The sequence below is a fragment of the Mucilaginibacter phenanthrenivorans genome (assembly GCF_024721155.1).
Lineage (GTDB): Bacteria > Bacteroidota > Bacteroidia > Sphingobacteriales > Sphingobacteriaceae > Mucilaginibacter > Mucilaginibacter phenanthrenivorans.
This window is the reverse complement of sequence record NZ_JAHVAP010000002.1, coordinates 230,687-346,029: the sequence shown is the minus strand read 5'-3', so window position 1 is coordinate 346,029 and position 115,343 is coordinate 230,687. Positions and strand designations below refer to the sequence as shown.

The 115,343-nt window shown below is 41.5% G+C and carries 86 protein-coding genes, 1 tRNA gene and 1 pseudogene (2 of these 88 running past the window's edge); 28 read left to right on the top strand and 60 right to left on the bottom strand.

Annotation, left to right across the window (positions count from 1 at the left end; translation table 11 throughout):
• Together KXD93_RS06140 and KXD93_RS06135 are read right to left on the bottom strand one after the other, a co-directional pair.
• On the bottom strand, positions 1-575 hold the 5' portion of the coding sequence (locus tag KXD93_RS06140; protein ID WP_258136043.1) for a glycoside hydrolase family 31 protein. 1,759 nt of this gene lie to the left of the window's left edge; 575 of the gene's 2,334 nt are visible here — the first part of the coding sequence; its start codon is at positions 573-575; its stop codon lies off the left edge, out of view.
• A 503-nt stretch (positions 576-1,078) separates the two neighbouring features.
• Entirely contained in the window at positions 1,079-2,773 is a 1,695-nt protein-coding gene (locus KXD93_RS06135) for a cellulase family glycosylhydrolase (protein ID WP_258136042.1), read from the bottom strand.
• 947 nt (positions 2,774-3,720) lie between these two features.
• On the opposite strand from KXD93_RS06135, the gene KXD93_RS06130 reads away from it, so the two are divergent.
• Positions 3,721-6,006 (top strand): GH92 family glycosyl hydrolase, encoded by a 2,286-nt coding sequence (locus KXD93_RS06130; protein WP_258136041.1) that lies wholly within the window; start codon positions 3,721-3,723, stop codon positions 6,004-6,006.
• 76 nt (positions 6,007-6,082) lie between these two features.
• Here the strand turns inward: KXD93_RS06130 and KXD93_RS06125 are convergent, their stop codons facing one another.
• The gene (locus KXD93_RS06125) at positions 6,083-7,465 is read right to left on the bottom strand and encodes an alpha-L-fucosidase (RefSeq protein WP_258136040.1); all 1,383 of its coding nucleotides are present in this window, start codon (positions 7,463-7,465) and stop codon (positions 6,083-6,085) included.
• A gap of 328 nt (positions 7,466-7,793) precedes the next feature.
• Between KXD93_RS06125 and KXD93_RS06120 the strand changes: the two genes are divergently transcribed.
• The 4 genes from KXD93_RS06120 (at position 7,794) to KXD93_RS06105 (ending at position 14,204) form a co-directional block, all read left to right on the top strand.
• Positions 7,794-9,926, top strand: coding sequence for an alpha-N-acetylglucosaminidase (locus KXD93_RS06120; protein WP_258136039.1), 2,133 nt, complete (start codon positions 7,794-7,796; stop codon positions 9,924-9,926).
• A 49-nt stretch (positions 9,927-9,975) separates the two neighbouring features.
• Positions 9,976-11,346 carry an alpha-L-fucosidase gene (locus KXD93_RS06115; RefSeq protein ID WP_258136038.1) on the top strand — a complete coding sequence of 457 codons (1,371 nt, stop codon included), beginning with the start codon at positions 9,976-9,978 and terminating at the stop codon, positions 11,344-11,346.
• Between the two features lie 54 nt (positions 11,347-11,400).
• Positions 11,401-12,825 (top strand): alpha-L-fucosidase, encoded by a 1,425-nt coding sequence (locus KXD93_RS06110; protein ID WP_258136037.1) that lies wholly within the window; start codon positions 11,401-11,403, stop codon positions 12,823-12,825.
• Positions 12,826-12,938: 113 nt separating this feature from the next.
• On the top strand, positions 12,939-14,204 hold the full coding sequence (locus KXD93_RS06105) for a TlpA disulfide reductase family protein (protein ID WP_258136036.1): 1,266 nt from the start codon (positions 12,939-12,941) through the stop codon (positions 14,202-14,204).
• A gap of 71 nt (positions 14,205-14,275) precedes the next feature.
• Here KXD93_RS06105 and KXD93_RS06100 read toward each other — a convergent pair whose 3' ends face one another.
• The 15 genes from KXD93_RS06100 to KXD93_RS06030 all read right to left on the bottom strand — a co-directional run bounded on the left by KXD93_RS06100 (position 14,276) and on the right by KXD93_RS06030 (position 39,526).
• Positions 14,276-15,490, bottom strand: a complete 1,215-nt coding sequence (locus KXD93_RS06100) for a glycoside hydrolase family 27 protein (protein WP_258136035.1) — start codon at positions 15,488-15,490, stop codon at positions 14,276-14,278.
• Between the two features lie 120 nt (positions 15,491-15,610).
• Complete coding sequence (locus KXD93_RS06095; protein WP_258136034.1) at positions 15,611-16,645, bottom strand: LacI family DNA-binding transcriptional regulator; 1,035 nt, start codon at positions 16,643-16,645, stop codon at positions 15,611-15,613.
• Between the two features lie 147 nt (positions 16,646-16,792).
• Complete coding sequence (locus tag KXD93_RS06090) at positions 16,793-18,286, bottom strand: right-handed parallel beta-helix repeat-containing protein (RefSeq protein WP_258136033.1); 1,494 nt, start codon at positions 18,284-18,286, stop codon at positions 16,793-16,795.
• 56 nt (positions 18,287-18,342) lie between these two features.
• Positions 18,343-19,896, bottom strand: coding sequence for a right-handed parallel beta-helix repeat-containing protein (locus KXD93_RS06085; protein WP_258136032.1), 1,554 nt, complete (start codon positions 19,894-19,896; stop codon positions 18,343-18,345).
• A 238-nt stretch (positions 19,897-20,134) separates the two neighbouring features.
• Positions 20,135-21,442 carry an IPT/TIG domain-containing protein gene (locus KXD93_RS06080; protein ID WP_258136030.1) on the bottom strand — a complete coding sequence of 436 codons (1,308 nt, stop codon included), beginning with the start codon at positions 21,440-21,442 and terminating at the stop codon, positions 20,135-20,137.
• Between the two features lie 96 nt (positions 21,443-21,538).
• A complete protein-coding gene (locus KXD93_RS06075; RefSeq protein WP_258136029.1) occupies positions 21,539-23,377 on the bottom strand; it encodes a RagB/SusD family nutrient uptake outer membrane protein in 1,839 nt (612 codons plus the stop codon).
• 42 nt (positions 23,378-23,419) lie between these two features.
• Positions 23,420-26,779: a TonB-dependent receptor gene (locus tag KXD93_RS06070; RefSeq protein ID WP_258136028.1), complete on the bottom strand. Its 3,360-nt coding sequence runs from the start codon at positions 26,777-26,779 to the stop codon at positions 23,420-23,422.
• Between the two features lie 197 nt (positions 26,780-26,976).
• Positions 26,977-28,158 (bottom strand): FecR family protein, encoded by a 1,182-nt coding sequence (locus KXD93_RS06065; protein ID WP_258136027.1) that lies wholly within the window; start codon positions 28,156-28,158, stop codon positions 26,977-26,979.
• Between the two features lie 161 nt (positions 28,159-28,319).
• Positions 28,320-28,907, bottom strand: coding sequence for an RNA polymerase sigma-70 factor (locus tag KXD93_RS06060; RefSeq protein WP_258136026.1), 588 nt, complete (start codon positions 28,905-28,907; stop codon positions 28,320-28,322).
• A gap of 391 nt (positions 28,908-29,298) precedes the next feature.
• On the bottom strand, positions 29,299-31,047 hold the full coding sequence (locus tag KXD93_RS06055; protein ID WP_258136024.1) for a DUF4091 domain-containing protein: 1,749 nt from the start codon (positions 31,045-31,047) through the stop codon (positions 29,299-29,301).
• 59 nt (positions 31,048-31,106) lie between these two features.
• On the bottom strand, positions 31,107-32,396 hold the full coding sequence (locus tag KXD93_RS06050; RefSeq protein ID WP_258136022.1) for a sugar MFS transporter: 1,290 nt from the start codon (positions 32,394-32,396) through the stop codon (positions 31,107-31,109).
• A 213-nt stretch (positions 32,397-32,609) separates the two neighbouring features.
• Positions 32,610-33,734, bottom strand: a complete 1,125-nt coding sequence (locus KXD93_RS06045) for a phosphotransferase enzyme family protein (RefSeq protein ID WP_258136021.1) — start codon at positions 33,732-33,734, stop codon at positions 32,610-32,612.
• Between the two features lie 628 nt (positions 33,735-34,362).
• On the bottom strand, positions 34,363-35,448 hold the full coding sequence (locus KXD93_RS06040; RefSeq protein WP_258136020.1) for a substrate-binding domain-containing protein: 1,086 nt from the start codon (positions 35,446-35,448) through the stop codon (positions 34,363-34,365).
• A gap of 200 nt (positions 35,449-35,648) precedes the next feature.
• A complete protein-coding gene (locus KXD93_RS06035; RefSeq protein ID WP_258136019.1) occupies positions 35,649-37,418 on the bottom strand; it encodes an SGNH/GDSL hydrolase family protein in 1,770 nt (589 codons plus the stop codon).
• A gap of 95 nt (positions 37,419-37,513) precedes the next feature.
• Positions 37,514-39,526 (bottom strand): alpha-amylase family protein, encoded by a 2,013-nt coding sequence (locus KXD93_RS06030; protein WP_258136018.1) that lies wholly within the window; start codon positions 39,524-39,526, stop codon positions 37,514-37,516.
• 289 nt (positions 39,527-39,815) lie between these two features.
• Between KXD93_RS06030 and KXD93_RS06025 the strand changes: the two are divergent.
• The 3 genes and pseudogenes from KXD93_RS06025 to glmM form a co-directional block, all read left to right on the top strand.
• Positions 39,816-39,963, top strand: a pseudogene (locus tag KXD93_RS06025) (NAD-dependent epimerase/dehydratase family protein); the annotation flags it as partial.
• 98 nt (positions 39,964-40,061) lie between these two features.
• The gene (gene nagB / locus KXD93_RS06020; RefSeq protein ID WP_258136017.1) at positions 40,062-41,981 is read left to right on the top strand and encodes a glucosamine-6-phosphate deaminase; all 1,920 of its coding nucleotides are present in this window, start codon (positions 40,062-40,064) and stop codon (positions 41,979-41,981) included.
• 23 nt (positions 41,982-42,004) lie between these two features.
• On the top strand, positions 42,005-43,384 hold the full coding sequence (gene glmM / locus KXD93_RS06015; protein WP_258136015.1) for a phosphoglucosamine mutase: 1,380 nt from the start codon (positions 42,005-42,007) through the stop codon (positions 43,382-43,384).
• A gap of 486 nt (positions 43,385-43,870) precedes the next feature.
• Here the strand turns inward: glmM and KXD93_RS06010 are convergent.
• A tRNA-His gene (locus tag KXD93_RS06010) sits at positions 43,871-43,944 on the bottom strand.
• Positions 43,945-44,151: 207 nt separating this feature from the next.
• Between KXD93_RS06010 and KXD93_RS06005 the strand changes: the two genes are divergently transcribed.
• Both KXD93_RS06005 and rnhA read left to right on the top strand, forming a co-directional pair.
• Positions 44,152-46,245 (top strand): heavy metal translocating P-type ATPase, encoded by a 2,094-nt coding sequence (locus KXD93_RS06005; RefSeq protein WP_258136014.1) that lies wholly within the window; start codon positions 44,152-44,154, stop codon positions 46,243-46,245.
• A gap of 115 nt (positions 46,246-46,360) precedes the next feature.
• Positions 46,361-46,831 carry a ribonuclease HI gene (gene rnhA / locus KXD93_RS06000; protein WP_258136013.1) on the top strand — a complete coding sequence of 157 codons (471 nt, stop codon included), beginning with the start codon at positions 46,361-46,363 and terminating at the stop codon, positions 46,829-46,831.
• Between the two features lie 70 nt (positions 46,832-46,901).
• On the opposite strand, the gene KXD93_RS05995 is transcribed toward rnhA, so the two are convergent.
• The 7 genes from KXD93_RS05995 to KXD93_RS05965 all read right to left on the bottom strand — a co-directional run bounded on the left by KXD93_RS05995 (position 46,902) and on the right by KXD93_RS05965 (position 53,038).
• Complete coding sequence (locus KXD93_RS05995; protein WP_258136011.1) at positions 46,902-47,396, bottom strand: metallophosphoesterase family protein; 495 nt, start codon at positions 47,394-47,396, stop codon at positions 46,902-46,904.
• A 4-nt stretch (positions 47,397-47,400) separates the two neighbouring features.
• Entirely contained in the window at positions 47,401-48,060 is a 660-nt protein-coding gene (locus KXD93_RS05990; RefSeq protein WP_258136010.1) for a tRNA1(Val) (adenine(37)-N6)-methyltransferase, read from the bottom strand.
• Positions 48,061-48,116: 56 nt separating this feature from the next.
• Positions 48,117-48,506, bottom strand: a complete 390-nt coding sequence (gene gloA2, locus KXD93_RS05985; RefSeq protein ID WP_258136009.1) for an SMU1112c/YaeR family gloxylase I-like metalloprotein — start codon at positions 48,504-48,506, stop codon at positions 48,117-48,119.
• Complete coding sequence (gene purL, locus KXD93_RS05980) at positions 48,506-50,728, bottom strand: phosphoribosylformylglycinamidine synthase subunit PurL (protein WP_258136008.1); 2,223 nt, start codon at positions 50,726-50,728, stop codon at positions 48,506-48,508. Before purL ends, gloA2 begins: the two co-directional genes overlap by 1 nt.
• A 120-nt stretch (positions 50,729-50,848) precedes the next feature.
• Complete coding sequence (locus KXD93_RS05975; protein WP_258136006.1) at positions 50,849-51,232, bottom strand: hypothetical protein; 384 nt, start codon at positions 51,230-51,232, stop codon at positions 50,849-50,851.
• 84 nt (positions 51,233-51,316) lie between these two features.
• A complete protein-coding gene (locus tag KXD93_RS05970) occupies positions 51,317-52,141 on the bottom strand; it encodes an energy transducer TonB (protein ID WP_258136005.1) in 825 nt (274 codons plus the stop codon).
• A 72-nt stretch (positions 52,142-52,213) separates the two neighbouring features.
• Positions 52,214-53,038 (bottom strand): energy transducer TonB, encoded by an 825-nt coding sequence (locus KXD93_RS05965; RefSeq protein ID WP_258136004.1) that lies wholly within the window; start codon positions 53,036-53,038, stop codon positions 52,214-52,216.
• Positions 53,039-53,427: 389 nt separating this feature from the next.
• Here KXD93_RS05965 and KXD93_RS05960 point away from each other — a divergent pair, with 389 nt between their 5' ends.
• A complete protein-coding gene (locus KXD93_RS05960; RefSeq protein ID WP_258136003.1) occupies positions 53,428-53,793 on the top strand; it encodes a hypothetical protein in 366 nt (121 codons plus the stop codon).
• Positions 53,794-53,948: 155 nt separating this feature from the next.
• A complete protein-coding gene (locus KXD93_RS05955) occupies positions 53,949-55,256 on the top strand; it encodes an ammonium transporter (RefSeq protein ID WP_258136002.1) in 1,308 nt (435 codons plus the stop codon).
• 69 nt (positions 55,257-55,325) lie between these two features.
• On the opposite strand, the gene KXD93_RS05950 is transcribed toward KXD93_RS05955, so the two are convergent.
• The 3 genes from KXD93_RS05950 to KXD93_RS05940 all read right to left on the bottom strand — a co-directional run bounded on the left by KXD93_RS05950 (position 55,326) and on the right by KXD93_RS05940 (position 58,888).
• The gene (locus KXD93_RS05950) at positions 55,326-55,907 is read right to left on the bottom strand and encodes a DUF4468 domain-containing protein (protein ID WP_258136001.1); all 582 of its coding nucleotides are present in this window, start codon (positions 55,905-55,907) and stop codon (positions 55,326-55,328) included.
• Positions 55,908-55,973: 66 nt separating this feature from the next.
• On the bottom strand, positions 55,974-57,053 hold the full coding sequence (locus tag KXD93_RS05945; protein WP_258136000.1) for an outer membrane beta-barrel protein: 1,080 nt from the start codon (positions 57,051-57,053) through the stop codon (positions 55,974-55,976).
• Between the two features lie 218 nt (positions 57,054-57,271).
• Complete coding sequence (locus KXD93_RS05940) at positions 57,272-58,888, bottom strand: ammonium transporter (protein WP_258135999.1); 1,617 nt, start codon at positions 58,886-58,888, stop codon at positions 57,272-57,274.
• A gap of 545 nt (positions 58,889-59,433) precedes the next feature.
• Here KXD93_RS05940 and KXD93_RS05935 point away from each other — a divergent pair.
• On the top strand, positions 59,434-61,608 hold the full coding sequence (locus tag KXD93_RS05935) for a glutamine synthetase III family protein (RefSeq protein ID WP_258135997.1): 2,175 nt from the start codon (positions 59,434-59,436) through the stop codon (positions 61,606-61,608).
• 84 nt (positions 61,609-61,692) lie between these two features.
• Here the strand turns inward: KXD93_RS05935 and KXD93_RS05930 are convergent, their stop codons facing one another.
• On the bottom strand, positions 61,693-63,477 hold the full coding sequence (locus KXD93_RS05930; RefSeq protein ID WP_258135995.1) for a chloride channel protein: 1,785 nt from the start codon (positions 63,475-63,477) through the stop codon (positions 61,693-61,695).
• A gap of 178 nt (positions 63,478-63,655) precedes the next feature.
• On the opposite strand from KXD93_RS05930, the gene KXD93_RS05925 reads away from it, so the two are divergent.
• A complete protein-coding gene (locus KXD93_RS05925; protein WP_258135993.1) occupies positions 63,656-64,837 on the top strand; it encodes an AIR synthase related protein in 1,182 nt (393 codons plus the stop codon).
• Positions 64,838-64,913: 76 nt separating this feature from the next.
• On the opposite strand, the gene KXD93_RS05920 is transcribed toward KXD93_RS05925, so the two are convergent.
• From KXD93_RS05920 to KXD93_RS05900, 5 genes are all read right to left on the bottom strand, one after another.
• Positions 64,914-66,119 carry a hypothetical protein gene (locus tag KXD93_RS05920; RefSeq protein WP_258135992.1) on the bottom strand — a complete coding sequence of 402 codons (1,206 nt, stop codon included), beginning with the start codon at positions 66,117-66,119 and terminating at the stop codon, positions 64,914-64,916.
• A 21-nt stretch (positions 66,120-66,140) separates the two neighbouring features.
• The gene (locus KXD93_RS05915) at positions 66,141-69,185 is read right to left on the bottom strand and encodes a TonB-dependent receptor domain-containing protein (protein WP_258135990.1); all 3,045 of its coding nucleotides are present in this window, start codon (positions 69,183-69,185) and stop codon (positions 66,141-66,143) included.
• A gap of 148 nt (positions 69,186-69,333) precedes the next feature.
• The gene (locus KXD93_RS05910; protein ID WP_258135988.1) at positions 69,334-70,542 is read right to left on the bottom strand and encodes a FecR family protein; all 1,209 of its coding nucleotides are present in this window, start codon (positions 70,540-70,542) and stop codon (positions 69,334-69,336) included.
• A 98-nt stretch (positions 70,543-70,640) separates the two neighbouring features.
• Positions 70,641-71,231, bottom strand: a complete 591-nt coding sequence (locus KXD93_RS05905) for an RNA polymerase sigma-70 factor (protein ID WP_258135987.1) — start codon at positions 71,229-71,231, stop codon at positions 70,641-70,643.
• Between the two features lie 687 nt (positions 71,232-71,918).
• Positions 71,919-75,224 carry a TonB-dependent receptor gene (locus KXD93_RS05900; protein WP_258135986.1) on the bottom strand — a complete coding sequence of 1,102 codons (3,306 nt, stop codon included), beginning with the start codon at positions 75,222-75,224 and terminating at the stop codon, positions 71,919-71,921.
• A 435-nt stretch (positions 75,225-75,659) separates the two neighbouring features.
• On the opposite strand from KXD93_RS05900, the gene lpdA reads away from it, so the two are divergent.
• On the top strand, positions 75,660-77,048 hold the full coding sequence (lpdA, locus tag KXD93_RS05895; protein WP_258135985.1) for a dihydrolipoyl dehydrogenase: 1,389 nt from the start codon (positions 75,660-75,662) through the stop codon (positions 77,046-77,048).
• A gap of 108 nt (positions 77,049-77,156) precedes the next feature.
• Here the strand turns inward: lpdA and KXD93_RS05890 are convergent, their stop codons facing one another.
• Together KXD93_RS05890 and KXD93_RS05885 are read right to left on the bottom strand one after the other, a co-directional pair.
• Entirely contained in the window at positions 77,157-77,687 is a 531-nt protein-coding gene (locus KXD93_RS05890; protein WP_258135984.1) for an RNA methyltransferase, read from the bottom strand.
• An 89-nt stretch (positions 77,688-77,776) separates the two neighbouring features.
• Positions 77,777-78,955 carry a galactokinase gene (locus KXD93_RS05885; protein ID WP_258135983.1) on the bottom strand — a complete coding sequence of 393 codons (1,179 nt, stop codon included), beginning with the start codon at positions 78,953-78,955 and terminating at the stop codon, positions 77,777-77,779.
• A 141-nt stretch (positions 78,956-79,096) separates the two neighbouring features.
• Between KXD93_RS05885 and KXD93_RS05880 the strand changes: the two genes are divergently transcribed.
• Positions 79,097-79,390 (top strand): YciI family protein, encoded by a 294-nt coding sequence (locus tag KXD93_RS05880; protein WP_258135982.1) that lies wholly within the window; start codon positions 79,097-79,099, stop codon positions 79,388-79,390.
• A 68-nt stretch (positions 79,391-79,458) separates the two neighbouring features.
• On the opposite strand, the gene KXD93_RS05875 is transcribed toward KXD93_RS05880, so the two are convergent.
• Entirely contained in the window at positions 79,459-80,202 is a 744-nt protein-coding gene (locus tag KXD93_RS05875; protein ID WP_258135981.1) for a hypothetical protein, read from the bottom strand.
• Positions 80,203-80,363: 161 nt separating this feature from the next.
• Positions 80,364-81,227, bottom strand: a complete 864-nt coding sequence (locus KXD93_RS05870) for an aldo/keto reductase (RefSeq protein WP_258135979.1) — start codon at positions 81,225-81,227, stop codon at positions 80,364-80,366.
• 134 nt (positions 81,228-81,361) lie between these two features.
• Between KXD93_RS05870 and KXD93_RS05865 the strand changes: the two genes are divergently transcribed.
• Positions 81,362-81,796 (top strand): DUF6526 family protein, encoded by a 435-nt coding sequence (locus KXD93_RS05865; RefSeq protein ID WP_258135978.1) that lies wholly within the window; start codon positions 81,362-81,364, stop codon positions 81,794-81,796.
• 112 nt (positions 81,797-81,908) lie between these two features.
• Here KXD93_RS05865 and KXD93_RS05860 read toward each other — a convergent pair whose 3' ends face one another.
• Positions 81,909-83,822, bottom strand: a complete 1,914-nt coding sequence (locus KXD93_RS05860) for a DUF6600 domain-containing protein (RefSeq protein WP_258135977.1) — start codon at positions 83,820-83,822, stop codon at positions 81,909-81,911.
• Between the two features lie 215 nt (positions 83,823-84,037).
• A complete protein-coding gene (locus KXD93_RS05855; protein ID WP_258135976.1) occupies positions 84,038-84,442 on the bottom strand; it encodes a DUF1761 domain-containing protein in 405 nt (134 codons plus the stop codon).
• A 136-nt stretch (positions 84,443-84,578) separates the two neighbouring features.
• Here KXD93_RS05855 and KXD93_RS05850 point away from each other — a divergent pair, with 136 nt between their 5' ends.
• A complete protein-coding gene (locus KXD93_RS05850; protein WP_258135974.1) occupies positions 84,579-85,052 on the top strand; it encodes a CYTH domain-containing protein in 474 nt (157 codons plus the stop codon).
• A 7-nt stretch (positions 85,053-85,059) separates the two neighbouring features.
• Here KXD93_RS05850 and KXD93_RS05845 read toward each other — a convergent pair whose 3' ends face one another.
• Complete coding sequence (locus tag KXD93_RS05845; protein WP_258135973.1) at positions 85,060-85,353, bottom strand: DUF3892 domain-containing protein; 294 nt, start codon at positions 85,351-85,353, stop codon at positions 85,060-85,062.
• Positions 85,354-85,573: 220 nt separating this feature from the next.
• Between KXD93_RS05845 and KXD93_RS05840 the strand changes: the two genes are divergently transcribed.
• The gene (locus KXD93_RS05840; protein ID WP_258135972.1) at positions 85,574-85,933 is read left to right on the top strand and encodes a plastocyanin/azurin family copper-binding protein; all 360 of its coding nucleotides are present in this window, start codon (positions 85,574-85,576) and stop codon (positions 85,931-85,933) included.
• A 244-nt stretch (positions 85,934-86,177) separates the two neighbouring features.
• Here the strand turns inward: KXD93_RS05840 and KXD93_RS05835 are convergent, their stop codons facing one another.
• Together KXD93_RS05835 and KXD93_RS05830 are read right to left on the bottom strand one after the other, a co-directional pair.
• Positions 86,178-86,531, bottom strand: coding sequence for a nuclear transport factor 2 family protein (locus KXD93_RS05835; RefSeq protein ID WP_258135970.1), 354 nt, complete (start codon positions 86,529-86,531; stop codon positions 86,178-86,180).
• Between the two features lie 148 nt (positions 86,532-86,679).
• Positions 86,680-88,206: a tetratricopeptide repeat protein gene (locus KXD93_RS05830; protein ID WP_258135969.1), complete on the bottom strand. Its 1,527-nt coding sequence runs from the start codon at positions 88,204-88,206 to the stop codon at positions 86,680-86,682.
• Between the two features lie 339 nt (positions 88,207-88,545).
• On the opposite strand from KXD93_RS05830, the gene gltB reads away from it, so the two are divergent.
• The 3 genes from gltB (at position 88,546) to KXD93_RS05815 (ending at position 95,914) form a co-directional block, all read left to right on the top strand.
• Positions 88,546-93,066 (top strand): glutamate synthase large subunit, encoded by a 4,521-nt coding sequence (gltB, locus tag KXD93_RS05825; RefSeq protein ID WP_258135968.1) that lies wholly within the window; start codon positions 88,546-88,548, stop codon positions 93,064-93,066.
• Positions 93,066-94,544 carry a glutamate synthase subunit beta gene (locus tag KXD93_RS05820; protein ID WP_258135967.1) on the top strand — a complete coding sequence of 493 codons (1,479 nt, stop codon included), beginning with the start codon at positions 93,066-93,068 and terminating at the stop codon, positions 94,542-94,544. The genes gltB and KXD93_RS05820 overlap by 1 nt, the downstream gene beginning before the upstream one ends.
• A 239-nt stretch (positions 94,545-94,783) precedes the next feature.
• Entirely contained in the window at positions 94,784-95,914 is a 1,131-nt protein-coding gene (locus tag KXD93_RS05815) for a glycosyltransferase family 61 protein (RefSeq protein ID WP_258135966.1), read from the top strand.
• Between the two features lie 20 nt (positions 95,915-95,934).
• Here KXD93_RS05815 and KXD93_RS05810 read toward each other — a convergent pair whose 3' ends face one another.
• Both KXD93_RS05810 and KXD93_RS05805 read right to left on the bottom strand, forming a co-directional pair.
• The gene (locus KXD93_RS05810; RefSeq protein ID WP_258135965.1) at positions 95,935-96,198 is read right to left on the bottom strand and encodes a Txe/YoeB family addiction module toxin; all 264 of its coding nucleotides are present in this window, start codon (positions 96,196-96,198) and stop codon (positions 95,935-95,937) included.
• Positions 96,191-96,406: a hypothetical protein gene (locus KXD93_RS05805; protein WP_258135964.1), complete on the bottom strand. Its 216-nt coding sequence runs from the start codon at positions 96,404-96,406 to the stop codon at positions 96,191-96,193. Before KXD93_RS05805 ends, KXD93_RS05810 begins: the two co-directional genes overlap by 8 nt.
• Positions 96,407-96,621: 215 nt before the next feature.
• Between KXD93_RS05805 and KXD93_RS05800 the strand changes: the two genes are divergently transcribed.
• The 3 genes from KXD93_RS05800 to KXD93_RS05790 all read left to right on the top strand — a co-directional run bounded on the left by KXD93_RS05800 (position 96,622) and on the right by KXD93_RS05790 (position 99,049).
• Positions 96,622-96,828: a DUF433 domain-containing protein gene (locus KXD93_RS05800; RefSeq protein WP_258135963.1), complete on the top strand. Its 207-nt coding sequence runs from the start codon at positions 96,622-96,624 to the stop codon at positions 96,826-96,828.
• A gap of 9 nt (positions 96,829-96,837) precedes the next feature.
• Positions 96,838-97,647, top strand: a complete 810-nt coding sequence (locus KXD93_RS05795) for a tRNA pseudouridine synthase A (RefSeq protein WP_258135962.1) — start codon at positions 96,838-96,840, stop codon at positions 97,645-97,647.
• A gap of 91 nt (positions 97,648-97,738) precedes the next feature.
• A complete protein-coding gene (locus tag KXD93_RS05790) occupies positions 97,739-99,049 on the top strand; it encodes a DEAD/DEAH box helicase (RefSeq protein ID WP_258135961.1) in 1,311 nt (436 codons plus the stop codon).
• A gap of 167 nt (positions 99,050-99,216) precedes the next feature.
• Here KXD93_RS05790 and KXD93_RS05785 read toward each other — a convergent pair whose 3' ends face one another.
• The 5 genes from KXD93_RS05785 to KXD93_RS05765 form a co-directional block, all read right to left on the bottom strand.
• A complete protein-coding gene (locus KXD93_RS05785; RefSeq protein ID WP_373417347.1) occupies positions 99,217-99,435 on the bottom strand; it encodes a VF530 family protein in 219 nt (72 codons plus the stop codon).
• Positions 99,436-99,504: 69 nt separating this feature from the next.
• Positions 99,505-99,930, bottom strand: a complete 426-nt coding sequence (locus KXD93_RS05780; protein WP_258135959.1) for an SRPBCC family protein — start codon at positions 99,928-99,930, stop codon at positions 99,505-99,507.
• Between the two features lie 19 nt (positions 99,931-99,949).
• On the bottom strand, positions 99,950-100,393 hold the full coding sequence (locus tag KXD93_RS05775) for an SRPBCC family protein (RefSeq protein ID WP_258135958.1): 444 nt from the start codon (positions 100,391-100,393) through the stop codon (positions 99,950-99,952).
• A gap of 4 nt (positions 100,394-100,397) precedes the next feature.
• Positions 100,398-100,730 (bottom strand): ArsR/SmtB family transcription factor, encoded by a 333-nt coding sequence (locus KXD93_RS05770; RefSeq protein ID WP_258135957.1) that lies wholly within the window; start codon positions 100,728-100,730, stop codon positions 100,398-100,400.
• 136 nt (positions 100,731-100,866) lie between these two features.
• Positions 100,867-101,529, bottom strand: a complete 663-nt coding sequence (locus KXD93_RS05765; RefSeq protein WP_258135956.1) for a YdeI/OmpD-associated family protein — start codon at positions 101,527-101,529, stop codon at positions 100,867-100,869.
• A gap of 94 nt (positions 101,530-101,623) precedes the next feature.
• On the opposite strand from KXD93_RS05765, the gene KXD93_RS05760 reads away from it, so the two are divergent.
• Entirely contained in the window at positions 101,624-102,235 is a 612-nt protein-coding gene (locus KXD93_RS05760) for an HAD family hydrolase (RefSeq protein ID WP_258135954.1), read from the top strand.
• A gap of 80 nt (positions 102,236-102,315) precedes the next feature.
• Positions 102,316-103,893 carry a S41 family peptidase gene (locus KXD93_RS05755; RefSeq protein ID WP_258135953.1) on the top strand — a complete coding sequence of 526 codons (1,578 nt, stop codon included), beginning with the start codon at positions 102,316-102,318 and terminating at the stop codon, positions 103,891-103,893.
• A 113-nt stretch (positions 103,894-104,006) separates the two neighbouring features.
• Here the strand turns inward: KXD93_RS05755 and smc are convergent, their stop codons facing one another.
• Entirely contained in the window at positions 104,007-107,549 is a 3,543-nt protein-coding gene (smc, locus tag KXD93_RS05750; protein ID WP_258135951.1) for a chromosome segregation protein SMC, read from the bottom strand.
• Positions 107,550-107,796: 247 nt separating this feature from the next.
• Here smc and KXD93_RS05745 point away from each other — a divergent pair, with 247 nt between their 5' ends.
• Positions 107,797-108,435 (top strand): NAD(P)-dependent oxidoreductase, encoded by a 639-nt coding sequence (locus tag KXD93_RS05745; protein WP_258135950.1) that lies wholly within the window; start codon positions 107,797-107,799, stop codon positions 108,433-108,435.
• Positions 108,436-108,510: 75 nt separating this feature from the next.
• Here KXD93_RS05745 and KXD93_RS05740 read toward each other — a convergent pair whose 3' ends face one another.
• The 8 genes from KXD93_RS05740 to KXD93_RS05705 all read right to left on the bottom strand — a co-directional run.
• Positions 108,511-109,299: a PhzF family phenazine biosynthesis protein gene (locus tag KXD93_RS05740; RefSeq protein ID WP_258135949.1), complete on the bottom strand. Its 789-nt coding sequence runs from the start codon at positions 109,297-109,299 to the stop codon at positions 108,511-108,513.
• A 137-nt stretch (positions 109,300-109,436) separates the two neighbouring features.
• Positions 109,437-110,813, bottom strand: coding sequence for an early set domain-containing protein (locus tag KXD93_RS05735; RefSeq protein WP_258135948.1), 1,377 nt, complete (start codon positions 110,811-110,813; stop codon positions 109,437-109,439).
• A 52-nt stretch (positions 110,814-110,865) separates the two neighbouring features.
• On the bottom strand, positions 110,866-111,849 hold the full coding sequence (locus KXD93_RS05730) for an aspartyl protease family protein (protein WP_258135947.1): 984 nt from the start codon (positions 111,847-111,849) through the stop codon (positions 110,866-110,868).
• Positions 111,850-111,960: 111 nt separating this feature from the next.
• Entirely contained in the window at positions 111,961-112,821 is an 861-nt protein-coding gene (locus KXD93_RS05725) for a sigma-70 family RNA polymerase sigma factor (protein ID WP_073404581.1), read from the bottom strand.
• 155 nt (positions 112,822-112,976) lie between these two features.
• Positions 112,977-113,816, bottom strand: a complete 840-nt coding sequence (locus tag KXD93_RS05720) for an MBL fold metallo-hydrolase (RefSeq protein WP_258135946.1) — start codon at positions 113,814-113,816, stop codon at positions 112,977-112,979.
• Between the two features lie 221 nt (positions 113,817-114,037).
• Positions 114,038-114,340, bottom strand: coding sequence for a hypothetical protein (locus tag KXD93_RS05715; protein ID WP_258135945.1), 303 nt, complete (start codon positions 114,338-114,340; stop codon positions 114,038-114,040).
• 5 nt (positions 114,341-114,345) lie between these two features.
• Positions 114,346-114,996, bottom strand: coding sequence for an ABC transporter ATP-binding protein (locus tag KXD93_RS05710; protein ID WP_258135944.1), 651 nt, complete (start codon positions 114,994-114,996; stop codon positions 114,346-114,348).
• Between the two features lie 37 nt (positions 114,997-115,033).
• On the bottom strand, positions 115,034-115,343 hold the 3' portion of the coding sequence (locus tag KXD93_RS05705; protein ID WP_258135943.1) for a hypothetical protein. 62 nt of this gene lie beyond the right edge of the window; 310 of the gene's 372 nt are visible here — the last part of the coding sequence; its start codon lies off the right edge, out of view — the gene reads right to left on this strand; the stop codon is at positions 115,034-115,036.

Here is a 115,343-nt window from a genome sequence, read left to right as displayed (position 1 = left end):
TAGTTATCCCACATCAGGCCATAGCCCCGGGTGGATAATAGTACGGGCACGGCCCCCGTCATATATTTTATAGCCAGATCCTGGTTTCTGCCTTTATAGTTGATGGAGCCCGTGTCTGTCGGGTGGCTACCCAGGCCAAAAAGCGCTTCGTCCTTGGGTGAATTGAATTGGGAGCTGATATTATAAGTGTTTATCCCTGCTATGGTAGCCGGCGTGATGCTTTTATTATCTTCGGAAGCGATTTCTTTCCCGTAAAGATCTTCGTAGCTAACATTGTTAGTGGCTTTGTTTATTATTACCTTCAACTTTGCTGTTATCACAGTAACCTGTTTTTTGTCTTCAGAAATCCTAAAAGGCTGAAAACTCCATTTTGCATTTACGATAAGTGAGGGCTTGCTGATAAAGTCGTTGAAAACTGTATATTTTACTTCAATAATATCATCCCTGCAAATGTTAACCTTCATCAGGCCTTTATCTAATGTAAACAAAAGCCCGTTAGCCTCTTTTTTATAAGATATAACAGAGGCATTAGCGGCAGGTATTGTTATAATTAAGAGCAATAGAACGATTGTCATTATTTTGAACAATGCAGAATTTGACATAACTTTTGTGTTTATCATGAATAGAAGGTTATACCCGGTTTATTTATTTTTATTGGCTATAGCTCATTTTTCGCAAAACGAAATGATAAATAATAAAAACAAGCGCCGTTTAAAAAGCAAGCATCCCGAACCGTCCCGGTACCGGTAAATTTGAGCTGCCAATATTTTTAATACCGTCTTAGGTTTATTGATTCGGCGATAAAAGTATAGAGCGGAAAAATGAAAGAAGGGGTACAAAAGTCATAAAATAGAGTACGAAATGTTCAATTTTCCTAAATTATCTTCAGATTGATTTTTATATGTACCGTTACAGCCGGTGTTTTAAGGCACTACAGCAAATCCCTTTACTTTGTTCAACTGGTTTAAATCATCAACATATAAAATAAAAAAATCCCTAACACCTTATTTTTAATTAAGGCATTAGAGATTTTGGGGGAATTATAAAATAGCTTAAAATTAATCTATTTCTGTTTGTGCTATATTTTCACAAATGCCCATTGCTGGTTTTTGCCGCCGCTGTAATCATATTGATCAACCGAAGTACCATTTCTGAGTGGAGTTGCCGCATTACTCCCTAATGAAACTTCAAGAGCCTTTCCGCTGTTTGCGTTGAGGATCTTATAGTACCCGTTATCTGTTGCCTGAATTGACCAGTTTTGATTATTACCGCCTGAACCTGAGTAAGACCATATATCCACGGTAGCTCCGTTAGAGCCAGACCAGCCATATACTTCCAAACACGTACCCTGGGCATGCATAGGTATTAACAGGTGGTGACCATTACTACCACTCACAACTTTAAATTGCTGGTTTTGTCCAACCATATAATCCCATTGGTCAGCCAGCGATCCGTTGGCAGTTCCCCAACCGGAGATCTCTAAAGGTTTAAAGCTGTATCTGTTAAGAATCTGGTAAACACCGCCAACCTGAAATGTTTGGGACGATCCAGTTTGTGTTCCCTGTACCATGGCGGCCAACTGTTGCTGATCTTGTACTGAGTAGTTCGACCTGCTGATAATCGAACCGGTATCCCAAAGAAATGGAAGCATCCCGTTCGCCAATGCAGTGTGTATAACATAATTATGCCAATATGCCCTCGAAGCAACATTGAAAGTTAACGAATCGCCCGAAACACTGCGGCGCCCTGCCGCAAATTCGCCCATTACTACAGGGATGCCGTTATTAACAAACTTCGTCTTCATCGACTGGAAATAGCTGTTCACGTCCGACTCTTCACCATAAGTGGCATTACGCGCAGGATCGAAGGTGGTATGATATCCCGAGCCCCAATAGTAAAACATTTTGCCCCATGAAGCGTCCCCGTCCATCAAACAAAAGTTGTAAGGGGTATAGTAATGAACCTCCACCATTAAACGGTTGGATGCCGCGTCCGTAGGCATAGTGTTCATCAGACTGTTTGTTTTTGTAATATCGGTGCTGGGGCCCTGAACAACCAGGGTCCTGTAACTGTTGTGCCCACCGGTTGACCTCACCGCGTTGATAAAAGTTTGATGATAAGAAAGCAGAACGCTCATTCCGGTGGCATCACTTACATCAGGTTCGTTTGTGCTGGCAAAAAGCAAATGTTCATCAAAACCACGCAGTTGTGTTGCAATTTGTTCCCAAAGTGCCTTTTGTTTGGCGTTTACTGCAACCTGTGCGGCTGTCGTGCAATTCTGCTGCAACCATCCTCCGTCCCAATGTATGTTTAATATCACATACAAACCATCATTAACACAGTATTGCACAACCGCCTGTACGCGACTGAGCCAGGCCGGGTCTATTTGCTCAGTTGTCGTATTTATTATATGTGAATAATCCCATTCACAAGGGATCCGTATGGCGTTAAAACCTCTTTGTTTATAGCTATCAATGAGTGCCTGGGTAATATTGGGGGCTCCCCACCCGTTTTCGTTACCGGGGGCTTCCATTGTGTTGCCAATATTAATTCCCAAGTTTATCCTTGAAGCTATCTGGACCGCCGTACTGGTTACCCCTGTTTGATCGGGCGCAATCGGGTTAGTGTTCCAACTGGGGTACGATGCCAATGAACTACTGATCTTTTTTGATATAATCGGCTTAGCATGCTGATTAACAACTACTTGTTTTGTACAACTGATCAGCGCCAGGATTGCAAGAATGCACAAAAGATAATTTAAAGTATTCTTCATAAAAAATGTTTAAAATGCGGCATATAATTTACCGCTATTAATAATTGGTTAATTGCAAGTAAGGGTATCAGACAATCAGGCTCATTAAGAATGAATAGCTCGTTATCATTTATTTTATAAATCGGCTAAATTTCATTTTGTGCAAGGCGAAAGAACAATTAATAAAAACAAAGGCACTTAAACACAGCCATTGGAACAACAGCAAGTTTTAGCGGCAATATTTTTTACGCGGTAACAGGTTTATTAATCTGATGGTAAAATTATAGAGGTGAAAATTGAATGGACGGGTACAAAAGTCAAAAAATAGAGTGCGAGATGTTCAAATTGAAAAATCATCACCTTGCTTTCATATAGGTTCTGGGGCAGCGTAAGTATTTTCCGCAAAACCATCCGGCTAAATCTCGAACCGGTTTATAGTTGATTTGCAGAAAACAGCCCGGTTTTGAAGACGTTTTATGGTACGGATTACGAACCGATCAAAATTTTTGATTGAAAATAAGCTAGACGAATCTTTCTATATTAAAAAAGCATATCAATAACAAAATTTTCCGAAGCTCTATTAATTCCAAACTCAGCATTTAGAAAAAACCTGAAAGTTGTTTCTGATTTTATTTGAATTAATTTTAACCCTTCAGGACTGAATTTAGATCTAATTGAATGTGTTCCTGCTTGAAATAGATCAATCAAATGAACGTCAATTACCTGGGGGTGATCCGGCTTAACAATCAGTTTATCGATATGCTGAAATCAAGGAAAGAAAGTGCAATTATCAACTTATTGGAAGGAAAACGCAATCTTCACTTATATCCCCAAAAAAAACCTTTTTAATATTAAATTACACAAACGGTTGATTAAACAGGAGAGGGCGCTAAAGTAACCTTATCCCGCCTTTTTGACAAAACCGAATAACATTTGTCACCCGGATTTTATACATTGCAGTATAACTTATGAGACACATAAAATACAAGCAGATTACCTATTTATTTATCTTGTTATGTCATTTAGGCATCACTGGTTACGGTCAAACAAAATCACCTAAACAGCCGGAAGAAAATATCGATTTTGTAAACTCCCTTATCGGAACCGCTACAACAGGCTTTGGTAAAGGGCTTGACGGAGGGGGTACCATGCCTTGCGTAAACGTTCCTTTTGCCATGACCAATTTTGTTGCGCAAACCGACGAGAACAAAATGGGCCGCATGAACTACGAGTACGAAGATAAAACAGTTATCGGATTTTTGGCTTCGCACCAGCCTACCGTTTGGATGGGCGATTATGGTTATGTTTCGGTTATGCCCCAGATTGGCGAACTGAAAGTTTTGCCAGAAGAAAGGGCTCTTGCCTATGAGCACACAGACGAAATTGCTAAGCCCTATTATTATTCGGTAAAATTAAAAACCGCAGGTGGCGGAAAAATTAAAGCCGAAATAGCCGGGGCCAATACTTGTGGTATGTTCAGGTTCACCTTCCCGGCGGCAGAACAGGCACAATTAATTATACAAGGCATAAACTTACCCCCCGGACTTACCGACTGGGCTAACGATTATACCGCACGGATTAAAAATTTAAAAGGCTACGTTAATATTGACACTGTAAATAACGAAATAACGGGTTATAACCCCGACAGGCAATCAGCCCAGCTTGGCCCTTCTCTTAAAAACTTCAGAGGATATTTTATAATCAGGTTTAATAAACCAATTAAAAATTATGGAACCTGGGATAACCATGTCATCAATAAGGGCAACAAAAGTCAGTATGGCACACGTATGGGTGCTTACATTTCATTTAAAACAACCGCGAACGATGAGGTTAAAGTAATGGTAGCTACCTCCTTCATCAGCCTTGAACAAGCCAGGGCCAATTTGAAGAAGGAGATTAGCAATTGGGATTTTGAAAAACTGGTAAAAAGCACACGCGACGAATGGCAAAACCAATTAAAAGTAATTAAGCTTAACGGGGTAAGCGCTGATAACAAAACAATATTCTATACTGCATTATACCATACCCTTTTATTTCCAAGACAATTTTCGGAAAATGGAAGATATTATAGCGCTTTTGACGACAATATACATAAGGGTATCTCTTACAATGATTATTCACTTTGGGATACCTTTAGGGCTTTGCACCCTTTGCTCCTGCTTACCCAGCCAAAAAGAGCAGGCGACATGATTCAATCGTTGCTGCAAATGTATAAGGAAGGGGGTTGGATGCCCATGTGGCCTAATCCAACTTATACCAATATCATGATTGGCACCCATGCTGATGCCGTTATAGCTGATGCTTATGTAAAAGGGTATCGCGGATTTGATGTTAAACTGGCATACCAGGCTATACATAAGGATGCATTTACGCCTCCGGACGGCGATACCCTAAAACAATGGGGAGATCGTGATATATGGACAAGTTTTGAAGGCCGGGGCGGGCTTACCTATTACCATAATTTAGGGTACGTACCTGCCGATAAAACTAAGGAATCCGTATCACGTACTATTGAATATTCGATAGACGATTATTGTGTGGCGCAAGTGGCTAAGGGCATAGGTAAAACTGATGATTACAAAAAAATCATGTCATGGAGTAAGAACTACAAAAATGTGTATAACCAATCAACCGGTTTTATGGCTCCCCGACGCTATGATGGCGCATGGTCATCAGACCCTGAAGCTGGATTTACTGAAGGCACCAAATGGACCTACACCTTTGGCGCCATGCACGATGTAAAAGGCATGATTGAATTAATGGGAGGCCAAAAGCAGTTTGCGGAAAAGTTGAGCCTCAATTTTGACGGCGGGCATTATCGGGCTGATAATGAGCCCGGTCATCATTATTTATACCTTTTTAACTATTGCGGCATGCCCGGAAAAACGCAAGAACTGGTAAGGGAACATACTTCATCAGAGAACTTCAGGAATTTACCTGTAGGAATTAACGGGAATGATGACTGCGGCCAAACATCGGCGTGGTATATATTTAACACGATGGGCTTTTATCCCTTATCACCTGCAACAGGCATTTACAGTATCGGCGCCCCGCAGTTTCCGACGATGACACTAGATTTAGGCTATGGTAAAAATCTGACTATTAAAGCAGTACATTTATCGACAAAAAATAAATATGTAAAAAAGGTGGTCTTTAACGGCAAAATCATTAAAGACCACCAGCTAATACACAAAGAGCTGATAAAGGGTGGAGCATTAACTTTTTACATGACCGATGTTCCTACAAACCTTTAAAAGGATCATTAGTCAAATAAACTTTAAAATTCTTAATTCTCCCGGTTTCCATATCCTGCCTCGGCAACAATTCAGGTCAATCCTTTTTTAACTGCAATGTTATAACAAACGGCTGGGTAAATTTTGCATCTCCTAAATGCAGGTAATATTCGTTTCCATATGTTTTCTCAATACGGAACATTTGACGACTATCAGTTAAAAGAGAATTATCTGCAATTGTCGTTTTTTCGGGAAGTTTTAATTTTAATGCTTTGGAAATTGGAATATTAAAAACGATCATATAAAGCTTGTTATCACCCGGCTTTTGTGTAAAATAACCCCAGTCCTGTTTTTCCAGGCCGGCATTATCGCATCCATATATTGCACTTCCATTAGTCCGCATCCATGCACCAACGTCTTTTGCCAGATCCTGCTCATATGCCCGTATAGTTCCATCAGGCTGAGGGCCGAAATTAAGTACAAAATTACCACCCATTGAAGTACAGGTTGCAAGCATCTCTTGTATTTCAAAAGGAGTTTTTACATGGCCCTCCCATATCTTATGGTACCCCCATTGGTTTTCCGGAACGGTCATACAAGCTTCCCAATCAAAATTCAAGGTTTTTACGTTGGATGGCAAACGGCGCTCAAAGCTGCCATCAAAATCGCCAAAATGCCGCCCGTTATAGTCATGGTCCACATGGCCCAAGGCATCTGTACGAATACGATTGTTAAGGATAATGCCCGGTTTTAATGTCCTGCAATACTGCTCCAGTTCATAACCTAATTTATAATTCCTTTTGTAGGATGCTTCCCATTGACCGTCAAACCAAAAACCTTTGATATTTGGATAGGTGGTTATCAATTCCTTCAGTTGGTTTTTAACGTATACAAAATACCGTTCAAAAGCTTCCTGATCGTCTTTAGATTGTATAACAGAGCGATAGTCGGGATTATGCCAGTCAAGAATAGAATAATAGAAATAAACATCAATACCTTCTTTTTGATAAGCCTTTACAAAAGGCATAAGCAGGTCCTTTTTATAAGGCGTTGATGCGATAGAAAAATCTGTAAATTTACTTGGCCACAAACAAAATCCTTCGTGATGTTTGGTTGTAACGATTACATATTTTACGCCCATATTTTTCGCCATATGTGCCCATTCGACTGGGTTATACTTTTGAGGGTTAAACTGATGAATGATTTCCGCATATTCAGCAGATGAAATGCCGGCATCTACTTTTAACCATTCAGCAGACGTAGGATAGTTTTTACCTTTCCATTGCCCACCGGTAACAGCATACAGGCCCCAATGGATAAATTGACCAAACCTATTTTCACGCCATTTTTGCATTGCTGAATCGGGGCGCTTGCTCAATACGGTAGCCCCCATCAATGAATCGGGAACGGAGATTGTTTGTGCAAATGAAATCGCATTTACAAACAGGCAAACAAGAAGTGTAATAACGTTTTTTTTCATTTTTAAAAATGCCTGAATAGCGGATTGAGATTTTCATTATTTATGAAACTACCTGGTTTTATTCCCATGGTTTATTCATTTTGTTGATTTTTTGTGGTGCTCACAAAACATAAAACCTGTAACCCATTTGATAAATTATATGCTTTGAATTACAATGGTAACAAAATAATAACCTGAAAAAATAGTGAAAAATAACGCAATCGGTTGCGTAATCTATTACAAACGTTTGCGTAAGTTTCATAACGCCAGGGCATGGGTCTGCTCATTATTTTTCTATTAAATTTTAGTTAGTTTCGAGCATGTTATCCCAAAAAATCAATAATTTCACATGCGAAAACTAACTTACCTGCTTCTTTTATTATTACCATTACAGCTTTTTGCCCAACAATTTGATCCTGTAAAAGCATTGGTTAAAAGACGCGCTCCCTGGTTAAGCAACCATGTTATTTTCAAATCTTTAAAAAACGCAAGCCCTGAAATAGTTGAACTGAAAACCATAAAAAACAAACTTGTTATCAGTGCTTCCGGCGCTAATGCGGCGGCGGTTGGCGTAAGCTGGTATCTGAAATATTATTGTCATCGCTCTATGTCGCACATGGGTGATAACCTGTCCCCCGTTTTTCCGATCCCGGTTGTTAGCAAGAAGGCAAGCGTACAAGCTGAGGCTAAGTATCGGTATGCGTTAAATTACTGTACTTATAATTATACCATGAGCTTTTATAGTTGGCCTGATTGGGAACGCGAGCTTGACTGGATGGCATTGAACGGCGTTAACACAATGCTTACTGTTGAAGGTATGGAAGCGGTGTGGCAAAACACACTGAGAAGGACAGGATACACTGAAAATGAAATTAACAATTTCATAGTGGGTCCTGCTTATACCGCATGGTGGCTGATGGGCAATATTGAGGGTTGGGGAGGCCCTATGCCTCAAAGCCAGGTAGACAACCGAAAGCTGATTCAGCAAAAAATGATAAAGCGAATGAGGGAGTTAGGTATAGAGCCCGTGTTGCAGGGTTTTTATGGAATGGTTCCAAGTTCATTAAAAAATAAGAGCAAAGCACATATCATTGATCAGGGTAACTGGGGCGCTTTTAAAAGGCCCGACATACTTGACCCTACTGATCCTGAATTTAGCCGTATCGCGGGTATCTATTACAGTGAAATGCAGAAATTATATGGTAAAGATATTCACTTTTTTGCAGGCGACCCTTTTCATGAAGGCGGCAAAACCGATGGTGTAGACCTTAATAAGGCCGGCGCTGCCATACAGGCATCAATGCAAAATTACTACCCGGGTTCAATATGGGTATTGCAAGGCTGGCAGGACAACCCCAAACAAGCCATGCTTGATGGCCTTGATAAATCAAAAGTATTGGTGCAGGAGCTTTTTGGTGAATTTACAAATAACTGGGAAAAACGTAAAGCTTATGACAACACCCCGTTTATATGGTGCAGTGTCAACAATTTTGGCGAACGCCCGGGTGTATACGGGAAATTACAACGCTTTGCCGATGAAATATATAGGGCCAGGAAGAGCCCCTACAGTAATTATCTTAAAGGTGTAGGGATAATGCCCGAGGGCATTAATAATAATCCTCCTGATTATGATTTGATGCTTGAACTGGGTTGGCGCAAGGAGCAGGTAGATACTAAAAACTGGATCAATGACTACGCCAAATATCGTTATGGTAAAAGTAATGAGCATGCCAGCAAGGCCTGGCAGGGTTTCCTACAAACCATTTATCAAAGCCTTCCCGGTTACCAGGAGGGCGCAGGTGAGTCGATTTTCTGTGCAAGGCCGGCGCTCAAAGTTAAATCAATCTCCAGCTGGGGTACACTTGTGCGTAATTATGATACGGTGAAGTTTAGAAATGCCGTGAAGGAATTCGCTAAAGCTACACCAGCTTTTATAAATTCAGCTACTTATAAAATAGACCTGATCAACATGGTTAGGCAGGTGCTGGCCAATAAAGGAACCATTGTTTTTAATGAGCTGACAACGGCATACAACAATAAGGATCTTCAAGCTTTTAACAAGGCAAGCGAAAAGTTTTTGCACATGATAAAGCTTACGGATGATCTTTTGAACACCGATCAATACTTCAGACTCAATACCTATCTCAAACAATCTATAGCTAACGGCAATACCGCTGAAGAGAAAACAAATAATTTAAAAAATATTTTAATGCAGATCACCTATTGGGGAGAAAGTGTGCGTACGGAAGATAACCTGCATGAGTATGCCTATAAAGAATGGGCCGGCCTGATGGATAATTATTACCTGCCCCGCTGGGAAATTTATTTTGATTACCTGCGGGGCAACCTGCAGGGCAAAAACAGTCCCGAACCTGATTACTTTACCTGGGAGCGTAATTGGGTGGAACAAAACCAAAAGTTAATTCCCGAACAATCATCCAGGCCTCTGCATGAAGTGGTTGATGAAATATTATCGATGTAAAACATCATTTTTCTTAAAACACCCATTTAATTCAAACTAGCGGTTCCCGATGCGTCAAATCAAAAAAACAGTATTAAGTACTTTATTAATTTTCCTGGCATTTTCTCCCATATACGCTCAAAAAAAAATAGGAACAGAAACACCTGAACAAAAAGCGAAACGTATGGCATGGTGGACCAATGACCGTTTTGGCATGTTCATCCATTGGGGGCTTTATTCGCAAGCTGCAAGGCATGAATGGGTAAAAAGATGGGAACGTATGACGGATGCGCAATACCAGCCTTATTTTGATGAGTTTAACCCCGATTTGTTTAACCCTAAGGAATGGGCAAAAAAGGCTAAGGCAGCCGGAATGAAATATGCCGTGCTTACTACCAAGCATCACGAAGGGTTTTGCTTATTTGATTCAAAATACACCGACTATAAGGCCACTAATACCGCTGCCAAACGGGACCTTGTAAGAGAATTTGTAGACGCTTTTAGGGCCGAAGGCATAAAAATAGGTTTCTATTATTCATTGCTGGATTGGCACCATCCAGATTTTACGGTTGACGTTCTACATCCCTTGCAGCCGGCAAGTGAGAAGGATGACGATTATGACAAGTTAAATAAAGGACGGGATATGGCCAGGTACCGTACCTACATGGAAAACCAGGTTAAAGAACTGCTTACCAATTATGGCAAGATTGATATCCTTTGGCTGGATTTTTCGTACCCCGATAATGGGAAACACGGAAAAGGCAGCAAAGATTGGGGATCTGTTGAATTAGTTAAAGAAATAAGAAAACTGCAGCCGAATATTATAATTGATAACCGCCTTGATTTAAATGATTACCAGGACGGGTGGGATTACCTGACGCCCGAGCAGGTAAACTTATCAGAGTGGACAAAAAAAAACGATTACAAAACTTACTGGGAAACCTGCCAAACATTTTCTGGCTCCTGGGGATATTTTCGTGATGAAAACAGTTGGAAAAGCACTCACCAGCTAATTACAATGCTTATAGAGGCTGTAAGCAAACGCGGTAACCTGTTGCTGAATGTGGGCCCAACTGCTCGTGGTTTATTTGATAAACGCGCCAACGACAGACTTGACGGAATAGCAAACTGGATGAAATACAACAGCCGTTCTATTTACGGATGCACCGAAGCCCCGGAAACATTTAAAGCTACCGAGCATACCATGCTTACCTATAACGCGAATACCAAACGGCTATATGTGCATCTGTTGGAGTATCCGGGTAAAACAATCACGTTAGCAGGCTACAAGGATAAAGTAAAATACGCCCAGTTTTTGCATGACGCATCAGAGATCCAAACGGACAACAAATCAAAAGATTCCGGAAACGACCTGGTATTAAGTCTTCCGGAAACCAAACCTGATACCGAGATCCCGGTAATTGAGCTGATCTTAAAATAATTTAACCAAATCAACCGCTACGACAAAATTCATTCGACTCCAAATAACATTGTTATGATTAGGAAATTCATACTTGGTCTTTGTTTTCTGGCCTGCAATCAAGTGACATTCGCGCAAAAGGAACAGGTAGCGCCAGACACATACCAGGTTCCTAAAGATTCCCTGGTACGACAAAAACTTGCACAATGGCAAGGCCAGAAGTTTGGTTTGTTTATGCACTGGGGAACATATAGTCAATGGGGTGTGACTGAAAGCTGGACTATTTGCCCCGATGACTGGGTTACACGTACAGGCCCATATAGCGATGATTATTTTACTTATAAAAAAGCATACGAAAATCTGCAAACTACCTTCAATCCGGTTAACTTCAACCCTGAGAAATGGGCCAGGGCGGCCAAAGCTGCGGGCATGAACTATATGGTATTTACTACCAAACACCATGATGGCTTTAGTATGTTTGACACCAAACAAACGGATTATAAAATTACAGATCCTAAAACACCGTTCTCTAAAAACCCGCGAAGCAACATCACCAAAGAAATATTTAATGCCTTTCGGAAGGACAATTTCATGATCGGGGCATATTTCTCCAAACCAGACTGGCACAACCAAAACTATTGGTGGCCCTACCTCCCTCCTAAAGACCACAATGTTAATTATGATCCGCAGCGCTACCCGGAACGCTGGCAAAAGTTTAAAGATTTTACGTATAAGCAGGTTGAAGAATTGATGACAGGTTATGGCAAAATAGATATTTTATGGCTCGATGGTGGCTGGGTAAGGCCGTCGAATACAAAGGAGAATGATCCGCAACATTACAACCAGGACCTTGATATGGCCAAAATAGCAAATATGAGCCGCAGCCATCAACCGGGCCTGATTATGGTAGATCGTACAGTTACCGGCGAATTTGAAAACTATACCACGCCGGAACAGGAAGTACCGGGTAAGCCACTGCCCTACCCATGGGAAACCTGTATGACCATTGGAAAGTACTGGAGCTATCATCCTGACGACGAATTTAAACCCAGCCTGCAACTGGTGCAAACACTTATAAAAATAGTTTCACGGGGAGGTAACCTCCTGCTTAATATCCCTCCGGGGCCAGATGGCGACTGGAACCCTGTTGCCTATCAAAGATTACAGGATATTGCTGATTGGATAAAGATTAACGGCAAAGGCATCTACGGTTCAGAACCCGTTGCACCTTACTCTGCCGGAAATATCTATTTCACCAAGTCAAAAACTAAAAAAAAGTTATATGCTTTTTGGTTATCTGAAAAAGACAATGTAAGCCTTCCTGCCATGGTAAGCTTCCCGGTTAATAACATTACACAACTTAAAAAAGTGAGTTTGCTGGGCAGTACTCAAAAATTAAAATGGGCCTATCAAAACGGGCTGCTGAACATTCAAATACCTGGTGCACTGCAAAAAAGCACCACACTAAAATATAGCGACACTTTTGTACTTGAATATTAAGGATAAGTTGATTTTGATTAACATACTTAACCACCTGTTTCCGGTAAAACATAAAACTATATTTCGACCAAAGTAATAGTGAAATTAAAGACTAAGCGGGTCAACTTATAATTATGGCGAATTATATAACTAAATCCTTTATTGTTCTGTTCTGCATGGTTTATATTTCAGCATTCGGGCAGGTTAAAAAACGCGAGTTTTTAATTAGCGGAAGCATAGAATGTGCAGGCGATATAACGCTGTACATATCTCAATTTGATGCCAGCTTTAATCCAACACATAGGGATTCCATTCAAACAAAAAATGGAAAGTTTACCTATCAGGTAAAGGCTGATCATCCAGCACTCATGTATATATATTCCCCAAAAATAGTATTTCAGGAAAAAATAATTTTTCTTGTCAGCCAAAGGGAAACAAAGATTCATATTAATACAAATGACTGGGATGCGTTTTTTGTTAGCGGCAGCGCACAAACAAACGCATACTTTAATTTTGTAAAACAATATGAACATGCATTATTTCTTTTTAACGTAAATTCAAGAACTATACGTCTTCCAAAATTTAAACGGGATACGGTAGATGGAAAGGCAAAACTGAGGGTTATACCAACTTATAATTGTTACCTGCTAAAAACAGATACATTTAAGGTATCTGATACAACAAAACACCAGCTTTCCGGTAAAATGATGGATTATGGTAGAATAGCATGCGAACTCGAAGAAGAAATCTCACCGGGATATTATGTGATTAAACGATATGGAGATTCTGCTGAAACATATTGGAATAAGATAATATACAGGCATTTAGCGTTAAATAAGAACAGCGAAGCAGGTGCAATAATAGCGTATGAGCATTTTGCTGACCGAAAACCATATAAGGAAGCTATGGCGGCCTATCAAATGCTATCAGCTTATTCACAAAATACTTTATACGGAAAAAGCCTAAAGCGATACATTGACCTTAATACAATTAAAAAGAAGATTGACTTTGTATTTCCAGATCAAACGGGTAAGCTAATTAGTTTATCTTCTTTAAGCAGTAGATATATTTTAGTCCATTTTTGGGCATCGTGGTGCGGCCCCTGCCGTCCTGCAAATAAGCAACTGGTTACGCTATATCAAAAGTATAACCGGGATCAATTGGAATATGTTAATATATCGTTTGACCAAAATAAGGCGGACTGGCAAAAAGCCATCAAAACAGACAGTTTACCCGGCTATCACACTTCACAATTAAAAGGTTTTGATAATGATAACGGACGGCTGTTTAATGTCAGGTCACTTCCTTCCAGTTTTTTATTAGATAGTGACAGAAATATTATATTAATTAATCCCTATGACGTTTCTTACATTGAAGACAAATTACAATACAAGAAATAGGCTGCTTAAAAAAACCACATTTTGGAACTATGGTTTAGCATTTAATCTTTCGGCTGATAATGCATAACTCCTTATAGCTTAGTTAATTTAATCATCATTACATCATGTACTCCCAAATCTGATTTTAATGCACGATTAGTATTACCTAAGGTTTTCTTCAGCCATAAATCATATATCTTATAAGCCGATGTATTAAAATCAATAATGATGCTTGATAAACCATCTTTTATCGGGTGATCCTTCCAGTTAAAAGTAATGGTTTTCTGCTTTGCAGATCTGTTTAAAAAACAAACGGCCAGTTCATTATTGGCTAATGGCTTTATCCAGATTTCCAATCCATCAAGTGCAGCATATTTAAACCCGGCAACCCCTAAAACATCCTGGTCTATAGCAATCGCATCCCCATTTGTCAAAATGGATTTAGTTTGGTCTGACATTTTACGAAGATCATTACCAGCCATTAACGGTGCAGCCAACATACACCATAGCGAAAAATGAGCCTTATCTTCATTATAGGTCATACCGTTCCCCACTTCCAGCATATCCGGATCATTCCAATGGCCCGGCCCGGAATATTGCCTCATTTCAGCTTGCTTATCAGCTATGCCCATAACACTCATTGCTTTCCATGTCCCTTTATCCACAACTCCGTCAAAGCCGGCGGCGATGTCGCCTGTGGTACGCCATAAATGCCCTATGTTAGTTGCCCATTCCCAGGGCTTATGGTTACCCCATTCGCATAAACTGAACACCATTGGCCTTCCGGCTACTTTAATAGCTTTACTCATAGTTGTATATGCTTCTTTAGCATCTAAACCGACTGTATTACACCAGTCGTATTTTAAGTAATCTACTCCCAGTGCTGCATAAAAACGGGCATCCTGGTACTCATATCCGCGCGTACCGGGATAACCTCCGCAGGTTAAGGTGCCCGCACAATTATAAATACCAAATTTTAAGCCTTTAGCGTGTACATAGTCCACAAATTTTTTCATTCCGCCTGGAAATTTTTGAGGATCGGGCACCAGGTTACCACTGCTATCCCTTTGCATAGCCATCCATCCGTCATCCAATATAAAATATCGGTAGCCGGCATCCTTCATACCCGAGGAGATAAAGGTGTCAACCATATTTTTAAGCATTTGCTCATTAATATTGGTTTGAAACGTATTCCAGGTATTGAAGCCCATAGGCGGCGTTTGTGCCAGTGCTTCAAATTTCTGAGCAAATAGGTTATTAAAGTTTAATAAAAATATAATCGCAGTGTATAAAAATGCTCGAATCATGAGGTATAGTTTAATAAGGATAATGTGCTGCCATTTTAAATTGACAAAGCACATTTTTAGTGATTTATTTGGGCAGATGTGTAAATAAAACCGTTTTGAACAATCGTATTTACATGTTCCTTATGCCATGGCCTTAACTGCGTGAGATACCATACTGGAATCAAATACAGCATGGTGAAAAACAGGAGTTAATGGTTTTTCTTTAATATGGTCATCAAATAGCCCGAAAAGTATTTCTGCTGCTTTTATGCCCTGTTTTTGGGGGAACTGTTCAATGGATGCAAGCGGTGAGTTATCCATAAAGCTCCAGATTGGTGAATTTGCAAAACTGATAAAGCTTATATCGCGATTAACAACCAGGTTGTGTGTTTTCACCAGTGCCATTGCATCACGTGCCACATAATCATTAAAAGTAATGATAGCCGTAGGCCTTTCTGCTAAAGATAATAGCTGCTGCGTGGCCTGGTGATTTTGCTCTGATGACAGATCCGAAGAAACGATCAGTTCCGTATTTATAGCTATCTGGTGATCATTAAGCCCCTTTTTAAAGGCATCCAGGCGCTCTTTACTTGCAACCAGCTGCGATGGGCCATTAATCAGCCCGATACTGCGGTGCCCTTTTTCTATTAAACAATCAATGGCCTGTAACATCCCTGATTGAAGATTACAAGCCGAATAATGTATATCCTCCATGCCGGGGATACGATCAAAAAACACGATGGGGATATTATATTTTTTCAGTTGTTTAAACACTTCAAAATCCGTAGTGTTTTTGCTTATGGATATGATAATACCATCTAACCGATGGTTTTTCATCGTTTCCAGGATCCGTTTTTCCTTTTCAGGATTTTCAAATGACTGCCCGATAAAAACATTATAATTCTTTTTGCTGGCATAATCTTCTATCCCGCTGAGAGCCGAGGAAAAAAATGCCTCAGAAAAATCAGGAAGAATGACGCCGATGGTAAATGTTTTTCGCTGCTTAAAAAATATGGCGGTTTCATTCCGTTCATAATTTAATTCGTTTGCCACCTTATTAACCCGCATTGTTGTTACGAGGCCGATGCTGGGGTGACCGTGAAGAGCCCGGGATACTGTTGAAGTACTTACTTTTAAGCGTTTAGCTATCTCTTTAATTGTGGGGATCTTTTCCATTTTGTAATCAAGATTAAAACAATGAGCATTTATCTATTTAGTCCAAAACATATAAACATTAAACGGTAAAGGATTATCATCACCACTACTGGATTTCAAGACTTAAATCCAAAGCGGGACGAATACATTTTATTTGCCACACATTGATCATTGATAAGCGCCTTTACTTATTTTATTATTTACAACACGTACATTCCCATCAAAATCAGTATTGCCGTTGACGGTATCAGATATTACCAACCCGCTATTTTTTGCCGGAGATGACAATTGCAAATGAAAATCAGGGGTAGGTGTGTTTATAAATAAAGGGTCTGTGCTATTTGTTGAATTAGTATCTCCGATGCAGGCCGCCTTCCATAAATTATAATCGGTATATAAAACGCCGTTCCAGGTCCACTGCGCACCGCCGGTTGTATAGTAAAGGTTATAGTCGATAATATTGCCAGATCCCGTAGCAGTGTATTTATGAATAAACATATCTGATGTACCTCCATAAATAACATTATTCTTTATAACATTATTTGTGCAGTCTTCCCTTATGCTTATCTCTCCTTCTATTTCACCAAAGGCACCTAAGGCCTGGTTGTTGTTGTACAAGGTATTATTCACTATGGCAGAATTACTTGTACCGCCACTTGTGTAGTTTAAATACCCACCCATGTAGATGCCTGCACACCAACAGTTATACACAAGATTGTTTCTTATGGTAACATGATCTGTAGGGAATCCATTTGTTTCGCTTACCGCACCAATACCCCGGTCAGTAATAGATACCCTGTTTTTTTCAACTACAACATTTCTGCCGCCATCCACATAAATACCTATGGCACCATGCCCCCCAAGCGGCCCCCTTTTACTTTCAATATTATAACAGGTATTGCCGCTGATAACACCATTTCGTGCATAATTAAGTGTGGGATCCGGATTGGCCGAATAGCCCCCCGCTGCATCAATACCAATGTTTTGAGCATTATAAATTGTATTGTTAGTAATGGTAAATCCATCAACATAGCCGTTAACGGTTAAGTTTTCGCCGTAGCCGGTTTTACAATCGTGTATAATATTCCCGGTAACCGTAATATTAGTTACGGGATCGGAAGTATCTCCAATAATTAAAATGGCATTCCCTCCTCCATTAAGCGGAAGCTGCGTATAATCAATACCATATATGGTGTTGTTTTTTATGGTAATATAATCAGAACCACCCTCAACCATAATGGCTTTGGGCTCACCGGTAGCAGTTTTAAGATTGCGTATTTCAAACCCATCCACTACTATAAACTTAGCCTTATCAACGGTTACCAGCGCCTCCCTGCCATTAACGCTAAAAGTACTGCCGTCAATGATAGGTTTTTCACCATGATAGGCTTTTAATGTAATATACTTATCCATCACCCCCGACCTGGGAAACACCACCTTTTCGCTGTATATGCCGCCTCTTACCATTACCGTATCACCGGGTATTGTATGGCTTAACGCGGTATTAATGGTTTGGAATGGCGCATCAATTGTCCCCTTATTTGATTCTAAACCATTGTTAGATACATAATAAACATGAACATTGCCGGAAGATACCGGCGTTACTGTATCATTTGGGCCTTTTTTGCTGCATCCAAATGCCAGTACTGCAAAACCAATCATTAAAAAAATAATAATATTACATTTCATTACCGTTCGCATTAAAATCAAAAAACACCTTACTGTTGTGCACCCTTACTTATTTTACTGTTCACAATACGCGTATTCCCATCAATATCTGTTACGCCATTTATAGCAGTTGAAATTACCAGCCCGGTATTTGTCGCAGGCGATGATGATTGTATGTGAAGATCAGGAAGCGATGTATTCACCAAAAGAGGGTCTGCGCCGTTTGATGAATTAGCATCATTACCACTGGCGGCCTTCCAGGCAATTAAATCAGTATACGGAGTGCCATTGGTACCGTTCCAGATCCACTGCGGTGTACCTGTGGTATAATATAAATTGTTATCAATAACATTATTGCTTCCCGTTGAGGTGTATTTGTGAATAAACAAATCAACCGGTCGTGCATATATAATATTGTTCTTTATCACATTACTGTCGCAATGTTCCGTAAGCCTGATCTCCCCTTCTATCTCGCCAAATGCCCCTGCAACACGGTCATTCTGGAACAACGTATTATTCACCACATAGCAGCTTTTAGTTCCGCCGGATGTATAATTTAAATAATCGCCCATGTATATGCCTGTACGATAGCAGTTATATATAAAGTTGTTTCGTACGATAGTGGTTTTGGTTGCATAAACGTTGCTTTCGCTCACCAACCCGATACCCCGGTCACTGTTATATACTTTGTTTCTTTCTATAATAGTGTTAGCGCCGCCACAAACGTAAATGGAGATAGCTCCATACCTGTCCGGTCCCCAAATTTCGGGAGTTCTGGTCATGGTGTTATCGTGAAACTCATTATCGCTTATCACACCATTACGGGCATAATTGGTAGCAACAACTCCCTTCGGATTAAGATTGTCGCCACCTGCAACAATAATCCCGATATTTTCCGTATCGTACACTTTATTATGGCTGAAGGTGAAGCCATCTATATTTCCAGCCAGCGTTACATTTTCGCTTGTACCTGTTTGTGTATCGTGTATATTACAACCTGTAATAGTCAAATTGCTTATAGGCCCTATGCCATTACCAATTACCAGGATGGCATGCCCGCTCCTCCAATTGTCCAGGGACGCGTTGCTTTTTATATTATAGATATTACAGTTCTTAATAGTTATATCGTGCGAGTCGCCGTTAATGGCAATGCCTTCGGGATCAGCATTAAAAGCCGACGTTGTAAGATTACATATGTCAAAACCTTCAAGCGAGATGTACTTTACATTACTTAGCGTAACCAATGGCAGCCAACCCGATACCGTTATTTTGCTTCCATCTATTAAAGGCTTTTCTCCGGGATATGCTTTTATCGTGATATTCTTATTCAGTAATCCCGACTTTGGAAATATCACTTGTTCATAATAAGTACCGCCCCTGACCATTACTGTGTCTCCGGCTGCCACATGACTTAAAGCGGTATTGATACTTTGGAAAGGGGCATTAATTGAACCTGTATTGGTTTCTGACCCATTAACAGATACGTAATAAATATGGGTCTTGGGTGTTGAAGGCGCCACGTCAGTATTGACAGCTTTTTTGCTGCAAGCCATAGCTTGTATTGTCAAGACCGTTATTGAGAAAATATTAAGATAAAATTTCATTGAAGTTGTTTTAAAATTAAAAAGCACTTGTTAGCTTTTATTCATTTAAGGTTGTTAACAGCTGAAAGATAGACGCTAAGTATAGAACCGCAGCAGAAAAACTCCTGCTACGATTACTATACACTCAAATCAAACTAACTATCTTTCGCATTGCTCCCGGGGCAGTGAAAAGGCCCTTGCCGGGAGGAGGTCATTAACAATGCTATTCGCGAAGCGGTAATTCTACAATTACCGGTTGCTATTCAGAGACGATTTTTCTTATCCTGTTATTAATTTTATCCAATACATACACAGTTCCGTTTTTGTCAACAGCAACGCCGGTTGGTGCAGAAAAAAGCGCAGATCCTCCTATTCCATCCGCGTAACCACCCGTACCGCTTCCCGCAAACGTGCTGACAGCAAAAGCGCCGGCCTGCACAAAGCGGATACTTTCGTCGGGATTGTCGCTATACCCTGTTCCGTTGCCAGCTACATAAATATTGTTGTTATTATCGACCGCAATGCCAAATGGATTTGAAAACTGTGCCACAGTAGCAGCCCCATTCAGGTAACCTGCAACGCCCAACTTCCCGGCAATAACACTGCCCTGCCACGTACCGGCTGTAAATTTTTCGATAACCTGGTCTCCACTAATTGATGCATATAGGTTGCCTGTTTTATCAAATGCGATACCTGCGGGACTATTAAGAGCCGACACAACTTGATTAGTTGTCCATTGAGCCGTTACCTGGTAAATATTCCCTGGATTATGAAGTCCGCAATAATAAATATAGCCGGTAGTTTTGTCAACAGCTACGCTCCATGGCTCCTGATTTGCCCATGCCCAGGTAGTAGCAGTACCATCAGGGCTTATTTTGCGAATATCATAATTCCCCGGATCGACAGAATATACATTACCCTGGGCATCAACGGCTACGTCATAAGGTATAGAAAACCGTGCTGCTGCACCCTTCCCATCAGCATATCCTTCACCAGCCTGCGGATTACCGGCAAGGGTAGTTACATTACCTGCCGTATCTATTTTACGGATACAATGATTACCCACATCGGCTACATAAATATTTAAATTGTCATCAACAGCTATACCCTTGGTCCTGTACCAGCTTTGGCTGCTAAAATCAAACATGGCATCTGTTCCCTGGCCATTGGCAAAGCCGGCCGTACCCGATCCTGCCAGTGTACTAACCGTGCGTGTATATTGATAATTAAAAACACCTGCCGATGTCGTGTTCCCGGTTCCTATAGTCACCGTAATTGGCCCGGTACCAACCTTTTTGGGTACTACTACCATCATTTGATTAGTGTTGGATGCGATAATTTTAAGTTTTTTACCATTTATGGTAACCGATAATTGTGAGGTATCGCTTGTGAAGTTACTTCCGCTGATCAGCACTTCTGTGCCACCGGATCCTATTTGCGGTTCAAATGAACTGATCACGATAGGTGACAATGCGTTATGCCCAGCCGCTTTTTCCTTTTTACAGCTTGCAAAAGCCAGCAGGATGAAGCCAGTAACCGCAATTATATGTTGATATGTATGTTTCATATTATTTATAATATCTATTAGTTAACAACTATACTTTTATATATTAACAAACTGTGAGTCAGATATTTCCTACTAACAACCCAGACAAGGCCTGTATTACCAACCAGGATTTTGCACTAATGATCTATCCCTGTCAATTTCATATTGGGAAATAGGGAAAAGATACATTTTGTCCTTCCAAACTCTACTTTGGTAAAGTGTCCTGGTATAAAAACCTGTAAACCCAAATCCCTGTCCCAAATCATCAGCACCGGTATTCATTGAATATATTGCCTGGTTTACCGGAAGCCCCAATAATTTTCTCCGCACGAGGGTAAAATATCTATCTCCTTCAAAACAAAGTTCTACCTGGCGCTCGTGTAAAATATGAATCCTCATTTCACTTTGATTGCCAACAGCTTCAGGATAGACAGTTTCTATTCCAGGCAGCCCTGCCCTTGTTCTAACCTGGTCAAGGTATCTGACAATATCTGCGTTTGAGGGATCATATTCGTTCAGGGCTTCCACATAATCAAGCAATATTTGTGAATAACGCAAGATTATATAGGGCCTGTAAACATTTATTTGATCTAATCTTATATTATCATTCGGGCTTATGTTTTTAAGTATTCCATAACCTGTTGTAAGACCTGTACCGGCAGCTTTCTGACCGGATTTGCCACTGTAGTAATACTCCGACCTGCCGGTTCCATCCACATTACCGGCTGAAGAAAAGTAATTTTTATCATCAACTGTAGGCGCATCCAAAACAGGGCGGGCGTTATAATTAATATAGGCATAGAACCGCGGCTCGCGATTGGCATACATGTTATACTGGCCCTTACTTTGCTCCCATGAATTTGCCCCGTCAGCTTGAGCAAATCCTGTTTCCTTGTATCCCGATTTAGGATCGGTGATGGTTCTGCCATTGTTCATGTTAAATCCATCAACAATATTTTGGGTAGCGTCATACAGATCATAACCACCGGGAGCCGGCGATGCGCATTTTGTTATTCCATAAATATACCATGCATTTCTTGTAAATATGATCTCGTTATTCCAGTTAGTAAGGAATACATCACGTACAGATAAATATGGATTAAATGTTGTTCCGCCTTCGTCAAGGTTTGTAAATAATTTATAAGAACCCAAATCAATTACCGCCTTAGCAGCTGTTGCTGCCGTTTTCCATTTATTAACATCATATTGTGCAGCATTTGTTAAGAGTGTTCCGTCCTGGTTTTTAAAGTTTGCGAAGGCACTGTTGCCATTCCATAACGGGCTTGCCGCCAATAAAGCTAATTCTGCTTTAACTGCCAGGCATGAGCCTTTTGTTGGGCGGCCATCATTACTATTAGATGCCCATGTAGCCGGTAAATTAACAGCGGCTTCATCCATCATCTGGTTCACATAATCTACACATGTTTCAAAGGAGGACCGGGGATATTTGTTAAAATCATCATTTAAACTTAATGCACCTGTTAATTTTACAACGGGGCCATACTGTTTCAGTAACTGCCAGTAAAAGTATCCGCGTAAAAACTTAGACTCAGAAATATATTGATTTTTCAGAGCGTCGCTTAATACATTAGAAGGCGCCCTGCCAATATTTCCTTCAAAAATAAATGATGCCCTGATACCCTTATAAAGGGTGCCCCAATAATCAAAATAACCGTTTACCGGGCTCCAGTTACCGCTGGTCATTTGAAATATAGGGTAACTGTGATTTGATGTAGTGCTTTCATCAGATCCGCCAACGCTGGTATAATCTACACCATCAGTTTCGGGGATATAGCTGTATATATTATACAGGTACGATTCGAGATTTGCCCTGTTGTTCCAGATCAACTGGTCTGTAATTAAATTATCCGGTTTTTTGTTCAGATAATTACAGGAAGATAAACAGGAGGTTAGAATGAATATTCCAACAACCATAAGTAATACATATTTTTTCATATGAAATATTTTTATTGTATTTATTATCGACTAATAGTTGTTTTAAAACGCGGCTTTTAACCCCAAAGCAAATATCCTTACCGGTGGATAACCTGCGCCATCGGACCCTAATTCAGGATCCCATAATTTAAATTTGGAAAAGGTTAGGATGTTTTGACCTGATACATATAAGTAAATAGAACCTAGCCCCATTTTCTTTTTCAGAGACTCTGATGTATACTTATAGCCCAGGGACGCCTGTTTCAACCTTACATAGCTGCCATCTTTTTGCCACCATGTACTTGGCTGGTAATTATTACTGTTTTGGTTAGAAATACCTAAACGCGGATAAGCAACATTCTGGCTCGGATTATCAGGTGTCCACCTGTTTGCAATAATTGCAAGCGCACCCGAGGAATAGGAACCGCTGCCGGTAAAGGGAACTATACCGACACCACTGGATGTACCACTGGGGCCTGTTATTGCAGCGCCATTTGCCATAATCATAACATTAGCCGTACCCTGGAAGAACATTGAGAAATCAAAATCATGATACCCAACTGTAAAACCGGAACCGTATAAAATGGTAGGAATATCAGATTTACCCGTGTAAACCCTATCATAGCTATCTATAACACCATCACCATTTACATCCTTATATTTAATATCACCCGGCCTTAAAAAACTACCAAACTGACTTGGGCTTTTATCAATATCAGCCTGATCCCTAAATAGTCCTTCGGAAACATACACCAGGTTGTCGCCGAATTTATGACCGGTTGACTGTTGATAGGCATACAGTTGTTTAGGCTCGTCCTGTTGTATAATTTTGTTATTATTGTACGTAAAGTTACCATAGAGACGAACGGATACCTTTCCAAAATTTTGGTTATATTCAATATTTGCATCTATACCATGATTGCTCATTTCTCCTAAGTTGGAGAAGATAGTACCGCTTACGCCCAGGATACTTGACAACGAACTGCGTGCCACCAAAATATCCTTTCTTCTTTCTCTAAAGGCATCAATGGTTATACTTATTTTGTTAAACAAACCTAACTCGAGGCCAATATCATCCTTTGTTGATTTTTCCCATGTAAGATTTTGTACACCGATTATATTTTCTTTTATGCTTGAAAAGCTAGTGCCGTTATAACCCAACTGGATATTACTGCCACCGCCATACTGGGTAATGTAAGGAAACCTGGATAAGCCATAACGTGAGCCAATCTGATCGTTACCAACAACGCCGTGCGATCCCCTGATTTTAAACAGGTTAACCGACTTTGCCAAATCCTTGAAGAAACTCTCCCTGGATATTACCCAAGCTGCAGAAACTGAAGGGAAGAACCCAAACCTTTTACCGGGCTGGAAATTTTCTGAACCGGTATAACCCGCGTTAATCTCTGCCAGGTATCTATCATCATAACCGTAGGTAATTCTTCCTGCCATGCCCTGGTTATTATAAGGAATAGAGTTGATAACATCACCTGCAGTACTTAATATCCTCGAACGCATGTTATAAAGAAACAATCCCCCGAAGCGACTCTTACCAAAAGCACAGTCGTAGGTAACATTGGTTTCCAGGTACATTGTTTTTTCGGCCGATGTTGAAGTGCCAAAACCTAAAAATTGTTGCCCGATCCTGGAGCGTCCATATATCAAATTGCCCTGGGCGTCTCTTCCGGTAGCTAAGTAAAGATCGTCGGCCCCTGTCCTGTTGTTATCACTCTCGCTATACGAGTCGAACGAAAACCTTGCTAAAGCACTTAAGCCTTTGGTAAAGGAGTCGAGATTTTGGGTAAGTGAAAAAACAGATTGTATTGCCGGATGGAACTCTGTAGTATAGCCGGAATTCTGAACATCATTAGCCGGATTTGAACCGCCATTATTGTAAGGACCGGCCCATTTACCATCGGGATATTTAATAGGATAAGCATTAGGCGGTGTTGAGTACGCCTCATACCATACGCTTGACGCTGAAAGGCCGGGGTAACGGCTTGAAACCAGCATCGCATCCAGGTTCATACTAAGCAAAGTAGTTTTGCTTACATCAATATCTACGTTAGTCCTGAAATCATACCGTTTAAAATTAAGGTTAGGATTATAACCATTTTGACTGGTTACCTTATAACTGCCGTCCTGGTCATAAAACGAAGATGAAACGTAGTATCTAACCGATTTAGCCCCGCCGGTAACATTCAGGTTTGCATTATAACCAGGCGCCCATTTTTTATAAACAGAATTTATCCAGTCAACATTAGGATACAAATACGGATCAAGACCGCTCTTGGTTTTATCTATAGTTTCCTGCGAATAAACTACCGGGCCGCCGCCATTTGTACTTGCCTCGTTATATAGCTGCATCCATGATACTGCATCGAGCATTTTAGGAGTCTTGGTTAAGCCAGACATGGAAGACTCTATTTTAAGCGAGATCTTAGGATCGCCGGCTACGCCTTTTTTGGTGGTAATAATTAAAACGCCATTTGCCCCCTTAGCACCATATAATGCCGTAGACGAAGCATCCTTAAGAATGGAGATACTTTGTATATCCTCCGGGTCAATATTGTTGTAAGCGCCCCCATAGGTACTGTTTACGTCATCACGCTGTACACCATCTATTATAATAAGGGGAGTTGAATTACCTGTAAAGGTACCTATGCCCCTTATGGTAAATGATGCATTATCATAACCCGGCTCGCCGCTTCGTTGTACAGATATAACACCTGCAACCTTACCTGCCAATGCATTTGACAGTGAACGCTCAGAAGTTGTAACGTCGGCTACATTTACGGTAGTAACAGCCCCGGTTATTGTTAATTTCTTCTGTTTACCATAAGCTACTACTACTACTTCGTTAAGTGCCGTATTATCTTCCTTTAATTGAATAGTTAATGGAGATATTCCTGCGGTAACGGCAATTTCCCTGGTGATGAAACCGGCAAATGAAACAACAAGGACGCTATTAGGATCAGCCTCGATGGTAAATTTACCGTCAATATTAGTTATTGTACCTTTACTTGTGCCTTTAATACGCACACTTGCACCAGGTAATGGACCTTTTGAATCAGTAACAGTACCTGAAATTTTTATTGCAGCTATTGGCTGGGTTATTAGGTTGATAGGTTTAGGTTTAATAATAATTGTGTTGTCGTTTATGCTATAGATAAACGGCTGACCTGTAAATGCCAGTTTTAATACTTCGTCTAATTCGGTATTCTGAACACTAATACTTACCGGGTTAGCCTGCTTAATTAACTTTGAATTATAGAAGAAATCATATCCGCTTTGTTCCCTAATTTCTTTCAGGACCTTTTCTAAGGGAGCATTTTTTTCTGATAATGTAATTTTTTGTGCATAACCTGTAGAAGCACTAGCCTGAAGTATGGTTGCTATCAACAAAATGATGGATAGTTTCATAATCAACAAAGCTTTATTTTTTATACAGCAGACTCTGTATAAACTTATTTCATAACATTTCATACATTTGAACTTGTTTGGGTTTAAGGTGTAATTGGACTACGAATTTAGTTTCATGGTAAGCCCTAACTCTTTAGTCGGGAGTGTTCCAGCACTTCCGGCTTATTTTTTAGGTTACCTTAATGGGAGGGTAATTTTCACTGCATAATGGTAACTCTCCTTCCTTCAATTTTAATTTTAACATTTCCTGTTTGTTCTATTATTTTCAATGCCTGGCTTAAGCCTTTTGAGCGCGACACTATACCTCCAAATCTTAAATTATCAACGTTGCCCTGGTATTCCACGTCAACATTATACCAACGGGCAAACTTGCTCATAATGCTTTTCAAGTCTTCGTCAACAAAAAGGAAATAGCCATTTTTCCAGGCAACCACCTCTTCTGTATTAACTTGTTGTACAGAAAATGAATTATTGGAGTAATTAATATTGGATTGCTCTCCCGGTTTTAACAATTTCGATTGATTAGTTTTGGTAGACAATACCTTAACGGAGCCCTCTAATAAAGTAGTTTTAACCGAAGTTTCATCCGTGTAAGAACTGATGTTAAAGTGTGTACCTAAAACCTCAATCACCTGGCTGCTGCTTACAACCCTGAATGGTTTTTTAGGATTTTTAACCACTTCAAAATAAGCCTCTCCGGTTAATTCAACGCTGCGCACATCACCAGTAAAATTTGTAGGGTACCGAAGCGAGGAACTTGCATTTAACCAAACTTTTGAACCATCAGGCAAATCAACCTGGTACTGGCCGCCTTTTGGGGTTTCAACCGTATTGTATGCTAGTTGAGCTGAAGTTTTTGAATCAGATGATGAATTTTCAACGGTGTAAATCAATTGACCATGGGCGGTTTTGGCGATCTTTACACCTGTTTGTTTAGCTAATACGCTGTCGGCGGCATCATCTAAGGCAATTTTTGAACCGTTGGCTAACGTTAATAAAGCTTTGTTTCCCCCGGGGGCAATGTCATTCTTAATTAAAGACCTGGCTTTATCTTTAGTTAACAGATACGAATTGTCATGCTTTAGGTAAAAAAACAACGAAGATGAGGCGATCAACAAAAAAATCACAGATGCTGCTACAAACCATCCCCTTAAAAAAATAATCTTTTTAGGTACGGATTCACGCGCTTTTATCTCCAATAATACCTTGCTATAAAGCTCAGCCTTAACACTATCTTTATCGCCCATCAAATGCTCATCCCATTTCAATTCGTTTTTTTGAAGCGTATTGTAATAGTCTAGCAAAAGCTTTTCTTCTTCTGCAGTAGCCTGGTTTAAAAGGTATTTGTTTATTAAGTCTAGTAGTATTTCTTTTTCCATTGGGTGGTTATTATATGTAAGTACCCAAACATGGGGTGCACCCCCAAAGGAATTTGAAATATTTCTATAACGTTAACAAATCATGATCTTTTTGGGAGATAAACAAGGAATTGTATTAAAAAAGAAGAGGATAAATGTAAGTCAGCGCAGGAAGAAAAACATCAGAACCATCGCCCGCATAAAATAATTGCAGCCAGGCAAACAAAGTCACCCAGTGTCTTGCGTAAGCGGTTCAAAGCTACAGTTAATTGATTTTCAACTGTTTTTGGCGCAATCCCCAGCCGTTCAGCAATTTCTTTGGTCGATAAATGTTCCTTACGACTCATAACAAATATTTGACGGCATTTCTCAGGCAATTCAGCAATCCCCTGTTCCAGCAAGCGGTTAATGTCTTTTTCAGATAAAATATCTTCGCCGCCGTTATTACTAAAAAGTGCTTCCAGTCTATTAAAAAGATCAGCTTTTACTTTACCTGAGCGAATAATATTAAACACCTGGTAACGAACTGAAGTATGTAAATAAGCATTTAAAGAAGTGAGCTGCAGATTCGCACGTTTCATCCATAGGCTTACCAATACTTCCTGGGTAATATCTTCAGATGCCTGGCGGTCTCTTAAAATGTTGTATGCTGAAAGATAAAGTTTTGACCAATATTTATTATAGATACGTTCAAACGCCCCAAGATCATTCTCTTGAATCAATGCTATCAGTTGCTCGTCTGACAATAACTGAACTTCCAGGCTATTCATTCCGCACTATAAAATTTATCAAAGAATATATTTTTCTTTATTTTTAAATATTAAGACCCTTACTATTAAGGATTCTATTTAAAGTCAGCACGAAAACATCATTTGCCTTAAAAAACCGGCCTTTTAATCCTTACATCCTTTATCCATGTGGATTTATCCCGTATTTTGGATAGTACTTTAAGTTGTCACTTTGAGTAATAAATCAATAATTTACCTCCTTGTATTCGCCTGCTTATGCCACTGGAAGTATGCAGCCAAAACGGGCTATAAAATGCCTGAAATTTTCAACTTCTTTAACCCATTTTAGTATACCTTTCAGACGATAGTAAATAAAGTCAAAAAAAAACTAAAAAAGAAGGGAATAAGAAATAAATGAACATTTTTAAACTATCTATAACTTGTTTAACTTATCCTGGGAAGTATGAAGAATTTCAGCTGCATTTTTATTCTTTAGTTCCCGAATATCAAAACCACTCAGTATATTTTCAAGAAGGCGCAATTTATCCTGTCGATTGTTTTTTATAAAATCCTCCCTCAGCACGCTGATTTTTTCAAAATCCTGAACACCTTCAATTAACCGCTCAAAGCGAATAGAAGACCGCAGAGCCGGATATACCAAATAAGCATCTCCGGATGACCAGGATCCAAACCGCGTATCATGTAAGGAATCTTTTGTCCAGCAATTGTAAGCCCACCTCAGGTACCCGTCGTATCCTTTATATGCGGCATACCATGCCAGCCAAACAGATTCTGCGGGTTCAGAAAAGGTGAATGTATTGGGATGCCCTTCTGTGCAGCAAGTATAATAAGTGGTATTAAATCCTGCTTTTTTGCGCGAAAGCATGGTTGCGCTATCTATTACCTGGTTTGAGGCCACGCTGTAATCCACCAGATCACGTTCAATTTCCGGATGATAGTTCCCTGCCAATGAAATCTTAAAATCCTTATCGGCGCTTTTTATTAAGGCTATAGCTTTTTGCATATCTGCCATAGCCCTTTCGTCCATTGCAATAGTGGTTTTATTAAACCATCCTTTTTCTTTAAGGTGGGCGGCAAAATTAGCCAGCATGGGACGCCAATGCGCATCATATTCCGGCGTACCAGGCTTAGCCATGATTACTGTATCTTTCCCCAGGGCTTCGTCATAATAGTGGAATTTCAAATTCCAGGGGATCATACTGTAGCAGTTGATAAACTTATTAATCCCCAGTGACATCATAAAAGACACCCATTTATCAAAAACCGTATAATCATAAGTCCATGAACCATTCTTACTTTTAGTCCATTTTACCATTGAGCCATAAACGTCATACGTTTGGCTGTTCCAGGGGTCATGGATAAGTGTGGTAGTAATTGCCTTCTGACCGGCATTTGCCAGCATTTTCATGTAAGGGCGCATAATGTCGAAGTGTTGCTTCGACCAGGCTTTTACACCATACACCCGGGCAACCGAATAGGGGTTTTGCCACAGATCCAAATGAAATTTCCAGTGTTCCGGTGCAGGCAGGGTATGATTGAGTACTTCTATGGTATAATGCAAAATGGCAGGATACTTATTTGTCCCTTCCCTAACTTTTACATAGCCGTTATAAGTACCTTCAACCGCGTTAGCAGGCACCTTAATGCTTAACCAAACAGGCCGGGTAGTATTTTTAGCTACGGGAAGTGATTTTACCGGGTCAATAACATCAGCTACCAGGGAGGAATCATGCCCAGGCTGGATTCCGCACCCTCCGCCTTCATTGTTCAGTCCATCAGCCATCACATAGCGTACAAAATTTGCACTGATGTTTTTTTCAGGGATTTTATGCCCTTTGCTGTCTTCAAGTTTACTCCATTCAAAACTTAATTGCTCCAGGTCACGCGTAGTCCATACAAGGAATTGCGTATGAACCATCTCGCCCTTCCATGCCCTGGTTTGCCATTGGGTTTGCAAGGGAAGTATAGAAGGAGCATTGCGTTTATCATAACGAATATCGGTTGAACCAAAACTTACATAAACACCGGGTTTTAATGCGCTCCATGTTTCTTGCTGAACAGGCTTTGGGTCAGGAAGCTCCTCGTAAGATCCGACAATTTTAGACTGCGCCGAAACAACAGCACTAAATAACAACAGTATTATTGTAAATTTCATCATCATATTTCATTTTTTCGGATCAACGGTATCATTAAAAAATAGCCTCCGGCACCCCATCGAACTCAACTCCTTATTTTATGCCCCAGGGTTGCATAGTATCCAATAAACACATAACAGGGCACTAGTATCCAATACGCTTGCTGTGCATTTACGACATCAACCAAACGGCCGTATAGCAAGGGTATTAACGCACCTCCGGCTATAGCCATAATCATGAATGACGAGCCCATTTTAGTAAAACGACCCAGATCTGCAATAGCCAGCGGCCATATTGCAGGCCACATCAGTGAGTTTGCAAGGCCCAGCAATGCAATAAACATTACTGAAATATAACCGTGCGTAAATATCGCTGCAATAGAAAACACTACACCCAAAACAGCCGAAACCCTTAAAGCCTTATCCTGGGTAAAATATTTAGGGATACAAATAATCCCTATGATATAACCAACAATCATGGATACCAAAGTACAGGCAGTAAAGAATTTAGCAGTTGATAAAGCTATTCCCTGCGATGCCCCGTAACTAATAATTGAATCACCGGCCAGTACCTCTACTCCAACATACAGGAACAAGGTCAGTACCCCTAACAATAAATGCGGAAATTGAAAAACACTGGTTTTGTGCGTATTGGCGGCTGCAACAGTCTCGTCTTCATGATCGGTATCTATTTCGGGCAAACCAGAAAAGAAGATTAAAATACCCAATACCACCAAAACAATAATTATCAATATATATGGAAGTATTACCCGGTGGGCCAGGACATTTAACTCCATGGCTTTTTGGGCAGCGCCCATATTTACCAGGCGTTTTATTAATTCATCAGCACCTTTTAAGGTAATAGTACCTAAAGCAACGGGAGCTATTGCGCCTGCTATTTTATTACAGATGCCCATAATGCTTATCCGCTTAGCAGCACTCTCACGTGGGCCAACAATAACTATATAAGGGTTTGAGGCGGTTTGTAAAACAGCAAGGCCAGTACCCTGAACAAACAATCCAAGCAAAAACAAGCTATATATACGCGTAATAGCTGCAGGTATAAAAATCAAAGCCCCCACTGCCATAATAAACAATCCAACCGACATTCCCTTTTTTAAACCCGTTAGTTTTAGCACCCAGGCGGAGGGGATTGCCATTACCAGGTAGGCTATGTAAAAAGCAAATGCCACTAAATAAGCTTCAAAATTATTTAGCTCACAAGCGATCCTCAGATACGGGATGAGAACAGAGTTTAGCCAGGTAACAAAACCGAAAATAAAGAACAGGGCACCGATGATCACAATAGGATTTAGACCTTTTTTTTGAGAAGGGAGAGGCTCAACTAAAGTTTTTGAAAGTGTAATTTTTGTCATTAGTACTGGTTAATGTGTCTGTTTAATTTTATTGTGCCAACCTGATAGTCTAAACGGTTAAACATTTATGCCCATAACGGAGCCATGGCGCCATTCCGATAGGATTCTTTTTCTGACTATCTAACAAAAAAGACAGATGCGCTGTAGGGCTAACTTTACTTACATCTCCTAAAAATGACACCATGAGTTCCTTCATTTAATTTCGGATGTTAATTACTGGGGTACACTTACTATATTTTGAATTATTTGATCTAAAACATCATATTCTTCCTCAAGCTTTTTAAGTAATTGCAACTGGGCCCTGGTCCGTTGTAAATTATGTTCAGGAAAATGGATCTTGTAATAAACATCGCCCTCTATATAATCCGTAAGGAAACGGATAACCTGGATATAGGGTATTAACAAAACCCCCATTAAAAGCGACTTAACCTCTACGTCTGATAAAAAGCTACAAGCACCTTTAAGATATCCCTCCGTATAAGCCTTAAACAGCGGGAAGCTGAGCTTTATTTTTTGAAGATCCTCCTCGTCTTCGGCCGCTGTATTAATAATAGTGCGGATAGCATCCCCAAAATCATACGCTATATAGCCGGGCATAACGGTATCGAGGTCAATTACACACTGTTCACGATCATTAATATCAAGTAATATGTTATTGAATTTAGTATCGTTATGGATAATACGCAGTGGCAGTTTACCTTCTTTTCCTAAATTTATGATAGTGGCCATCGAACCAGCTCTTTCGATTACAAACTCTAATTCAGACAAAACATCCTTAACTCTGTTTTTCGGATCGGCCAGTACTGCTCTGTTTAAACGGTCCAGCCGCGTAGTTACGTTATGAAAACCGGGTATGGTTTCATGAAGTAAACTGGCATCAAGATCTGATAACAATAGCTGAAACTTCCCAAATGCCTTGCCTCCTTCATAAGCCTGTTGTTCAGTTAAAACCATGTCGTAACTTTTGGTATCCTTCAAAAAACAATACATTCTCCAGTAATGGCCGTCTTTATCACAAAAAAAACTTTGCTCATCCCTTGTCGAAACTATTGTGAGTACTTCCCTTGCAGGATTTGAACCCGGTATTTGCGCCAGTTTTCCTTTAAGGTGATTGGTTACCAGTTGTACATTCCCCATCAGGGCCGGAACATTTTTAAATACATAATGATTGATACGTTGAAGCAGGTAACCAGGTAGTGCAGGGTCGCTATTTTTAACGTGAAATGTATCATTAATGTGGCCTGAACCATACGGAACAATAGCGGCGATATTTCCTTCAATGCAAAAATTGGATACTATCTCAGAAATATTATATGACATTTTTTCTTTTTTGTTCATTTTAGATTAATTCTCAAAGCATACATCGCTTAAACACTTAAATAGCTTAATATTCGGCAGGTTTCCTTTTTCATATTACCCGGCTAATATTTCATTTCAGACTGTCGAACATTGCCGGAATTCACCACCATCATTATCCAGGTGTATGTGATAAAATTTCGAACAATAACCGTCGACAACAATTGCTCCATATGTAACATAGTGTCCTAGAACAATTAAATGTATTCGCACACATTTACATATTATAAACACTTGATTACAAATATAAAAATATTTATGTGCCCGCACACATTTTAAGGAATTTTATTAAAAAAATAATTTCCCAATCCAAATACACATTAATTTATCTTATATCAGGCTATTTTTCCAGACGGAGCTAAACATCATATTCAGAAGTAAACATTTGAGAAAGATCAGAACATCGGAGAAGTCTATCAAAACTTCTCTATTTAAAGCCTTAGATACTACATTGGATTAATCATAAAATCTGGTTAGACAGATCACCACTTTCTGTTACAAACACCAATTGACTTGGTTTAAAATACAAATCCATAATGAATTACCTTGGCAAAAGCAATTCATTATGGATTAAAAATGTGCGTAAGCGCTACAGGAATATTAGCGAAAATCAAATATCTAAATAAACAGTATCCTCATCATCTTTATAATAATTCACATTTTCTTTGGTAACTATATCAAGTGGAAGATATTTGATAATAGGAACTTCCTTTTTAAATACAAGGTGGTCTGTTAACTGATAAATACCCCAGTAGCCCTGCCCCTTAGGGTTTTGGTTAATCAGGAAACTAATTGCCCCTTTATTCAGAAAATACAAATTTTGAGGCAGTAAATCATATCCTATTATTTTGATATGCTTTATATGCCGCTGCTCCAGGTGCCTGGCAATTTCATATGCTTTTGATGTTGTTACAAAAATACTGGCCATATCTGGTGTGCTATCAATAACAGCATCAAGCTGTGTTATAAACAAAGCCGCATTTGCCCTGTTTAATTCAATTCTTAAAATTTTGTATTGGTGTTCCAGGTTATTTTGAGAAAAATAATTGCGAAATCCCTGCTCTTTTTTTAAAAGGTGGGCGGCATTACTTATTTCTTCATCAATATGTGCAATTAACACCGAACAAGGCTCCGGCTGACCATAATGAATAAGTTTTCCGGCCAAAAAACCACTCTGATAAGAATCCTGACCAATATAACTTAGGGGCTCGTATTCGGTAATTTGGGTATTAAACAACACAAATGGAATTTCGGCTACCTTCCATTTTTCGAAAAATGGCAGTGTTTCCCTGTAGAATATAGGGGATAAAATTATGCCATCCGGATTATCCTTTGTTAATTGACTGGCATTTTTTATAAATGATTCCACATCGTAGGGATCAAATACATATTGCTGAACAACAATGCCGTATTGTTTCAGATCCTTCTCCGCCTTTTCAATGCCTGCTTTAGGGGCGTACCAATAGGAGTCGCTTTTATGATCTGGAATTAATGCAGCAATTTGATATATTTTATTGGAACCCAGTGCTCTTGCCATAAGATTTGGCTCATAATCCATCTCTTCAATGATCTTAAGGATCTTCTCCTCTACCTTCTTTGACACGCGTCCCCGCTTATGCAATACCCTGTCAACTGTACCTGTTGAAACCTTCGCTTTTTCGGCAATATCTTTAATGCGTACAATTTTATTCTTCATATTGAGCTTTGATGTAAAAAAGATAGCAAATGTAATTTAATATAGTTTCATCACATTATGCAGCTAAAATTTAGTGGAATTTAGCGCTTTATCAAAAACTTAATTAAAAGCAGAATACCAATGGTGATGCGGGGCCGTGTGTACCCAATCATTTCGAAAAACAACCAGGAGTCCGTTCTATTTAAAACAGGGTGGTGTTATTATTTTTTGAGATATGGAACCAAAGCAATTGCTAACTTTTGATAACCTACCTCATTAGGATGCAGCCCATCGCCAAAAAAGGATTCGTCAATATTCCCGGCGCGATTAAGCAGTAATTTCCCCGGATTAATAAAACGAACCCGGGATTGAGATGCCAGCTTTGCAATGGCTTTATTAAGTACATCTATTCGTTTTTCCATTGCCCTCCTCGGCAGCAAGCCTGATAAAAGAATTTCGGTTTCGGGTTGGCGTACCTTTACTGCCTGTACCAGCAATTTTAGCCCTTCTACTATTTCCTGGTCATTGCTAACAGACAAATTGTTGGTACCTATCATAATCATAACCTTATCGGCCTTAAAACCATCCAGTTCTTCATGGTATACACGCCACAATACATTCTCTACCCGGTCCCAGCCAAAACCAAAATTTTTTACGCCTAAGGGCTTTAAGTATTTATTCCACGAGTCAGCACCTCTTGCTAAGGGAGCTTTTGGTACGCCGCCCCAATAATTCAGAATAGAATTACCAAGGAACACAATTTTAGGCGAATCAGTTTTAATGAGCGTTAGTATTTCATTATGCCTGCTTCGCCAGTCATAATAGCCATCCCGGCTTTGTACCACCGGCACAGTGGTTGAATACTTACCGGCTGGTTCATTAATAATTTCGCGTGTGGCCTTCTCATAAGCGATGGCGTATTTTTCCATCCCAGCATCATTAGGATGAATACCATCAACCGTTGAGTTAATATCGAAACCAATTTCCTTGTTGGTTAATAAATAAACGTTTTTAGTCCCTCCGGCAATTAGGCTTGAATAAACCCGGCCAAGCACCTTGTTTACACGACTATAATCAGCATTCCTGCCTGTATCTAACAGCCCGTCTACATTAGCATCACTATGTTCTACAAGCAGTATTGGCACCAGCGGATGCTTTCCGTTCAAACTTTGTACAGAACTTAATAACCGTTTTTCAATTTCTTGGTCAGAAAAACTTACCAAATTGGGCATGCAATCGAGTACGTATATTTTTGCGTCAATCTCTGCCATCAGGTCAACAACCGACTTTTCAAGCAGTCCCGAACCTGTAAAACCAAGGTTCACCAGAGGGCGGTCCAGGCTGCGTTGTAAAATTGCGGTCCATGCCAAACCGGGCCTCGATGCACAACCACCCTGGGCAATGGATGTTCCATACACAAGCACAGGTTTTTCTTTAGACAGCGGCATGAAATTAAATGCATCAGTAGCAGGAACACCGATTTCAAGCCAGGATACTGAATTGTACAATGGCAGAAAAAGCCTGTATTCATAGCTTCGGCCGGGGAAATCGACACTCACTTTAATATTTGAATAGGTATAGGTAATTGTATCTTTAAATGAAAAGCTGCCCGGCGCCATACACCACTTCCCATTGGGGTCAAGCGCATACAGATCCAGTCCGCTTACTCCTGTAGCCGGCATGTGCGACATGGCAAAATCACCCTTAACTTTATAGCGTATGATGATTTTTTGAGCATTCGTTTTAAACTTTACATATAGCCCGGCACTGCTGTGCGATATATTCCAAACATTCGGATTGAGATTCTTTTCGGCACGGGCAGGAAAACGGTCATAAGCACTTTTAACCTCGTTTGGCCAGGCCTGCCCTTCAATAACCGAAAAACCAGCCTTAGCCGGGTTTAGCCATTTAAAAGCTGTTGGAACCTGGGAAAAGCATACCGTACTAAATAAACAGGAGATTAATAAAATCGCTATAGATATCTTTCTCATTTGCAATTGATAAGAATTTTAAAGTATAAAAACACAAGCAAACCGATTAATTACTTGCTGTAAAAAAACCATTGGTTAACTAAAAGTTGTCCCGACTAATTAACTGGCGATGCATTTAATACCATAACCTCAAAAGGCTGCAGGGTAACTGTATAAGACGTTCCTTTAAATAAAGGGGACTTATTGGCCTCCTCCCTGGCGTTATAGAAAGTGTAATTATCTTTGCTGTTTACCGGCAGTTCAAATACCTTGCCCACATTAATCTGGAAGGCTTTCTCTTTATTGGAAGGATTCCTTAAAGTAAGAACAGCCTTTTTGGGTGACCACGCTGCAAAACCATAAATGTCGCCTGTAGCAGGATCGCCGCCTACCCAATGAACATCGGCCATGATATCGGCGTTAGATCGCGACCATTTTATTGCGGCCGCCAGGCAATTCCAATTGTTTGTATTTAACTTATGCGGATTAATATATAATTCCTGGAGGCTTGTCCCTGATCCAAAAAACGACCAGATCTCATCAGCAATATCCTCATCCTTCATATCAAATTTAGCAGGCGGACCATTATCGGCTATGCAAACACCATGGTACATCAATGAGCTTAAAGGATAAAGCGGGCCGCGCCGTACAATGTTTTTGTAGACTTGCCCGTCGCGATAATTAAGCCATTGTTGTCGTGTATCGCCTTGTCCTTCGGTGTTGGTGTCCCACCCGTTTCTCCAAATGGCGTCACCATATTTAAGCCAGAAGGGCGACGGCCACGTACCTATAGTGAGGCTAAAATAAAGATCTGGCTTAACCGTGCGCAGGTTTGATACCAGATTTAACAAGGATTCCATATCCGTTTGATATTCAGGAGTAGCACCTGTCGACTGATCACCTGCCCCTACCCCATCAAATTTAAACATGGACAGGCCGTAATTGGTAACAAAACTGGTAGCTACCTCTTTAAATCGTTTTGAATATATTGGGCCCGAAAGCGAAAAGCCATGCGAATTAGTTTCAAACGGTGGATTTTGTTTTCGGCCATATTCCAGCCTTTGTTCCTTTGCCTGCTCGTAACCGCCCCATGGTGACATCCACAACCCTATTGACGCATTGTATTTACTGGCCAATGCTTTGATATTATCGAAACCCACGGGGAAATTCTTTTTACTGATCTGCCATAAGGTTTGGTTATCATCCCATCCATCATCAAATAAAAATGCATTCAGGTTGATACCGCGTTTTACACTTAGACTATCCCCAAACACCTTAATGCGGTCAAGGCAAGCCGAGTCTGTCAGTTTACGATCCGCCCATGATATATCATACCACGAATTATAGTGAAGCATTTGCCTGTAGGGCACCGCTCTTTCACGTTCCAGGTAATAAGTAAACCCGCGACGCAACTGCTCCCCGGGGGCCACGCCCCATACTGTAGATACTGTGAGGTCGGTTATTGGTTCCTTACATTCCATATAACTATTGATCCAGCCGCCTTTATTCTCATACTTGCTTGCCGGGCTTTCACATGCAAAAAATAAATCCCTTGAGACCAATGGCGATCCGTCAACAGTTCCTAAAGGTTTTACCCCTGTTACCGAAGGCAATTTAATAAGTTCTAATTTCTGTATCAATAAAGGATATTTGAGGGCGTGAAAAGTAAATACCTGCCTTATATAGTTTGAATTATTTTTTAAAATAGCTTCCCATTTAACGCGGATTCCATACTTTTCACTCAACAATTCCACTATAATTTCTTTGCCATCCTCTTTGTCGGCAAGTTTAACCGCCTGCTTATTGCCTTCTATCTTTAAAATTTCAGGGACACTACCTAATTTAAAATCTGCAGAACTAATAACTGTACCATCTTTAAGCTCCAATTGGAATAAATGCCCCCCCTTTAAGGAGAGAGGCCCACGATTCTGCGTTGAAAAATTACCGATGCTAATGGTGCTCTTATCGGAAACCCATTTGACCGATAAACATTTATTTTTTAGAATAAACGATCCGTTATCCGAAGAAGCTGTCGCTTTACCGGGCTTTGCGCCTGAAAGGAAAATACTTTGTGCCTGTGAACCAATAGACAGTCCGGCGAAAAATAGAAACAATAGTTTTTTTAACATGTTTATAAATTAAACGGCGTGGGTTAATGTGTGCGCACACAAATATATCAACAAATCAATTTAAACCAAAGGAAAAAACACATTTTAATCGACTGTTTATATAAAGAATAAAAAATACGCGTCATTATTATACCATATAGCAACATATAATCAATATTGCCCATCACGTATTAATAAGCCCTTTACAAGCCTTAGACATCTGGAATTACTAAAATACCGATTGCATAGTCGATTCATTTTTATGCTATTTGATAAATTTTGATATTTTTGCGTTACCGAACACGCAAATATGAAAAAACAACCAAAAAAAATTTTAGTTACCGGAGGAACCGGCTATATTGGTTCACATACCGTTGTAGAACTTCAAGTCAGCGGCTATGAAGTTATTATTAATCGATAACCTCTCCAATTCAAGGCCTTTTATTGTAAATCAAATTGCTTAAATAACCGGCATTATACCATCTTAATGCAATCGGCGTGGGCGTGAGAACAATATATTAATACACATCAAATATTAACATCTAATTAAGCACGTATGGCCAGATTAAATTTACTGGAAGAAACCAGGTATGAAAAGCTGCATGTAACAGTGTACCGAGATCAGCAGGCAGCCTCCATAACGGTCGCGCAGCGGATTGCAGCGCTAATTCGCACTAAACAACAAAACAATGAAAAGGCAGTTTTAGGCCTTGCAACAGGCGTAACCCCCATTGCTGTATATAAGGAATTGGTGAGGCATCACCGCGAAGAGGGATTGAGCTTTAAAAACGTAATCACATTTAACCTGAACGAATACTATCCGATGCACCCAACGGCGGTACAAAGTTATGTGGCGTTTATGAATGAAAACTTGTTCAGCCACATTGATATTGATAAACGAAATATTCATATTCCTGATGGCACATTAGATAAAGAGGGAGCGGCCGATTTTTGTTTGAATTATGAACGCGAGATTGAGGCTGTTGGGGGACTTGACCTTCAAATACTAGGCATTGGCCGTACAGGCCATATTGGCTTTAATGAGCCGGGGTCGGCGCGTAATTCAGGAACAAGGCTGGTAACATTGGATGACCTTACTCGTAGCGACGCCGCCCGAGACTTTGGAGGCAAACAAAATGTACCGACTAAAGCAATTACCATGGGAATTGGTACCATTTTCAAAGCACGCCAAATTATATTGATGGCTTGGAGCCGTAAAAAGGCGCCAATTATAAAAAAAGCAGTTGAAGGTGAAATATCAGAAGAAGTACCGGCAACTTTTTTGCAACTGTCAGATCATGTTGAATTTGTGCTTGATGAGGCTGCTGCTTCAGAACTAACCCGCTTTGATACACCATGGCTGGTTAAAGATTGCGTATGGGAAAATACATTAAAAAAGAAAGCGATAATATGGCTGGCTACTACTTTGAGTAAGCCAATACTGAAGTTAACCGAAGATGATTATAACAATCATGGCATGGCTCAACTGGCTGTAGAACAAGGCCCGGTGTACAATATAAATATCGATATTTTCAACCAGGTGCAGCATACCATAACTGGCTGGCCAGGCGGCAAACCTAATGCCGATGACTCCCAGAGACCAGAGCGGGCCCAGCCTGCCAAAAAACGATCGATTATCTTTTCGCCGCATCCCGACGATGATGTAATATCAATGGGAGGCACTTTTATACGCTTGGTTGATCAGGGACATGATGTTCATGTAGCTTATCAAACCTCCGGCAATACAGCTGTTTGGGATGACGATGTGCTGCGCTATGTGGAATTTGCAATTGATTTTAACAAAAGCATCGGCGAAGACAACCATCACATAAAAAGCATTTATAATGAAATGCGCCGGTTTATTGGCCAAAAACAACCTAACCAAATCGACACCTCTGAAATAAGAGCGGTTAAAGGTTTTATCAGGAAGACCGAAGCCATATCAGGCGCAAGGTACGCCGGCTTAAACGATGACCATATCCATTTCATGGCATTACCCTTTTACGAAACCGGTAAAACCCAAAAAAATGCTGTAGGTGCAGAAGACATAAGGTTAACAATGGAACTATTGCAGCAAATAAAACCTCAACAGATATTCGCCGCCGGCGACTTTGCCGATCCGCACGGTACTCACCTGGTTTGCTTTAATATCATTATCGCGGCACTGCAAGAACTGCAAAAAACGGAAGAGTGGGTGAAAGATTGCTGGCTATGGATGTATAGGGGAGCCTGGCATGAGTTTGAAATATTTGAAATTGAAATGGCAATACCATTGTCTCCGTACGAAGTTTTAAGAAAGCGCAATGCTATATTCAAGCACCAGTCACAAAAAGACATCCCCGTTTTTCCGGGCGATGATGTAAGGGAGTTTTGGGTTAGGGCCGAAGACAGAAACAGTGAAACAGCAAGGCGCTATGATGAACTTGGCCTGGCGGAATACGAAGCTATGGAGGCTTTTGTAAGATATAAATTTTAAGCTATTAAACTAATTGTATAATAATGACTTTAATTAAATCAATTTCAGGAATAAGGGGAACCATTGGTGGTAAGGTGGGCGAGAATTTAACGCCATTAGACATTGTTAAATTCACTTCGGCATTTGGATGCTGGGCCGTGAGACAGTCAGGTATAAGAAAAATTGTAGTTGGCCGGGATGCCCGGATATCAGGTTCAATGGTCAACAATTTGGTTGTTGGCACCCTACAGGGTTTGGGTATTGATGTAATTGACTTAGGCTTGTCAACCACCCCGACAGTTGAGATTGCAGTACCTGCTGAAAATGCTGCCGGCGGAATAATATTAACGGCCAGTCACAATCCTAAACAATGGAATGCTTTAAAGCTTTTAAATCATCGCGGCGAATTTATTAATCACGACGACGGAAAAATGGTACTTGATATAGCTGAAAACTGTGATTTTGATTACGCTAACGTAGATAAACTGGGCAATGTAATTTATGACGGAACATATATGCGGAAACATATTGACCGAATATTGGCACTACCGCTTGTTGATGCTGCTGCCATAGGCAATGCAAATTTAAAAATAGTGGTTGATGCGGTTAACTCAACGGGAGGGTTTTTTGTACCAGCTTTGTTAAAAGCATTGGGCGTAAAAACAATCTATCAGTTATATTGCGAACCAGACGGAAATTTTGCTCATGATCCCGAACCATTGCCAGAAAATCTATCTGAACTTTCAAAAGAGGTATTAAGACATCAGGCTGATTTAGGTATCGCAGTCGATCCCGATGTTGACCGTTTATGCTTTGTATCTGAAGATGGAAGTAAATTTGGCGAAGAATACACATTGGTAGCAGTTGCTGATTATGTTTTAAAATATAATAAAGGAAACACAGTTTCCAACTTGTCATCAACCCGTGCGCTAAAGGATATTACCGAAAGAACAGGAGCCAAATATTATGCAGCGGCAGTTGGTGAAGTAAATGTGGTAAATAAAATGAAAGAAGTTGATGCATTGATAGGCGGCGAAGGCAATGGTGGAATAATCTATCCTGAATTACATTACGGAAGAGATGCCTTAGTTGGCATCGCTTTATTTCTAACCCACCTAGTTCGGTTTGGCAAGCCAGTTTCTGCCTTACGTAGTACTTATCCCGATTATTTTATGTCTAAAAATAAATTGGAGCTTGATGAATCTGTAGATATTGAATTGATAATCGAAAGAGTTAAAACCAATTTTTCACATATTCCCCAAAACATGATAGATGGTTTAAAAATAGATTTTGACCACGGATGGGTACATCTAAGACGGTCAAATACGGAGCCGGTTATAAGAATATATGCCGAGGCAAAAGATAAAAATACGGCCGATGGCATAATAAAAGATGTTATGAAAATCATGCGCACTGTAGTTTAATAGCACATGCTGCCAATTTTAATCCATAGTTATTGGGTTCTCTTTTTACATTGCAGCAGCATCTTAATTAAAAGACTTTAGTGGTGCAATTATTAAATAAACTTGAACATCATGAAAAAAAAAATTTTACTACCGGCAGGATGGATTGCATAGAAAAGGACGGCCCATGGGGTTTTCGGCAAGCGATACTGCTGTTGAGCAGGTTTTGATTATGTAAAACATCCTCTCATTGTGATAATATATCACCCAAAACCCATTAAGGACATGGCGCAGGACGAAGCGATCCAGGAAGCTGACACGCTACTCCTGACCATACCCAATACAACTGGGTGTTGACTACAATATTCATCTGCTGTCGGCAATATTGGAACATACCGCCCGCGGGTTGGGCTGCGATAGCAAGACAATTAAAATAAAAACCAACCTGAAAAATTACAAGGCAAAAAAATGGGGCAAAATCCATTTTTAAGACTTTGCCCCGTGAAGGGTAAATGATGGGGCTCGAACCCACGACCCTCGGTACCACAAACCGATGCTCTAACCAACTGAGCTACATCTACCGTTTTTAGAGATGCAAAAATAGGAATCTCCCGCTGATTTGCAAAGTCTTTTTTTATTTAGATTTTACCGACTGTAACTCATTTAAAATCAGCTATGCAAAAGCCAATCCAATACAACGATTGTGATCTTCGTCATAAATCAATTAAAATTACAATGTAGTTACCCATTTATTCAGAACGATTTTAATTAATAGGTAGCTTTGTATCATGACGGAGCAATTGGTTGAATTAAACGTGACTGGGATGCATTGTAATAATTGCGCCTTGTCTATCCATAAACTTTTGGAGAAGAAGGGATTGCAAAATATCCTGGTAGATTTTGCCGGCGAAGAGGTGAAATTTTCAAATAACGGAGCCTCTACCCTGCCCGATATTATTAAGGATATAGAAGGGCTTGGCTTTAAGGTTGTGGATGATCCATCAACCCACGTTACACCATTCTATGACAAAGTTGAAAATAAATTTCTCTTCTGCGCCATCCTCACTGCGCCGCTATTACTGCATATGCTGTTACCATGGCATTTCCTGCACAATCCCATAGTTCAATTAATATTATGCCTCCCCGTTTTTTTGGTGGGATGTTTTCATTTTGGCAAAAGCGCCATCAACTCCATCAGGGGCGGCGTACCCAATATGGACGTGCTGATCTTCGTTGGCTCTTCGGCTGCATTTATTTACAGCCTGGTTGGCACGATCCAAAATCTTGGCGAACAGTACCAGTTTTACGAAACCTGCGCCACCATTATCACACTGGTTTTGCTGGGTAATGTGTTCGAAAAACGCTCGGTTACGCAAACCACATCAGCGGTTAAGGACCTTGTAAAGATCCAGCAGGTAAGCGCTAACCGGATGGTAAATGGACAAGTGGAAGTCATCAGCGCCAGGGAAGTAAAGGCTGGCGATACACTTTTAGTAAATACCGGTGATAAGGTGCCGGTTGATGGCGAGGTACTTTCAGGAAACGCGTCAATTGATGAATCCATGCTTACCGGTGAAGGTATCCCGGTAGAAAAGGGAAAATACGACACCGTTATAGGCGGTACCATTGTACAGCATGGCAATATCACCATGCTTGCCACCAAGGTGGGTTCAAACACCGTATTGTCGCAGATCATCGAGCTGATGAAAAAAGCGCAGGCCGCAAAGCCACCCGTTCAGAAACTAGGCGACAAGGTTGCTGCCATATTTGTTCCGGCTGTAATATTGATCTCGCTGATCACTTTTGCGCTTACTTACCTTGTGGGCCATGCTACAGTGCAAACTTCGCTTATGCATGCCATAGCCGTGCTGGTGATCTCGTGTCCCTGCGCCATGGGGCTGGCCACGCCTACCGCAGTAATGGTCGGCCTCGGCCGTGCTGCTAAGAACGGGATCCTGATAAAAGGCGGCGATACCATTGAAGCAGTTGCAAACACAAAATATGTTGTCTTTGATAAAACAGGCACACTAACTACCGGGAAGTTCCGCATTAATGAAATAAAAATTGACGGGAATGCCAGCGTCGAGCTGGTGAGGGGCATAGTTATGGCGATTGAGGAACGGTCGAACCACCCGATTGCAAAGTCACTGGTAAATGAGTTGAAAACGCTTCCGCAAACCAAGGTGATCCTGAAAACAGTGAAGGAAGAAAAGGGATTGGGGATGCGTGCCGAGGATGTGGAAGGGAGCCATTACTTTTTAGGATCAGGTAAGGCGGCTGACAACAGCGGGTTTAATATCTCGCTTTACAAAAATCAAAAATTACTGGCCCAAATAGCTATAGACGACGAAATAAAGCCTGATGCAGCAAACCTTATCGTGCAGCTTAAAAAAATGAATATCATTCCTGTTTTATTAAGCGGCGACAAAAAGGAAAGGTGTTTAAAGGTTGCAACGCAAATTGGAATCACCGAAGTACACTCAGAGAAACTCCCTGACGAAAAGCTTACGGTTATTGATATCTACAAGCAAAAGGGCAAAACCATAATGATCGGCGATGGCATTAACGATGCCCCTGCCCTTTCAAAGGCTGATGTAGGCGTATCCATGAACGACGCCAGCCAGGTGGCTATACAATCGGCAAGGGTTATTCTGCTAAACACCGACCTTCATTCAGTAGTTAAGTTCCTGCAGATCAGCAAACATACACTGATCACCATTAAACAAAACCTCTTCTGGGCATTCGCCTATAATATAATAGCCATTCCCGTTGCAGCCCTGGGCTTTTTAAATCCTATGGTTGGCGCATTCACCATGGCTTTCAGCGATGTGGTGGTAATTGGAAACTCGTTGAGGCTGAAATCTAAAAAAGTTGATAGTTAATGGTTCATAGTTCATAGCCCGACTTGATTTATTTTATATTTTTGGCGATACGTAAATAGTTGTTGAAAATGCCAATCCGGCCATGAACCATCAACTATGAACCATGAACTAATACATGATCGAAATATTCACAGACGGCGCATCAAGCGGCAACCCGGGACCGGGCGGCTACGGAGTAATACTGCGTTCGGGCAAACATTATAAGGAACTTTCAGAGGGCTTCCGCAAAACTACCAATAACCGCATGGAGCTGCTGGCCGTGATCAAGGGCCTAGAAGCTTTGAAAACCCCAAACCAGGATGTTACCATATTTTCTGATTCCAAATACGTCATCGATTCTATTGAAAAACGCTGGCTGAACGGCTGGGTGGCGAAAGGCTTTGCAGGTAAAAAAAACAAGGACCTTTGGCTGCGTTACCTGGAAGTAAGCAAGCTACATAAGATCAAATTTGTATGGGTACGTGGCCACAACGGCCACCCTGAAAATGAGCGTTGCGATGTGCTGGCTGTAATGGCTGGTAAGCAAAAGGGCCTATTAATAGATTCCGTTTTTGAAGTAGAGAACGCAAAGGCTGGGTTGCTCTAGTTGATTAGGTTAGATTGGGTTTATTAAGTTGAATTAGTTAACCACTCACCTAATCGACCTAATCAACCGCTCACTTTGCCCCTAATTCAATAATCTGCAGGTCTTTAATTTTATCATCATCAATACTGAACCTCATTAATGTCCTTACCTTCTGCCAGCCTTGCTTACCGGCAGCGCCCGGGTTTAAATGCAGACAGCTGATCTTTTTATCATAAATTACCTTCAGGATATGCGAATGACCGCAGATAAATAGCTGCGGGGGATTGTTATAGATCTCCGGTTTTACCAGGGCACTGTATCTGTCAGGATATCCCCCAATGTGCGTCATCCAGACATCTACATTTTCACATTTAAATCGCAAGTTTTCGGGGTAAGTTATTCTTATATCCGCACCGTCAATATTACCGTAAACACCTTTGAAAGGCTTAAAGGCGGCGAGTTTATCTGCCACTTCAATGTTTCCAAAATCACCGGCGTGCCAAATCTCGTCGCAGTTTTCGAAGTGTTTAAAAACTGCATCGTCAAGGTAGCTGTGGGTGTCGGATATGAGGCCTATTTTGGTCATCTGTCTAAAAGTTTAAAAAGAACGGCTGCAACAGCGCTTTATATTGAGTTGAGTAAACGCCGATAGCTTCATAGATGGTAAAATTAGCCGTTTCAATTAAAACATCATTAAAACCAAAACAAACGATTTCTCTATGCGGCTCCGAGTATTCAAAAGAACGCACCGTTATTATCTTATGCTGATAAAGCCCACTTTCTGTTGCCAACTCTTTTATTAGCTCTGCAGTTTGAACAGGCAATATCAACCAGCATAAACCTTTCGGTGATAAATGTTGCGCAATACCTTTGATTAATTCTCCAAAAAAGTCCGCATCCGTGTGTTTCGCCAGCGTTTTCTTTTCCTTTGGTGATTCAAGCGAGTTTATATAAAAAGGTGGATTGGAGATGATGAGATCATATTTATTACCGGGATGCTCATTAAAGAAAGTCTCAACGCTTTCAGGGAAGATGTTCAGGCGGTCATTAAACGCGGAATTCTTAAAATTCCCTCCTGCGGTTTTAGCCGCTGATGTGTCTATTTCAACTGCATCAATTTGCGCATCGATAAATCTTTGGGCAAGCATTAAGGCAATAACGCCGGTTCCGGTGCCAATGTCGAGGATCTTTTCGGCTTGATTATTGGAAGCCATCGCCCCTAACAAAACACCATCAGTATTGATCTTCATAGCGCAACCGGACTGGTCAACGCTGAATTGTTTAAATTGAAAGATACCGGCCATACCTATTTCTCATACAACTCAATAGGTAGTCCATCCGGATCGGCAAAGAAGGTAAAACGCTTGCCGGTAAATTCATCAACCCTTATGGGTTCAATCAAAATATTAAAGCCTTTGATCATATTAACAGCCTTATCAATATCGTCCACCTCAAAAGCCAAATGACGCAGGCCGACAGCTTCGGGCCGGGATGGCCTTGCGGGAGGGTCAGGAAACGAAAAAAGCTCGATCTGGTAAAGGTCGCCCACTTCCAGATCAAGCTTGTATGATTTTCTTTCTTCGCGATAAACTTCGCGAACTATCTTTAAGCCAAGTACCTCGCTATAAAAATGTTTCGACTTTTCGTAGTCCGAACATATAATGGCGATATGGTGTACCCGGTTTAGTTTAAGCATTATGCTCCCAATATTTCGTGCAGTACGTTATTGTAAACCATTTTTATATCAGTGATATGGCCAAACAACTCTTCGTCTACATTTAAAAATCCATTGGTAACTGTTCCAAGCAAGCTGAATTCAACCTCGCTGGTAGCCATTAGCTCGATAAAGCGTTCCTGGTCGGCTGGGGCGATACTTACCACTACCCTGCCCTGTGCTTCACCGAAAAGGAATGCATCCTTACGGATCGAGCTATCACTCTCAATGGCAAAGCCCAAACCATTTGGCATGGATGATTCTACCAATGTTACATATAAACCACCGTCAGCCACATCATGCGCCGACTGAATCACCTTGTTCTGGATCAGTTGTTTGATCACCTGGTGCATATCGTATTCCTTATCCAAGTCAAAATAAGGAGCAGGTGCCGCAGTTATTTTATGGTACGATGCCAGGTATTGTGATGAAGCAATGTCGTTAACCGATTCGCCAATCAAATAGATCAGGTCGTCAGGTTGTTTAAAGTCTGATGTCATCAGGTTTGACAAATCATCCATTACACCCAGCATCCCGATGGTTGGCGTCGGGAATACCGGCCCATCATCTGTCGACTGGTTATAAAAGCTCACGTTACCACCAGTAACCGGGGTTTCAAACTTACGGCAGGCTTCACCCATTCCTTTTATGGCGCCTACAAACTGCCAGTAAACTTCCGGCTTGTAAGGGTTTCCAAAGTTAAGACAGTTGGTTATGGCAACCGGCTCTCCACCTGCACAGGTAATGTTACGTGCTGCTTCGGCAACTGCAATGGCCGTACCTTTTTGCGGATCAGCGTATACATAGCGCGACTGGCAATCAACAGTAATAACAATTGCTTTGTCAGTATCCTTAACAGCAACCACTGCCGCATCGCTAGGTCGGTTGGTGGTCATGGTGGATGTACCGATCATTGAATCGTACTGGTCGGTTACCCAACGTTTCGATGCGATGTTGGGGTGACCGATCAAATGCTCAGCTACTGCGATCAGGTCGGCAGGCTCTTCAACATCTTCAATCTTAAATTTCTGGTTTTCGGCAAAATAAGCAGGCTCGCGGTATTCGCGTTCATAAACCGGTGCACCGCCGCCTAGTACAAGGTCGTCAGCAGGTACATCGGCAACCATTTCGCCATTCATATAATAAACAAGGCGTTGAGTATCGGTTACTTCACCAATAATAGCACAGTTCAGATCCCATTTGTCAAATACAGCCTCCACGTCTTTCTCGCGACCTTTTTCCACCACGATCAGCATCCGCTCCTGTGATTCAGACAGCAGTATCTCGTATGGCTTCATGTTTTCCTGGCGCATCGGTACTTTATCTAACCAGATAACCATACCATGTTCGCCCTTGGCCGACATTTCGGAGTTGGAGCAGATAATACCTGCCGCTCCCATATCCTGCATGCCGATAACGGCGCCTGTTTTAATTACCTCAAGCGTTGCTTCTAGTAATAGCTTCTCCTGGAATGGATCGCCCACCTGTACCGCCGGAAGATCGTTAACAGAATCTTCGGTAATATCCTTTGATGCGAAGGCCGCACCGTGGATCCCGTCCTTACCGGTTGCGGAACCTACTATATAAACCGGGTTGCCAACACCATAAGATGTTGCCGAAACGGTTTCGCCTTCCCTGACAATACCTGCAGAAAATGCATTTACTAAGGGATTAACGTTATAGCAATCGTCAAAAAACAACTCGCCGCCAACGGTAGGTATGCCAAAGGCGTTACCATAATGGCTAATGCCTTTAACCACACCTTTAACTAACCATTTGGTACGATCTAGCGAAAGGTCGCCAAAACGTAGTGAGTTAAGCTGTGCAATCGGGCGTGCGCCCATGGTGAAAATATCGCGGTTAATACCGCCTACGCCGGTTGCCGCACCCTGGTAAGGCTCAAGTGCTGATGGGTGATTATGTGATTCTATCTTGAACGCGCAGCCTACGCCACCGCCCAAATCCACAAGACCTGCATTTTCTTCCCCCGCCTTGGCCAGCATCCGCGGACCATCTTTTGGTAAGGTTTTCAGCCATGTGATGGAGTTTTTGTATGAGCAGTGCTCGCTCCACATTACCGAGAAAATAGACAATTCGGTAAAGTTGGGCACGCGCCCTAATATCTCTTTTATACGTTCAAATTCTTCGGGTAGTAAGCCTAAATCTTTGGCGGTTTCAACGGTGGTTAATTCCTGGTGCTCCAATGTAATATCGTTTTTTTGAAAGGAAGCACAAAATTAGTAAAAAAGGTGAAAGGATAAAGGTAAAAGGCGAAAGGTTTTTATGGATGCCTGAAGATATATTTTTGAATATCAGGATACGGATTACTTTTTAGATTGATGATCTCTTTGCGCCCGCCATTCTTTTAAGGACATGGTTTTATCATTTATTACATCATAATAACTGATCAAATGTTTTCGGATATCAACTTTGTACCAATCGTAGGTAAATAATCTTCCCTCCTTTTCCTCGCTTATAGTAACATAATAATGCCTATCCGTTTTGGTTGGCGTGTTCTGAATATAAGCCCTTAAAAATATTGGGGAATGCGCTCTTTTGCGATACTTATTCTCCTTTACCACCTCGGGCAGCGAGTTCACCAGTTTGAGCACTTCCCTCTCCTGGTTGTTTGTTCCCACGCAACCCTGCGCGTTAATTTTGAAGCAAATTAATATTAGTAACCCGATTATAGTGCCGTTTTTTTTCATGATCAATAAATACTAAATATACAAAAAAGACTCGCAACATTTAAATATGTCGCGAGTCTCTGTTCAGTCAAAAATGTATTGCGGCTATTCTTCGGTCAACTGAAAATTAATCGGGATAGAATATTTCACCCGCACAGGCTGCCCGTTTTGAATTCCGGGTTTCCAGGCTTTAGCTAATTTTAACACGCGCAGTGCTTCTTCATCAAATCCGTGGCCTGCCACCCTGATCACCGTTATATTTGACAGGTGCCCGTCCTTTTCAATAATAAAACTTAGGAAAACCTTTCCGCTTATATGGTCTTCTTGCGCTTCAATAGGAAACTTTAAATTCCTGCTAAGAAACTTATTCCAGGTATCAAAGCCACCGGTTGGTTCGGGCATTACATCAACGGTACCCGGTGTATACACTTTTGTGTCTATTATTGGTTCCGGGGGACCAGGAGTCCCGGAACCAATGCCCTGCGGACCAGGTTCTACAGGCTTTCCCTGCGTTGTTGTAGTACTAATATTGGCTGTTAGCTCGGAATTTACTACTGGTTTTGCTGCTTCTATATCCGGCTTTACAACAGGGGGCACAAACGCAGTTGTTTTTACTGGTTCGATTGGCTTTGCTGGGCGTTGTGGTTCTTCCATTTTCGGTGGGTGAGGCACATCCGGCGGCTTAACGTAATGCTGAAGGTTTACCACAGTTGTGTCACTGGCTGGGTGCTCAGTCACAACCGCGTTAGTCCGAAACAAAAGGGTTCCGCCAAAAATTAGAGCGATGCTAAAAAATGCAATCCCCATAGCCATTACCATAGTCCCGGCGTATTCGCGACGGAGACTGTACGCGCCATACTCCTTGTTGCGATCGTCAAATACGACGTCAAGCCACTCGGTTTTATATAAATTGAATCTTGAGATAAACATTGGATTTTAGGTTAAGTGTTCAGTTTTAGTTTGTTAATTGTCGCAATCAGGAAGTGTGGTGGACTCCCCGGACTAATCGTTATTAGTCAACTGAAAATTGATAGGAATAGAGTATTTTACCCTCACCGGCTGACCGTTCTGCATCCCTGGTTTCCATGCCTTAGCCAATTTTAATACACGAAGGGCTTCCTCATCAAATCCGTGACCGGCTGGCCTGTCCACAGTTATATTCGACAGGTGACCATCCTTTTCAATAATAAAGCTCAGGAAAACACGCCCACTAATGCCATCCTGCTGTGCATCAGGAGGAAACCTTAAATTATGACTTAAAAATTTCGCCCAGCCGGCCATGCCGCCCGCAGGTTCGGGCATTACGTCAAGACCAAAGTCAGCATGAACAGAGTTGTCAACCGCGGCAGTTCCGCCGCCGCCTGCAGGTTTGTCATCAGGAATATCCACGTTGGCGCCGGCCTCACCTTTTAATGTTTGCTGGCCGATAGCCCCCGTAATTTTATCGTTTTCGACAGGCTTTTCGGCTTTAGGATCAATAACTACCACCGGCGGAACAAATTTCGTAGTGGCAATCGTTTTTAAAGGTTGCGGTTTAAGATGCTCGGGAGCTTTGGGCGGATCAACCTTTTTTACAGGGGGTATAACAGGCGGAGTGACCGCTGGCTGCAAATTAACCGTTGTGATGTGAACGATTGGTTTTGCCGAATTGATAATGACACTGGCTCCGCAAAGTAAACCGATTCCTAAAAAAGCTGCCCCCATTGCCCTTGCCATTGTTCGGGAATTATGTTGCCTTAATTCATAGGCACCGTAAGCTTTGTTACGGTCATCGAATACAAGATCGAGCCACTCGGTCTTGTACAAATTAAATTTTGAGATAAGCATAGTGATTGAAATTAAATTTTATATAATAACGTTTTACACGCATACCGTATTGCAACATTGTTACTTTTAGGATTTTTGCAATATTCAAATGCAACATTGTGTATTTTTATAACTAAAGTTATAGTTATTTGAAAATTCGTTAATAAAATGCAACAATGTGGATTTTAAAAACACACTTATTTCACCCTGATTTTGAAGATTTCTGCGTGATGGCGTCGTTTTATCGCGACAGCAAAATATTTTTAAATATCACCAACTTACTTTATGAGAAAATGATATTAAATAGAATTTAAGGCCAAATCACTATCAATATATCCATTATTAAGAGTAAAAATTAAAAATATCACATCAAATATGTGTTTTAATTAAAATTTTATTACTTTTATTACATGCAAAACAGGCTTTTAAAGTTTACAGCCTTACTTTTATTTATTTTTTGCGGATATTTTGCATCCGCAAAAAATATTTTGCATAATAGTGAACCAGGAAATGCTAAAAAACTATCATTCTTTAACGAATCACTTCAGAAGAACCCGGATTGGCCCTGCAATTATGAGTGTATAATTAACAGCGTTCCTGTACAGATAGTAAATGTACAGCAATTACGCAGCGCACATTTTTCGCAACTCATAAACACCAGCCAAAATACTTCCACAATAGCCGTAAGGCACCTTAATTTTATTTGCGGGCGGGGCAGCAGCGAACTCTCGCGTTTCCGCAAACTCATCCTCTTTCCCTTTCACGCTTTTTGGTAGGCTTTAAAAGATGAATAACCAATATTACCGCTTGCGCTGATTACGCAAACGGAATTCTATTGTTTTTAATTTAGTTTTAATACTGCCCGGGGTTTTGATTGGGCTCCGGGTGGTATTAAGTTCATCCTTGACTTTCCTTTTCCCAAAATTTAAACATGAAAAAAATCATACCATTTGGCGTGCTTATAATTGTAGTTATACTTGCCCTTATCTTCCCGTCTGTTGACACTGTGACCATAAAAGACAGCCAGATAAATTCCGGCGATACAGCCTGGCTGCTGGTTAGTACCGCCCTTGTATTGATAATGACACCGGGCCTTGCGTTCTTCTATGGCGGCATGGTAAGTAAAAAGAATGTATTATCAACCATGATGCAAAGTTTTGTATGCATGGGTGTTATTACCATTATCTGGGTAATATTTGGCTTCAGCCTTGCCTTTGGCGACGACATCAATGGCTTCATCGGCAACCCCAAAACCTTTTTTATGATGAAGGGCATGCTTGGCAACGCCACCTGGAAACTGGCACCAACCATCCCGCTTGTTTTGTTTGCCATGTTTCAATTAAAGTTTGCGGTAATAACACCGGCTTTAATAACCGGCGCATTTGCAGAGCGCATCCGCTTTAACTCGTACATTATATTCCTGTGCCTGTTCATGATATTTATTTATGCACCGCTTGCCCACTCAACCTGGCACCCCGATGGTTTTTTATTTAAGCTGGGCGTACTTGACTTTGCCGGAGGTACTGTGGTACATATGTCGGCAGGATGGGCAGCTCTTGCATCGGCTCTATATTTAAAGCAACGCAATCAGCAGGCACACGCGCCGGCACGCATCAGCTATGTATTGTTAGGTACCGGGTTGCTTTGGTTTGGCTGGTTCGGCTTTAATGCAGGTTCAGCCTTGGGCTCAAACGCTTTGGCGGCAACGGCTTTGGGTACCACCACCACAGCGTCAGCCGCGGCGGCAATAGCCTGGATCTTCTTCGATATGCTTCGCGGCAAAAAGCCATCGGTAATGGGTGCATGTATCGGTGCGGTTGTGGGCCTGGTTGCTATAACTCCGGCTGCTGGCTTTGTAACCATTCCGCATTCCTTAATTGTGGGGATTATTGCTGCAGTAGTAAGTAACCTGGTAGTGATCTGGAGATCATCAACCAGCATAGACGATACGCTGGACGTATTTCCCTGCCATGGTGTAGGCGGTATGGTAGGTATGCTGATGACCGGTATTTTCGCACATGTCAATGTAAACGCAGGCAACACAACCGGCAATGGCTTATACTACGGCGAAACACATTTGTTTTTCATACACATTCTTGCTTTAGTTGGCGTGTCGGCTTTTGCCTTTTTCGGGTCATTATTATTATTAAAAGTAACTGACCTGATCAGCAAACTTCGTGTTTCACCGGAAGAAGAACTTATCGGCCTCGACTTAACCCAGCACGACGAAGAACTTTAATTCCTCATCTTGTACAAACAAAAAAAGCTACTTAACGTAGCTTTTTTTGTTTTACCGAAGTACTTCCCTCTACCAGTTTTTGGTCGAGATCACCTTAGTTTTAGTTTCCTTAACCGGGGTCACAGACAATCTAACCATATATTGCTTCAGCCGGTCGCCAAACTGCTTGCTGTACGTGCCTGCCTGGTCAAGGTAGTTATCTACTTGCTTTTTGGTCAGCTTCGTCGTCCCTTTCTCAAGCGGGATCTCAATTCCGTCTGCGGGCACTGATTTTCCATAGCGGTCTGTTTTATAGGGCGTAAAAGTAAAATCCGTTAGCCAAAACCTATATTTATGTTCCTTGCTTTCTATTGTATAAGTAAAGCTTATTTCACCATCCTCATGTTTTAACAACATGGTACTGGTAACTACAAATTTCCCTGCGCCCGAAATGCTTTCATTTGTCTTATCCGTTTTAACCTTAAGCTTGGGATAAGCCGTTTTTAAAAAATACAGCGCCCTGTTGTACATAGTATCAGCTGTTAAGGTGGGCTGATCAACAACCTGGTAATAGATATATTTATTATGCTCATCAAACGGCAAAAGCTCCTTTTGTGCGGATGCCGCCCTGGCTGTTATCAAAAGAACTATGGCTATTAATACTTTTTTCATGCTATAAATATAAGAAAGCCGCACCGGTTTTATCGGTGCGGCTTTTAAAACAAATTTTAATATTGCTTAGAATCCATAAACAGCAGCTAACACAAATTGTGAAGCTGTTTTTGTTGGAGAAAAGCTGCTATCTGTAAATGGCATATCCTTGTTATGATCAAACCTAATTTCAGGAATGAAAGTTAAAGGACCAGATTTAATGTTAGCAGTTAAAGTAAACGCACTATAGGTTGTGCTGGCAGCTGTAGGAGTCGATTTTAATTTGAATGATTCACCTCTAATACCTAAGGTAACAACTTTAGACACCGCTAATTGAGGATATAAAGCAGCACCTACATAATCTGCTGCGCCTGCACCTGTTTTATTAGCAGCGTTCAAGCCTAATTTAAAGGCATCGGTAATTTGGTAAGTTGTGGTTAAATCTTCAATTGTACCGGAGTATTTACCTGACATAAAGTTAATGTAAGCAGTCCAGCCTTTTACCGGAGCAACCATTAACTGGGCACCAAAGGTAGACACTTCGCCATTTTGGTGAACTGTACCACCAGCATCAGTGTATGATTGAGTAACCGCTGCATAGCTGTTCCACTGATCGTTGAAGATACCAGCCATTAAGCTTACCTTATCGCTAAATGCGTAAGTAGCTTTAAAGCCTGCATTCTGGAACGGACCGGCGCCAAATAAATATGATGTTGAATAGTTGAAGTTACCTGTCGGAGAAATCACCTCGTATCCAACAAAAGTTGCCATGTAACCCGCTGTTAAATTGAATTTATCAGTTACATCAAATGACACATAAAGATTTTGGATGTTAAATGTATTATTAGCATTTAACGCATTACCATCGCCATTAGGAGTTGATTGATATTGTCCTCTTGGACCAAAAGCTAACTCACCAACGAAAGAGGCTTTACCAACCTTCTTTTTTAAGCCCAGGTCGATCATCCCCAGGGAAACCGAGTTGTTATCAGAAGCAAAATAAGTTCCGATGTTGGCGTGCTTTGAGAAATCGTATTTCCAATAAGTATCAACAGAGCCGTAAACTACCAGAGGGGCATCGCCTGTGGTTTTAATGGTATCCTGCGCCTTCGACGCAAAACTAAAGGCGGATACGGCAAGTACTAAGAGTAAAAGTTTTTTTTTCATGACAATTTTTGTGATTGATTGATAAGTTGAAATTAGTTTGATTGATTTGATTGTGAATAAATAAGAGTATAAAAATCCCGTCCGGGTTACTGTCGGTGTTAGCCCGGTATTAGTTTCAGTAAAATTGTGTTATTTTATAAGAACCTTATGCGGCCGGTTGTAACAGGATGGTAATTGTTGAATAACCAACCGGCCGCATAAGGTGTATGTTAAATATATTAAGCTGTTACCTTACCTGGCTCAAATAAGCCGCTTAAGCTAACATCTTCGTCTTGTGGTGGATATACTTCAATACCATGATCGAATACGTCCAGACCGCCAACACCTGTTTCGCCGTGTTCTTCAACACGCAATCTCCATGGGTGTGGTAATTTATTGATAATGAACATCATTACAAAAGACACTGCAAAAACTGCAAGAGCTATGGAGAATGTTCCGATTGCCTGTGCTGTAAGCACTGAAGTACCACCACCGTAGAACAAACCTTTTACCGGTGCAGAATTATCAGCGCCTGTAGGGCCTGTTGCGCCATATTGGCCACAAGCAAATAAGCCTAATGAAAGGGTTCCCCAGATACCGTTCAAGCCATGTACTGAAACTGCACCAACCGGATCGTCAATACGGAACCATTCGAAGATGTAAACGCCTGCAAATACTATAAAGCCTGCAACACCGCCTAACATAATTGCGCCAAAAGGACTAACCCAGTAACAAGGACAGGTAATAGCAACCAAACCTGCAAGGAAACCGTTTACGGTAAATGCCAAATCGAATTTTCCTTTAGTTGGGCCCCACCACAAAGCAGCAAGCATAGCTGTAAAACCAGCGGCACAAGCTGCAAGTGTTGTGTTAGCAGCGATACGACCAATACCCTGACCGTCCATAGCTGAAAGTGTACTTCCTGGGTTAAAGCCGTACCAGCCAAACCAAAGTATGAAACCACCTACAGCAGCTACTAATAAATTGTGTCCCGGTGGCAATCCACCTTTAGCTTTGTCGTCACGGGCGAAGATCCTGCCGATACGCGGACCTAGTACGATAGCGCCTGCAAGAGATGCCATACCACCGATAGCGTGTACTACAGTTGAGCCTGCGAAATCGCGGAAGCCGTTACCTAGGGTTGGGAGTACACCACCAGCAGCACCCATTGTTACTAACCAGCCATCCGGACCCCATGCCCAGTGACCGATTATTGGATAGATGAAGCCTGTGATACCAATTGAATAAAGAATATCGCCACGGAAGCTGGTACGACCAATCATTGCACCAGAAACGATAGTTGAACAAGTATCAGCAAAAGCGTACTGGAAAATCCAGTGAGCCAATACAGGGATACCTGTTGCTTCGTAAGTTAAAGGGGTATTTTGCAGGAAGAACCAGTTAGTGATGGTTTTGCCATCAGAGCCTAGTCCGCCCCAGCCAATAAAGCCGTTACCATGACCAAACATAAACGCGTAACCAATAGCATAAAATAAAATTCCGCAAAGGCATGTGTCAAAAACGCACTCCATTAAAACGTTAACCGTTTCTCTTTTGCGGGCAAAACCAGCCTCAAGCATTACGAAACCAGCCTGCATACCAAATACCAAAAAGGCAGCTACCAGTGTCCATATTGTATTAACTGTATTAATCATTGTTGTTTCGTGCGCGGTGTACACTTCGGCAGCAGCGTGTGCCTTAGTTGGTAACAGTCCCGGCAGTGTAAACATTGCTAGTATGATAAGGCCAAGGCCTATCATTTTGCCTGCAAAAATGGTTGCACCAAGTTGCCACTTTTCCTTTGTCAGTTGTCGGACCGATGTGAGGAAGTCGACTTTCGTAAGTTTTACTTTCATTGTTTGATTAGTTTAATTTAGTTTGATTGATATATAATTAAGATGAATAAGCGATTTATTGGTTTACCTTTTAAATAAGGCTGATTTCTTTCGATTTTTTCATTAAATTTAAAGAAAACATATGTTTTTTTTAAATATTTCATGAAAATATTGATGAATTTTAACAAAACCAAATTTTTGGCAAAAAAATTATCGACAAAATCTATATTTTTATCAATATAATAAATTTAACCCTAAAATACCCCCATTTTTTAAACATTTGATAAATAATTTCTAAAGGTTAAAATAAATACACCAGAAAAATTGCGAATACTTCAAAAAATCGACAAAAAAGCAAACAATATGGTTATTTCGCTTGCATTTTTATGAAAATTCGATGAAAAAATGATTATACAGCCCAAAAACACCTATAAAAATCATTTTACAGGCATTTTAAAGCAAAAAATTTAAGAATTAATACCACTTGAGATATTTATTTTAAAAACTATACATATAATAAAGTATAATTTTAATTTTGGGCTAAACCATTATTTAAAATCAATTTCATGGGTAATATTCGTTTCCAGGCGTTGCAGGCTGTGCTCACAAGAGGGGTTCCCGAGGTTAAATTCCCGGCTCAAAAAATTTCAGACTTCTTTGGCGCAAATGTTTTCGATAAAAAGAAGATGAAAGAGTATCTTTCTTCAGAAGCATACCAGGGTATTATTAACTCGATTGATAAAGGTGAACCTATCCCCCGCGATATGGCGGAACAGGTAGCCTCAGCCATGAAGTCATGGGCAATGGGTAAGGGTGCAACACATTACACACACTGGTTTCAGCCTTTAACAGGTTCGACAGCTGAAAAACACGATGCCTTTTTTGAGCCAACCGAAGATGGTGGCGCTATTGAACGATTTTCGGGCGATGCACTGGCGCAACAGGAGCCCGATGCTTCCAGCTTTCCAAGCGGCGGCATCCGTAATACCTTTGAGGCCCGCGGCTACACTGCATGGGATCCATCCTCCCCTGCCTTTATTATAGCGCGTACACTTTGTATCCCAACGGTGTTTGTGTCATACACAGGTGAGGCCCTTGATTATAAAGTGCCTTTATTAAAGGCATTAAATGTACTTGATAAGGCCGCAGTTGATGTGTGCCATTACTTTGATAAGAGTATTGAAAAGGTGAATGCTTCCTTAGGTATTGAGCAGGAGTACTTTTTGGTGGACATTGCCTTATTTAATGCACGCCCTGATCTTTACCTTACCGGCCGCACGCTTTTCGGCCACATGTCAGCAAAAAACCAGCAACTGGAGGACCATTATTTTGGATCGATCCCCGAGCGGGTTTACGCATTTATGCAGGACATGGAAACCGAGTGCCTGTTATTAGGCATCCCTTTAAAAACACGTCACAATGAAGTTGCGCCGTCACAATTTGAGTGTGCACCTATATACGAGGAAATAAACCTTGCCATTGACCACAATCAGCTTTTAATGGATCTGATGGACCGTGTTGCGAAACGGCATAACTTTAAAGTGCTGCTACACGAGAAGCCTTATGCGGGCATAAATGGCTCCGGAAAGCACAATAACTGGTCGATGATCACCAACACTGGCAGAAACCTGTTATCGCCGGGAAAAACACCAAAAAACAACCTGATGTTCCTTACATTTTTTGTAAATACCATCAGGGCGGTATACGAACACGCCGATCTTTTAAGGGCTTCGATAGCCTCGGTTAACAACGATCACCGCCTGGGCGCAAATGAGGCGCCACCGGCCATTATATCAATTTTTTTAGGCACCCAGCTAAGCGATGTGCTGGACGAGATAGAAACATCACGCATCAGCAAAAAAATAAAGGAAGATGCTCTATTATGGCAGGGAATTCCAAAAATTCCGCAAATATTAAAGGACAATACCGACCGTAACCGCACCTCGCCATTTGCCTTTACCGGAAATAAGTTTGAGTTACGTGCCGTTGGCTCATCTGCAAATTCGGCCAGCCCAATGACCATATTGAACCTGATAGTTGCCGATCAGCTAAAAAAATTCAAGTATGATGTTGACAAGCTGATCAAAAAAGGTGAGAAGAAGGACGTTGCGCTGCTGATGATCATTAAAAGGTATATCAAGGAGTCGAAAAATATTCGTTTTGAAGGCAATGGTTATAGCGCGGAATGGGAAAAGGAAGCTGCACAACGTGGTTTAGCCAATATCAAAACTACTCCAAAAGCGCTTGATGCCATGTTGTCGGACAAAACCGACTTTCTATTTGCCGATACCGGCGTGTTTACCAAGCGTGAGGCACATGCCCGCCATGAAATTTTGCTGGAAAGCTTTTTTAAGAAATTACAGATAGAAGCCAGGGTTATTGGCGAGCTGGGTATCAATGTGATCATTCCATCGGCGCTGGCTTATCAAAGTAATTTGATTGAGAATGTTAAAGGCTTAAAGGATATCGGCCTGAGCAAGGAAACTTATGAGGCCCAGCTGGATATTATTACCCAGATAGCAACACATGTAAATGCTATCAAGACAAACATAGGTGAAATGGTTAATGCCCGTAAAAAGGCCAATTTAATTGACGACATCCGCGACAGAGCCATTGAATATGATGAAAAAGTAAAGCCATTCTTTCAGCCTATTCGTTATCATGTTGACAAGTTGGAGCAGTTGGTCGATGATTCGATATGGCCGCTGCCTAAGTTTAGGGAGTTGTTGTTTATTAAGTAAACAAACCCTAATACTCAAGAACAAAGACGAATTCCACGAAGCTGATTTTAGAAAATTCTAGTCAGTTCGTGGAATTCGTATTTATTAGTGCTTAATGAATAAGTCGGCTTCCTTATTCTGCCGGATAAATTCCTCGCGGTACCGGGCAAGCAGGGTCGATTTGGAGATAAAGCCCATAAATAAATCATCCCTTGTAACTGGCAATAGCCAAACATCCAAGGTATCGAACAGATCCATTACGCTGCTTACAGATTGTTCATATTCGATGATACCCGGCGGAATAGTCATAATATCAGCTACCGTCTCTTCATCGGGAATGTTGGCATCAAATAAGTTTTTGCGGATCTGGTCGAGCAATATGATCCCCTCAAGTCTTCCCGCCTCATCTATAACAGCGAAAATATTGACGGTGGTTCCTGCAAGTAATTTATAAAAATCCTTTACCGTTGTACTTTTACTTATCCCAACAAATTGCTTATTTATAAGGCTCGATATCCCAATAGCATTCAGCATATCATAATCCTGGTCGGGATGAATATTTTTCTCATGTATCAGGTCATGCCAGTACATATTATGCGGATTAAAAAGCCTTGCTATGATATAGGATATAGAAGACACGATCATGAGCGGGATAAACAGTACGTACCCGCCTGTAATCTCAGCGATCAGGAATATGGCTGTCAATGGTGCGTGCAACACGCCGCTAAGTGCGCCAGCCATACCCACGGCAACAAAGTTACTGGTGTTTAAATGCACAAGACCGGTTTGGTTAACGCTAAAGGCCACAAACAAACCCAAAAATGCGCCGGTGAACATAGTTGGTGCGAAAGTACCACCGTTGCCCCCGGCTCCTATAGTTATCCCGGCGGTAATAATCTTCATAAAAACCATGCAAGCTATAAAGCCTGCCATCACAATAGGATGTGCCAGCCATGCGCTAAAAAATGATTCTTCTTTTAAGGCATTAATATTTCCGTTCAATATTGCCTGGAGGTAATGATAACCTTCACCAAATAAAGCCGGAAACACCATTATAATAAGTCCTAGAAACAAGCCGCCCGCAAGAGCACGGACATACCGGTTTTGCTTTTTCAGGATTCCTCTTTCAAGGAAGCCGCCAACCTTGGAGATATAAACAGAGATCCATCCGCTGAACAGCCCAAGGACTATATAAAAAGGCAGTGCGCTCATCGCCCATCCCTCCGTAGCCAAATGAAACAACTGATCTGAATACAACAGCTTTGATACAACCACACCCGTAGCAGAAGCAATAAGTAACGGTATAAACGTAGGGATGGAGATTTCGCCCAGCAGAATCTCAAGTGAAAATAATACCCCAGCTATAGGGCTGTTAAAAACAGCGGCAATGCCCGCAGAAGCGCCCGCCGCAATTAAAATTGTTTTTTCATACGGGCTCAGGTTGAAAAATTTGCCGGTGTTTGAGCCTATGGCTGCGCCGGTGCTAACAATCGGCGCTTCTAACCCTGATGACCCGCCGAAGCCAACCGTTAGTGAACTGGTGACCAAATGCGAATAGATGTTATTATACCTGATGTTTGAATGGTTGCGCTTGATATTCGCCAGGATATTGCCGATGCCTTTTTGGATCTTATCCTTATTAATAAGGTGCTGGTATGAAACCGTTAGAAAGATCCCGAGCGCAGGAAGGAACACGTAGATAATGTGGTACGGAAGGTGAGCAGAGATATTTCTGCTGATCTCCTCCATGGCGTGTACAAGGAATTTTAAAGCAATTGCAGCCAGTCCGCCAAAAAAGCCCACAAAAACACTGCAATAGATCAGGAAGTTGCGCTGGCTGTTTTGACGCAGGCGCCACTTCTTAATTTTATAAGGAACACTGTTTAACATGAATTATAGTAGGATGTATGCAAATTAACGGTTTTAAAGATTGAATTGACACTAATTCGCTTGAATTTTTGTGGCCTGGCGCCAATTCAGATTGGAGCTGAGGCTACAACAAAATGATTTGCACGTTAAAACCATGAACCATCAACTATGAACCATCAACTATTTTTATATTTGCCGCATGAATTCTTCGCAACGGTATGATCAAAGAGGTGTATCCGCTTCTAAAGACGACGTCCACAATGCTATTAAAAATATCGACAAGGGAATTTTCCCTAAGGCCTTTTGTAAAATAGTACCTGATATTTTAACCAACGACCCACTTTATTGCAACATTATGCATGCAGATGGTGCTGGAACCAAATCATCATTGGCTTATACCTACTGGAAGGAGACCGGCGACATTTCTGTTTGGCGCGGCATCGCACAAGATGCAATTATCATGAACCTGGATGACCTCCTTTGCGTAGGCGCTACCGATAATATCCTGCTTTCATCCACCATCGGCAGGAATAAAAACCTGATTCCGGGCGAGGTTATTGCAGCCATCATAAACGGAACTGAAGAAATCCTTGCTGAATTAAGACAGGCTGGTATAGGCATCTATTCAACCGGTGGTGAAACTGCCGACGTTGGTGACCTGGTGCGCACCATCATTGTTGATTCAACCGTTACCTGCCGAATGAAACAAGCCGATGTGATCTCCAATCACCGCATCCAACCCGGCGATGTAATTGTTGGCCTTGCCTCCTATGGTCAGGCTACTTATGAAAAGGAATATAACGGCGGCATGGGCTCTAACGGGCTTACATCCGCCCGTCATGATGTGTTTAATAAAACTATTGCCGATAAGTACCCGGAAAGCTATGATGCAGCCATTCCCCATGAATTAATCTTCTCTGGCAGTAAAAACCTTACAGATGCCATTGAGATCGGCAACGGGCAAACAGTTACCGCCGGTAAATTAGTATTGTCCGCAACGCGCACCTACGCCCCTATCATTAAAAAAATATTGGATTGCCACCGCGATAGCGTACACGGAATGGTGCATTGCAGCGGCGGCGCACAAACCAAGGTGCTGCACTTTATCGATAACCTGCATATTATAAAAGACAACCTGTTCCCGGTTCCTCCCCTGTTTAATCTGATCCAGCAGGAATCAAAAACCAGCTGGCAGGAAATGTACAAGGTATTTAATATGGGGCATCGTATGGAGCTGTATGTTCCGGAAGCAATTGCGGCTGAGCTAATCGCCATTTCCAAAAGCTTCGGTGTTGATGCGCAGATCATCGGTCGTGTTGAGGCGGCTGAGCAAAAACAGGTGACAATCCGGTCGGAATTTGGAGAGTTTGTATACAACTAATCTTTAAAAAATCCTTATTAAAAATAAAGACCCGGTCCAATTGGACTGGGTCTTTATTTTTAATGACTAAATATATTTATTGTTTAGCCCAGTTAGTACCATCAAATTTGAATGTAAGTGTGGTGCTTGTTGTTGCACCCGTATAAATCAAGTATGTGATTTTATATGGGATTCCAACGGTTGCATTCGGAAAATCCGTTTTCAACATCAGCACTAAAGCACTTTCTATATCCGCTTCAGTCCAGAAATACTGACTACCCTGCTGGATGTTAAAGTCGCCATATTGTGCGTAGTTGGAACGTCCATCTGCAGTACCTATGGTTGAATTACCTATAAGTGTATAATCACTTGCTTTAGTAGTATAGTAAACGGTCGGATCAGGAATCCAGGTACCTTTGCTTTTAACAAAAGTAAGCGTAGTAGCGGCAGACGCGCGGGTCCAGTTGGTACCATCAAAAGTTAATTGTATAACCCTTTGCGATGTTACTTTGGTGCTGCTATAGTAATTAAAGCTTACATATTGAACACTCCCTGCTTTTGCATTACCAGCAACATACGGATCGGTTTTTAGCAGGTTATTTAAGTAAGATAACAACGAAGCATCATCAGCTGCCGTAAACTGGTTATACTGCCCGCGTCCCACCGCTGCATATTGGGCAGGCGTAATTTGATAAGCCTGCACCCATGCGCCGTTTAAATATAGAAACGAACCCGTTGCCGTAGTTACACCTGCTGTGGTAGATACATAGATGCCAGGGTAAACAGTTGGTGTTGTATTAATAGTCGGATAAAAAGTCCATGACAATACTGCCAGTTGGTTAGCTGCCGGTGCGGTGTACTTATAAGGTAACCAGCTTAACACCTGGGCAATGCTAAAATCTGCATATTTATTGCCTGGTAATAACAAGTAATCATCATGTGTAAGCGTGTACGATACATCTTTAAAAACGCTGTCGGCCAGTACTACTGAGCCAGTTAATGGGGTAAAAGTAATATTAGCGTTAGAGCCATCCGGATAATCGAAAAACTTAAAGTTAAGGAGCGCCGGAACATTCGCGTTCGCATCTGCAGTAGAAACAAAACCCTTCGCTTTATAAACGGCAGAGCTAGAAGGATATACGTTAGTATTTGTATAATCAGCAGCTTGTATCGTATAAGCAAGGGTTTTTGCCGTGCCAGGCAATCCATCAAGCGCTTTATAGGTTTTATCCATAGGCCTGCACGAGCTTATCGCTGTGGCTATAGCTGCAAGGCCGAGTAAATTGAATAATATTTTTTTCATAATATCTTTTTTAAAAGATGATTAAAAGTTAATTTTTAAAGTTGTCATGTATGTTCTTGGAGAACCATACCAAACGCCCATATTACTTATACGGGTAGGGAAACTGTAAGCAGCAGCATTTGCCGGGATACCGGTTTCAAAAGCATCAGCAACATAAGCGGTGTTTAACACGTTGTAAACGTTGGCTATAAATGAAGCATCAAGCCCGGCAAATTTGAAGCGGTAAACAACGTTCAGATCCAATGTAGAAAAGTTTGGAAGCTGGTAATTTGTGAACGCCTGTCCGGCGGCTGTTTGTTGCGTTGTAGTAAGCTTCGACGGATCAAATGAGGCATAGTAACGGCCATAATAGTTATAGTTTGCTCCAACCTTAACTTTTGGAAGCACTTGCACATCAAGCCCCAAAGCAGCAGTTGTTTGCGCGCTGGTGTTTGAGGTGCCAAACTCACCTACCTTTAAGCCTTTCAGCAATAAAGCATCCTGGTTTAATGTCTTACCCTGGTCGCTGGTTATTTGTGTTGGGCCAGTGTTACTTGTGTAATGAAAATCGCCTATCGACAGGCTACCGCTTAGGGTAACGGCGTTAATAGGACGGAATTTTGCATCAACTTCCACACCCTGATGAATTTCGTTGATACCCGAAATATTTACGGTATAAAGTGAGTTATCAGTTTGGTCGGTCAAAACGGTTGTTTTTGCCCTGTCTTTATATGTTGAACGGTATAAGTTTACGTTGGCGCTAAACATAGAGCTTACAAAGCCATAACCCAACTCGTAGCTCATCAGTTTCTCTGGTTTTGCATTCGGGTTAAGGTCGTTATCCTTGTCAAGAAAAATATTGGCAACAAGTGGTGCCCGTTGAATGTAGCCTATGTTAGCAAATATATTATTGTGTGCGTCAATATTATAGTTGGCACCACCCTTGGCCTGGTAACCTAAAAAATTAACCCATTTGCTGGTTGCATCAGGGCTGCCGGTTGTGTAGTTAAAATAATCGATCCTGCGGTTACCGGTATTACTTGCCGCAACGGTAACAAATGCCGACAGGTCGTTTTTATTATATTCCGCCTGTACATAGGCGCCTTCCGAAGCAACCTGGTATGTATAGTCATTATTAAATTTATCACCAACACCAATATGTGCGTTAGGATCATTGATATTACCTGAAGGACTGGTAACGCTGTTGTTGCGGATATCTGCAATGTAGCTTCCTCCTAACAGATCATCCATCTGGTAAAAATGCTCGCCCCGGTAGTATCTTCCATCAATACCGGCCAAAAGGTCAATATCACCTAATTTCTTTTTATACGTACTCAGGATGCCATATTGCTGATGATTGTTGACTGTATTTTGGAAATACCTGCTTGAAGAACCATCTGCATTAGCAACGTTTGATTTAACAATGGCGTTAAAATCAATAGGGGAATATATGTCACCTGTTCTAGGCACGTTGGCGGTACCATTTCCGGGAGTTAAAGTGGTATTTGTACCAGCAAGGTAACGGGCCGCTCCTGTACCCCATGAACCGTACACTACAGTTGCCAAAGACGATGTTTCATCTATTTTCCAGCTGTGGTTTAACGAGGCTAAAGGTTTATTATAGTAGTTCTGCTCTGCGCTTAAAAGCTGACCATTCAGGTAACCATAATCAGAGTTATACCTGATACCCAGCGGGCTGTTCCTGTAAGTACCGATTGTGTTGAAGGTATAACGCTGGCCATGGTTTTGCGTAGCACCCATAAAGTTGAACGATAAGGTTTGTGTTGGGCTTAATACCTTTGATAGGTTAGCAAAATAACTATATCCTGTATAATATAAACCCGGGGCATAACCGTCACCCTGGCTCCTTGAAAGCAGGAATGAAGTTGACCATCCTTTATCAGTCAAACCAGTTGAATACGACAGTACTGTTTTATAGCTATTGAACGTACCTATTGATTGGGATATTGTTCCACCTTCCTGTAGTTCAGTGCTTTTTGTAGTGATATTTATAGTACCGCCTAATGATGGTACAGCCACCTTTGAAGCGCCTAAACCGCGTTGCACTTGCATTGATGTAGTAACATCAGCCAGGCCCGCCCAATCGTTCCAGTAGATCTTTCCGGCTTCCACGTCGTTAACGGGGATGCCGTTTATTAAAAGCGCAACGTTGTTGCTGCTAAAACCGCGGATATTCACGCGCGAATCACCGTAGCCGCCGCCGCCTTTTGAGGTCATAACACCTGGCGCCGCTTTTAACAATTCAGGAAACTCCGCTCCTGCGCCCTTTTCTTCAATGTAAACTTTACCTACCGAAGAAGCTGCAATAGGCGTATGCCGGTCAATTGCTAAAGATGGGTTAGCTGTAACGGTAACTTCTTTTACAGAAGCTGAAACCGGATCCATTGTAATAGTTCCCAGATCAGCACCGGTAATAGTTAGCTCTTTGGTTATATAACCAATGTACGTAAATACCAACGTAGTGCTCCCTTCAGGTACGTTTATTTTAAATGTTCCGTCAAGCGCTGCAACCGTTGCACGTTTCACGTCCTTCACAGCTATAGTAGCTCCAATAAGTGGCTCTTTTGTTTGTGCATCCAGCAATTTACCTGTAACCACACGGTCTGCGTTAATAGTTAAACCTACATTTTTGTCAGATGAGCTTTTTGAAGCACCTTTTTCCTTTAATACAATGGTATGTCCAACTATTGCATAGGTTAATGGCTGCCCTTTAAAAACTTTTTCGAGCGCCTTTTCCAGGGTGATATTTTTTACATCTATAGTAACCTTGTTACTCCTGGCAAGAAGTTCTGTTTGCATGAAAACGTCAAAACCGCTTTGTTGCTCAATTTTATTCAAAACTGTTTCCAGGTTAGCATTTCTTTCAGAAATAGTAACGTTTTGACTAAAACTTGCTGCACTAATATGAAGGCATGCCGCAAATAGTAAGATGGTAATTAATTTTATCCGCATAATAATTTTCCTTTTGGTAGCCGGATCTATTTTGTAAAAGCTGTTTATTGCTTTAGTAGTTTTGTTTATCCTCCGGCCCTCATATGGTGGCGGAAAATGTGTAGAAAAATCCATATTTTTGGTTGGGTTCTTTTAGTAAAAGTGTATTGTCAATATAATTTTTATGATTGGCCCGATCGTTTTGGCCGGAAGTGCTCGATACACTTTCGGTCTTTTTTGGCCTTAAGATAACCGGCCTTGCCGGATACCCTGATTTCCTTTTTTATGGTTTTACTATAATCTTCCTCCCGATGATTGTAAAGTTAACGCCACTTGTTTTTAAGATTTCAAACACCTGTGATACAGGCACATTTCGTGAAATCCGTCCCCTGTAATGCTTCTCGGCAATTGTGCCCTGGTATTCTACGTCCACGTCATACCATCTTGATAAAAGGCGCATAATTGTTGGAAGATCTGTGTTTTTGAACATAAACTTTCCGTTTTTCCATGCCATCGCTTCTTCAACATCAGCATCTGCATTTATTTTAATCCCTTTTATTGTACCGATTGCCTGTTGCCCGGGTTTAAGTTTAACCAAATACATACCAGAAGTATTGGCAACATTAATACTACCTTCCAGAAGCGTGGTTTTTGTAGAAGTCTCATCGCCGTAACTACTAATGTTAAAGTGAGTTCCTAATACCTCAACAGTTTGATTAGTGGTTTTTACAAAAAACGGCTTAGCTGGATTTTTAGCAACTTCAAAATAAGCTTCACCTGCTAATTCAACCTTTCTTTCATTACCCGGAAATGAGGTTGGATATTTTAAAGACGAAGCAGCGTTTAACCAAACTTTGGTGCCATCAGGTAAAACAACCTCATACTGCCCACCACGTGGCGTGGTAAGGGTGTTCATAGCAATAAGATCTGCAACCTTTGGCTGCCGCGCAGCTTTAAGAGAATTGTCAATATTATAAATCAACTCGCCATTTTGGGCCTTGTTAATCACAATATTCTGTTGTCTGGCTATTTTCCCGTTTCCCGCATCATTTAAAGTTATTTTTGATCCATTGGCTAAAGTCAAAATAGCTTTGTTACTCCCAGGTAAAATATCCGGTTTATGAAGTGCGAGCGGTTTATTAGTCGTTTTTTTTAAAACATACCGATTCAGGCCTATCCCAACTGCTAACAATAGCACCACAGCCGCTGCGTAAGGGAATAATTGCTTTAATTTAAATGGGGTAATTGTCGTTTTTTTAAACCCGGTGGCTCCTGCTATCTTTTCCCAGGCTTTATCCTGTTCTACCGCCGAAAACACTTCCAACTGCTGGTTAATTCGCGTTTCATCGGTTAGTTTTCTGAATAATTCCTGGTTATGAACGCTTGCATCCAGCCATTGATCCAATTCCTTTTGTTCAGGTACGGTAAGCTCATCCCGCAAATATTTTGCGATTAGCTCCGCAAGATCAAAATAAGGCTGGTAATTATTCATAGTGTCTTTTCGGGTATTAAGACACCTGATAATTCAAACTGGATAAAGTAAATGAAACTTTTTTCTGAATTTAGTAACGCACGGCAAAAAACTATCGCTTAACTAAAAACTTCCACCATCGCTATAAAAAATAATACAAACATTTCAGGTTCAAGTTTCATTCTTAGTAGCTGCAGTGCTCTTTGTTTTTGTTTTTTCACAGTGTTGACAGACATATTTAATTCATCAGCAATTTCATTATTCTTTTTACCATCAAAATATCCCATAACAGAGATCTGGCGATGGCTTTCAGGTAATGATTGGACAGCAGCATGAATTTTGGACATTACCTCTGCGGCAATAATAGCATCAATTACAGGTGGTTCTTCAGGCTCCGCGCCGCCCTGTTGCTGAATATAGCCTTCTCTAACTTTCTCATGCCGAATTACATTAAGGCAGGCGTTGCGAACGGTACTGTATAGGAAGTTTTTGATGGCAATTCTATTTGGCGTTACCATTTCACGCTGATTCCAATACTTTATAAATGAGTCCTGAACAATATCCTGCGCCTGATCTTTATCCTTAACAAACTGAACCGAAAAATACACCAGGCGGTCATAAAATTCTTTAAAAAGAGAATTCAAATCAACCTCATCGGGTAATTCGGTTAAGTTATTAAATGGAGTAAATATCTCTTTTATAATGCTCATTATATTGTGATATAAATTGCGGTAGTGGATCTTGCTTATGAACATAGAAGCATATACTCATAAATCTGATCCAAAATTGAACCTTAAATATTGCGCTCAGGTTAATTACATATTAACAAATGGTAGTGTATTGTAACAAAAACATTAGCATGTTTAAGAAAGCAATACCCATAGTTCATCAACCCTTTAAAGGATGCTATCGATAAAAATAATCAGCCAAAACATAGGGCTAATGATAGAATTAAAAAACTAAAAGCAGATACTTCTATCTATTGCTTTAGTAATAAATCTGCGTAGCCAACATCTTTATTTAACACAAAATGCGCTTTGCGATCATCGTACCAATAATAATTATAGTTTTCAGTAATAGCAAGAAATTTGTATTGATTATAAATTTTTATCACCATGACTTATAATTACATTATAAAATCCTAAAAAATGGGGCAAAAAAAGGGGCCCCGCAATTGCAGAGGGCACTGAAAAAGTCCTTTAAAATCAAAGAGGCACTTTTACAGATAAAATGGAGGCGCTGAGAATCGTCTGTACGAAATCACTCTCCACCACCAACCCGAATACGCCAACGAAAAAGAGGTTGTTTTCAATTTTGAAAACAACCTCTTTTGATAAATAGCCACTTTTTCAGTGCCCTCCAATTGCAGGGCCCCTTTTTTTGCATTTATATTTCTATTAGTTAAATATATACCTTAAACCAAACTGTGCTTGCCAGCGTGAGGCAATTGAAGTGCCTTCACCGAATGTTTGGGTAAGCGGAGTATTTGTTGTGGCATTGAAATAAGGGAATGAAAATTCAGGTTTCCCTGCATTAGGATCTCCAGCCGGAGCGATCTTTTGGAATGATAGGAATTGTGAGCTGTTTACAAATTTGTAGTTACCCCAGTTCCTGTCGATAAAGTTTCCAAGGTTGATCATGTTGAACTCAATCTGCAAAGTGTTTTTTACTTTACCTGTGGTTACAAAGATATCCTGTGTAATATTTAAGTTAATCTGGTTAAAGAACGGTAACAACAAACCATTACGTTGCGCATATTGTCCACGGTGTTTACTTAAATATGGATCCTGACCAATATAAGCGTTTAACTGATCCCATAATTGCTGAGAAGTGCGTTTATCCGTCGCTCCGTTAGCCACTAATACGATATCGCTTTGAGTCCTGGGAATATAAATCAGGTCGTTACCTTTTACACCGTCATTATTTAAGTCGCCTGAATAGGTGTACGATGCCACACCGTTGTTGGCGCCTTCGTATGTTAAGCCAACTGATGTTGCAAGGTTTTTAGTGTATGCCTTACGATAAGAAACTGATGCTATAATACGGTTAGGTAAGTAGAAGTTTGAATACCCGGTTTCATTGGCATTTGGATCGCCGGAAACAGGACGGCCGCTCCAGATTGACTGAGCAACAGAACCGCCATCATTAACTGAACGTGAATCGCTATGAGTATAAGCTAACGTAAAGTTAAGTTCCCTCAGGCTTTTCTGTAATTCAATGGTTGCATTGTAAGTATAACCTTTGCTGGTATTGGTCATTAATTCAGCATCGGAGATATTTGGATTAGAAGGAGTATTTAAATTTTTCTTAGTTACCGGATCAAGAACTGCCGGAAACAAAGTTGATGCACTGTAAACTAACCTGTTATCAGGCCCAACAAGCGCAGTACCTGTTGAAGGTAAAGCTACGTTTTGCTGATAAACTGCGTTAATATCTTTTGAGTACATAAATTCAAGGGTACCCACAATGCCCCATGGTAATTTTTGATCCACAGCAATATCTCCGCGGAAGTTTTTAGGATTTTTGAAGTTCCTGTCAACCACCGCCAAATTATACTGAGAGGTAGCAGTTGCTGAACCAAGTGGCGGCCTGTTAGCATCAGGGTTAGGGTTAAATACTAAACGAGGATCAGTTGCAGAAACGCCTGCTTTTCCTGGCTGGATAGTATATGAACCAAATTGAACGCCATTGTTACTTGCCTGGTTAGATACCCAAACATAAGGAGTTGGGCCGGTAAAGATGCCTAAACCACCACGAACCTGGGTTGTTGCGTCGCCATTAACATCCCAGTTGAAGCCTACACGTGGAGAAAGCTGGATCCTTGTTTTAGGAAATTTTGACACGTCAAGCTGAACACCATCTCTGAATGTTAATGCTGCAACGTTTGTGTTTTGCTGCGAATTAACACTGTAAATTGGTAAATCAGCACGGATGCCGTAAGTTAACTTAAAGCGATCGGTTACCTGCCATTTGTCCTGTACAAACAGGCCAATTGTGCTGGCATTGATCTTAGCATATGGGAATGATCCGTCTGGAGTTGCCGCGTAACGGAACGAGTATTGATTTGCAAAAGCAGTACCGCTGTTTGCCGAAGCATAGAAGTCGCTCAAACTCGAGAAAACGTAAGCGCCATTGTAGTTGGGTGCAAATCCGTTTTTGAATTTATCGATCTCGTTTGAAGTACCAACGTTAATTTCGTGGTTACCTTTGTAAATAGTAACGTTATCCGAAAGCTGGTAGATGTCGGTGTTCAATACGTTAAAGGCGGTAAACGGCTCATAACCAAAAGCAGTAAGGTCCTTGGCGGTAGATGAACCATTTTGAATATCAACCAATGGGAACGCACCACCGCCCGGTGATTGACGAAAATCGCGCAGTGCCTGGTACCCCACAGTCAGCTTATTTGCAATGGTGCTGCTGAAGCGGGTGTTTAACTCTGCTATACCAATGTTAAAGTTGTTGTTGATGGTATAAAATGAAGAGAAAAACGGCAATGTAAACGCACTTGGCTGACGGCCACCGGTTGGTGAACCAGAGTTACTTGGCGCAACATCACGTAACGACTTTAAGTAGAAATATTTAACAGACAAAGTGTTTTTATCGTCAATATTCCAATCCAATCTTGCTGTTATTTTGTCAGATTGTGTACGTAATTGAAAATTTTCAAATGCGCCGGGATCATAACCGTATTTTGTTTTCAGGAACGTACGCAATGAATCAAGTGCACCATAACCTGCTTGGGATACTGTACCACCGGCAGTTTGGCCTGGGCGCAGCGCGGTGTAGTTAGATGAAGGGTCTTTTTCTCTTTCCTGCTCGCCTGATACAAATAAGAATAACTTATTTTTAATGATCGGTCCGCCCAGGCTAATTCCACGCTGGTTGTAATCAATAGGTGATTTGGCAACGTCTATACCATTTCCTACATGTGTTCCCTGTAAGCCGGTAGTACGTTTATACAAATAAACACTTCCTTTAAACTGATTAGTACCCGATTTGGTAACTGTGTTAATACCTGTACCTGCAAAACGACCTAAAGTAACGTCGAAAGGTGAAACAGCAACCTGGATCTGCTCAATTGCATCCAATGAAATTGGCTGAGAGTTGGTTTGACCACCTAAAGTGCTTGATAAACCGAATGAGTTGTTAAATAACGCACCATCGACGGTAAGGTTATTAAATGAATCATTACGACCACCAAACGACCTTCCGTTTGCCGAAGGGGTAAGTTTGGTATAATCGTAAATTGAACGGTTTATGGTTGGTAAGCGGTCAATTTGCGAACGGGTTACAATTTCCTGTGATCCTGTTCTTGAATTGTTAATGACCTTGTTTTGTCCGCTGCTTACTTTAACTTCCTTCAGTAAAGTGCTGCTTGGATCAAGCTTTATTCCAAGCTTGAAATCCTGGCCCAATGTTAAGTTAATATTGTCTTCGGTAGACGGATTATAACCAACAAAGCTAAATTTGATGGTATACGGACCACCAATACGTAAGTTGGCAAGGTTATATTTACCGTCGGCCCGGGTAACAGTGGTGTAAACCGTGCCAGTAGGCGTATGCGTAGCAACAATTGTTACGCCCGGTAAAGTTTGGCCTTTTTCGTCAACAACAGTACCCGAGATACTACTTGTTGTTGTAACCTGCCCGTGGGCAAGGTTTAGGGATAAAATGGAGAAAAATAAAAGTAAAAACTTCCTCATACAGTTTTGCTTTAATTAAAATTTGGGTTAAATATCATTTTTGTTACAAAAGTAAGGATTAAGGCTATTCCCAATATTAACAAATTGTTAACATTTATAAACATATCGGCAATATTTAATCACGATAGCATAAAAAATTACAATAATATGGTATAATAAATAAAAAACTAGTAAAATATTAGGTATCAGGCAACTATCAATATATGCCACTATATGCCATTATTTCAGGCATTTATGATATGATTTTGAAATGATAAGCTGATTTTAGCATTTCGCTGCTTTTATTTAGCTTTGGCATCAAATTTAACGGCTATGAGCAGCTGCGCCGGTACTGAACATAAAAGGTTTTATTCCCGTTAAAAGGCAAGGCATAAATATTTCTATTCTCACAAACAGTAATACAAAAGGTCATTTATAAAACATTATAATCAAAATATGAACTACGATTTAATTGTTATAGGTTCTGGTCCGGGTGGTTATGTAGCCGCTATTCGCGCTTCGCAGTTGGGTTTAAAAACTGCGATAATTGAAAGGGAATCATTGGGCGGCGTTTGCCTAAATTGGGGCTGTATCCCAACAAAAGCATTAATTAAAAGCGCCGAAGTGTTTGAATATATTAATCATGCTGCAGAATATGGCATAAAGGTTGGCGAAAGCGAGGTTGATTTTGATGCAATGATCAAGAGAAGCCGCGGTGTTGCTGATGGCATGAGCAAAGGTGTTCAGTTTTTAATGAAAAAAAATAAAATTGATGTAGTAATGGGCACCGGCAAGCTTAAAAGCAAAGGCGTAGTTACTGTAACCAACGCCAGCGGCGAAACTTCTGACATTACTGCAAAGCATATCATACTGGCAACAGGCGGCCGCTCGCGCGAATTGCCAAACCTTAAACAGGATGGCGTAAAGGTAATAGGTTATCGCCAGGCCATGGTGCTGCCTAAAAAACCGGCATCAATGATAGTAGTTGGTTCCGGCGCTATAGGCATTGAGTTTGCATACGTATACAACGCAATAGGCACCAAAGTTACTGTAGTTGAATTTTTGGATAACATCGTACCGCTTGAGGACGAAGAAGTTTCAAAACAACTGGCCCGTACGCTTAAAAAACAAGGTATTAACATCATGACCAGCTCAAATGTAGAGTCGGTTGACAGCAGCGGCGATATTTGCAAGGTGCAGGTTAAAACTGCTACCGGTGTTGAAACGCTTGAAGCTGAAATAGTTTTATCAGCAGTTGGCATCTCTACCAACCTTGAAGGTTTAGGCCTTGAGGAAAACGGCGTACAAACTGATCGCGGTAAAGTTATTGTTGACGATTACTACAAAACCAACGTTGAAGGCGTTTATGCTATTGGTGATATTGTTAAAGGCCAGGCGCTTGCTCACGTAGCATCGGCAGAAGGTATTATTTGCGTTGAAAAGATTGCAGGCCAAAACCCGCACCCGCTTGATTATAATAATATTCCGGGCTGTACTTATTGCTCACCAGAAGTTGCTTCAGTTGGTTATACAGAAAAAGCTGCAATTGCGGCAGGTTACGAATTAAAGATAGGCAAGTTCCCATTCTCAGCGTCAGGTAAAGCTAGTGCCGCCGGAGCGAAGGAAGGCTTTGTTAAACTGATATTCGATGCCAAATACGGTGAATTTTTAGGCGCACACATGATTGGTCATAACGTTACCGAAATGCTTGCCGAAGTTGTTACGGCACGTAAGCTGGAAGCAACCGGTCATGAAATCATAAAATCAGTACATCCACACCCTACCATGAGCGAGGCGATTATGGAAGCCGCTGCCGCTGCGTACGGCGAGGTGATACATTTATAAGAAGTTCATAGTTGATGGTTCATAGTTCATAGCCGGAATTTGGCGATGAATTATGAACCATTTTCTTTTCTACGGTTCGGCTATGAACCATGATCTATTAACCATGAACTAACCAACTATCTTCGAAAAGAAATCCCACAACACAATCCCGGCTGATACCACTATATTAAAGGAATGCTTTGTTCCGAATTGGGGAATCTCGATACAGGCATCTATGTTTGCCATAACTTCCTCGCTAACACCGTTTACTTCATTTCCAAAGATCAATGCATATTTCACGTCTTCGGCGGGCGTAAAATCATTCAGCATGATGCTGTTTTGCGCCTGCTCAATGGCTATAATGGCATAACCCTCGCTGCGCAACTGTTCAACTGCCTGTAAAGGCGTCTCAAAATATTTCCAGTTAATGGATTGTGTGGCCCCCAGGGCGGTTTTTTCAATTTCGCGGTGCGGCGGGCAGGCAGTTATCCCGCAAAGGCAAACCTGCTCAACCGCAAATCCATCCGCCGTACGGAATATCGAGCCTATGTTATGCATGCTCCTCACATTATCCAATACCACTGCCACGGGGAACTTCTCCATCGCCTTAAATTCGGCAACCGAAGCCCGGTTTAGTTCGTCAAGCTTTAGTTTCTTCATGTTAATAAGCTAAAAGCGTAAAGCAAAAAGCCGAAGGCAAAAGTAACCATTACCGACTATATCAGGTCTCAAGTTATAATTTTAACGCTTTAAGCTTTGGTCTTTTCGCTTTCTGCTAAAAGCTCCCCTACTCCATCGCCGATAAGTGAGCTGTATACTGATGGCGCATAACCTATTTTATTGGTATAATAAGCGATCATATTTTTTTGGAAGTCTTCAAAGGCACTTTCTTTAACCAGGGCTATACCACAGCCGCCAAAACCAGCACCGGTCATACGGGCGCCGGCTACGTTGGCATCGGTTTTACTGTATTCGGCAATGGTATCTAGTTCCTTGCCACTTACCTCGTAAAGATCGCGCAACGAATCGTGCGAAGCGTACATCAACCTGCCAAACTCAGCTAAATCATTATTGCTCAGTGCTACTGCGGCCAGTTTAACGCGATCGTTTTCCTCAATAACGTGTTTCGCACGTTTGTATATTGTAGCGTCAGTAATTAGATGACTGTACTTATTAAAGGTAGCAGTATCAATATCACAAAGATTATTGATCTCCAACTCGTGCTGCAGGGCTTTTAACGCCGCCTGGCATTCCTGCACCCGTTCATTATATTTTGATTCGGCCAGCTTGCGCGGCTTATTGGTATTTATTATTGCTAAAATATGCTCTCCAAGGTTGCTGTCGACAGCCTTGTAATCCAGCGTGTCGCAGTTCAGCATCAGCGCTTTATTCTTTTCGCCAAAGGCAACGGCAAACTGATCCATAATACCGCAGTTAACCCCAATAAAGTTATTCTCAACAGCTTGCGAAAGTTTTACCAAATCGAGCTTTGAATAACCGCTGTTTAGCTGATCGTTTAGGGCAAATGCAGTTACCACCTCAATAGATGCCGAGGAAGATAAACCCGAGCTTATAGGAATATTGCCATAAAAAAGCAGATCCATCCCCAATACCGGGTGCCCATCCTTTAAAAAATATTCTATAATACCCAACGGATAGTTAAACCAGTATTCTTTTGTTTTTGTGTAGTTGCCCTGTACGGGGATGTCCAGTTTTTCTTCAAAATTCATACTCCTGAACCTGAACATGCCATCGCTATTGGGCGACACCAGCAAATAGGTTCCGAATGTAACGGCGCAAGGCATTACCAGCCCGCCATTGTAATCAATATGCTCACCGATCAGGTTAACGCGCCCTGGTGAAAAATAGGTATTTTCAGGATTTTTATTAAATATCTTAGTAAATTCCTGTGTAAGAAAATCCTTCATTTAGTATCAACAATTGGTTAAAAAACAAATATTGTAAAAAATGTAACATTAACAGTTATTAATTTATTTTATTTTTCCAATACTTCAAAAATTCGTTGATTTGAATCCATAAACTTAAATTGCCGCACTAATAAATACATCATGAATCAATATCTTATTACCGCATACGACCATACTGATGCCAATGGCTTATCACGCCGCATGAATGTTCGGCCACATCATCTTGACGGAGCTTCAGCGCTTAAAAAGAACGGCAATTTTATTTTAGGCGGAGCCATGCTGAACGACAAAGGCAAAATGATAGGCTCCGTAATGGTATTGCAATTTGAAACAGTCGAGGAACTGGAGGCCTGGAAACAAAGCGAACCATATATTACACAAGACGTTTGGGAATCGGTTGATATAAAACCGTTTAAGGTGGCCACAGTAGCATAATTTAAACAGCAAAAAAATAGCCGGCTTAAATTAATTTGCCGGCTATTCTGTAATTCGGTTTAACCCGGTTATTTCTTACTCTTTTCGCCAGTGGCAAGCACCACTACATAAACAGTTCCGTTAACTGTTAAATTTGCTGTGCCATCGCCATTAAATACTATTGAACCATTATAGCTAAAATTGCCTTTTTTAGGAACGTTGCCGGTGATGGTAAAAGTTGCAGAGCCGCTTCCTATTTTGCGGTCGGGCTTTGATAAAGTGAGCGATTTCACAGCAATATCAATACTGCTGCTGCCTGCATTTGTAGTGTCGACCTTTGATTTGAATGAGCCATCGCGTTTGTATTCGCCATTGATCACGTAAGCAGTTGCCGAGGGGCTAAGGCCGCCAACTGTAAAAGCTGAACTACCTGAATTGCTTGATGAAATGTGCGGGCCGCTATATGAACCGCTATAGGCAAGGTTTGATACAAGATTATCCGGTGGATTATCGCTATTGCAATTAAGCGTATAGCTGTATTTTAACTTATAGCTATAGCTTACGTTTGTACCATTGGATTGCCGTGAAACACTATCGGATTTTGAGGTTCCGCAAGGCAAATGCAACCCAACAAAAGCCTGCGCGCTAACTGTAACATCGCCCGAAACGCCGGCCACACCATTTAAATTTGTTGACACCGAAGCGGCCACCATATCAGCTGCTTCGTCGTTAGAAACATTTCCTTTGATGTTTACCGACGAACTGTCATTTTTTTTACAAGATACTGCTGCTGCCAGCAACAATATCACAAAGTAGTACTTAAAATTTTTCATAATTTACTTATTTTACTAAAGGGTATTGTGCATTGACGAACAAGTAAATCACAAATTTGTTTCTTTGTAATTAAAATAATAAATACAATGGTAATTTATTTACAATAATTGAGATTAAAAACTTACGGAGTTAAGGCGCACCATAAGTTTTTAGTCAAATTTTATTGCGGGTTGATACTGTTCAATTCCTGGATATCTGCTTCAGTAAGCTCAAGGGAAACTGCATTTAGATTCTCCTCCAGGTGCTTAACACTTGAAGTACCCGGAATCAGCAAAATATTGTCTGAATGGTTAAGCAGCCAGCTTAACGCAACCTGGTGAACAGTGGCGTTGTGCTTCTCAGCAATTTGCTTCAGTTTATCCTGGCTGGCAACATTACCTGCATTAAGTGGGAACCACGGAATAAACGCAATCTGGTGTGCTTTACAATATTGAAGCACTGGCTCCCATTTGCGGTTGTCAACGCTGTACATATTCTGAACGGATACCACTTCAAAAAACTCCTGCGCCTTTTTTATAACATCCACATCAACTTCCGACAGGCCAATGTGTTTTATCAATCCTTCCTCCTGTGCCTGTTGCAAAAACTCAAAGCTTTGCTCGGCGGGAACTATAGGATCTATACGATGTAGTTGGTACAGGTCAATCTGATCCAGCTTCAACCGCTTTAAACTGCCCTCCAGCGCCTTTTTTAAATAATCGGGCTTTGCATTTATCGGCCACACGTCAGGCCCCGTACGAAGTAAGCCACCTTTGGTAGCAATCACAAGGTCGGCGGGATACGGATAAAGCGCCTGCGCGATTAACTCCTCTGATATATGCGGGCCATAGCTATCAGCGGTATCAATAAAATTTACACCAAGCTCAACAGCGCGCTGTAATACATTTATAGCTTCTGCCTCGTCCTTCGGTGGCCCCCAAATGCCCTTGCCCGTGATACGCATAGCGCCATAACCTATTCTGTTAATGGTTAGTTCGCCACCAATCGTCAATGTTTTTTCGGATGTAATCAATGAGTTATTCATGTTTGATTGCGTTTTAGTGAAAAATATTAACGCAAATTGCGGTTAATTGTTCTTTTACTCAACATTAAAAAGTCATTTTTAGTCGGCTTCAATAAACCAAATAGTATTATCTTGGCTCAAAAATCAAACCCATCATGTTACAACAAAATAATACCCATCACACGCAATATGTTAAGGGATATCACTACATACTGGTTCCGCTTTTATCTATAGGTGCCATTACATCACTTGTAAACGTTTACCTGCAATGGGCGGCACATTACGACATGTTGAACTCTATACTGATAGCACTTTTATTTATCTGCGGATTCTTCAGTGCAGTTTATTTGCGCCAGTTCCCGTTAAGGGCGCAGGACAGGGCCATCCGTGCCGAGGAAAACCTGAGGCATTATATCTTAACTAATAAGCCACTTGATAGCCGGGTTACCATGGCCCAGGTTATCGCCCTGCGCTTTGCACCTGATAAGGAGTTTGTTGTTCTTGCCGACCGGGCGGCAAAGGAAAATCTTTCGCCTGCCGAAATTAAAAAGGACATCAGGGAATGGAGAGCCGATAACCACAGGATGTAATGAGCCGAAAGGTTAAAGGTTAAAGCTGAAAGGCGAAAGCAAAAAGCAAAAAAACTTAAATTATTTTAACAGGAAAGGCGCTGGTGATACCGGCGCCTTTCCTTATTATTAACTACTGTACGTTGGGCTTGTTTGATTCGTCCTGCTTTACAGGCTCCGGTTTCTTAACCGGCTGCACCTGTGGCTTTGGTTGAGTTGCGGGGCGTGCTATCGGACGTTGCTGAACCGGCTGAGGCCTTGGCTGTTGCTGACCTTGTTGCGGGTTCGGATTTTGCTGAACCGGCTGAGGCCTTGGCTGTTGCTGACCTTGTTGTGGGTTCGGATTTTGCTGCACCGGCTGAGGCCTTTGCGGCTGTTGACCATTACCCTGCCCCTGTTGAGGGTTTGGGTTCTGCTGCACCGGCTGAGGCCTCTGCGGCTGTTGACCATTCCCTTGCCCCTGTTGTGGATTTTGGTTCGGCTGTCCTTGCTGAGGGTTTGGGTTTTGATTTTGCCCATTGCCACGTCCTCCCCTATGATCACCCTGGCCTTGCTGCGGGTTATTACCTTGTTGCGGGTTCTGACCACCCTGCTGCGGATTCTGGTTCTGGTTATTACCTTGTCCATTACCCGGTCTTGGATTTTGACCCTGTTGTGGGTTCTGACCACCCTGCTGCGGATTCTGATTCTGGTTATTACCTTGTCCATTACCCGGTCTTGGATTTTGACCCTGTTGTGGGTTCTGATTCGGGTTATTCCCTTGTCCGTTACCTGGTCTTGGATTTTGACCTTGTTGCGGATTTTGTCCCTGCTGCGGATTCTGGTTATTCCCTTGCCCGTTACCTGGTCTTGGGTTCTGTCCTTGCTGCGGGTTCTGATTCTGGTTATTCCCCTGTCCGTTGCCCGGCCTTGGGTTTTGGCCTTGTTGCGGGTTCTGGTTTTGGTTATTGCCTTGCCCGTTACCCGGTCTTGGATTTTGACCTTGCTGCGGGTTCTGATTCTGGTTATTCCCTTGTCCGTTACCTGGTCTTGGATTTTGACCTTGCTGCGGGTTCTGATTTTGGTTATTACCCTGCCCGTTACCCGGCCTTGGATTTTGACCCTGCTGCGGATTCTGGTTTTGGTTATTACCTTGTCCGTTACCTGGTCTTGGGTTCTGACCCTGTTGCGGATTCTGGTTGTTGCCTTGTCCAGTACCCGGTCTTGGGTTAGAGTTTCCACGACCACCTCCATTATAATTTACACTATGTTGCGGAGCAGGCCTGTTGTTGCCCTGTTGTGCACCCTGGTTAATAACAGGCCTGTAAATATTGAGCTGACCATTTTGCTGAGTTTGACCCGGCCTGGTGCTTATACCAATCCTAACCGGTTGGATCCTGGTATGCCCTCTGCTTTCAACATCACTAACCTGCGGGCCACGGTTATAAACCGGACCGCGATGACCACCTCCATTTCCGCCGTAATTGTTATTAATATTAACATTATTAATGATGGTGGTATTATTAATAATTGTAACATTATTCCTGACCACATAGTTATGATAATTAGGCCTTGAAATGTAACCGGCCTGCACATAGGTCCAGTCCTGGTTTCTTGGCCTCCAGTTGGTGTTGTAGCCCTGGTTAGGTGGCAATGGGGCCCAACCGTAGTAATCGTTGCTTTGTCCCCAGGCTACCCATGCAGGAGCCCATTCGTTACCCGGTTGCCACATCCAGCCATAGTCGCCGTCAAAAAACCACCTGCCATAGTGGAATGGCGCCCAGCCCCAGCTGTAGTTTGACGACCAGGTCCAGCCCTCATCGCTATAAACCCAATTACCATTGGTATCGTACGGCCTGAAATCAGGACCCAGATCCGGTTGCCATACATAGCCATAATCCGGATAGTCAATCCATTGGCCATAAGGGCTCAATTCGTCGTAAAAAACCTGGTCGGTTAATGGTTGCTGCTGTTGAACGCCGGCAGTCTCGGTGCTGGTATATATAATCGGGGTGCAGGCATTAAACATGCACGCTGCCGGTAATATTATATAAAATATTTTTTTCATGATAAGTTATGTTTAAAGTAGAAATGTATATATAATAGCGTTTATATACATATGACGGCTACAAAACTATTAAGTTTAATGGAAGATGGTAATTATTATTTGAGGATGGTTATAAAAGTTGTAGTGGTTGTAAACGTTGTAGTAGTTAAAGGTATAAAGTTCAATAATTTGAAACCTTTACAACGCTTACAACCACTACAACCCTTTTGACCTAACTACCGCCACGCCCCGATAATAGCGCCCATTACGGTAAGAGACACCAGGCTGTATCCCCCGTTTATGAATATGTAACGCCAGCTTTTCAGCTCGAATAAACTGTGGATAGCTATTGCGCCAAAGGTCCAGATACCTGCAAGGAAGCCTGCAGTTGTCCCCCATGCCAAATCTGTTTTTGCGTCGGCTAAAAACATTGCCAGGTTAACCGCCATTATTAATGAGAATATAATTGTAAAGCCAAAGATCTTGCCCTTATTGCCGCCTTGTATTTGCTCAACGGTAAGGTTGCTATCTACCATCCATGCATTACCAAATAAAGATTTTGAATACCAGATACCGCCAACCATAAAAGCGGAAAGCCCTGCTACTATTGTAGCGAGCCAATTAATGCGTGAAACGTCCATTGTATGAAGTATTTAAGTTTTTAATAAATGTAATATTTAATAAATAAAATACAAATTTTAAAACTGATAATATACAATCGCAGTCTATTGGCATCGCAATTGTTTAATACATTTGCCGTTCAGCAGACAGCATATTATGGGAATTGAAATAGAGCGTAAATTTTTGGTTGATCACGAGAAATGGAGCAAGGCACCAAAGTCGGCAGGCACGTATTTCCGACAAGGGTATTTGCTAAATGAAAAGAACCGTACATTTAGAGTTCGCGTAGCTGATACCCGGGCATTTATTACCATTAAAGGTGGTACATCCGGTATATCCCGTAAAGAGTTTGAATATGAAATACCGGTGGCAGATGGCATCGAACTGTTAGATAACTTCGCCATTTCGCAAGTTGAGAAGACCCGATACTGCATTGATTTTGCCGGTAAACTATGGGAAGTGGATGAATTTTATGGCGACAATGCCGGACTTATTACAGCGGAGATCGAATTGCAGCACGAAGACGAAGCATTTGAGCTACCCGAATGGGTTGCTGTTGAGGTTAGCATGGACGCAAGGTATTACAATTCCAACCTGTCAGTAAATCCATTTAACACCTGGAATAAATAGCTTTCCCTCATTCACACAATGGCAGTAACAGCAGGTTATCTGTGTTATCCTCATCGTGTACCGTTTTAACGTACTTATTTCCCTGCGGACAAACGGCAGGTATCAGGTAAATTTTATTCCCGTTAGCATCAATAATATAGGCTTCGCCGTTACCGTCCTTTATCCAATCGTGGATCTGCGATCTGTCTGTCACTCCATTCACGTTTATCCGTTCATTAACCCATTCAAAGTGATCTATTGCCAGGTAGGGATTTCCGTCGGTTTGCTCATCTTTTTTAATACAAATTATTCGTACAGCCATTTCAATTATGTTAAGTTAACCAGGTGCTGTAAAAATAAATCAACGTTAGATGTACGAATATCGTAATTACACCCAATCTGATACGTAAAACTACGTATTGTGTGTCGGCCGAAACCTCCTGATTAATTACTTTGAAATAAATTATTGCGACGGGCAACCTTTTCTGCTTTTACCCCGTGATACTGTTAAAGAAATATTTATTGTACAAAACATTCATCTTATGAAAAAGAAGCTAATTTATTTATCATTTATAGTGCTGGCAGGCCTATCACTAACTTATAGCTGCTCGTCAAACAAGGCGAAGGTAAATCCAACGCCATCAACACCTTCGGCAACAGTTGCCATTTCAAATTTCGCATTCGTTCCGGACACTGTGCGCATTAAATCAGGACAGTCAGTAACCTGGACAAATATGGATTCAGCGCCACATACCGCTACGGATTTAAATGGCGCATTTGACAGCGGCACCCTTGCAACAAACAAGACATTTAATTTTACATTTAATGCTACTGGTACCTTTAGCTACCATTGCCTTGTTCATTCAATGATGAAAACAGCGGTAGTTATCGTTACTAACTAATTTAGGAGTTGTGTTTGAGTGGGATAATAATGGGGTTCTGCAGGTTTCTGCAGGCCCCTTTTTTATATATAATCTACTGCTCGCGCGGACGCATAACCTGGTATAAATGAAGCGGGACTTTTCGGGCCCCTTATTTTAAATAACATTGAAACAGCATAGGAATTTTGCTTTCCAACGAATAGTCTGAAACATAATTACACATGTTCATGGCATACTCCAATATCGCCGTAAATAAAGCTCTAACTTACCCGATAAAAAACTGCTGGCTCACAATCTTGCCTTTTTCAACCTTGTAAACGCAGAGTTCCTCTATCATCTTGCTTTCCTGTCCCTTTGGCGTAAAGTGCATAGAAAAGATCACACTGAAATAATTTCCTGCAAAAATGCCTTCTGACACTTTAACATCATGAATCTCAACATTTGCCAGAAACTGCTTTTCTCTTTCAATTAAATTATGAAGACCGGTAAAAGGCTCGTTCTTATAGTTTGGGTCGATGCTGACTGCATCATCAGCATATAATTCGGTATAAGCTTCAACAAATTTAAGTTCGTTGCATAACGACGCTAATCGGGTTGCTATCTCTGGTATGGTAGTCATCTTGTGGTTGATTGGTTTTATTACCAATCAACGGCTTTTCTATTTGATTGTTTATGACGGCAATCTTAAATGATACTGAAATGATATAAGTGATGTTTGCCGCGGCTGGCGCGAAAAAAGCCGGGTATTTCAATAAAGGCCCTTGGCATTATTTACCTGCAATAATATTCTTAAATTCTTCCGTGTTCTTGATATTGTCGAAATCTGAATCAGTAAGGGCGTATTTTTTATTGTAGCCGCCGTCGATACATTTTTTAAGATAGATTTCAGCCTGTTCCGGCTTGTTCATTATTGAAAACAAACATGCCATATTATAATAATCACCTAGCAAAACAAACGAGTTGGTAGTTTTCAGGAAGCTGTTTTGCATTACCTCAACCGCTTTATCAGGGTTGCCGGTGTAAAACAACGCAAACGCATATTCTGCCGATTGCTTTGAGGTATCAACCACCATCACCTGTTTAAAGTCGTTTATGGCAAGTTCCTTGTTGTTCAACTTCAAATAAGCGCGTCCCCGTTCAAAATAAGAGTTCCAGTTTGGTATATTAAATGCTATTGCTTTTGAGCAGTTATCAATAACGTTTTGATATTCATTCAAAAAATAATTATTGTGCCCAATGCTGGTATATATAAAAACCAGCGCGAATTTATTATTTCTGAAATGCAGAATCGCCCTTTCAAAATCTTCATTGCTTTGCTTGTAATCAGCATTTTGTGCATGTGCATTACCTTTGTTGATATAGGCCGCGGCATAACTGGTATCGGTTAAAATTGCCAGGGAGTCGTCGGCAATAGCCTCCCTGTATTTTTGCAGGCCCATTTCCATTAATGCGCGGTCGTCATAAAGCCGCGCCAATGCTGACGGGCTATTCTTAAAAAACGGAATTGCTTTATTGTACCCATCAAAAGCCAATTGATAATCGCCATTGACGTTATAACAGGCTGCCTGGTTCCAATAAGCATGACCGTTATTCTGATTAAGTTTTAAAGCCAGCGAATAATCGTTGATGGCTTCTTTATATTGCTTTAAGTCGCGTTTCAAATCGCCCCTTGTGGTAAGTAGCGACGACAAAAGAATTGGGTTATTCTGGTACCCGTACATGGCTACGCTAATATCATTTATAGCAAGCTGAAATTTACCTTTAAAACCATACAGATCTGCCCGCGCCCTGTAAGCGGGAGCATAATTAGGGTTCAAAGCAATAGCTACTGAATCATCAGCCATTGCTTTATCAAATTGCTTTGCTTTGAGTGCAAACATGCCCAGGTAATAGTAGGCAATTCCCTGGTTAATGTTATCGCCATTTAAATGATCTACCGCATGTTTGTAATCAGCTTCAGCTTTCTGAAAATCTTTCTGAAATCTGTAAGCATCCCCCCTGCTTAGGTACGCCAATCCTAAATTAGGATTTACTGCAAGTGCATTGCTGTAATCAATTATTGCCTTACCATAATGTTTAAGGGTTACTTCTTCGTTACCTAAAAACACATACATGTTAGCTTTTCCGGTTATCTGCGTACCATTGTTTTTTAATGCAAGGGTTATGTCGTCTATCCTCTGTTGAGTGGCCCTTACCCGCTTTATGGAGTCAGTTATGGATTGATTTTGGGCAGATGCTTTATTTAAAACGCCACAGACTGCCGTAATCAGCAACACGAAAATTAGTTTCCTCATTTAGTTTTTAAGGTTTAGTACACTATATTTTATTACCATTTAAAACTAAAAAATATTCTTCTAAAAGCAATTTATATCTGTCAATCCGTTTTAAACAAAAGCGAAATTCTTTTTACAGATAGAGCTAGTGGAGATTATTTTACCACAGACGATCGTAAAACACCGGTACTTAATTTCCAAAATAGCAATATTAGTTTGTATATATTGCCAAATTATTAATTTAAAGCATTATAAATATTATATTATTTAGAAAAATTTAAAAATTTTAAGATATTTTTAATTCATTCCTGTAATTTGTAATTTCGTAGTTGCACCATTTATAAACTTTTATTATTTACAATGGATCAAGCTGAAAGCCAACAGGGCCTTTACCGGCCAGAATTTGAACACGACTCGTGCGGTACCGGATTTATAACTAACATTAACGGTCATAAAAGTCACCAGACAATTAGCGACGCGCTTACCATGCTCGAAAACATGGAGCACCGCGGTGCATGCGGATGCGATCCCGATTCGGGCGATGGCGCGGGGATTTTGATACAACTGCCCCATGAATTTTTTATGGAGGAATGCTCCGACCTGGAGATCAGCCTGCCTGAACCGGGTGAGTACGGCGTGGGGATGATATTTTTCCCTAAGGAATCGGCACTAAAAAAAGCATGCAAAGTTGTTATTGATAACGCAGTTGAAAAACTGGGACTACATACCCTGGGATATCGTAAAGTAAACGTTAACTCATCTGTTATAGGCGAAACTGCCCGGAAAGCGGAGCCTAATGTGGAGCAGATCTTTATTCAACGCCCGCATAACATTACCAATGCTGATGATTTTGAACGTAAGCTGTACATATTAAGGCGCTACATCAACAAAACGGTTACTGAAAATATTGCAGCAGCTAGCGAACATTTTTATTTTACCTCGTTATCCTGCAAAACAATTGTCTACAAAGGGCAGGTGACCACATACCAGTTGCGTCAATATTTTAGCGACCTGGCCGATCCGCGCATCGCATCAGGCTTCGCCATGATCCACTCGCGGTTCTCAACCAATACCTTCCCGTCATGGAAGCTGGCCCAGCCATTCCGTTTGATCGCCCATAATGGTGAGATCAACACGCTTACCGGTAACTTAAACTGGTTTTACTCCGGCTTAAAGTCGTATGCGTCGGCCTATTTTACCAACGAGGAAATGGAGATGCTACTGCCGGTGATTGACAACAATCAGTCTGACTCAGCCTGTCTTGACAATATAATTGAGATTCTGCTGCATACCGGCCGTTCATTGCCGCATGTAATGATGATGCTGGTGCCTGAAGCATGGGATGGCAACGAACAGATGGATCCGCTTAAGAAGGCATTCTACGAGTTCCACGCTACATTAATGGAACCATGGGACGGCCCTGCTGCTATTACCTTTACCGATGGTAAATTGGTAGGCGCTTTGTTGGATAGAAATGGCCTTCGTCCGTTGCGTTTTGTGATCACCAATGATGGCCGCGTTATTGCAGCTTCAGAAGCCGGTGTGCTTAACCTTGATGAGAGCCTGGTATTGCGCAAGGGCCGCTTACAACCCGGCAAAATGTTATTGATCGATACCGAAAAAGGGAAGATCATAACCGACGACGAAATTAAACACCAGATAGCCGGCAAACAGCCATATGGCCGCTGGCTTGAAAACTATAAGATTCAATTAGGTGAACTGGCTGAACCGCGTTTGGCATTCGCCAGCCTTTCTGAATCTGCCGTATTCCGTTACCAACAGGTATTCGGTTACACCCGCGAGGATATCGACACCATTATTAAGCCGATGGCTTTAGATGGCAAGGAACCAATAGGCTCAATGGGTACTGATGTGCCGCTTGCAATTCTGTCTGACAAGCCACAACACCTATCAAGCTATTTCAAACAGTTTTTTGCCCAGGTTACCAACCCGCCTATCGACCCGATTCGTGAGCGTTTGGTAATGAGTTTATCAACCTTTATAGGCAATAACGGCAATTTGCTGGACGAGGATAAAATGCATTGCCATTGCGTGGTGTTAAAGCACCCTATCCTTAAAAACCACCAGCTGGAGAAATTAAGAAGTATTGATACCGGTATGTTCCATGCCAAAACCCTGCAAACCTATTACAATGCCGATGGCATGCCGGGTTCGCTGGAAAAAGGTATTGCAAGGCTTTGCCGCTATGCAGAGGATTCGGTTGATGATGGTTTTGAGGTATTGATCCTTTCTGACCGTGCAATTGATTCGGAGCACGCCCCTATCCCGTCGTTACTGGCGGTATCTGCGGTACATCACCATTTGATCAGGAGTGGACGCCGCGGTGCTGTAGGATTGGTTGTTGAAACCGGCGATACCTGGGAAGTTCACCACTTTGCCTGCTTGCTTGCATTTGGTGCTACTGCAATTAACCCATACCTGGCGCTTTCGACCATTGAAACGTTAAAGAATAACGGCAGCCTGGAAACTGACCTTGACTTAAAATACCTGCAAAAAAACTATGTAAAATCGGTTAACGATGGCTTGCTGAAAATCTTCTCGAAAATGGGAATTTCAACGCTGCAATCATACCATGGTTCGCAGGTGTTTGAGATCCTTGGTATAAACAAAACTGTTGTAGATAAATATTTTACCGGAGCGGTAACCCGCATCGGCGGTTTAGGCCTTGATGAAATTGCCCGCGAATCGCTTTGTAAACACAAGATCGGTTTCGGCGGTTCAAAAACCGGGGTACATTTATTGCCTGAAGGCGGTATCTACCAATGGAAGCGCCGTGGTGAACAACATTTGTTCAACCCAACCACTGTTCACCTGCTACAACACGCAACCCGCAGCAACAGCTATTCGGTTTATAAGGAATATGCTAAGGCGATAAACGAGCAGAGCGAAAAACACTTCACCATCCGTGGCTTGCTTGACTTTGCGCATCATCGTGAGTCGATCTCACTGGACGAGGTTGAACCGGCCGAAAATATCATGAAGCGCTTTGCAACGGGCGCGATGAGCTTTGGCTCGATCTCGCACGAGGCGCATAGCACGATGGCTATTGCCATGAACCGTATCGGCGGCAAAAGCAATACAGGTGAAGGCGGTGAGGACGAAATGCGTTACCAGGTAATGCCTAACGGCGATTCGATGCGCTCAGCTATCAAACAAGTAGCATCCGCGCGTTTTGGGGTAACTTCAAATTACCTTACCAACGCCGACGAATTGCAGATAAAAATGGCGCAAGGTGCAAAACCGGGCGAAGGCGGGCAGTTGCCGGGCCATAAGGTTGACGACTGGATCGCAAAAACCCGTCACTCAACACCTGGCGTTGGTTTGATCTCGCCGCCACCACACCACGATATTTATTCTATCGAGGATTTGGCACAGCTGATCTTCGACCTTAAGAACGCTAACCGCGCCGCACGCATCAACGTAAAGCTGGTATCGAAGGCAGGCGTAGGAACTATAGCGGCCGGTGTGGCAAAAGCACACGCCGACGTAATATTGATTGCCGGTTATGATGGCGGTACAGGCGCGTCCCCTATCAGCTCTGTAAAACATGCAGGATTGCCGTGGGAACTTGGCCTTGCCGAAGCCCACCAAACACTGGTACGCAATAAACTGCGCAGCCGTGTAGTGCTGCAAACGGATGGCCAGTTAAAAACTGGTAGGGATTTAGCAATCGCAGCTTTAATGGGTGCCGAAGAATGGGGTGTTGCTACTGCTGCACTGGTTGCAGGCGGTTGTATCATGATGCGCAAGTGTCACCTGAATACCTGCCCTGTTGGTGTTGCTACCCAGGATCCTGAATTAAGGAAGCTATTCTCGGGCAAACCTGAGCACGTAGTGAACCTGTTCCGCTTTATGGCTGAAGAGCTTCGCGAAATTATGGCTGAGCTTGGCTTCCGTACCATTAACGAAATGGTTGGCCGCGTTCAGTTCCTGAAAGTGAAAGACGGGCTTAAAAACTGGAAGGCGCAAAAGATCGATCTTTCAGGCATTTTACACCCGGTAAATAATCCAAAAGACGTTACCTTATACAATAGCGAAAAGCAGGATCACGGCATGGCCGATATCCTTGACTGGAAGCTATTGGAAGCTGCTAAACAAGCGCTTGAAGATAAAACCCCGGTATTCGCTTCTTTCGATGTGAGAAACGTTGACCGTACTATAGGAACTTTGTTATCAAACGAGATCTCGAAATTATACGGCTCAGCAGCGTTGCCTGACAATACCATCAACTTTAAGTTCAAAGGATCGGCTGGTCAAAGCTTTGGCGCATTTACTACCAAAGGAATCTCCTTTGAGCTGGAAGGCGAAGCCAATGACTACGTAGGCAAGGGCCTTTCGGGCGCGCAACTGGCGATCTATCCATCTGAAAAAGCAACATTTACACCAGAGGATAACATTATCATCGGCAACGTAGCACTTTACGGTGCAACATCAGGTGAGGTATTTATCCGCGGGATGGCAGGCGAACGTTTCGCTGTACGTAACTCCGGTGCTACCACAGTTGTTGAAGGTATTGGCGATCACGGTTGCGAATACATGACAGGTGGCCGTGCGCTGATCCTTGGCGAAACAGGCAGAAACTTTGCGGCAGGCATGAGCGGCGGTATTGCATGGGTGTATAACCCTAACAACACATTCAGCGAAAACTGCAACATGGAGATGGTTGATCTTGATCCGCTATCGCTACAGGACCAGGAACAAATAATTACGCTATTGCACAAGCATGTTCATTTAACAGGCAGCAAGGTTGCGCAAACCTTACTCAAGAATTGGGATACAGCAGCTACTCAATTTGTTAAGGTATATCCAAAAGAGTATAAAAAAGTTTTAGAGAAATTACAATATCAAACTATCAGCTAATGGGAAAGCCTACAGGATTCCAGGAGTTTAACAGGGAACTTCCAGCCAAAACACCGGTTGCAGAGCGTGTTAAAAACTACAATGAGTTTGTACACTCCTATACTGACGAAAAACTTAACCAGCAATCGGCACGCTGTATGAATTGCGGAATTCCGTTCTGTCATTCAGGCTGCCCGCTGGGTAATATCATCCCTGAATTTAACGATGCAGTGTATCGTAAAAATTGGGAAGAAGCATACAACATTCTTTCATCAACCAATAATTTCCCGGAGTTTACCGGCAGGATCTGCCCTGCTCCGTGCGAGTCGGCTTGCGTGCTGGGAATTAATAAACCAGCGGTTGCTATCGAGGAAATTGAAAAGCACATCATTGAGATTGCTTATTCAAAAAACCTGGTACAGCCAACAGCCCCGCTTATTAAAACAGGCAAAAAGGTAGCTGTGGTAGGTTCAGGTCCCGCAGGTTTGGCTGCTGCCGCACAATTGGTAAAGGCCGGGCACGCGGTAACCGTTTACGAACGCGACGACCGCGCAGGTGGCTTATTACGCTACGGTATTCCTGATTTCAAACTGGAAAAATGGGTAGTTGAGCGCCGTGTTGAGGTAATGGAAAAAGACGGTATCGAATTTAAATACAATACTGAAGTTGGTAAGGATATTTCTGCCGATGAGCTGGTACGTAATAACGATGCTGTTATCATGGCAGGTGGATCAACCATCCCGCGCAACCTAAATATCCCCGGCAGGGAATTAAAGGGTATCCATTTTGCGATGGACTTTTTAAAACAGCAAAATAAGCGTGTAAGCAATATTGAAGTTAAGGCTGAAGAGATCATAGCCACCGGCAAGGATGTTATCGTAATTGGCGGTGGTGATACCGGTTCTGATTGCGTGGGCACTTCAAACCGCCAGCAGGCCAGATCAATCAAACAATTCGAGGTGATGATGCAGCCGCCTGTGCAACGTACCGAACACATGCCATGGCCAACCTACCCTATGCTGATGAAAACAACCAGCAGCCACGAAGAAGGTGCCGACAGGCATTGGGGAATTGAAACCATAGAGTTTTTAGGTGATGAAGACGGCAATTTAAGAGCATTAAAAGTTATCGACGTATCATGGGAGAATGATGTGATGGGTCGCCCGGTTACTAAAACTATTAAGGAAGGTTCAGAACGTGAGATCCCTTGTCAAAGGGTGTTCCTTGCAATGGGCTTCCTGAACCCACAATACGAAGGCATGATCGAAAGTCTTGGCGTTGAGCTCGACGGGCGCAAAAATGTTAAAGCTACCGAAGGCGCTTACCGAACCAACGTGAGTAAAGTATTTGCTGCCGGCGACATGCGCAGGGGACAATCCTTAGTAGTTTGGGCTATCTCAGAAGGCCGCGAGGCTGCACGCAAGGTAGACGAATTCCTGATGGGACATTCTATCCTTGAAAGTAAGGATGCAGTGAACCAGTTTGAGCAGGTTTTCTAATGTGCGGATGCGTGGATATGCAGATGTGCGGATGATTTAGGGAAGTATATCCCCAGACTAAAAAGAATCAATCAATCACACAATAGGAACCGGATGGCGAAGGCTATTCGGTTTTTTTGTTTACACATCTATGGTTTGTCAAGTATTTTTAGCCGTCTTTTGCGTTAAAGTCGACAAAAATGAAAATTTATGGTTACGTAAATTACGTATCATTTTTAGTCCGCTTCTAAATATGTGAAATGAGTAAAGCTACATTGTACAAAAAAAAGATTAAAAATTTATTTTTCGGAACCATTAAACCTGTTAAAGCTAAAGACGAAGCAACCGACGAGCAAATTATTTTTCCTGAAGGAAAATTCCACATGCCGGAATTTAAAGATGCTTTCAATTGCTCCCATAGCGGTTTTTCCTGTTATGATATTAAAACGCCGCCTTTATATGTAAGATCTTTTAACAATGCTTTTTGCTTTACTAACCGTGAAGAAGTTTTCTCCAAAAACAAGCAGGTTATACTTGAATTTACCGCTCAAAAAGAAAATCCGAAAATTGGCGAAAGTAAATTAATATTCCTCAGATCAAAAAAAAGAAAGATAGATGCTGTGGTAGCACATTTGTCTTTATCCGGGTTAGAGAATAACTATTATCACTTTTTAACCGAATGTTTGGCAAGGTTTTATCTGCTGGAAAAATCAAGCTACAAGCCTGAATTTTATATCATTTCCAATCATCTGAATTTCCAAATGGAAATGTTAAATCTTTTGGGAATAACAGCAGATAGAATTATTCCTGCAAATAGTAATTTCTTACTTCAAATTAAAACCCTTATTGTCCCTGATTTTATAAATAATTGGAATAAAGTACATTACAGAGGTTTCGAAGGCTATCAAAAACTATGGAGCCCCTCGTGGATAGTAAATGTGTACCGCGATAAAATCAATTTATTAAAAAACAACAAATCAGGCACGAGAAAAATTTACATTTCAAGAGATAAGGCAAATCATAGAAAACTAGTAAATGAAAAAGAAGTCAACCTGCTTTTTTCTGAATTAGGCTTTGAAATATATTATCTCGAAGAAATGAATATGCTGCAACAAATTGATTTATTTGCCTCGGCAGGTTTCGTTGCAGGACTTCATGGCGCCGGGTTTGCAAACCTCTATTTCTCTAATTCAAAAACAAAGATTTTTGAAATCTATACAGAGCATTATCACGATAGCAGCTATAGGATTCTTGCAACAAGCCTGGGGTTAAATTACTCCTATATTATCGGCCAGACCTTAACCACCAAGGACACTCATCCCCAAAAAGAAGACGTGGAAGTTGTTGTTGAACAATTAAAGCATGCTTTGGTTAAATTCATTAACGATTAAACTTTATGAAAGTTATATTTCTAATCCTGGTAGTGTCCATGAAGAGAATGTACAACAATTTTAAGTTCTTCTACTTTATAAACAATTCGATGTTCCAAATTGATTCGCCGTGACCAATAGCCTGAATAGTTAGCCTTAAGAGGCTCGGGTTGGCCAATCCCTTCGAAAGGCGTTTTGCAACAACTCTCTAAAAGACTATGAATCTTTTTTACGCCTTTTAAATCATTTTTCACCCACCATCCCAAGTCTTGCCAGGCTTTAGGCATAAAATGGAGTTCACGCATTAATCATCGACTTTAATTCGGCTAAATTAAGTGGTGTTGGTTTCACAGAACCATTTTCGTAGGCTTCGATGCTCTGCAAAATAGCGGGATTGGTAATTTCATTGGATGCAACGGCCTTTACCTTTTTTACAAAAGAGATATTCTTTAAAAACTTTTCCACAAACGTGGCTTCGCCACCGGCAACCTCTATTTCTAAGATATATTTCATACAAACTATTTTGGAAGGAAAAAGTATGCACTTAGAGTCCTACTTTTCCGTCATACAAATTTAATGTAATTTATTTAAACAAACAGTTATCTATATTAATGATAAAGGCAAGTAAGCACATGCGTTATTAACGCTAATTGGCCTATCAATTCCTTCATAATTACTTAAATTTGGCCGAAGTATATATAAGACCCTAATTTACAGAAAAATACTCTATGCTAACTATAGATCGAATTACATCTGATCCAAACGTTATGAATGGCAAAGCCTGCATACGTGGTATGCGTATAACGGTATCAATAGTGCTTAATCTTACTGCCAATGGTATGAGCAAAGCAGAAATCCTTGAACATTACCCGGCTTTGGAAAAAGAAGATATTGATCAATGTCTTCAATATGCATCGCTTATAACTAATTCGTAAATCCCTCCCTTGCGTTACTTCTTCCACATAGCCTATCATGGCACAAACTATAGCGGCTGGCAAAAACATCCGGGTGTGTTGAACGTGCAAGAGGTTTTGGAAACTACACTTGGCAAATTATTAAAGACCGTAGTAAATATTAACGGCTGCGGGCGTACCGATGCACGGGTACATGCCAGTCAGTTCTTTTTTCATGCTGATATTGACCAGGAACTAAGTGATGAATTTCTCTTCCGGCTCAATAAGATCCTGCCTGATGACATTGCTGTTTTTGAGATCATCCCGATGCAGGGCCTCCCTCATGCACGGTTTGATGCAGTCCAGCGGAGCTATGATTATTTTATCCATACTTATAAAGACCCTTTTTTAACAAACTTCAGTTCCCTATACCTTGATCCAAAACTTGATCTTGATAAAATGAAGTCGGCAGTTGCCTTGCTGCCCCTGTACAGCGACTACCGGGGCTTTTGCAAAATGCCGGACAGGAATGACCATACTATTTGCAATGTATCCTCAGCGAGCCTGTTTGTTAGCAACAATGGTGATAAGATCAGGTTCCAGATCTCGGCTAATCGTTTTTTGAGTAAGATGGTGAGAATAATAATTGGCAGGTTACTGGATATTGGCGAAGGGAAAATGAGCGTCGACGAATTTGAACACCACCTCATCAGCAGGGAAACTCCCAAGATCATTATTCCGGCTTATCCGCAGGGGCTTTACCTGTCGAAGGTCACTTATCCTTACCTTGATATTCCCCCGGCGACAACCTTTACAGCGATGCTAAAAAATGCCGTTGATGCTGATTGGCAGGCAGTTTAATCGCCCTAAAAACGCTGATTATATTAAATAGCTGAAAATAAGCTATAAAAAGGGTAATTTTGCGCTCCCTTAGGATTTTTAATATTACAGGATGTCGTGGTCAGAAAAATTAAAGCTTAGTAAACAATTAATAAGAGCCGTAACCGAAGCAGGCTATAACAGCCCTAAAGAGGTGCAGCAGAAAACATTGGCACGTATTTACGGCGGCCAGGATGTTATTGTTGTCGGCCCCGAAGGCTGTGGTAAAACTACTACCTATACTTTAGCAGTTTTAAACCGGATAAAATACAATTCGGATGGTGTGCCTTTGGTGTTGATCCTGGTGCCCACTAAGGATGACGTGTTAGCTGTTATCAGCGGGCTGGAGCATTTTGGTAAAAACAAACAAATGTCTATAGTCGGCTTATACCCTGCGTTGGGTACCGAAGCACAAATGGATGCTTTGGCAGACGGCGCCGACGTAGTTGTTGCTACGCCCGACAGGGCACGCGCCATCTACCTAAAACTTGGCCTTAACCTTAATAAAATCGAGTTGTTAATTATCGATGACGCAGACCTGATCGTAAAACAAGGCCTGCAATTACCCGTTGCTGAACTTGCCAACAGCATCACCAAATGCCAGCACCTGGTGTTCACCGAAGTAATGCACGATAAGTTGGAAAAGATGATCAGTCCCTTTATGCAATCCGCGACCACTGTTGAGGTGGAGGAAATTGCAGAGAGCAAACTGGAAACGCATCCGCAGTTATTATACCACGTACCGAATTTCATCACCAAGCTAAACCTGCTGAATTTATTTATGCAGGATAGCGAGCTATTCACCAAAACAGTAGTATTTGTAAATACCCGCCATACTGCCGAAAAGCTCTGCAAAACGTTGCAAAACCGTCAGAATAATTCAGTTGCGATTTTAAACTCGTGGACGATTGAATTGAACAGCATCCCCGATATTGAAGATTTTAAAAAATCGGCCAATACCCGAATCCTGATCGTATGCGGTGAACCTGAGGAAGCGCTGGATTTGCAAAACATCCCGTTCCTGATCCATTTTGAATTACCGGAAGAAAAAGAAACGTTTATCAAAAGAGTGATCAATAACAGTACTTCATCCGAAGACGAAACATTGGCGATAACTTTTACTACGGATCTGGAACTTACTGCGGTAAGACGAATTGAGCAAACCATCGGTCAAAAAATCCCGCTTGGTGATCTGCCTGATGATCTGGTTATTGAGCAGGATAAAAAAGAATCTGTTGCTGAAGAAAAGAAACCCGCAAAAAGCAAGGTAGTTCAACCTGCTCCCGGCGAAGCCTTTCATCAGAAAAAGCCCGAAAATTCAAAGACTTATAACTATAGTTCAGGGGTTAAGGCAAAGATGAATATGAAGAAAAAGCACGGGTAAGAGGAGGTGGTTAAAGCTGAAAGGTAAAAGCCGAAAGCTATAAAAATCTTGTCATTGCGAGGAGGAACGACGAAGCAACCTCGTAGCAATGCATGTCCTCCATAAAAGTAGCAGACTTTTCCGATCGCTCTGTATAGCTACGAGGTGCTGCGCTGCAATGACATTGTTTAATCTATCGGGCTATTCAAATACAAATCCTCTACTTTTTTGCGCGCCCATGGTGTTTTACGCAGGAAGGTTAAGCTTGATTTTATGCTTGGGTTATCCAAAAAACAATTAATGCGGATCTGGTAGCCCAATTCAGGCCAACCGTAGTGGGCCACCAAAGCATTCAAAATCATTTCCAGTGTTTTGCCGTGAAGCTTGTTATTTGACTGTTGCTGCATATCCATGCAAAAATAAGAAAAAGGTAGAGACACAATACACAGACACAAAGTATTGTGTCTCTACGGTTGTTATTTCTCCACGTATTCCAGGAGAGATTTTCCAACAATATAGGTCCATCCTGCTGTAAAGCTTTCTCGCGAAAAATCCTTGCTTACCTGCGGGAAGGTATGCAACCCGGTATGGGTTAGTTTTACCCTGGTTTTATCGCCCTCATCAAAGATCTCCCATGTAACAAACGATTCACCGGGGTAGCCATCATATTGCCAGCTGTGGGTAAGCTTCTTCCCGGGTAAAACCTCTGTTATTTTACAAATATGCAGGTATTGCTTTTCCTCCGATCCGCCTGAAAACCGGAACTCAAAGCCAACTTCCGGCTTAAACTCATCCAGCTTAAAATACCATTCCTTCATTTTATCTTTATCGGTAATGGCCTGCCAAACCCTGTCGGCGGGTGCTTTATAAGTTCTTTCAATTACAAAAGGCGCTGTTTCCATATAAATTGAGGTTTATTATTTATAATTCATTTTCTTGTTCAACATACTCTCTCAATGCCGTACCTATAAAATGTGTCCATCCCTCAACAAAATTATTTCTTTCAAGGTCGGGATCATTGTTCTTATTAAAAGCCTCAAGATTATGGTGTGTTACAATAATTTTGGTTTTATCATCATCGGCAAATAATTCAAAACTCACCAGCGAGCTATCGGCATAGCCCCCGAATTTCCACTCATAGCTAATCTTTTTATTCGGAACCACTTCGGTTATCTTCCAGATATGCAAAAAGTTTCTGCCATTATGCGGAACATCAAACTCGGTTTCAAAACCTATCTCAGGTTCAAATTCAACAAGCTGCGGAAAATACCACTGGCGCATTTTTTCAACGTCAGTTAGTGCATGCCATACCCTTTCGACGGGGGCATTGTAGGTGCGTTCAACTATAACCGGTTCGCTTTTCATAAAATCAGGCTTTAATATTATTGTTTGTATTGGTTTCGTTGTCAAGAAAATCGCCAAGGGCATCTAATTTTTGCGTCCAGAATTTGCGGTATTGCTCAACCCAATCTGATACTTCATTCAGTTTGGTAAAATTGGCCTTACAATACCTATCCCTCCCATCCTGCTTTATAGTAATTAGCCCGCACTGGGTTAAAATTTTTATGTGTTTTGAAACTGCAGGGCGACTTATATCAAAATTATCGGCAATGGAATTTAAGTTCATTTGCCGGTTAGCCAATAAACCTATAATCTCCCTGCGTGTTGGATCGGCAATTGCCTGGAAAACATCTCTGCGCATAAAATAAGGTTATATGAAACCTTTCGGTTACAAATATATGCGAAACCATTTGGTTACACAAAATAAAATTGAAAATATATTTAGGCATAAAAAAAGAGAACATGTTATGCTCTCCCTTTTTGCAACGTATTTGTATTTATTTTTCCGACGGGTTCTTTTTCCCGGCCTGCAACTTTTCAATCATTTTTTCCAGCCGTTCATTCCTCGTCTTCTCCTGTTTTGCCGACAATATCCAAACCACATATTCCTTCCTGTTACTGTAGGATAAGGATTGATAGAAAGCCATTGCTGCAGCATTAGGCGTCAGTGCCTGCTCAACATCAGCAGGTAGCTTAACCTGCTTGTTATCTACGTCGATATAATCGGCGTACTCGTTATTTCCCTTGATGGCTTCGTTACGGGATTCCGATACCTTTGATTGCCCGATTGGACGGAAGCGCAGGGCGGTCCAGATATCATCAACGGCAGCTGCGGATACACCGTTGTAGCCATATTTACCGACGATATCCCAATTGCCCATCATTTCCAGGTCGGACTTTATGCCCGAACTTTTCTTTGGATAAGTGATCCAGAAAATTGAATCGGGCTTTAATACCGGAACTACAACCGGAAGGGTATCCGCTAATTCATCGCTATTTTTTACGAATAGTTGCACGCCATCAAACTCCCCATCCAAATCAAATATGGCTTCAACTCCGTCTGGCAATGGTTCAAGTTGAGTGAGATAATTGTCCGGCGCGTTATAAAACAGCCAGCGTTTCCCGGGTTTTACCTGTAGCTTTTTAGCAAGTGCATTCATGGTCAATTAAATTGGCTTCCTTATCTTTGTAAACAAATTTAAAAGATTATAGTCACAAAGCAATATACCCTGAAGCTGCAATGAACTATCAACTATGAACTACCAAAATATCGACAGCCGTAAACAGGCATTTATATTTGAACTGGATAATGTGCTATATCCGGAAAAGGATTACCTATTCCAGGTTTATTACCTGTTTTCGGCGATGTTAGAATACACCGAACTAATTGATGCCAAACAGACAACCGAGCTAATGGTAAACACGTATATAAATGAAGGTAAGGAGTTTGTTTTTGACAGGCTGAAAGAGAAGTTCAATATTGATGAGAAGTTCAGGGCTAACTTAAAACATTTGTTAATAACAGCAAAGCTGCCCTTAAAACTGTTGCTTTTTCAAAATATGCTTACCCTGCTCCAGGATATTGTAGTAGATCGAAAAAAGATCTTCATCGTTACAAACGGCAACCCGGAGCAGCAACTGAATAAAATTAAGCAAACCGAATGGCATGGGCTTGAACAATACCTAACGGTTTATTTTACCGAGGAAAGTACGCCAAAACCAGAGCCTGATATTATTGATATTCTGATAAAAGATCATAACTTGCAGAGGCGCGACCTGGTAATGATTGAAAACGCTGAGATCGACAAACTTTGTGCGGAGGCAAGCGGGATTGACTGCATCAATGCAAACGAGTTTTTGTTATAGAGCATCATACCATAGCTACCTTATTTTCGTTTAATAACATTTAATAAACTGTTCACTTAGAAAACTTTACGCTCATTGATATGAAAAAAATATTTTACCTATCTATTATTTTGTTACCCGGATTGTTCGCTTCATGCAAGAAGGACAAGAAAACTACGCCTAGCGGAACGACAACCGCATCCGCAATCGACCTCGTTAGGGATTCAATTTTTCTTTATTCAAAAGAAGATTATTTTTGGAATACGCAGCTCCCTTCGTATAGCAGCTTTAATCCGCGCTCTTATACCAGCGGAACAGAGTTTGCTTCGCTACAAACCGAAATGGACGCGCTGTCTCAGTACGCAATTAACCCGGCAACAAATAAGCCTTATGAGTACAGTATTTATAACCCGGGATCTGCCAAATATTCTTTTATTGATGATGGAACCGAAACAGGCGCTTTGAACGGAAATAAAAGTGATTATGGTTTTGATTACGGGTATGAGCAGACGGCTATCAATACCGTAAAGATTTTCATACTTTACGTATACCCGGGCTCAGCTGCGGCATCGCAGGGTTTAACCCGTGGGTGCGAGATCACTGCAATCAACGGAAATACCAATATCTCTTACGATGGCTCCGGCTATGGTTCGGGAACAGGTGCGCATAATAATTTGGTATATAATGCCATTTTTGGTAGCACTACTTTATCGATGACCGTTACAAAACTGAATGGAACGTCGGCTACTGTGAGCATGTCCAATCTTGCCTATACAGTTAACCCGGTATTAAAGGATACCGTACTTGATTTGGGTGGAGGACACAAGCTTGGTTATTTGGCATTTAATACGTTCACTTCTACTGATAATGCCCAGCCAAAATTGGATGCAGCGTTTAAAACATTTGGTTCTGGCGCTATCACCGACCTTGTGGTGGATTTACGTTACAATGGCGGAGGTTATGTTTCAACTGCGGAATACCTTGATAATTTAATAGCTCCCCCTGGTACCACATCATTAATGTACAGTACAACATATAACAGTAATTTAACAAATGGAAAAGATCCGTTATTAAAAAACCAGGTATACAATGACGGACAAGGCCCCTATACCCTGGCAGATGTTATTGCACAACTTGTTGCAACTAATACTGTGAATTTTTCAAATACCGGCTCATTGAATTTACAAAAGGTATTTTTTATGGTAGGCCCGAATACCGCATCGGCAAGTGAGCTTACTATAAATAACCTGCGGCCTTTAATGAATGTACAGTTGGTTGGCGACACTACTTATGGCAAACCCGTAGGTTTTTTCGGCCTTAACATTGGAAATTATGTAATGTACAACCCTCAATTTGCAACTGTGAATTCAGCGGGAAAAGGTGGCTACTACGCCGGGATGACACCTGGTGTTGGCGGATACAACGGCTATCAAATTTATGACGATTACAGGTTTGATTTTGGCGATCGTAATGACCCAATGTTAAGCCACATAATAAATTATATTACGCTAAATACCTATTCTATGCCAACGAAGGTCACGCAAAGCCTGGCAGCGTCTGCCAATCAGGGTTACGGTTTGAGGCATGCGGCGGCTTTAAATAAAAACCGGGTAAGAAAGACGTTCAATGGAATGATCTTTAACAGGAAAGTCACAATTACAAAGGTTACCCATAAATAACGCGAAAGCTTAAAATGATTTAAAGGGTGATAATTAAAGCAAACTGCTTTTTTATCACCCTTATTTTTTAGGGCAAATAGATTAAAGGGAATTATTAAGTATTTGTGGGATATTTAATCAACCAGTTCGCGTAAGTCAACAGCAACAACTCTTGAAACACCCTGTTCAACCATGGTTACGCCGTAAATAATGTCGGTGCTCGCTATGGTTCTTTTATTGTGAGAGATAACTATAAATTGCGACTCTTTTGAAAACGCCCTGATAATGTTGTTGAATTTATCGATGTTGGTATCGTCAAGCGGCGCGTCAACCTCATCAAAAATACAGAATGGAGCAGGCTTCAACAGGTAAAGCGAGAATAAGATGGCCGTGGCTGTAAGTGTCTTTTCACCACCCGATAGCTGGTTTATTGATAGTGGCCGCTTGCCTTTTGGCTTTGCAATGATATCAATATCAGACTCAAGCGGGCGCGATGGGTCACTAAGGATGAGGTCACAGGAATCCTCTTCGTTAAACAAGGACCGGAACACTTTTATAAAATTCTCACGTACCAATGTAAACGAGGTCATGAACTTTTCCTTGGCGGTATCGTCAATTTCCTGTATGGTAGCCAATAAGGAGGCCTTTGCATCGCTCAGGTCCTTTTTCTGTGCCTGGATGAAGGTGTAACGCTCATTCATCTCGTTGTATGCCTCAACAGCCAGCGGGTTGATCGCTCCGAACTCATCCAGCCGCTTTTTCAGCTTCTCGGCCTTATCGCGAATTTCATGCTCATTTTCACCCTCGCCAACTTCTGTTTCGGGCAAATCCTGGATATCGATATTGAACTCCACAGAGAGCCTTTCCTTTAAGGCATTCAGTTCCAGCTTCAGGTTATTCCTTTCGTCCCTTAACTCATTCTCTATTAACTCAGCGTTGTCCTTTTTGCGGCGTAACGCAGTGATTTCCTCTTCAGTTTCGCTGATCTTCCCACGCCATGCATAATGTTCCTGCTCTGCTTGCTGGGTAGCCTTTTCAAGCAGGTCCTTTTGCTCATACATCTCCAGCAGATCATCGTCTGAGTTATCCGATTGCTGCAGGTTTTCCTGTATCGCCAGCTTTACTTTTTCAAGTTCTTCACTATTGTTCTTTATCCGGCCTTCCAGGTTTTCCTTTTGCGATTCCCTGTAGTCCAAATCTTTCAGAAGACCCGACACTTTATTTTGCTGCTGATGAAAGCGGATATTTTCCTGGTTATAAGCGTTTGATTTTACCGATACAAATTCATTCAGTTCGTTAAACGCTAGCTGTTTTTCGGCGAAAAGCTCGGCCTGGGTTTGTTTTTGCTCCTTTAATTCCTCTAATTGCGGAATCAATGCCAGTGTTTCTTCTTTTATGCTGGCTATTTTACGGGCAATATCCTCCTTGCGGTTCAGGCTATTTTCAATAAACGTTTGATATTGTTCCTGCCGGGTTTTAACGGTAACCAGTTCAGTATTCAGCAGATTAAGCTCGTTTTGTTTTTGTTTAATCTCGGCCGCCTTACCCGACGCCTTCAGTTCAGCAAGCCTGTTGTGCAAAGTGTCGAAGCGTGCCTTAAAATCATTTACCTCCACATCAATCAGCTTGATAACCTTTAACAACGCTTCAAGGTTTTTTGCCCTGCCAATCCGCTTACCCTCAAACAAGCCAACCGAACCACCCGCCATTGCGTGTTTTGATTTATTGAACTTACCGCTTTTGCCAATGACAACTACGCCCTCGGGCAATGATGTATTGTTCAGCGCATTGTCGTTTTCGTCATTAACCAGGTAGACATTTTTGAGCAGATGTTCACAAAGCGGCTGGTATTGCCTTTCAACCTCAACCACATTCAGTGCAGGAATGGCTCCGTCCAGTTCTAACTTCTCAGAAAAGTTTTGCGTTGTTTCATAGCTGCTTAACACAAAAAACTGCGCCCGTCCCTGCGCCGCCTTACTTAATAAATTGATCGCCTTTATGGCCTCATTATAAGTTTCAACCACGTAGTGGTTCATCAGCGGTTCCAGGTAGTTTTCTATGGCGATCCGGTATTCCTCGCGACAAAACAGCACATCGCTAAAAAGCGGCGCATTTTTTGACCATTCCGTATTCTTCTTTAAAAACCGGATGGATTCGGGAAAACCCTCCAGGTTATCAACCATACTTTTGGTAAGGTTGTACTCGTTTTGCTTGGCATCCAGCTTACGGCTTTCGCGGATAATGGATTCCTGTATGGTATTTAGCTCTGTTTCTGTCGATTTTATCTGTTCCTGCAGTTTCGCTTCAAAATCAACAATTGTATTAAAGTCTTTTTCAGCTACTTCAACACGTTCCTGCAAGCCATCAACCGCGACGTTAAAATGGGAGAGTTCAGTCTCCTTATTGGTAGCGTCCTCCATGTTACGCTGCCCCTCCTGCTCCAATGCCTGCTCCTGGATCTTCAGGATATCAAGGTCCTTTTCTGCCTTATAAGCCTGGTTTTGCAGCCGGGTGTTGATATTGGTTAATTCAGCCAGTTCATTCCTTGCTTCGGCTTGTTCGGCACGCAATTCATCAACCGCCTCCTTCAAATCTGCTACCTGCGATCTTACCGCTTCGAGGTTCTCATCTTCCTGTAATTTCTCTTCGGATAGTCGCTTGATGTTGTAAAGTACGTGGTTAAACTGCGTCTTATCGCGATCCAGTTCTTCGGTTAACCGGGCTTCTTTATCCTGCTGAAACTTCAGCTGCTCGTTCTTTATTTTCTTCTCGCTCTCGTAGGCGCGAATTTTTGAAACATATTCGTTGGTTGCCTTTTGCTGAACCGAAAGGTTTTTCTCCTTGGTGAGGCTATCCAGCTTTTGCTGTTGCAAAAAAGCTTCGAGGGTATCAATCTGGGTTACAATGCCCGATTTCCCTTCCTTATGCTTTTGCTCCTGCTCCTCTATCCTGCTCAACGACTCGCTGAACGAGGCGATCCTGAATGAAGCCAGCGTAATGCTCAGTGCTTTATATTGTTCCTTGATCTGGTAATAGCGTTCCGTTTTTTTTGCCTGGTTTTCAAGCGTTTTAAGGTTCTTTTCTATTTCAAAAAGCAGGTCCTCCACCCTTTCCAGGTCGGCTTCGGTATCTTTTAGTTTATTGAAGGTTTGCTTTTTGCGGAGCTTATATTTGGAAATCCCGGATGCCTCCTCGAACAAGTTACGGCGCGAGCCTTCCTTGTTGGTGATGATCTCATCGATCATTTTCAGCTCGATGATGGAATAAGAATCAGCGCCTATCCCGGTATCTAAAAACAAGTCGGTGATATCCTTTAGGCGACATTGTACATCGTTCAAACGGTATTCGCTTTCGCCAGTACGGTAAAGCCTGCGTGTTAAGGTTACTGTCGAAAAATCAGTAGGAAGGATATTTTTTGTATTGTCGAACGTTAAGGAAACTTCGGCTAAGTTGGCAGCCTTGCGACTTTTGGTACCGTTAAAAATAACGTTGTCCATTTTCTCGGAGCGAAGCATCCGGGTGCTTTGTTCGCCCAACACCCAGCGAATCGAATCCACAACGTTTGATTTCCCACAGCCGTTAGGCCCCACAATTGCAGTTACACCCTCGTTAAAGTTGATAGTTATCTTATCGCCAAAGCTTTTAAACCCCTTGATTTCTAACTTAGTAAGCTGCATTTACGTTATCCTGATCCTTAAATTTTTGAACCTTGAAAGTAATAGAAAAAATTCGTTATTCCATGAGTTTTTTGAAGTCCGAAAGTCAGTAAAGACCGAAAGTCCGGAAGATGCTGTTTTGCGAATCTTTGATAACAGATTTCGCCATTCGAACCTTACCGACTTCCGGGCTTTCTGGTTAAAAAACAATCTCATCCTAACAAAACATTTTCAACGTTTTTAACATTTATACCCTATACAACTTACCATGAAAATAGCAATATTTGGAGCTACCGGCAACATTGGCAGCCGTATAGTTACAGAGGCCCTGAACCGCGAGCATGATGTTACGGCCATAGTACGCCACCCGGAGGATTATAAGCTTGAAGCACCTCATTTGCGGGTAGCCAAAGGCGATCTGTTCAACACCCAGGATGTAGAAGCAGCCGTGTTTAACCATGACGCAGTTGTGAGCGCTTATAATTTCACAAAAGGCGCCGCACCGTCCACTATTGTGGAGGTTACTGTTCCGCTTCTAAATGGATTAAAGCAGGCAGGTGTTAAACGCCTGATAGTTGTTGGCGGTGCCGGCAGCCTTGAGGTCGCGCCCGGAAAGCAGTTGGTTGATCAGCCCGACTTTCCCGCCGAATTTAAAGCTGCTGCATTGGCACACCGCGATGCGTTAAAAGAATATCAAAAGGAAAAAGAGCTGGAATGGACCTATATCAGCCCGGCGGCATATATTGAACCCGGCGAACGTACAGGAAACTTCAGAACCGGGAAAGACCAGCTCATCACGGATGAAACCGGGAAAAGCCATATTTCAATGGAGGATTTTGCCGTGGCTATTATTGATGAAATAATGAACCCGCAGCATATAAGAGAGCGGTTTACTGTGGGATATTGAGCCGAAAGCTAAAAGTCCAAAGCTGAAAGCTTAAGTTTTTTTTGGCTTTTTGCTTTTAGCTTTCTGCTTTAACCTTTAAACGAATATCTCTCCCTTTAAATAGGTAACCGCTTCGCCGCTCATAAGTACCCTGTCGCCTTTTTGCTCGCACCATAGTTCACCTTCGCGGGATGACAGTTGGTACGCGTGCAAGTTGGTTTTACCAAGCTTCTCTGCCCAGTAAGGGATCAGGTTGCAATGTGCTGAGCCAGTAACCGGATCTTCAGGGATACCCGCACCGGGTGCAAAAAAGCGGGACACAAAGTCGGCATGATCGCCGGGAGCCGTAACTATAACTCCTACCGTATCCATTTTTGACAGCGCGAAGAAATCAGGCGAAATATCGCGAATATCGCTTTCCGATTCGTATACAAGGAAATAATCTCTTGATCTTAAAACTTCTAAAGGTTGCTTTTCGCCCAGGGCCTCCACTAATCCAACCGGCGGATCGATATGGATCGGCGGCCGGGACGGGAAATCCATGGTATATTTATCGCCATCTCTTTTTACCGTAAGCGTGCCCGCCTTTACCGTATCAAAGTGGATCTCATCCTCTTTGTATCCTAATTGGGTAAATAAAATATGTGCCGATGCCAACGTGGCATGCCCGCACAAATCAATTTCATATTCCGGTGTAAACCACCTCAGTTTGTAGCCAGCATCGTTTTTTACAAAAAAAGCGGTTTCGGCAAGGTTGTTTTCAATGGCGATCTTTTGCATCACCTCATCTGGCAGCCAGGTATCAAGCGGACAAATAGCCGCGGGATTTCCGCCGAAAAGTTTATTGGTAAAGGCATCAGCCTGGTATATAGGTATTGTGGTCATATTTGTTAATCGGTAAAAGGCAAAAGGTTAAAGGTAAAAGGTTTTTTTGTTTAGGCAAATACCAGGCGCGAAAGGTTAGCATTTTTGTATTCAATTTTTCCACCTTTCGCCTTTGTCCTTTTAGCTTTTACCTTTCCTCATTCAATCCAAAGCACTGAATTTTGCGAATCATGGTCATTTTGCTCCCAAAGTTTATTGCCAGGGTCTATCATCCATTCACCATCAACCCTGAATTTATATAAGTATTTACCGGGCTTCAGGTAAAAGTCAATCGTCCACGAATCTCCCTTACGTTCCATTATGTATCCGTTTTCTTCCCAGTTATTAAAGCTGCCGTTAAGCGTAACCTTTTTTGCATTTGCATGCCCCTTTAGCTTAAAGGTATGATTTGGCCGTACTGCCAAAAACGAATTAATTTTACCATCCTCCGCAGCGTAATGTGGGTTGGCAGGATCGGTGATCCAGTCGCCGTCTACAACAAACCTGTACTGGTAATTACCGGGAATGATGGTTGTGGTGATCGTCCACCCGTCGCTTGTTTTATCCATACTGAACTCGTCGGGACGCCAGTAATTAAAATTGCCTGCAACAAATACATTCCTGGCATTTTTATGGCCCGATAGTTTAAAAGTGATAGCCTCGCCCAAATTTAAAACTGAATTCAAACGCCCGTCATCATCCTTTAATTTCTTTGGATTAGCAGGGTCGGCAACCCATTTTTCGTCAACAAGAAAATGATAAATGTGCTTGCCATCACCTAAAAACAGGTGTTTCTCCCAACCATTGCTCTTTTTATCCATCAGCAGTTCATTTGCATTCCACTTGTTAAAATCGCCGGCAAGCACTACTTTTTTAGCCGACGGATAACCAGCCAGTTTAATGGTGTAGTTGTATTTAAAGAAAAGCGAATTGGTATTGCCTGCGCCATCATCAATCAATTGCAGGTTGTTAGGGTCGGTTATCCAGCGGCTATCCACAATGTATTTATACTCATAAGCGCCGGGTTCCAGCTTAACATCAATTATCCAGCCGCCATCGCCCTTTTTCATTGCGCCCTTTAGTGTGCTCCAATGGTTGAAGTTGCCCGATAAAAACACCCGCCTTGCTCTTGTATATCCGGGCAATATAAACCGCGTTAAGCCCGACGGCAGCGCAAAAACTGTAGCGTGGGCGTATTTATTGACCCCATACTTTACATCCACAGGGTAACCCGGTTCGCCTGCAAATTCGGGTAAATGGGTGGTTATTTCAAATGGCGCGTCTTGCGGGTTTTCGTTTAAGCCTGATAATGACCGGTCAAAACGAATAATCTTATTTTCGTGGGTAGCAAGGTCCCAGCCGTCTTCCTTTATAGAATTGTAATTGCCTTTCAAAAGTTTTTGCGCATTTGACTTACTCACCCCTGCAATTTTAAAAATGCTGTCCAGTTCCTTATCAGATGTTTTAAGATCTATCTGCAACACCAGGTGATCACGGGCAATAAATAGGTTATTTTGGGCAACAGCAATTTTCATACTGCTTATAAGCAATACAAAAACAACCAAAATATATTTGCCCCGCATCATCCTATTTATTGTTATAAATGTACATTTCAAATTCCTTTTTAACGAAGTTGATGGTAAATATCCCCCTGACGAAAAAATCATAGCCTAAAATGCCATCAATATTGCTGCCATACGCTTTCCCCATCTTTTCAAGGTCGGTTATTAAAGTTCGATTTTTTTCAAATGTATGATCGCCCACCGTTAACCCGTCGAATCGGGCATATAATACTTCCAAACCCTTGCCACCTATACCGTTTATTTTCGACCGGTTGATGATCTGCAAATCTTTCACTATTTTTTTAAAGCGATCATAATCCAACAGGTTTGTTTCAGCTGCGGTATCAAACCCAAACCAATAAGTATTGTTATTTACTGTCCCCTTCAGGAATATCACACTGTTAATATATTTAAAGGGACTAAACATCAACCTGTCGTGAAAAATCTTTTCCCCTTCCGGAACATTGCCGCTCTTGTCCACTTTTTGAATATAAAGCACATTATTGAAAAGATCGACAGTAATGGAAAAATTTTCGAACAAACGGGTTCCAAGTAAGCCGAGGATCTTTATGTTTCTGCCGTTTTCTATCGAAGACAGGTCCGTAACGTCTGCTGTAAGGCGGCTGTATTGCAGATCGAGGATTTTAAAGTTGTGTACATAGGTAGTAAATGCACCCTTCGATTCGCCGTTTATGCCGCCTGCTTCCTGGTCGGCTATTTCGGGCATGTACCTGAAATACGTTGCATTTAAAACGAGATAAGGAGCGCCGGTATCCAGCACGAAATTTCCTTCCAGCGAATCGACCTGCGCTTCAACAATTATCAGGTTGCCTGCCCGTTTTATAGGAACAACCAATGTTTTAAAGTCCGCATAGGGTGCAGGGTCGGGGTCGCGTTTAACAGTGGCATTTTTAAAACTTATGTTACCAATCATTACCCTGTCATTCCCGGCAGCAACACTGTGCCGGAAAAGAATAATAAGGGTCAATAAAAGATAAACTTTTCGCATTATAACTAAAAGACCACTTTCGAAGGCAGTTAGTTACAGGAGATCAAAAAAATAAGGTTTGATGAATTAAATCACCAAACCTTATGCTTTAATATTGATAAACCGGGAAGATTATCCCAGGTATGATTTCAGGATCTTGCTCCTTGAAGTATGACGCAGGCGTTGTAATGCCTTATCCTTTATCTGGCGAACGCGTTCGCGGGTAAGGTTGAATTTCTCACCTATTTCCTCTAATGATAACGGATGATTGGTGCCTAAGCCAAAAAACAACACGATAATTTCGCGCTCCCGCTCGGTAAGTGTTGAAAGTGACCGTTTTATTTCTTCTGATAATGATTCGTTAATCAATATCGAGTCGGTATTTGGCTCCTGGTTTTCCAGTACATCAAGCAGTGTATTTTCTTCACCCTGCACAAATGGCGCATCCATAGAAACATGGCGGCCCGAGTTGCTCAGTGTGTCGGAGATCTTATCTACTGTAGTTTCCAGCATGTCAGCCAGTTCCTCAGGAGATGGCTCACGCTCAAATTCCTGCTCCAGCTTTGAAAATGCTTTACTGATCTTGCTTAATGAACCTACCTGGTTCAACGGTAAGCGCACGATACGAGATTGCTCGGCAATAGCCTGCAATATCGACTGACGGATCCACCAAACGGCGTATGATATAAATTTAAAACCCTTGGTTTCGTCAAAACGCTTTGCAGCCTTTATCAAACCAAGATTACCTTCATTAATTAAATCGCCAAGGGTAAGTCCCTGGTTTTGATATTGTTTAGCAACAGAAACCACAAAGCGAAGGTTGGTTTTTGTTAAGCGTTCTAATGCAGCCTGGTCACCCTCCCTTATCTTCTGAGCTAGTATTACTTCTTCTTCGGCTGTTATAAGGTCAACTTTACCAATTTCGTGCAGATATTTGTCAAGTGATTGCGACTCACGGTTGGTAATGGATTGGGTTATTTTGAGTTGTCTCATCTATTTTATTAACCTCGATTGTTGTTTAGAAATGAACGTGCAAAGGTAGAAAATTGTTATATGAAATTTTCAGATATTTTGAATAAAAAATTAATTAATTTTTGTATGTTTTAAGACAATAATTGCACGGTTTTTGTGGTATCTAGCTTCAAATATCATATATTATCAAGGTTAAAAGTTTCATTTAGCCTGATCCCCTTTTCAGTTTGCTGCAGTGTACAACACTCATTTATGGGATCGTGTTCGAGGTACAATATATAATTTTTTTCAACCGCTTCATTTAAAAAAAGTTTTTTTTCATTTAACGTTTTCAACGGGAACATATCATAGGCCATTACATACGGTAAAGGGATATGCCCGGTTGATGGCAACAGGTCGGCCATGTACAAAATTTGCTTCCCTTTATAGTTGATGAGCGGCAGCATCATGGCATCGGTATGGCCATAAACAAAACGAATGTTGACGTTTTCGGTAAACTTGACACCATCCTCCGCCGGTATGAATTTTAATTGCCCGCTTTCCTGGATCGGCAGAATATTGTCTTTCAAAAAGGAAGCCTTTTCACGTTCATTAGGATTTACCGCCCAGTCCCAATGCTGTGGATTGCTCCAATAGGTTGCATTTTTAAAGGCGGGCAATAGCTTTTCGTTTTCCCGTACAACTGCTCCTCCCACATGATCAAAGTGGAGGTGGGTTAAAAACACATCGGTAATATCACTGCGGTGAAAGCCTAAAGCTGCCAACGATTTATCAAGCGTGGCATCCCCGTGCAAATAATAATGACTAAAAAACTTTTCATCCTGCTTGTTACCTATCCCGGTGTCTACCAAAATCAGCTTCCCCTCGTCCTCTATCAGCAGGCACCGCATGGCCCAGGTGCAAAGGTTGTTTTCGTCGGCAGGGTTAGTTTTTTGCCAGATGGTTTTCGGCACCACGCCGAACATGGCGCCGCCATCTAATTTAAAAAAGCCGGTATTTATTGTGTGTAAGTTCATTTTTAGTTCATGGTTGATGGTTCATAGTTCATGGCAAAACCAACCCGTCATCGCGAGGAACGAAGCAACCTCTACTAAGGACAATCAACGAACCTTAGTTTCGGTGGGATCTTTTAACCGCTGCTTGTTTCCCACAATATTATTGTTCCCTGATCTGCATAGTTTAGAGGTTGCTTCGTTCCTCGCAATGACGCGCTTTTATTTATGACGTTTTTTTTTGTTTATATTGTATCGACTAAAAAAATTCCGTATTCATTAAACAACTGTTTCGATTCTTGCAAAAGCTTGTTTTCTTCATCACGTAAGGCATAAATTTTATTGACCTCCTTATCTAAGGATAAAGTTAACATTTCATGTGTATAGGATGGTGAAGCCGGGTTTGGCAGTTTAACCATGTCAGCGTTTTTTAGCATAAAGGCAGGCAGTTCCAAGTAATCGCCCAGGATGACATCATCATCAGCGCTTAGTTGGTTCTTAAGCTTATATGCTCCGGCTGAAGTTGCCGCTGTGATCAAGATCTTCATTATTATTAAGCTATTAACCCGTCCTTCATAAACACGGTGCGGTCAGAAATATCTGCCAACTCCTGATTATGGGTTACTATCACGAAGGTTTGGTTAAATTCATCGCGCAGCCTGATAAACAACTGGTGCAGTTCCTGTGAATTGGCAGAATCAAGGTTCCCAGACGGTTCATCTGCAAAAATTATAGATGGGCTATTGATCAACGCTCTTGCCACCGCAACCCTTTGCTGCTCGCCACCCGAAAGCTGGCCCGGCTTGTGGTTCATCCTATCGCCCAAACCCAATAGTTTTAATAATTCTGTTGCTCTTTTCTCCGCATCCTTACGGGCTGTGCCGGCTATAAACGCCGGAATGCACACATTTTCAATAGCGTCGAACTCAACAAGCAGGTGATGAAACTGGAAGATAAAGCCTATCCGCTGGTTACGAAAAGCGCTTAGCGCCTTATTATTTAACCCGCTCACTTCTGTATTATCAATAAAGATCTGGCCAGTGTCGGGCCTGTCCAGCGTACCCAATATGTTCAGCAACGTGCTTTTACCTGCGCCTGATGCGCCTACAATAGTTACAATTTCGCCCTTGTTAACTTCAAAGTCGACGCCTTTTAAAATTTGCAGCTGTCCGTATGATTTATGGATGTTTTTAGCTTTGAGCATGGGGTAAAGTTAGTGATTAGTGATTAGAGATTGGAGATTAGGTGAAAAATGTGGATGGGATGGTGAGAAATGGCGCTGGTAGAGTTGACTCACCCGACATTGCTTCGCTCGTCGACCTCTCTTCGCTGCGCGTAAAGAGGTGAGAAAAATATCTTACAATTACTTTTTCTTTTCCCTTTTTGCGCAGCAGAGCGGGTGGTCCAGCGAAGCGTCGACCGGGTGAGTCAATTCCGCAAGCGGAATTAACGCAATGCATTAACGCCGTGTAACGCGGGTTTAATTCTCCCGATATTGGCGAAAATGCTAAAAAATCGTCCCAAATTCCGTATATTTGTATAACACCAAAA

Coding starts and splice junctions, on each gene's coding strand:
- KXD93_RS05835 (WP_258135970.1), bottom strand. CDS start 86,531: ATGACTACCATACCAGAGATAGCAACCCGATTAGCGTCGTTATGCAAC.
- KXD93_RS05800 (WP_258135963.1), top strand. CDS start 96,622: ATGCTAACTATAGATCGAATTACATCTGATCCAAACGTTATGAATGGC.
- KXD93_RS06060 (WP_258136026.1), bottom strand. CDS start 28,907: ATGAATAGCCTGGAAGTTCAGTTATTGTCAGACGAGCAACTGATAGCA.
- KXD93_RS05780 (WP_258135959.1), bottom strand. CDS start 99,930: ATGGAAACAGCGCCTTTTGTAATTGAAAGAACTTATAAAGCACCCGCC.
- KXD93_RS05965 (WP_258136004.1), bottom strand. CDS start 53,038: ATGCTTATCTCAAAATTTAATTTGTACAAGACCGAGTGGCTCGATCTT.
- nagB (WP_258136017.1), top strand. CDS start 40,062: ATGGCCAGATTAAATTTACTGGAAGAAACCAGGTATGAAAAGCTGCAT.
- KXD93_RS05915 (WP_258135990.1), bottom strand. CDS start 69,185: ATGGATTTTTCTACACATTTTCCGCCACCATATGAGGGCCGGAGGATA.
- KXD93_RS05870 (WP_258135979.1), bottom strand. CDS start 81,227: ATGAATAACTCATTGATTACATCCGAAAAAACATTGACGATTGGTGGC.
- KXD93_RS05855 (WP_258135976.1), bottom strand. CDS start 84,442: ATGGACGTTTCACGCATTAATTGGCTCGCTACAATAGTAGCAGGGCTT.
- KXD93_RS05920 (WP_258135992.1), bottom strand. CDS start 66,119: ATGAAAAAAATATTATTCAATTTACTCGGCCTTGCAGCTATAGCCACA.
- KXD93_RS06105 (WP_258136036.1), top strand. CDS start 12,939: ATGGCGAATTATATAACTAAATCCTTTATTGTTCTGTTCTGCATGGTT.
- KXD93_RS05925 (WP_258135993.1), top strand. CDS start 63,656: ATGAATTCTTCGCAACGGTATGATCAAAGAGGTGTATCCGCTTCTAAA.
- KXD93_RS05745 (WP_258135950.1), top strand. CDS start 107,797: ATGAAAATAGCAATATTTGGAGCTACCGGCAACATTGGCAGCCGTATA.
- KXD93_RS05990 (WP_258136010.1), bottom strand. CDS start 48,060: ATGAAGATCAATACTGATGGTGTTTTGTTAGGGGCGATGGCTTCCAAT.
- KXD93_RS06110 (WP_258136037.1), top strand. CDS start 11,401: ATGATTAGGAAATTCATACTTGGTCTTTGTTTTCTGGCCTGCAATCAA.
- KXD93_RS05860 (WP_258135977.1), bottom strand. CDS start 83,822: ATGAAAAAAATATTTTATATAATATTACCGGCAGCGTGCATGTTTAAT.
- KXD93_RS06040 (WP_258136020.1), bottom strand. CDS start 35,448: ATGAAGAATAAAATTGTACGCATTAAAGATATTGCCGAAAAAGCGAAG.
- KXD93_RS05845 (WP_258135973.1), bottom strand. CDS start 85,353: ATGGCTGTACGAATAATTTGTATTAAAAAAGATGAGCAAACCGACGGA.
- KXD93_RS06085 (WP_258136032.1), bottom strand. CDS start 19,896: ATGAAATTTTATCTTAATATTTTCTCAATAACGGTCTTGACAATACAA.
- KXD93_RS05950 (WP_258136001.1), bottom strand. CDS start 55,907: ATGAAAAAAGTATTAATAGCCATAGTTCTTTTGATAACAGCCAGGGCG.
- KXD93_RS05880 (WP_258135982.1), top strand. CDS start 79,097: ATGAATCAATATCTTATTACCGCATACGACCATACTGATGCCAATGGC.
- KXD93_RS05715 (WP_258135945.1), bottom strand. CDS start 114,340: ATGAAGATCTTGATCACAGCGGCAACTTCAGCCGGAGCATATAAGCTT.
- KXD93_RS06100 (WP_258136035.1), bottom strand. CDS start 15,490: ATGATTCGAGCATTTTTATACACTGCGATTATATTTTTATTAAACTTT.
- KXD93_RS05820 (WP_258135967.1), top strand. CDS start 93,066: ATGGGAAAGCCTACAGGATTCCAGGAGTTTAACAGGGAACTTCCAGCC.
- smc (WP_258135951.1), bottom strand. CDS start 107,549: ATGCAGCTTACTAAGTTAGAAATCAAGGGGTTTAAAAGCTTTGGCGAT.
- KXD93_RS06120 (WP_258136039.1), top strand. CDS start 7,794: ATGCGAAAACTAACTTACCTGCTTCTTTTATTATTACCATTACAGCTT.
- KXD93_RS06005 (WP_258136014.1), top strand. CDS start 44,152: ATGACGGAGCAATTGGTTGAATTAAACGTGACTGGGATGCATTGTAAT.
- KXD93_RS06035 (WP_258136019.1), bottom strand. CDS start 37,418: ATGAGAAAGATATCTATAGCGATTTTATTAATCTCCTGTTTATTTAGT.
- KXD93_RS05740 (WP_258135949.1), bottom strand. CDS start 109,299: ATGACCACAATACCTATATACCAGGCTGATGCCTTTACCAATAAACTT.
- gloA2 (WP_258136009.1), bottom strand. CDS start 48,506: ATGCTTAAACTAAACCGGGTACACCATATCGCCATTATATGTTCGGAC.
- KXD93_RS05720 (WP_258135946.1), bottom strand. CDS start 113,816: ATGAACTTACACACAATAAATACCGGCTTTTTTAAATTAGATGGCGGC.
- KXD93_RS05930 (WP_258135995.1), bottom strand. CDS start 63,477: ATGTTAAACAGTGTTCCTTATAAAATTAAGAAGTGGCGCCTGCGTCAA.
- KXD93_RS06080 (WP_258136030.1), bottom strand. CDS start 21,442: ATGAAACATACATATCAACATATAATTGCGGTTACTGGCTTCATCCTG.
- KXD93_RS05765 (WP_258135956.1), bottom strand. CDS start 101,529: ATGAATGCACTTGCTAAAAAGCTACAGGTAAAACCCGGGAAACGCTGG.
- KXD93_RS05885 (WP_258135983.1), bottom strand. CDS start 78,955: ATGAAGGATTTTCTTACACAGGAATTTACTAAGATATTTAATAAAAAT.
- KXD93_RS06095 (WP_258136034.1), bottom strand. CDS start 16,645: ATGGAAAAGATCCCCACAATTAAAGAGATAGCTAAACGCTTAAAAGTA.
- KXD93_RS05875 (WP_258135981.1), bottom strand. CDS start 80,202: ATGAAAAATTTTAAGTACTACTTTGTGATATTGTTGCTGGCAGCAGCA.
- KXD93_RS05850 (WP_258135974.1), top strand. CDS start 84,579: ATGGGAATTGAAATAGAGCGTAAATTTTTGGTTGATCACGAGAAATGG.
- KXD93_RS05865 (WP_258135978.1), top strand. CDS start 81,362: ATGTTACAACAAAATAATACCCATCACACGCAATATGTTAAGGGATAT.
- KXD93_RS06065 (WP_258136027.1), bottom strand. CDS start 28,158: ATGGAAAAAGAAATACTACTAGACTTAATAAACAAATACCTTTTAAAC.
- KXD93_RS06090 (WP_258136033.1), bottom strand. CDS start 18,286: ATGATTGGTTTTGCAGTACTGGCATTTGGATGCAGCAAAAAAGGCCCA.
- KXD93_RS06115 (WP_258136038.1), top strand. CDS start 9,976: ATGCGTCAAATCAAAAAAACAGTATTAAGTACTTTATTAATTTTCCTG.
- KXD93_RS05995 (WP_258136011.1), bottom strand. CDS start 47,396: ATGACCAAAATAGGCCTCATATCCGACACCCACAGCTACCTTGACGAT.
- KXD93_RS06130 (WP_258136041.1), top strand. CDS start 3,721: ATGAGACACATAAAATACAAGCAGATTACCTATTTATTTATCTTGTTA.
- KXD93_RS05770 (WP_258135957.1), bottom strand. CDS start 100,730: ATGCGCAGAGATGTTTTCCAGGCAATTGCCGATCCAACACGCAGGGAG.
- KXD93_RS05735 (WP_258135948.1), bottom strand. CDS start 110,813: ATGAAAATTGCTGTTGCCCAAAATAACCTATTTATTGCCCGTGATCAC.
- KXD93_RS05755 (WP_258135953.1), top strand. CDS start 102,316: ATGAAAAAAATATTTTACCTATCTATTATTTTGTTACCCGGATTGTTC.
- KXD93_RS05790 (WP_258135961.1), top strand. CDS start 97,739: ATGTCGTGGTCAGAAAAATTAAAGCTTAGTAAACAATTAATAAGAGCC.
- lpdA (WP_258135985.1), top strand. CDS start 75,660: ATGAACTACGATTTAATTGTTATAGGTTCTGGTCCGGGTGGTTATGTA.
- KXD93_RS05725 (WP_073404581.1), bottom strand. CDS start 112,821: ATGAGACAACTCAAAATAACCCAATCCATTACCAACCGTGAGTCGCAA.
- KXD93_RS05960 (WP_258136003.1), top strand. CDS start 53,428: ATGCAAAACAGGCTTTTAAAGTTTACAGCCTTACTTTTATTTATTTTT.
- KXD93_RS06055 (WP_258136024.1), bottom strand. CDS start 31,047: ATGATGATGAAATTTACAATAATACTGTTGTTATTTAGTGCTGTTGTT.
- KXD93_RS05805 (WP_258135964.1), bottom strand. CDS start 96,406: ATGAAATATATCTTAGAAATAGAGGTTGCCGGTGGCGAAGCCACGTTT.
- KXD93_RS06050 (WP_258136022.1), bottom strand. CDS start 32,396: ATGACAAAAATTACACTTTCAAAAACTTTAGTTGAGCCTCTCCCTTCT.
- KXD93_RS06045 (WP_258136021.1), bottom strand. CDS start 33,734: ATGAACAAAAAAGAAAAAATGTCATATAATATTTCTGAGATAGTATCC.
- KXD93_RS05815 (WP_258135966.1), top strand. CDS start 94,784: ATGAGTAAAGCTACATTGTACAAAAAAAAGATTAAAAATTTATTTTTC.
- KXD93_RS05970 (WP_258136005.1), bottom strand. CDS start 52,141: ATGTTTATCTCAAGATTCAATTTATATAAAACCGAGTGGCTTGACGTC.
- KXD93_RS05710 (WP_258135944.1), bottom strand. CDS start 114,996: ATGCTCAAAGCTAAAAACATCCATAAATCATACGGACAGCTGCAAATT.
- KXD93_RS05810 (WP_258135965.1), bottom strand. CDS start 96,198: ATGCGTGAACTCCATTTTATGCCTAAAGCCTGGCAAGACTTGGGATGG.
- KXD93_RS05900 (WP_258135986.1), bottom strand. CDS start 75,224: ATGAGGAAGTTTTTACTTTTATTTTTCTCCATTTTATCCCTAAACCTT.
- KXD93_RS06075 (WP_258136029.1), bottom strand. CDS start 23,377: ATGAAAAAATATGTATTACTTATGGTTGTTGGAATATTCATTCTAACC.
- KXD93_RS05890 (WP_258135984.1), bottom strand. CDS start 77,687: ATGAAGAAACTAAAGCTTGACGAACTAAACCGGGCTTCGGTTGCCGAA.
- rnhA (WP_258136013.1), top strand. CDS start 46,361: ATGATCGAAATATTCACAGACGGCGCATCAAGCGGCAACCCGGGACCG.
- KXD93_RS05760 (WP_258135954.1), top strand. CDS start 101,624: ATGAACTACCAAAATATCGACAGCCGTAAACAGGCATTTATATTTGAA.
- KXD93_RS05945 (WP_258136000.1), bottom strand. CDS start 57,053: ATGAAAAAAAAACTTTTACTCTTAGTACTTGCCGTATCCGCCTTTAGT.
- KXD93_RS05910 (WP_258135988.1), bottom strand. CDS start 70,542: ATGAATAATTACCAGCCTTATTTTGATCTTGCGGAGCTAATCGCAAAA.
- KXD93_RS05775 (WP_258135958.1), bottom strand. CDS start 100,393: ATGAAAAGCGAACCGGTTATAGTTGAACGCACCTACAATGCCCCCGTC.
- gltB (WP_258135968.1), top strand. CDS start 88,546: ATGGATCAAGCTGAAAGCCAACAGGGCCTTTACCGGCCAGAATTTGAA.
- KXD93_RS06070 (WP_258136028.1), bottom strand. CDS start 26,779: ATGAAACTATCCATCATTTTGTTGATAGCAACCATACTTCAGGCTAGT.
- KXD93_RS05840 (WP_258135972.1), top strand. CDS start 85,574: ATGAAAAAGAAGCTAATTTATTTATCATTTATAGTGCTGGCAGGCCTA.
- KXD93_RS06030 (WP_258136018.1), bottom strand. CDS start 39,526: ATGTTAAAAAAACTATTGTTTCTATTTTTCGCCGGACTGTCTATTGGT.
- KXD93_RS05955 (WP_258136002.1), top strand. CDS start 53,949: ATGAAAAAAATCATACCATTTGGCGTGCTTATAATTGTAGTTATACTT.
- KXD93_RS05730 (WP_258135947.1), bottom strand. CDS start 111,849: ATGCGAAAAGTTTATCTTTTATTGACCCTTATTATTCTTTTCCGGCAC.
- KXD93_RS05975 (WP_258136006.1), bottom strand. CDS start 51,232: ATGAAAAAAAACGGCACTATAATCGGGTTACTAATATTAATTTGCTTC.
- KXD93_RS05940 (WP_258135999.1), bottom strand. CDS start 58,888: ATGAAAGTAAAACTTACGAAAGTCGACTTCCTCACATCGGTCCGACAA.
- KXD93_RS06135 (WP_258136042.1), bottom strand. CDS start 2,773: ATGAAGAATACTTTAAATTATCTTTTGTGCATTCTTGCAATCCTGGCG.
- KXD93_RS05935 (WP_258135997.1), top strand. CDS start 59,434: ATGGGTAATATTCGTTTCCAGGCGTTGCAGGCTGTGCTCACAAGAGGG.
- KXD93_RS05905 (WP_258135987.1), bottom strand. CDS start 71,231: ATGAGCATTATAAAAGAGATATTTACTCCATTTAATAACTTAACCGAA.
- KXD93_RS05830 (WP_258135969.1), bottom strand. CDS start 88,206: ATGAGGAAACTAATTTTCGTGTTGCTGATTACGGCAGTCTGTGGCGTT.
- glmM (WP_258136015.1), top strand. CDS start 42,005: ATGACTTTAATTAAATCAATTTCAGGAATAAGGGGAACCATTGGTGGT.
- KXD93_RS05785 (WP_373417347.1), bottom strand. CDS start 99,435: ATGCAGCAACAGTCAAATAACAAGCTTCACGGCAAAACACTGGAAATG.
- KXD93_RS06125 (WP_258136040.1), bottom strand. CDS start 7,465: ATGAAAAAAAACGTTATTACACTTCTTGTTTGCCTGTTTGTAAATGCG.